Source organism: Roseovarius carneus, assembly GCF_020141465.1.
GTDB lineage: Bacteria > Pseudomonadota > Alphaproteobacteria > Rhodobacterales > Rhodobacteraceae > Roseovarius > Roseovarius carneus.
Window position 1 is genome coordinate 1,442,194 of record NZ_JAHSPD010000001.1, and the last position, 111,672, is coordinate 1,553,865.

The following is a 111,672-nucleotide window of genomic DNA, read 5'->3' on the forward strand; positions in this document are numbered from 1 at the left end:
TCGCCGCTATGCTAAGAAGCTACTCTTTGATACGGGCCGCCTTTTGCCCATGGGCTGGCCCTCGCTGGTGATCCTTTTTGTCCCGGCCATTATCGTTTATTTCGTTATGGGGTCGCCCATCAGCCTTGATGCGCCCGACCCGCTGGCCAACCGCTTCAACCTTCAGGGTGGTTTGCAGGTGCCTGCGCCGCTGATCGCACTTTGGTTCGCCCTCTCGATCTATACCGGCGCGTTTATCGCGGAGAATGTGCGCGCAGGTATTCAGGCCGTCTCCAAGGGCCAGACCGAAGCCGCCGCCGCCCTTGGGATGCGCCCGCGCCGGATCATGAACCTTGTGGTGCTGCCGCAGGCGCTGCGGGTGATCATCCCGCCGCTGATCTCGCAATATCTCAACATCACCAAGAACTCCTCACTCGCAATCGCCGTGGGCTATGCGGATATAACGGCCACGCTGGGCGGGATCACCCTGAACACATCGGGGCGCGCGATTGAGTGTATTTTGCTGCTGATGCTTTTCTATCTCATCATCTCCTTGAGCATTTCTGCGGTGATGAACGTCTATAACAACGCAATTAAGCTGAAGGAGCGCTGAGCCATGTCAGATACACATGCACATTCCGTCGCCTTCGTCCGCGAAACCACCATCGAGCAACAGGCGCCCCCCTCATCGGCGGCGGGGCCTGTCGCGTGGATGCGCGAGAACCTGTTCGCGACATTGCCCAACGCGTTGCTGACCATCGCTTCGGCCTATGTGATCTTCCTGCTGCTGTCCTCGACCCTGCCTTGGATCTTGAATGGTATCTGGAACACAGACAGCCTTGCGGAATGCCGCGAAGCCCTTCAGGGGCAGGCGGCTGCGTGTTTCTCGGTCCTGACGGAGCGGTGGAACCAGCTTCTCTTCGGGTTCCAATACCCGTCTGATCAATACTGGCGGCCCGGTTTGGCCTTTGTTTTGCTGTTCTTCGCCGCAGCGCCGGTTTTGTTTTTCGACCTGCCGCGCAAGCTTTTGCTCTTCACCGCCGTCTACCCCTTCATCGCCTATTGGCTGATCTGGGGTGGCTCTATCTTTATTCCAATCTTTGCGGCACTGGGCTTTGTCGCGGGCTACGTTGTCTTCGACCGCTTCGGCAAACAAAACTTCGCGCTGGGCTTTTTTGGCGGGGTCGCTACGGCCTTGGTCGTTTGGTATGCCTCTGGCTTCATCACACCTGCGCTGACGCCTGAGGAGACTTTCCTTGAGGCGGTCCAATCGCGCGACATGGGTGGCTTCATGCTGAACATGATGCTCGGTGTGGTCTGCGTGTCTTTGTCTATCCCACTGGGCATCGCGCTGGCGCTGGGGCGGCAATCGTCGATGCCGCTGATCAAGGGTATCTGCGTGGTGTTTATTGAGTTTGTCCGGGGTGTGCCTCTCATCACTTTGCTCTTCGTGGCGAACGTGGTGCTTGCCTATTTCCTGCCGCCCGGCACGACATTCGATTTGATCCTGCGGGTGATTATCATGATCACGATGTTCGCCTCCGCCTATATCGCCGAGGTGATCCGGGGCGGGCTCGCTGCGTTGCCGAAGGGTCAGTATGAGGCGGCTGATTCTCTGGGTCTTGATTACCCTCAGGCAATGCGGCTGATCATCCTGCCCCAAGCGCTCAAAATCTCCATTCCGGGGATCGTGAACGTGGCGGTGGGCCTCTTCAAGGATACCACGCTTGTCTCGGTCATCTCGATGTTTGACCTTGTGGGCATGATCCGCGGGCCGATCCTTGCGTCCACCGATTGGAACGGCGTCTACTGGGAGCTCTTCAGCTTCGCCGCCATCCTATTCTTCGTCGTGTGCTACGGCATTTCGCAATATTCTCAGTGGCTTGAGCGTCGCCTTGCCACGGATCATCGTTAATGTGCCCTTACGCAGTGAACGCGTCAGGATACCCTAAAGGAGGCCGCAAGCATGGCTGAGAACACTCAAATGAAAGTCTCCGATCAGGTTGCGATCTCGATCGACAATATGAACAAATGGTATGGCAGCTTCCACGTGCTGCGCGACATTGACCTGACCGTCTACCAAGGCGAGCGGATCGTGATTTGCGGGCCGTCGGGCTCGGGCAAGTCCACGCTGATCCGGTGCATCAATGCGCTGGAGGAGCATCAGAAGGGCAAGATCACGGTCGATGGCACGCTTTTGTCGTCGGACCTGAAGAATATCGACAAGATCCGGTCCGAGGTCGGCATGTGCTTTCAGCACTTCAATCTCTTCCCGCACCTGACCATCCTTGAGAATTGCACTCTCGCGCCGATCTGGGTCCGCAAGACGCCCAAGAAGGAAGCCGAGGAAACGGCAATGCATTTCCTTGAGAAGGTGAAAATCCCGGAGCAGGCCGATAAATACCCCGGTCAGCTTTCGGGCGGGCAGCAGCAGCGTGTGGCCATCGCCCGGTCGCTGTGCATGAAGCCGCGCATCATGCTCTTTGACGAGCCGACATCGGCGCTTGACCCCGAGATGATTGCCGAAGTGCTCGACACGATGATCGAGTTGGCTGAGGAGGGCATGACCATGCTCTGCGTGACCCACGAGATGGGCTTTGCCCGCAAGGTGGCTAACCGGGTGATCTTCATGGATCAGGGCCAGATTGTTGAGCAAAACGAGCCCGAAGAGTTCTTCAACAACCCGAAATCTGAGCGGACGCAGCTTTTCCTGAGCCAAATCCTCGGCCATTGATAGACGCGCAAATTGCGTTTGAGAGCCCCCCAGACCTCATGCGGTTCGGGGGCTTTTCTATGCCGTGATCTCGCGTGGGATCATAAAATCCACGACTTCCGCACTGCGGGCTTCCGCCTGTGCCCAATCATCGATGGGCAGGTCCGCCACCATCGTGGCGCAGGTCGGATAATCTGCAAAGCGCGGATGTGCCGGGGGCGTAGCGGCGAGAGCGTGGGCAAATTCCGCGATGCCCGGATTGTGGCCCATCATCAGCACGCATTGCCCCGATGCGTCGCGTAATGCCCGCATCATCGCCTCAGGGCTTGCGTGATAAAGCGAATTGAGCAGGGTCACGGGGGCAATCAGCCCCAGCCCCTCCGCCGTTTCCTGAGTGCGCACGGAAGACGAGCAGAGCACCTCATCCGGCACGTACGCCTGCGCCCGCATCCATACGCCAAGGGCGTTGGCCGAACGCCGCCCGCGCCCGTTCAGTGGACGGTCATGATCGCTCAGATCCACAGCGCCCCAGCTTGATTTCGCGTGCCGCATCAGGATCAGGCGGCGCGTCATGTCTTGTGAAAACTGCGCATATGCAGTGCCGACTGCTCGGGGTCGCGATCAAAACTCTGGCTGACCGGGCAGGCGCGCCGGGCGCGGCAGCCAAGGCTCATGCAATCCTGCCCTGCGCTTGTGTCCAGATAGGCGTGGCATGCGTCTACGTTATAGCCCTGCTCCGCGCTCAGCGCGTCCACCGGACAGGCGCTCATGCAGGGTTGACCCTCGCACGTAGTGCAGGGCGATGTGACCGGGGCAGGCAATATTATTGTGTAATCAAATCTGAGCGCCCCGCGATAGGATACCATCAATCCCGCCGTATCATGCACCAGCATCCCCGCCGGGCTTTGCCACGCGCGCCCGCTGTCCATCGCCCACCGCAAAAACGGCAGGTAGGGTGGGCCGCCAAAGGGGAAGAGCGGCTCTGCGTTCAGCGCTCGCGCCATCCGGGTCACAACGCGCAGGGACCAGCGGTCCACTTGGTCTTTGCATCCATCCAGCATCTCGGCGGAGCCTTGCAGCATTGGCCAGAACGCCTGTGAGGGTCCGAGCAACACAACGGTTCCACCGTTCTCATGCAAAGCTCCCATCACGCTGAGCGCATCCACCTCCGCGGTGCGCGCAATATCCTCAAGGGTCAATTCTTGCGAAACGGCAGCCATAGGCTCCACCCCAGTTTTGAGGGCCGCCTATCTTGCCATTCCAACCCGATGGTCATGCCGTCATGCCCGGCGGCGGGCTGCGGGATATAGGTGCCGAACATCCGATCCCAGATCGAGAGAGCAAAGCCGTAATTGCTATCATGCTCATCGCGCCGGTCCGAGTGGTGGACGCGGTGCATGTCCGGTGTGACCAGCACGAGGCGCAAGGCCCTGTCGAGCCAGAGGGGCAGACGGATATTGGCGTGGTTGAACATGGCCGTGCCATTGAGGATGATCTCAAAGAGGATAATGCCGAGTGCGGGCGCACCAAGCAGGTAGACGAGGCCAATTTTCAACAGCATGGACACGGCGATCTCGACCGGGTGAAACCGGATCGCGGTGCTCACGTCAATGTCGCGGTCGGCGTGGTGGACGCGGTGAAAGCGCCACAGAAGCGGGATTTTATGCGTGATGAGATGCTGCGCCCAGATGGCGAAATCGAAGATCAAAATGGTGGCGATCACGGCCAGCCAAAGAGGCAATTCCCACGCGTTCATCAGGCCCCAACCCTGCGCCTCGGCATCGAGTGCGGCACCCACGGCCAGCAGGGGCAGCCCAACCGCGAGCGCGCGTAAGGCGCATGTGTTGAGGATCGTGATCGACCAGTTCGTGACCCAACGCCGCCCACGCGGCTCAGACCGCACGCGGCGGGGGGCCCATGCCTCAAGCGCTGCGAAAAGCGCGAAGAGCCCGAGGAAAATGCCAAGGCGGATGAGGGTCTCGTGTTCCATGACTAACAACCTATGCCGAAAGCCGCGCGGCGCAAGTCATGAGGCGCGTCAGCCTTCACGGATCATGGAGCCTGCGCCATGTTCGGTGAACAGCTCCAGAAGCGCTGCGTTGGGCGCACGCCCATCTACGATCACGACGGCGCGCACGCCCGCCGCGATGGCGGCAAGGGCTGTTTCCGTCTTGGGGATCATGCCGCCCTTGATGGTGCCCTCTGCGGTCATTGCACGAATTTGCTCGGCGGTCAGCTCGGTGACCACGGCCCCGCTTGCATCCCGAACCCCGTCCACGTCGGTGAGAAGGAGAAGTCGGTCGGCCTTGAGCGCGCCCGCGATAGCCCCGGCCATCGTGTCGCCGTTTATGTTGAACGTCTCGCCCGCGCGGCCCGACCCGAGCGGGGCAATCACCGGGATCGCATCGTCGCGGAAAAGCGTGTGCAGGATGCCTGCGTCAATCTCGGATGGCTTGCCCACAAGGCCAAGTGCCGGATCGGCAGGATCACACGTGACCATATTCGCGTCCTTGCCCGACAGGCCCACGGCGCGGCCACCTTGGGCATTGATCGCCTGCACGATGCGCTTGTTAACACGGCCCGAGAGGACCATCTCAACCACTTCCATGGTGGCGGCATCCGTCACCCGCTTGCCGTTCACGAACTCGGATTGGATATCCAGCTTGTCCAGCATCTCGTTGATCATCGGACCGCCGCCGTGCACGATCACGGGGTTCACGCCGACCTGCCGCATCAGCACCACATCGCGTGCGAACATGTCCATCGCAGCATCGTCGCCCATCGCATGGCCACCAAATTTGATGACAACCACGGCGCCATCGTAGCGTTGCAAATAGGGCAGCGCCTCGGACAGGGTTTTGGCTGTGGCGATCCAATCGCGGTTCATGTCGCGCTTCTTCATGTCTGGTCCCTCATGGCGGTGTTTATCCCCGAGGGCGCGCGCTTAGGCAAGGGTGGCGATGGTGGCGCGCAGATCGGGGATGCCGATGCCTTTTTCGCTGGAGGTGAGGATGATCTCCGGAAATGCTGCAGGATGTTTGGCCAGCGCGCCGCGCACTTGGGTCAGGATGCGCGCGCGCTCGGCGTCTTTAACCTTGTCGGCCTTCGTCATCACCACCTGAAAGGTCACGGCGGCGCTGTCCAGCAGGCTCATGATCTCGTCATCCACCGGCTTCACCCCGTGGCGGGTGTCAACGAGCACAAAGGCGCGGCGCAGGTTTTGCCGCCCGGACAGATAGGATTTTAGCAGACGCTGCCATTTCTCCACAATCGGAAGCGGGGCATTGGCATAGCCGTAGCCTGGTAGATCGACGAGGTAGTGGCTCTGAGCGAGGGTAAAGAAGTTGATCTCTTGCGTGCGGCCTGGGGTATTGGAAGCACGCGCAAGCCCCTTGCGGCCCGTCAGAGCGTTGATCAGCGTGGATTTCCCTACGTTGGAGCGCCCGGCGAAGCAGACCTCAAGCCTGTCGGAAGGCGGCAGCCCATCCATGGCCACCACACCTTTGAGAAACTCAGTCTCACCGGCGAAGAGAATGCGGCCCTTCTCCGACGTCAGCTCATCGGGCGCGGGTGCGAGGGGGAAAGGCAGCTGCTCCATAGCTCAGCCGGCCCCGATCAGGCCGTGCCCCGAGCCCGCGATCCCACTCATTTTTTGGGGTCTTTCTGCGGCTCGGAGGCGGTTTTGCGTTTGAAGCTCTCGCGGATGTTTCCGAACACATCGGGTTTATAGCCTTGGCTGCGCATGATCAGATATTGCTGTCCAAAGGTGATCATGTTGTTCGCGATCCAGTAGACGACAAGGCCGCTGGCGAAGGTGCCGAGCATGAACATGAAGACCCATGGCATCCATGCGAAGATCATCTTTTGCGTGGGGTCCGTGGGCGTCGGGTTCAGCTTTTGCTGGAGCCACATTGAGATGCCGAGGCCCAACGGCAAGATGCCGATAAAGATGAGCGCAAGGATTGAGCCCGCTTCCGGCGCGTCCCACGGCAAGAGGCCATAGAAGTTGAAAAGCGACGAGGGGTCAGGCGCGGACAGATCGTCGATCCAACCGATCCACGGGGCGTGGCGCAGCTCCAGCGTGACGAAGATCACCTTGTAGAGCGAGAAGAAGATCGGGATTTGGAGCAAGATCGGCAAACAGCCCGAGGCCGGGTTCACCTTCTCTTTCTTGTAAAGCTCCATGATCTGCTTTTGCATCGCCTGCTTATCATCGCCGGCGGATTCCTTGATCTTCTCCATCTGCGGTTGCAGCTCTTTCATCCGCGCCATGGAGACGTAGGATTTATAAGCCAGCGGCAGCAGAACGGCCTTGATCAGCAGCGTGAGGCCGATGATCGCCCAGCCCATATTTCCGATAAACGCGTTAAGATAATGCAGCACGGCGAAGATCGGCTTGGTCAGGAAAAAGAACCAGCCCCAGTCGATGGAATCGAGGAAGCGGTCGATGCCGCCATCATTTTGGTAGTTGCGGATCGCTTCCCATTCCTTGGCACCGGCAAAGAGCTGGGTCTGCGCCGCGGCGCTTTCACCGGGGGCGAGGGTCTGGGTCGTTTGCTTGACCGTGGTCTGATAGATATCGCGGCGCGGGTCCTGCAACGTGCTGATGTCAAAGCTTGTTTCGCCGCGCGGGATGAGTGTGGTCATCCAGTAGTGATCGGTGAACCCGGTCCAGCCTTCGGTTGCGACGAGCACGTCCTCATGCTGACCTGCGGGCAGGAAATCATCGTAATCAGTCTCGGTAAGCTCGCCATCCACCATCTTGATGCCACCCTCGTGGAGGATGAAGAAATTCATCAGATCATCGGGCAGGCCGTGCCGCGCGAGGATGCCGTAAGGCGCGAGGGTGGCGGGTTCGGTGCCACTATTGGTCACCGATTGGGTGACCGAGAACATGTAATTCTCGTCGATCGAAATCTCGCGGCGAAAGCTCAGCCCGGTCCCGTTGTCCCAGGTCAGCGCGATGGGGTTATCGGGAGTGAGGGTTGCGTCGCTCTCGGCGGTCCAGATCGTGTTGGCTCCGGGTACCTGCTCAGGCGTGAGACCGCCGCCGGGGGCCCATCCGAAGAGCGCGTAATAGGGTGCATCTGTGCCGATGGGAGACAGCAAATTCACGATTTCTGCACCCGGCTCAAGCGTATCGCGGTATTTGCGCAGCGACAGGTCGTCGATTCTGCCACCCAGAAGAGAGATCGAGCCCTTCAGCGTCGGCGTATCGATGGCGATGCGTGGCGCGTCTGGCGCTGTTGGTGCGGCCTCGGGCGCGGGTGCTTCGGGGTCTGCCGCCGTAGGCGCGATGGCCGTGGCGGGCAGCGTTTCCGTCACGGGGGCCGCTTCGGTGATCGCGGCGGGGTCCGGCTCTGGCGGGGGGAAGAGCACAAACCAGATGAGGATCACGAAGAAACTCAGCGCGGTGGCAAGGATTAGGTTCTTGTTCTGATCGTCCATCGCGGGCGGCCACTCATCTGTTTGGCGCGTTCACTGAAATCGGCCCGGGTGGCTGAAGCGCGCGAAAAGCCTCCGGGGCGGGCCATTCGCACAGGCCAAAGGCCCCGCGCAAAGCGGCACTGTCTTGGCCTGCTTTCAACAGAGTGCTGTCCCAAAGGTCAAGTGCATTTACCGATATTGCGGCGGGGTAACGCATGGCAAAGGCGCTCTACCCCGTCTGACGGCCAATTTCGGGCAGGGGCTGAATTTTGGCCATGTACTCTTCGGCCCATCTCAGCGTGTCCTCCAGAGGCATAGGGCGACCGATGCCGAAGCCCTGCACATAGCCGCAGCCAAGTTGGCCCAGCATAGCGTGTTCGCCTGCGGTTTCCACACCCTCGGCGAGGGTTTCAAGCCCCAGTTGCTCGGCCATGGTGATGATGGCGGAGACCATGCGCTGTTGCTGGGGATCGCGGTCCACCTTCATCACGAAGGAGCGGTCAATCTTGAGGCGCTGCACATCAAAGCGACGCAACGAGGAGATTGAGGCATGTCCGGTGCCGAAATCATCCAGATCTATTTGGCAGCCCAATTTCGAGAGCGCCGCGATGTTGCGCACCACCGTGTCATCGGGTGAGGAGGCCACAACCGTCTCTAGGATTTCGATCGTGAGCCGGGACGGGGCCAGCTCGAAGCGATCAAGCTCCCATTCGATCTTTTTGATCAGGCGCGGGTTGCGTAGCTCCTCTGGAGCGAAATTCACACCGACCTGTGGCACGTCTAAGCCCGCCAAATCCCATGATTTCATGGCGCTTAGGGCATGGTAGAGTATCACTTCGCCCAAGCGCCCCATCTGGCTGGATTGCTCTAGCGCGGGCAAAAACTCCAGCGGGGAGATCAAACCGCGCTTGGGGTGGTGCCAGCGGGCGAGCGCCTCAAACCCACTGATACGGCCTGTGTCGGTGGAGACCTGTGGTTGAAACCATGGATGTATCTGGCCTGCTTCGAGGGCCTCAATAGCCTCATCCGCCAGACCAATGTCGCAAAGGACGGCGGGCGTGTGCATTTCCTGGCTATAGACACGCATGGCGGAGGGGCCGTGGCGGCGGGCCTCTGCAAGTGCCACACTGGCCGCATCCATCAGGCCCGCGCCGCTTTTGACGGCCACGTTACTGTCGAGGGTCAGCCCCACCGAGGCGCTGACATAGACCGTCGCCCCATCCATGACCAAAGGCTCCTCAACGGTGGTTTGCAGTCGTGAGGCAATGTGCAAAGCGTTTCCGAGATCAAGCCTGCGCATTGGCGCAAGGCTCACGGCCAGCAGGTTATCCTCAAGTCGGCTGATCCTGTCACGCCCTCTGACGCTGCCGCAAAGACGCTCCATCACGCTGGTCATCAAGTGCTCGGTCCCGGCCCGGCCATAGCGGGTCAGAAGCTTGTCATAGTCATCAAGCTCAATCAGAACGCATCCCGTCCGACATGAGGAGCGATTCGCGGAGAGGGCTGCGGCATGCAACGCCTCCTCAAAGCTGTCACGCCCGATCAGGCTTACCTCATCCCGGCGGCTCGTATCCGGCTCGCGGGTCAGCACGCTGGCAAATGCGAGGCATATGGGAAAGCCCAAGGCGCCCATGATCAACATTTGCTCACCACCCAGCCAATACCCGCCGAGCACGAGGGCAAGCAGGAAAGCCAGCATGGGCGGACCTGTCAAGGCCGCGCTCAGACGCGCGCGCAGGACTGAGAGAGGCATGAAGTGGCGCAATGACATGGTCCGCGATTCCCTTTGCTGATGATCAACCTAAGGGCGCGACCTCAACAGTCCTTTAACGACGGCGCGCGTGCATGCACAAATCGCCTCAAATTGTATCGGGCGCGTCAGACGTTCTTGCCAGCGCGGCAAAATCAAAGAGGTTTGGGTCAAGAAGATGCGAGGGCCGTGCGTTCATCAGCGCCCGGAACATTACCTGACGGCGGCCGGGGCTGTTGGCCTCCCACCCATCGAGAATTGCCTTGACCTGTTGGCGTTGCAGCCCGTCCTGGCTACCGCAGAGATCGCAAGGGATGATGGGATAATCCATGGCCTGCGCGAATTTCTCGCAATCAACCTCGGCCACATGGGCGAGGGGGCGGTAGACGAAAAGATCACCCTCCTCATTCAAAAGCTTTGGTGGCATCGTCGCGAGCCGCCCGCCGTGAAAGAGGTTCATGAAGAAAGTCTCAAGGATGTCATCGCGGTGATGGCCCAGAACGACCGCCGAGCAGCCCTCTTCGCGCGCCACACGGTAAAGATTGCCGCGCCTCAGCCGCGAGCAGAGCGCACAAAACGTGCGGCCCGCTGGGATCTTGTCCATGACGATCGAGTAGGTGTCTTGATACTCAATCCGGTGCGGGACCTGCATGCGCTCAAGAAACGCCGGGAGCACGGTGGCGGGAAAGCCCGGTTGCCCCTGATCAAGGTTGCAGGCCAGTAGATCGACCGGCAAAAGCCCGCGCCATTGCAGCTCATGCAGCACGGCCAGAAGGGTATAGCTGTCCTTGCCGCCCGACAGGCACACCAGCCATTTGGCGCGGGTCGCGTCCGCGCTGCGATCCACCATCGCGTATTGATCAACCGCCTCGCGGGCGAGGCGCACGATGCGTTTGCGCAGCTTGCGAAACTCGGTCGTGCGGGGCGCGCCGTAAAAGAGCGGATGGATATCGTCGGGTTGGTCCAGCATGACGCCTCGTGTATGTCAGATGGGAGGGTGCGGCAATAGAATCGGCGTTTTCCGCAGAGCCGGGCTAATCAGGCACGTCGTCAATGCCGCTGGCGCCCCATGGGTGGCAGCGGGCGATGCGCCGCACGGTAAGCCAGCCACCTTTGAGCCCACCATGCTTGCGCAGCGCTTCCATCGCATAGGCGCTGCATGTGGGATGAAAGCGGCAATTATGCCCGACCCAAGGGCTGAAGATCAGCCGGTAGGCGCGGATGGGCAGGGCGAGGATATGTGCGAGCGGGCTCATTTCACTTGGGTCCCCGCGCTGTTATGCAGCTTGCGCAGCGCATAGCGCAGATCACCCTTCAGCGCTTCGAACGGGCGGGCGGCGGTGGCCTCATGCCGGCCGATCAGCACGTAATCCCATCCGGGGCGCCCATCTGTGGGCAGGATGGCGCGGGCGGCCTCACGTAGCCTGCGCTTGGCGCGGTTGCGCGCCACCGCGTTGCCAACCTTCTTGGAGCAGGTGAAGCCCACGCGGATCTCGCCCGGCGCCTCGCCCTCGGGGCGCATGAGCGCTTGCACCAGCATCCCTGTGGTCCCGCGCCGGGCCGCGCGGGCGGCACGCAGAAACTCGGCCCGTTTAGTGAGAACATGCAGACGCAAAAAATCCGCCGGGGGCAAAATCCCCGCATCCAAATCGGGGGCCTCCGGCGGTCTCATGTCTTACATGCCTCGACTTGTGCGCTTTACGCGCTCAGCGACTTGCGGCCCTTCGCGCGGCGCGCGTTCAGGATTTTACGGCCCGCTTTGGTCGCCATGCGCGAGCGGAAGCCGTGGCGCCGTTTGCGCACGAGGTTCGAGGGTTGAAAGGTGCGTTTCATCGCTCCGTCTCCGAATTTGCCTGCGGGCGGGGCGCATAGGATTCGCGCCAGGATGCCCGGTTATGTCTCTGAAGCCCGGTCTATAGAGAGGGGCAGGACCCAAGTCAAACGCCGCCGCGCGGTTTTTTGCAACAAATCTACTGCGCACCGTGTACCGGGATGTTACAAAAGCGCAGTCTTTGCGTAAAGGCAGGGTGCAAACTATCACCTGCGATCAAGCGCCCGTGATCCGTCTATCATTTGCACCGCGCACCCGTCATCTAAGGACTAGAAAAATCACTGATAAAGGCGGAAAAGACGTGGAACATACACAAGTACAACCCAAAGGCTCGGCCCTGCGCCATGCGCCCTTGGTAGTGATCGTGATCATTGCGGCCATCGGGGCCTTTACCCTGAAGGATTATCTCAGCTTCGAGACATTGCGCGACAACCGCGAGGCGCTTTTGGCATTTCGGGATGCGAACTTCTTCGGGATCATGGCCATTTTTATCGCCATCTATTTCGCCATCGTGGCGTTTTCCCTGCCGGGGGCTGCTGTGGCCTCGGTCACGGGCGGGTTTCTCTTTGGTCTGGGGCTGGGCACCACGTTTAACGTGACGGCCGCGAGCCTTGGGGCGTTTGCCATCTTCTTTGCGGCGCGTGCGGGTCTCGGAAAATCCCTTGCGGCCAAGATGCAGGCGGGCGAAGGCACGCTGAAGAAGATCAAGGACGGGCTGCATGCCAACGAGATCAGCTATCTCTTCCTCCTGCGCCTTGTGCCTGCGGTACCGTTTTTCGTGGCCAATCTTCTGCCCGCGCTTGTGGGCGTGAAGTTCCGCAATTTTGCGCTGACCACGGTTTTGGGCATCATCCCCGGCGCGCTGGTTTTCACATGGATTGGTGTTGGCCTCGGAGAGGTGTTCGATCGCGGTGAGAGCCCTGATCTGAGCCTTCTGTGGGAGCCGCAGATCATCGGGCCAATCTTGGGTCTCAGCGTGTTGGCTGCCCTGCCGATTGCAATCAAGGCCGTGCGCGGCAAGAAGGAACTCTGAGCATGGCACGTATCAAGACGGATCTTCTGGTGATCGGCGCGGGCTCGGGCGGGTTGTCCGTGGCCGCGGGCGCCAGCCAAATGGGTGCGAAGGTGGTCCTTTTGGAGGGCCATAAGATGGGCGGCGATTGCCTGAACTATGGCTGCGTGCCGTCCAAGGCGCTGATTGCCTCGGGCAAAGCGGCCTACGGGCAGGCCCACAGCGCCCCCTACGGCGTGGCGAATGTGGACCCGAAGGTGGATTATGCCGCCGCCAAAGATCATGTGGCTGATGTGATCGCCACCATCGCCCCCGTAGACAGCCAGGAGCGCTTTGAAGGCTTTGGCGTGCATGTGATCCGCGAATTCGGGCATTTCATCTCCCCCACCGAGGTGCAGGCCGGGGATGACGTGATCGTGGCGCGACGGGTGGTGATCGCCACAGGCTCTTCGCCCTTGGTGCCGCCTATTCCGGGGCTGGACAAAGTCCCTTTCGAGACAAACGAGACGCTTTTTGAGCTGCGCGATGCGCCCAAGCATTTGCTGATCATTGGCGGTGGGCCGATTGGGATGGAAATGGCGCAGGCGCATCGGCGTCTGGGCAGCCGCGTGACGGTGATTGAGGGTGCCAAGGCCATGGCCAATGACGATCCGGAAATGGCTGCGATTGTTCTCGACAAGCTGCGCGAGGAGGGTGTCGAGATTGCCGAAGACGCGCTTGCCGCCGAGATCCGTGGCAAAAAGGGTGCGATTGAGGTGGAGGCCAAGGATGGTCGTGTCTTCAAAGGATCGCACCTGCTGATGGCCGTGGGGCGCAAGACGAATACCGAACGGCTCAATCTCGAGGCCGCCGGCATCCGCACCAAAGGGCGCGGGATCAAGGTGGACGCAAGCCTCAAGACGACGAACCGCCGCGTCTATGCCATTGGCGATGTGGCGGGGGGGATGCAGTTCACCCATGTGGCGGGTTATCACGCAGGGCTTATCATCCGCTCGGCGGTGCTGGGCCTGCCCGCGAAGGAGCGCACGGATCATATCCCATGGGCCACCTATACCGACCCTGAGCTGGCGCAGATCGGCCTGACCGAGGCGCAGGCCCGCAAGAAGCATGGGCCCGCATTGGAAGTGGTGCGGTTTGAATATGCCCATAACGACCGCGCCATTGCCGAGCGCAAGACAACCGGCCTCATCAAGGTGATGGTCGTCAAGGGCCGCCCCGTGGGTGTGTCGATCGCGGGCACGCAGGCGGGCGAGCTGATCAACCTCTGGGCGCTGGTGCTGGCCAACAAGATGAAGATGAGTCAGGTCGCGGCCATGGTCGCGCCATACCCCACGATTGGCGAAGTGAACAAACGCGCTGCCGGGGCCTATTTCTCGCCACGGCTTTTTGATAGCTCTAAGGTGAAGTGGGTGGTGGGCATGGTTCAGCGCTGGCTTCCTTGAATTTGCAACGGCGAAGAGCATCATGAATTCACTTTCGGGCCGCTTCCTGATCCTTACGGCGATCTTCGTGATGCTGGCCGAGATTATGATCTTTGTGCCCTCTGTCGCGCGCTTTCGCGAGGATTTCCTGCTGACCCGGCTGGAGCGGGCGCAGATCGCTTCATTGGCCCTTCTTGCCTCCGAGGAGATCAGCGCAGAACTGGAAGAAGAGCTTCTGAGCAATGCGGGCGTCTTCAACGTGGTCATGCGCCGCGATGAGGCGCGCCAGCTGATGCTGGACTCGCCCATGCCCTCGCCCATTGTCCAGACGTTCGATCTGCGCGATGCCACCGCGCTTGGCCTGATCCGGGACGCGATGGCGCGGCTGGTGACCCCCGAGCCCGAGGTGATCCGCGTGATCGGTGCGCCGTCCCGGATGGCGGGCCTGCTCATCGAGGTGACGATGGAGACACGCACGCTGCGTGAGGCCATGCTGGATTACGGCGTGCGCATCCTGATCCTCTCGGCGGTTATCTCGATCATCACGGCTGTTTTTTTGTTCCTCGCCGTGCGGGTGTTCCTCGTGCGCCCCATCAAGCGGGTCGTGGAGTATATGAAGAGCTACGCGCTTGCCCCCGAGGATGCGCGCGGCGTGATCATGCCCAGCTCCAGCATCACGGAGCTGCGCGAGGCCGAAGAAACCCTGCGCCTGATGCAGACCCAACTGACGCAGGCACTGCGTCAGAAAGAGCGTCTGGCCCAGCTTGGTGGCGCTGTGGCGAAGGTCAGCCATGATCTGCGCAATATTCTGACCTCAGCGCAGCTTTTCACTGACCGGATCGAGATGTCTGAGGACCCTGCCGTCAAACGCATGGCGCCTAAGCTGGTCAATTCGATCACCCGCGCGGTCTATCTGTGCGAAAGCACGCTGGCCTACGGAAAGGCTGAGGAGCCGGCACCGACCCTCGGGGATGTGGGGCTTGAGGATATCATTGAGGATGTGTTCGATAGCGAGCGGCTCTCGGTGGATGGTTCAGATGTCAGCTTTTCGTCCGACGTGCCCACGGGCTTCACCCTGAGCGCGGATCACGAGCAGCTCTACCGCGTGATCGCCAATCTGGTGCGCAACGCACGCCAAGCCATCGTAAACTCCGGCAAAGCGGGCGAGATCAGCATACAGGCAGCCCAAACAGAGGCTGATTGGATCATCACCATCGCGGATACAGGTCCCGGCCTGCCCAAACGTGCGCAGGACCACCTTTTTCAGCCGTTTCAGGGCGGTGCGACCAAAGGTGGCTCTGGTCTTGGCCTCACGATTTCCCAAGAGCTGATCCGCGGCCATGGTGGGCATTTGATGCTGGCGGCAACGGGCCCTGAGGGCACACGCTTCGAGCTGACCCTCCCACGTGGCGCGCGCGCATGAATTTGTGCCCCGCCCCCCTTGCTATCCCGTGCCGCTTTGTCTAATTGCTGGCCCCTGTGGACCGATAGCTCAGCTGGATAGAGTACCTGACTACGAATCAGGGGGTCGGGGGTTCGAATCCTCCTCGGTCCGCCACCTCCCTTACAGTGCAAACATAAAACGTAACCGTTTGAGAGCCGTGGGACATGCCCGCCGGGTGTTGGTAACGGGTTGTGACTTGTGATTGCTTCTGTCGACGCGCGGCGCTGGATGGTTCGCATCGTGATCAAGGGTGGAAATGCGGTCTATGCCGCCGCCACGGGCCAGCGTGTGCGCGTGTTGCCCATGCCCCAAAGGCGGTTTTGCCTGAGCGTATTGGGCGCGGCCTTCATCTGCTTGGTGCCGGTTGGCCTTGGAGTGCATGGGTACAGCATTTCTCCCAACGGCCAGAGGTGCGCTATTCCGCAGCCACCGCAGGCAGGGCCTCTGGCACATAGTTAAGGATCGGTGCGAGCCAGCGTTCGGCCTCGTCAAATGCTATGCCTTTGCGGATGGCGTAGTCCTGCACCTGATCCCGTTCCACCTTGGACACGCCAAAATAATAGGCGTCCGGGTGGCCGATATAAAGGCCCGATACGGAGGAGCCGGGCCACATCGCCATACTTTCCGTAAGCTCCACGCCCGTTGCGGCCTCCGCGTCCAGAAGGCGGAAGAGGGTCAGCTTTTCGGTATGATCGGGCTGCGCGGGGTATCCCGGCGCGGGGCGGATGCCGCGATATGGCTCGCCCGTCAGCTCGTCTGGGGCAAAACTCTCATCGGGTGCGTATGGCCACAGCTCGCGGCGGACGCGCTGATGCAGCATCTCGGCCATGGCCTCGGCAAAGCGGTCGGCCAGTGCTTTGACGAGGATGGAGGAGTAGCTGTCATTGGCCGCCTCGAACCTCTTGGCGATCGCCACCTCTTCGGGGCCAGCGGTGACGACAAAGCCGCCCACATAATCGCGCACACCCTCGGGGGCCACGAAATCCGACAGGGCCAGATTGGGCCGTCCGGGGCGTTTGGCATGTTGCTGTCGCAGTGTGTGCAGGGTCGCAAGCGGTGTCTGGCGGTCCTCGCCTTTGAAGAGGCGAATATCATCGCCCTTAGCATTGGCGGGCCAGAACCCGGCAACCGCGCGTGGTCCGAACCATTTCTCGCCGATAATTTGCCCAAGCATCGTTTGTGCATCGGCAAAGAGGGCGCGGGCGGCCTCGCCTTGGCGTTCGTCCTCAAGGATTTTCGGGTAGATGCCTTTCAGCTCCCATGTGCGAAAAAACGGCGTCCAGTCGATGTATTGCGCAATCTCTGCGAGGTCCCAATCGTCGATCACCCGCGCACCCGTAAAGCTTGGCGCTGGTACGGTGTAATCTGCGAAGTTGATCTTCATCGCATTGGCGCGCGCGGTGGCCAGAGGCACGCGTTCCTTCGCCCGCTCTGAGCGTTCATGCCGCTCGGTCACGGTGACGTATTCCTCGCGGATGCCCTCAATATAGGTATCGCGGCTCTCGGGGTTCAAAAGCTTGCTGACCACGCCCACGGCACGGCTTGCATCCAGCACGTGGATCGCCTGGTTCTTGGTGTAGCGTGGCGCGATTTTTACCGCCGTATGCACCTTCGATGTGGTCGCCCCGCCGATCAGGAGGGGGATATCATAGCCCTCGCGCTCCAGCTCGGAGGCCATATGCGCCATCTCATCGAGGCTGGGGGTAATGAGGCCAGACAGCCCGATGATATCGACATTTTCCGTCTTGGCCACTTCGAGAATTTTCTGCGGCGGCACCATCACGCCCAGATCAATGATCTCATAATTGTTGCACGCCAGCACGACGCCCACGATATTCTTGCCGATATCATGCACATCGCCTTTCACGGTCGCCATCAGCACCTTGCCCGCCGTCTCGCGCCCGTCACCGCCGTTCAGGCGCTTTTCCTCTTCCATATAGGGTAGCAAAACCGCAACCGCCTGTTTCATCACCCGCGCGGATTTCACGACCTGCGGCAGGAACATTTTGCCCGCGCCAAAAAGGTCACCCACCACGTTCATCCCCGCCATCAGCGGGCCTTCGATCACATGGAGCGGACGTTTGGCCGCCAAGCGCGCCTCCTCGGTATCGGCGTCGATGAACTCGGTGATGCCATTGACCAGCGCGTGTTCGAGCCGCTTGTCGATGGACCATTCCCGCCACGCCAGATCGCGGACTTTCTCCTCGCGCGCGCCGCCGCGAAACCGCTCGGCAATCTCCAGCATCCGCTCGGTTGCATCCTCGCGACGGTTCAGGACCGCATCCTCGCACCGCTCGCGCAATTCGGGGTCAATCTGGTCATAGACGGCCAATTGGCCCGCGTTGACGATGCCCATATCCATGCCCGCCTGAATGGCGTGATAGAGGAAAACGGCGTGCATGGCCTCGCGCACAGCCTCGTTCCCGCGAAACGAAAAGCTGAGATTCGACACCCCGCCCGAGACGTGGGCATGAGGTAGGTTGGCCCGAATCCAGCGGGTTGCCTCAATAAAATCGACGCCGTAATTGTTGTGTTCCTCAATCCCCGTGGCGATGGCGAAGATATTGGGATCAAAGATGATATCCTCGGGCGGGAAGCCCACTTCATCCACCAGAATCCGGTAGGCGCGCGCGCAAATCTCGGTCTTGCGCGCGCATGTGTCGGCTTGGCCCTGCTCGTCGAACGCCATGACGACGACTGCGGCCCCGTAAGCCAGACACAACTGCGCGTGGCGGCGAAATTCGTCCTCGCCCTCTTTCATGGAGATGGAGTTGACGACGCTCTTGCCCTGCACACATTGCAGGCCCGCCTCGATCACCTCCCATTTCGAGCTGTCGATCATGATGGGCACGCGGGCGATATCGGGCTCAGAAGCGATCAGATTGAGGAAGTCGATCATCGCCTGTTTGGAATCGATCAGGCCTTCATCCATGTTGATGTCGATGATCTGCGCGCCATTCTCCACCTGATCCAAGGCCACCGTCAGCGCGGCCGTGTAATCACGGTTGGTGATCAGCTTGCGGAACTTGGCCGAGCCGGTGACATTGGTCCGCTCGCCTACATTCACGAAGGGGATGTCGGGAGTGAGGACAAAGGGCTCAAGCCCTGAAAGGCGCAAATGACGGCTCATGCGGCGTGTTCCTTCAGGACTTGGCGGGGCGCGAAGGGGGCCACAGCCTCGGCGATGGCGCGGATATGGTCGGGCGTGGTGCCGCAGCAGCCGCCCACAACATTCAAAAGACCTTCTTGCGCAAATTCGGCCAATTGCCGTGCCGTATCCTCTGGGCCTTCGTCATAGAGGCCAAAGGCGTTGGGCAGCCCGGCATTGGGATAGGCGCAGGTCAGCGTGTTGGACACGCTTGCCAGCTCGGCCATATGCGGACGCATCGCGCTTGCCCCCAGCGCACAGTTGAGGCCTACGGTGAAGGGGCGCGCGTGTGCGACGGAGTGCCAGAACGCGGTGGGCGTCTGACCGGACAGGGTGCGCCCCGAGGCATCCGTGATCGTGCCGGAGATCATGATCGGCAGGCGTCGCCCATGCTCTGCAAACGCCTCCACACAGGCAAAGATCGCGGCCTTGGCGTTCAGCGTGTCAAAGATCGTCTCGATCATGATCAGGTCCGCGCCGCCCGCGATCAACCCGCGTACCTGTTGGCCGTAGGCCACGCGCAGATCGTCAAAGGTGACGGCGCGGTAGCCCGGATCACTTACATCGGGCGACAAAGACGCGGTGCGGTTCGTCGGTCCCACCGCCCCGGCGACAAAGCGTTCCTTGCCGTCGATTGCCGTGGCCCGGTCAAGCGCGCGGCGCACGATGCGCGCGCCGTGTTCGTTGAGGTCATGCACCGCCGCCTCCAGCCCGTAATCGGCTTGCGCGATGGTGGTGGCCGAAAATGTGTTGGTCTCCACGATATCCGCGCCCGCAATGGCATAGTTGAAATGGATCTCCTCCAGCGCCTCGGGCTGGGTCAGGATCAGCAGGTCGTTATTGCCTTTTTGAGGGTGATCCGTCGGGTGAGGGCAGGGTGTGCCGGAGCCTGTCCCGGCATAATCTTCTTCGCTGAGCTTGAGGTTCTGGATCTGCGTGCCCATCGCTCCGTCAAGGATCAAGATACGCTCTTGGGCTGTGGCGGTGAGTGTCTCAAGGGTGCGATTGGGCATGGGGTTTCCTGACATATCTGGAGTTGTCTGGTACCTAAAGGGTTGGGTTGCATTAGGCGAATTCATAATGTTCAGGATGATTATGAAAATCTCGCGTGTTTGGGCGCGGGTCTGCTGTGGCATCCCCAAGGGGTTGCGCCTGCGCGCGTCCTGCGGGAGGGTGCGTTGCTGCACTGAAGCCGCATTGAAGGAGACCGGGCATGTTGATTTATGGGCTGAGTACCTGTTCGGACTGCACCAAGGCGCGCCGCGCGCTTGAGACGGCGGGCCGCGAGGTTACGTTTCGCGATGTGCGTGCGGAGCCGCTGAGCGAAGATGAGCTTGCAGAGCTGATCACGGAATTTGGCGACAATCTGGTGGACCGCACGACGAATGATTACCGCGCGCTGAACGAGTGGCTGAAAAACTCAGAGGCCGAGGCGCAGATCGCGGCGCGGCCAAAGGTCATGGCACGGCCCGTCATTCGCGACGGCGATGCGTTCTACCTTGGCTGGACCGAGAGCGTTGAGGCGGCGTTGCTGTCGGAGTAACCCGCCCGCTGTGTACTGGCGTCAGGGCTGCGTCAAAGGCAGGCCGCGCTCCAACCATCCCGGTCCCGCGCGCGACCCAAACATACCCTCCGGCACGTCGATAACCTGGGTAAAGCCCGCGCGGCTGAGCGCGCGGGTCATATGCCCCGAGCGCCCGCCACTGGCACAGATGAGCGCGATGGGCCGGTCGGTTTGGTCCTCGACCAGCGCCAGCAAGGCTTGCGTGAAATCATTGCGCCGCATGTCCAGCGGGCTGCTGCCTTCGGGCAGGCCCGTGCGCGCCCATTCATCCGGCGTGCGCACATCGATCAACAGGATCTCGCCGCTTCGCGCCTTGGCCAGCGCTGCATCGGGGGTGAGGGTGGCTTGCTCTGCTTCGGCGGGGCCGGTCCAGAAGGCACCCAAGCCCATGGCGGCAGCGCCGAAAAGCACCGCGCGGCGGCCAATGGCGGGTCTGTCTTTGGTCATCGCGCGTCTCCCTTGTGTCGGCGATCCTAGCGGCGGTCTGTGGTTCTCGCATCTCACAATTCGGTGACGCGGGCGCTTTCCTGCGCGCATGGAGGCGCTATGATCCATCCTAATGTTGATCGTTACACATAACACCCTGCGTAACCCTGCTATCTTGAAGGTGCGCCAATTGCCGCGCAAATTCTTTGGTCGTGTGACGGTCTGGCCACGAGCGATGTCCTTTGGCCTCACGCTTCGGATATTGATCGAGATGCAGTGGGTGCGCATTGCGCTGGCCTTGTCGCCTCTGGTCGCGATCGCGCTGATCTGGCGCGCGGCGGCCCTGCCGCTGAGCCAGGCACCGCTTTTGATGTTGATCATCATCTGGTGGGTGGAGACGCGGCTTTTGCGGGTCCCGGCCAAGCGGCGCGCGGCGCTGATTGATGCGGCAGAGGCAGAGCGGGGGCTGGACCTGTTGCGGGTAGAGGCGCGCGCGGCGCTGGGCCGGATTGCGGCGGGGCGCGAGATGCGCGCGGGCCAGTTGCATCTCGTGGTGGAGCAATCCGAGCTTTGGTCCTTCACGCCGCTGACCTATGTCTCGGTGCAGTCCGAGGCCGGGCCGGAGGTGCTGCGCCTGAGCCCGTCCGAGCAGGATATCCTGCGCGAGACCTTGTTTCAGGCGGGTCTCAGCGAGGCGGGTTTACAGCGGATCAACCAATCGCAGAATACGTTCCTGCGCGATATCGCCTTTGATGCGCGGGGCGTATCGGCCCATGCGCGGCTGGCCGCGGCTCTAGGCTGAAAGATCTATAAGCCGGCCGTAAGGAGCCTGCATGTCACCGGCATCGGGTAGCGCCCAGATCAAGGGCATTGTGCGCGGAGGCGGGCCGGGATCGCCTTCCAGATCGGTGAGGATCACGAGGGCCGAGGCGTGCATCCGCTGGGCCGCATCAATCACGGGGCGAAAATCCGTCCCGCCGCCGCGCGGCATCTCGGGCAGTTTGGGCCGTGTGTCAGACGGATCAAGGCGGGCGTGGTGGCGGATCACCTCATCGAAGATCATCAGGTGCAGCTCAGCGCGCATCCGCCGGGCAATCCCTGTGACCTCGCCCCAAAAAAGGGCCAGCCGCGCATCATCAATGCTGCCTGAGGCGTCGAGCGCGACGGCGATGCGCGGCACATCCGTCATCGGTTTCGTCCCCGGCTCGAACCCCGGCATCGGCGCGCCCCTCTGCGCGGCCTCGGCCACGCCTGCGATCCAGCGGCGGGCAGGGCGGTGTGCGCTGGGCTGTGGTGTTTGGGTCACGGCGGCTGTGAGCAGGCGGCGCAGAACACGTTCCCACGGGGTGCGCGGCTCAGGTATATCGCCCAGAAGGTGGCCGATACGGCCAAGCCCGCGCCCAGATGCACGCCCTGCGGCCATTGCGCGGCTGACATGTTGGCGCCAGCGCGCGGCCTCCTCGGCGCGCGCGCCCTCTTCGGTCCCTTGCGGCCCCTCTTCGGGATCAATATCGCCCTCAAACCCCTGCTGCACAGCATAGGCACGGGCGGATTTAGCGGCCTCCTTGCCGCCGCCCTCTGCCTGTATCAATGCGAAATAGAGCCGGTCCACGTCCCACGCGCCAAGGGCCGTTTGCGGGGCCACATCCTCGCCGCGCAGGGCCTCTAAGAGGCCCGTGAGCGTCACGGCGGGGCGGGGCAGGGCATGATCGGCAAGCAGCAGTGCCTCGTTGATCAGGGCGTCGGCGGCAAGCTGATATATCTCGGGCCGGAACGCCCCACCGAGGCGTGCGCCCATCGCCGAGAGCCGGGCAGAGTGGCGCAGGGCGACATGCAACACGTGATGGGCGGTCAGCCCAATCTGTTCGTGCAGGGGTCGGGCTTCAAAATCCGCGCCATATGTGATCGTGCTGCCGCTGGTGCGTGTCGCTTCCCCGTCGCGGTGCACGCACCAAAGGGCAAGCGCCGCCAGCGCCGGATCGGCCTCTGCCAGCGCGCGCAGCGCGGGCCCGGCGCGGCGGCTGTGGCTCTGGGCTTGTGGGCTCACGCGCGCCCGGCGGCGCTACGTTCGGCCATATAGGCGGCATAGCTCTCGGAGGTGCGGAACGCCTCTTGCAAGCCGCTTGCCAGCGCCTTGTCGATCAAAAGCTCGAACCCGTAGGTGCAAAGCTCACCCAAGGGCAGGGTTCGGAACACCGGCTCGGGGCGCACCTCGGCAAGAGTGCGAATGTCGGCCATCGCGTCGATCACGCGCGGGATGGTCTGCGCATCCGTCACCGAGATCAGCGCATAGACCAGCGCCGTCAGCCCGTGCAGGCTGGCTGGATAAAGCCGCGCGCGATCACGGGGGGCCGCCTCCAGAATATCGCCTGCCTGCACCGTGGCCGCGATATCTTCGGCGATTAGGATGAACTCGGCGGCCACCGCATCACCCAATACGCCCGCAATCAGAATGTCGCGCAGGGTCTTGTCGGGCACGGCGTGCAGGATGTCGCTGACCCGCGCCCAGCTGCGCGGGGTGCAGGCAATCATCTGACCCCGGCGCAGGGCTTCTTCAGCGTTGTCCAACAAATCGGGTCGGGTGCGGATGAACGCCGTCACCGACGGGTGCAGGCCGCGCGGCACGGCGTAGCCTTGGAGCCAGTCTGTCGGCTCCGCCACCACGCTGAGATGGATCAGCCGGTCCGACAGCGCCGTGCCCATCTCATAGGCAATCGCGCCATCCTCGACGGTGTTTCCAGCGGCGACGATGAACGTAGCCTCGGGTAGAACATGCCGCCCCACGCGGCGCTCTTGCAACAGGCCGTAGACCGTGGGCTGGAGCGAGGGGGCCGCTGCCGTCAGTTCATCAAGGAACAAGATTGCAGGGCGCGCGGGATCATCGGGCAGGTCCTCGGGGCGATACCAGACAGTGCGCTGGGCGACGTGATCATAGAAGGGCAGGCCGCGCAGGTCTTGTGGCTCAATCGTTGTGAGGCGCAGATCGAAAAGCTGTGCGCCGGTTTCCCTGGCCAGTTGCGCGACGATATCGGTTTTGCCGATACCCGGACGCCCGTGCAGCATCCATGAGGCGGTCATTTGCCCGGCTGTTTGCGCGGCGTATCCTGCGCGCAGAGCCTCCAGCGCGCGGCCTGCGGGGATGGGGGTGGTGTTGACGGACATGGCGCGCGCTCCTTTTAGCAGGGTTAATCTAGCGGAGTGGCGGGTGTGGGCAAGCACGGCCGCGAGGGGTGGGGATGTTCAATACCGCCGATGAACGCGCTTGGCGCGCAGGATTTTGCGGCCCTTCTGCCGCTCGCGCAGGAACACGAAAAGCCCCGACCCAAGGATGAGGACGATCCCGGCCATCATCACCGGGGTGGGCAGTTCACCAAACACCACAAAGCCCCAGAAGATCGCCAGTGGCAGCCCGACATACTCAAACGGCGCCACGGTGGCCGCATCCGACAGCCGGTACGCCTGTGCCATGGTGTATCCGACCACGGCCGAGGCCATACCAAGCCCGGCAAAGAGCCAGATATCATTGCCCGTGGGCACGACCCAAGGCCGCAGCAGGAAGATCAGGCTTTGGCTCTCTAACCCCTCGGCAAACCGTCCATCCCCGGCGATGAAATAGAAGCAGGCGCAGACGATGATGAAATTTGCCTGCACATAAATCGCCAGCGCCGAGGCTTTGGACGTCACGCCCAGCTTGCGCGTCAACACCTGTGTCGTCGCGTAAAAACACGCCCCGATCAGCGGCAGGGTGTAGACATAAAACGGGGTCACACGCGCTGCACCCGTCTGCCAGGGGCTCGCCACGATGATCACCCCGATAAAGCCCACGATGACTGCGCCGATCCTGAGCGGCCCGACCTTCTCGCCCAGCATGGGGATGCTCAGAAGGGTGATCATCAGCGGGGCGGCAAAGAAGATCGCCGTCACTTCGGCTTGCGTCAGCGAAGCAAGCGCTACGAAAAAGCACAGATTGGCCACCACCAGCATCATCGCACGCAGAAAATGCAGACCTGGTGTGGCGGTTTTCAGGATGCGCCAGCCGCCCTCCATCTGCACAAGCGCGAGCGAGAAGACGATCCCGATCACCGACCGGGTGAACACCATTTGGTGCAAAGGATAGCCGCCCGAGAGGAATTTGATCAGCGTGTCGTTGATCGAAATCGCGAGCATTCCAAACAGGATAAAGACAATCCCTGCGATGCGGTTGTTCGGCTCTGTGCTCATTTTTCGTCCCTTCCCAGATCAGCGGTAGCACGTCTTTGGGCCGCGCGGCAGGTTTCTTAAGCATCTTGGCGGGTGCGCGCGCTTGGGGTAGCGTGCGAGGGAACTTGCCAGGGAGAGTCTTCGATGAAAATGAGCGACAGCCGCGAGATTGCAGCGGACAGGGCCACCGTCTGGGCCGCCCTTCTAAGCCCCGAGGTTTTGAAAGATTGCGTGCCCGGCGCGACCGAGGTGACCGGCACGCCCGAGGACGGGTTTGAGGCCACGGTGACGCAAAAGGTGGGCCCGGTGAAAGCCACGTTCAAAGGGCAGGTCGTCCTCAGCAATATGGTGGAGCATGAGAGCCTGACCCTGACCGGTGAGGGCAAGGGCGGGGCTGCGGGGTTTGCCAAGGGCGGGGCCGATGTGCGGCTTGAAACGATAGAGGGCGGCACGCGTCTGAGCTATGATGTGGAGGCCAAGGTCGGTGGCAAGCTCGCGCAGCTTGGCAGCCGCATCGTGGACGGGTTTGCCAAGAAGATGGCCGATCAGTTTTTCTCGAACCTCGAGACGGCCATCGTGGGGCCCGAGCCCGAGCAGGCGGAAGAGGATGTCCCCCCCGTAGAGGGGGACGACGCGCAGAAAAAAGGCTGGCTCAAGCGGGCGTTTTCAAAGGACTAGCGTCACAGCGAGAGCGTGCCCGCCATCCGCGCGACCACATCGCGCCCGCTTTGATAGGCGCCATGGGCCGTGGCCTGCCATTTCAGCGAAAACGCCTCACCCGCGAAACCCACCCGGCCCGTATCGCGCGCAATGATGTCGCGGCGCAGCTGGGCCGAACCGGGCTGTGCATGAGAATAGGAGCCAAGGATAAGCGGGTCCTCGGTCCAGCTGGTCGTGGCCGTGCCGGTGATCATCTTGGTAAACTCCGCCCCGAAGGCCGCCACCAGATGCTGCGTGGCCAGATCGATCATCGCCTCGGGGCCTGCGGCGGAGACCTCGCGCGCGGGTGTGCCGCCGATATGGTTGATCACCATCGGCGCGCCATCCTCGACGATCTGAAAGTTGAGCGGGCCTGCATCATTGCCGGTGTCGATTGAGGTAAAGAGCTTGCCCTGAAATTCCGCCGGCATGTCGGTGAGGGTAAACGCGACCTTCTCATAAGACCCGCAGGTGATCGTCTCCATATCCGCCACGAGATCGGCGGCGGGGCCGGGGCCGAACGCAATCGCGCCGCTTTGCAGCACATTGGCCGAGACGGTCACAATCGCGGCCTTCGCGCGCAGCGTGCCAGTATCTGTATCCACCTCCACACCATTTGCCGTATGTCGTACCGCGCGCACGGGCGTGCCGAGATGTATGGGCAGCCCCTGGGCCATCGCCGCAATCAGCGCACCATACCCGGTGAGCACCGGCCAGTCGGCGTCCACATCGGCGTAATCGGAATAGCCCGCAGCCGAGACAACTTCGGGATCATCACCGGACAAAAGCTGAAAAATCATCCGCATGGTTGGACGCCACTGGTCGGGCGGGGGCATCACGTCGCTGACTGCAATGTCTTGTCCGGCCTTGCCCGCGTCATAGATCGTATCGAAGAAATGATCGAAGCTGGCCTCGGCCTCGGCTGCGCTTTGGCCCGAGGCGAACCCATCCTTCCAATAGCTTACGTAATCCTCGCGCGGAGCGGAATCGTACCGCGCGCCCAGCCTGTCCGCATGCGCGACCAAGGGATTTTCCGTCGCGCAATGCAGCCAGTGACAGCCCCAATCCCACGTCCGCTCCAGCCCGCCGCTCGCGGTATAGGCCCGCCCGCCGACGCGGTCTGCCCCCTCAAGGATCACGAAAGACAGCCCGCGCGCGGCACAGTCCAGACCCGCGCCAATGCCCGCCGCCCCTGCGCCGATGATGATAATGTCTGGATCGCTCATGCTGTGCCGCCCCTCATATATTTGATCAAACCCTAGAGGCTTTGTGCCGGGGTGCAAGGCCGTAACCCGGTCTTTGTGCAGTCGCGCAGGGCTGTGTCTCATCAAATGCCTGATTGCCCCTGCGCGCCCATGGGCTAGTGTCCGCCCCGAACCGATCGGGGAGAGCATGATGCGCGAGATTGTCAAAGTCGAGGGGCTGAGCAAGGTTTTTGCGGGCGGGTTTGAAGCGCTCAAAGGCGTGGATCTGAGCATCCGGGAGGGCGAAATCCTGGCCCTGCTTGGCCCCAATGGCGCGGGCAAGACCACGCTGATTTCGGCGCTGTGCGGCATCACATCCCCCACGGGCGGGCACGCCTCCATTGGCGGGCATGACATCATCACCGGATACCGCGCCGCGCGGCGTTTGGTGGGTCTGGTTCCGCAGGAGATCGCGCTGGAGCCGTTCGAGCTTGTGATCAACACCGTGCGATTTTCGCGCGGCCTGTTTGGCAAGCGACGCGATGATGCGCTCATTGAGAAAATCCTGCGCCAGCTGAGCCTGTGGGACAAGCGGGGCGCGCGCACGCGTGAACTCTCTGGCGGGATGAAGCGCCGGGTGCTGATTGCCAAGGCATTGTGCCACGAGCCGCGCGTTTTGTTTCTGGATGAACCGACGGCGGGCGTTGATGTGGAGCTGCGCCGCGACATGTGGAAAATCGTCGAGGATCTGCGCGCCGACGGCGTGACCATTATCCTGACTACGCATTATATCGAGGAGGCCGAGGCGATTGCCGACAGGATCGCGGTGATCAATGGCGGCAAGATCCTTCTGGTTGAGGATAAAGCCACATTGATGCAGCAGATGGGGCGCAAGACGCTTCGGATTGATCTGAAAGCGGCGGTGAGCGCGGTGCCCGAGGCGCTGAAGGCCTATGCCGTGGAACTGTCCGGGGACGGGCTGAGCCTGACCTACACCTATGATACGCGCGGCGAGGGCACCGGGATCACCCGTCTGTTGCAGGCGCTGGCCGCTGAGGGGCTGGCCTTGCGCGACATCCAGACCACCCAAAGCAGCCTTGAGGAAATCTTCGTGGGTCTCATTCAGGAGGGTGCGGCATGAACTACCCCGCTATCTGGGCCATTTACCTTTATGAGATGAAACGGTTTTTCCGCACGTTGATGGAAAGCCTTTTGTCGCCCGTCATCTCCACCTCGCTCTATTTCGTGGTGTTTGGCGCGGCCATCGGCAGCCGCATTGATCAGGTTGAGGGCGTGACCTACGGCGCCTTCATCGTGCCCGGCCTGATCATGCTCAGCGTGATGACGCAAGCCATCTCCAACGCCTCCTTCGGGATATATTTCCCGAAATTCATCGGCACGATATTCGAGCTTCTCTCTGCGCCCATCAACTTTCTGGAGATCGTGATCGGCTATGTCGGGGCGGCGGCCACGAAGGCGCTTTTGATCGGGGTGATCATCCTCATCACCGCCAAGCTTTTCGTGGATATCGAGGTGATGCACCCGGGCGCGATGATCGCGTTCCTCTTGCTGACCTGCGTATCCTTCAGCCTCTTTGGCTTCATCATCGGCATCTGGTCGCAGAACTTTCAGCAGCTTCAACTCATCCCGCTTCTGGTCATCACGCCTTTGGTGTTTCTCGGTGGTGCGTTCTATTCCGTCTCGATGCTGCCGCCCTCGTGGCAGACGGTGACGCTGTTCAACCCGGTCGTTTATCTCATCTCGGGCTTCCGCTGGTCCTTTTTTGGCGTGTCGGATGTGCCGGTGATTGCAAGTTTGATTGCAATCGGGGTGTTTACGGCGCTCTGCCTCGGGGTGATCTGGTGGATCTTCAAGACGGGTTATCGGATCAAATCCTAACGCAGCCCGCCCAAAGGGTTAACATGAGGCCCCGTCCGGTTACATTTTTACCATAACTTGCGCATTGAACCGCGCCCGCGCCTTGTTTGTGGGCGGGGGCGGTTCTACATCGAAACACATGACAAAATGGACAAAGATCAAAGCCAAGCTGCCCTTCACCAAGTCGCCGCCGATGGTGGCTGTTGTGCGACTCGCAGGGGCAATCGGCACTGGCGGGCGCACGGCGCTGAGCGATGAAACCCTCGCCCCGGTGATCGAGAAAGCGTTCTCCAAGGGCAAGCCCAAGGCCATCGCGCTTGAGATCAACTCGCCCGGTGGCTCGCCGGTGCAATCGGCGCTCATTGCGGCGCGCATCCGGCGGCTGGCGGCGGAGAAAGACATTCCCGTTCATGCTTTTGTCGAAGACGTGGCCGCTTCGGGCGGCTATTGGCTTGCCTGTGCGGCGGATGACATCCATGTGGATTACGGCAGCATCATCGGCTCCATCGGCGTGATTTCTGCGGGCTTCGGCCTGCCGGTGTTCCTTGCGCGACAAGGGATTGAGAGGCGGGTTTATACAGCGGGCAAATCCAAATCCACGCTTGATCCGTTTCGCCCGGAAAAGGATGAGGACGTGGCCCGGCTCAAGAGCCTTCTGGACGATATCCACGTGGGTTTCATCGACTATGTCAAAGAACGGCGCGGGGGGAAGCTGGGCGATAATCCGGACCTCTTCAATGGCGAATTCTGGCTCGGTGCCAAAGCGCAGGAGCTTGGCCTCGTGGACGGGCAGGGGCATTTGATCCCCACGCTCAAGCGGCTCTACGGCGACGATGTGCGGATTCAGCGGTATGGACGCAAACGCGGTCTTTTCCAGCGTTTTGGGGCCGAGATTGTGCATGATGCCCTTGCTTCGGTCGAAGAACGCGCGCTTTATGCACGGTTCGGGCTGTAAGGGGCGCATGTGATAATCAAGATCGTTTCACTTTTCCTGATCGGGATGGGCGTGCTGGCCATGTTTGGCAAGCTGCGGTTTCCGGGGCAGAAGCGGCTGGCGGCGGCCAAGTGCCAGAAATGTGGCAAATATCGCATCGGCAAGGGTCCGTGTTCGTGCACCAAGGGGAAAAGCTAGATGATGGTCTGGGGTCTGGCGGGTCTGGGGCTGGTGATCTTGCTTCTGGCGGGCGATGCGCTGGTCAAGGGTGCTGTGAACCTCAGCCTTCGGGTGGGAATCCCGGCCCTGATCGTCAGCCTCACCATCGTTGCTTTCGGCACATCTGCACCTGAACTTCTCATCGGGATCAACGCTGTGCTGGAGGACAAGCCGGGCCTCGCCTTGGGCAATGTGGTGGGGTCCAACACGGCCAATATCCTGCTTGTCTTGGGTATACCGGCGATGATTGCGGTGATGCACACCTCGCATTGCGATACGAAAAAAAGCTTTAATTTCATGATCGCAGGCACGGTTCTTTTCATCGCGCTTGCCTTTCGCGGCACGTTTGACTGGATTTCCGGCATCGTGCTGTTGGCGGCGTTGGCTTACGTTCTTTTTGATGCGTTCCGAGATGCTTTGCGGCACCGCGCTGATGCAGCCGCCAGCCCCGAGGAGGAGGACGTCGAGGGCGCAGACCCCGATATGCCATGGTGGCAGATCATTCTTTTCCTCGCCCTTGGTCTTATCGGCCTGCCTCTGGGCGCGGATATTCTGGTCGACAACGCGTCGATCATCGCCAAGCAATACGGCGTCAGTGACAGCGTGATTGGTCTCACGCTGGTCGCACTTGGCACATCGCTGCCCGAGCTTGCCACCACCGTCATGGCCGCGCTGCGCCGGCAGGCGGATGTGGCGCTGGGCAACGTCATCGGGTCCAATATGTTCAATCTTTTGGCGATTATCGGCATCACAACGATGGTTGGCCCGATCCCGGTCGATCCCCAATTCCTGCGGTTTGACCTTTGGGTCATGCTGGGTGCGTCGCTCCTGCTCATTCCGTTCGTGTATTTTGGCCGCGATATGGGCCGTATCTGGGGCGTGGGCTTGACCGCCAGCTATCTGGTCTATGTGACCGCCGTATTGATGTAATCGGAGGGCGGTCCATGCGGGCGTTGGTAACGGGGGCTGGTAAACGGCTGGGGCGCGCCATGGCGCTGGAGCTGGGTCGCGCGGGCTATGACGTGGCGGTGCATTACGCAGGCTCCAAGGCCGCTGCCGAGGAGGTGGCAGCTGAGATCCGTGCGATGGGGCAGCGCGCCGAGGCTGTGCGGGCAGATTTGCTTATTGAAGCGGAGATGCAGATGCTTGTGCCCGCCGCTGTGGAGGTGTTGGGTGGACCGCTGACCGTATTGGTCAACAATGCCTCGATTTTTGAGTATGACGATGTGGAAACGGGCGACCGCGAAAGCTGGGACCGCGCTATGGAGAGCAATCTGCGCGCGCCGGTGGTGCTGACGCAGGCCATGGCAGCGCAGGCCCCGGCGGCTATGCTTGACGCGCAGGCAGAGCCCGTGGCGCAGGCGCTGGTGGTTAACATGATCGACCAAAGGGTGCGCAAACTGACCCCCGCTTTCATGAGCTATACGATTGCCAAGATGGGTTTGTGGGCGTTCACCCAAACCGCTGCTCAGGCGCTCGCCCCCAATGTGCGCGTCAACGCCATCGGCCCCGGCCCCACCTTGCAGGGTGCGCAGCAAACGGCTGCGCAATTTGCCAGACAGCGTGCCACGACGATCCTTGGGCGCGGGGCGAATGAGGGCGATATCACAGGCGCGCTGCGCTATTTTCTGGGCGCGCCGGGGGTGACTGGACAGCTGATTTGTGTGGATGGGGGGCAGCATCTTGCGTGGCAAACACCCGATGTCATGGATGTGGAATAATGTGCCGCTCAGAAAAGTTTTGCACCGCTTTGCTGCGTGTTAGAAAACTGTTACAAAAACCTTAATGATTTCAACATATTGCAATGCGGCATGTTTTTTGTGCAATGAAATCAATCGCCTGCAATGTTGCCTAAAAAATAGGCAATCCAAAGAAGCCTGCCAAAACCAAAGGAAAATTCTGGTTCACGCAAAGTTATCAGCAGAGTTATCCACAGAAAAAGTGGACAGGATTCCTCTTGAAGATCGTGGCATACCTATGCTGACGCAGCCCAGAATCAGAGCACTAATGCCATGACCGACGCTAACATACCTGCCGAGCCTGTTCCGACCGGCCATGGCGTGGTTCAGGCCTATCTGCGAACGCTTGATGCGTCGCCCGGCGTCTACCGGATGCTGGATGCACAAGCGCGGGTTCTTTACGTGGGCAAGGCGCGCAATCTCAAGGCGCGGGTGAGCAATTATGCACGGCCCGGTGGGCATACGGGGCGCATCGCGCGGATGATCGACGCCACCGCCTCGATGATGTTTCTGACCACCTCGACCGAGACAGAGGCGCTTCTGCTGGAGCAGAACCTGATCAAGCAGCTCAAGCCGAAATACAACGTGCTGCTGCGTGACGACAAAAGCTTTCCGAACATCCTCGTGACCAAGACACACGATTTCCCGATGATCAAAAAACACCGTGGGGCCAAGCGCGAGAAGGGTGCTTATTACGGCCCCTTCGCCAGCGCGGGTGCTGTCAACCGGACGCTGGCGCAATTGCAGCGGGTCTTTCAGTTGCGCAATTGCACCGACGCGATGTTCGAGAGCCGCACGCGGCCCTGCCTGCAATATCAGATCAAACGCTGCACGGCGCCCTGCGTTGGCAAAATCTCAAAGGCTGAGTATGCGGCGCAGGTGGGGGATGCGGAGCGCTATCTCAGTGGCCGCTCGACCGAGATTCAGGAAAAGCTCGCCGGGCAGATGGCCGAGGCCTCTGCCGAGATGGAGTTTGAACGCGCCGCCGCCCTGCGTGACCGGATCAAGGCGCTCACGCAGGTGCAAACCACCCAAGGGATCAACCCGCGCCATGTGGACGAGGCGGATGTGATCGCGCTCTATCTCGACAAGGGGCAAGCCTGCGTTCAGGTATTCTTCATCCGCGCTGGGCAAAACTGGGGCAACCGCGATTTTTATCCGCGCGTCGGCCTTGATGTGGAAGAGCCTGAGGCGTTAGAGGCCTTTATCGGACAGTTCTACGACACCAAAGAGCCGCCCCGGCAGCTGATCCTGTCGCACGCCATCGAGAACCCAGACCTGATGGCCGAGGCGCTGAGTGGCAAGCTGGGCCGGAAGGTGGAGCTTTTGGTGCCCCAGCGCGGCGAAAAGGCCGAACTGGTCGAGGCCGCCATGCGCAATGCCCGCGAGAGCCTTGCGCGCAAACTGGCCGAGAGTGCGACGCAGGCTAAGCTGTTGAAAGGCCTGGCTGAGGCGTTTGATCTGCCGAACCCGCCGGAGCGGATCGAGGTCTATGACAACTCGCATATTCAGGGCGCGCATGCGGTGGGTGCGATGATCGTGGCGGGGCCGGAAGGGTATCTCAAGTCCCAATACCGCAAGTTCAACATCAAGGGCGAGGACCTGACCCCCGGCGATGACTTCGGCATGATGAAAGAGGTGCTTCAGCGGCGGTTCAAGCGTCTTTTGAAGGACGATCCCGACCGTGAAAAAGGCCTCTGGCCGGGGCTTTTGCTCATTGATGGCGGCGCAGGGCAGGTGAGTGCGGTGCAAGAGATCATGAACGAGATGGGTGTGGACGGCGTGCCCATGGTGGGGGTCGCCAAGGGTCTGGACCGCGATCAGGGCAAGGAAGAATTCTACCGCACCGGCAAGCGGGTAATGGCCTTGCCGCGCAACGATCCGGTGCTTTACTTCATTCAGAGGTTGCGTGATGAGGCGCACCGGTTTGCCATCGGCACGCACCGTGCGAAAAGGTCCAAAGCCATCGGGACCACCCCGCTCGACGAGGTGCCCGGCGTGGGGGCCGCGCGCAAGCGCGCGCTTCTGGCGCATTTCGGCAGCGCCAAGGCCGTGAGCCGTGCCAACCTCGCCGATCTCAAGGCGGTGGAGGGGGTGTCGGCAGCCCTCGCGCAGAAGCTCTTTGATTTCTTCCACGACAAAGGCTGAGCGCCGCTCTGGAGAGGGCTTTCGCCCGTGCGCCAAGCCGGATAGACATATCGCCATGACATGGACCGTGCCCAATATCCTCACCGTGATGCGCCTTCTGGCCGCACCGATGATTGCCGTCATGTTTCTCTATTTCACGCGGCCCTATGCGGATTGGTTCGCGCTGATCTTGTTCATCAGTGCGGCGATCACCGATTATATCGACGGCTATCTCGCGCGCGAATGGAAACAGGAAACCAAGCTTGGTGCGATGCTCGACCCCATTGCGGACAAGGCGATGGTGGTGATCGCTCTGATGGTGATCGTGGGCTATTCGTCCATGTCGCCATGGCTGGTTTTGCCTGCGACATTCATCCTCTTCCGCGAGGTATTTGTCTCGGGGCTTCGGGAATTTCTGGGGGACGTTGCCGGAACCCTGAAGGTCACGAAACTTGCCAAATGGAAGACGACGGCACAGATGGTGGCGATCTCGGTGCTCTTTGCCCAAGGCGTGTTTGAGCATTACTTCGGCATGTCCGTTTACGGGATGGACGAGGCGATGGTGGCTGATATCCTGTCTGGGCGCGAGGAGGACGTGCTGGGCCTTTGGTGGAAGGCGGCGGGCATGGTCTGGACCGGGCATGTGGGCATGTGGCTCTTGTGGGTGGCTGCCGCGCTGACGCTGTTGTCGGGAGCCGATTATCTGTCCAAGGCGATGCCGCATTTGAAGGATGAAAAGCCATGAACATCATGTATTTTGCCTGGGTCCGCGAACGGATCGGCGCACCATCCGAGGAGGTTGAAACCGGGGCTGCGACAGTGACCGATCTGGTGGAAGAGCTGCGCGGGCGCGGCGCGCGTCACGAGGCGGCTTTTGCGGATTTGAGCGCGCTGCGCGTGGCAGTGGACCAAGAGCTTGCGGATTTCGACGCGCCGCTGTCGGGCGCGCGCGAGGTTGCGTTTTTCCCGCCCATGACCGGGGGCTGATCATGCGCATCGTCCGGGTTCAGGACGCACCGTTTGATTTCGGTGCTGAGGCGCAGAGTTTTGCAGATGCGCAGACTGGCATGGGCGCGGTTGTGACCTTCACCGGGATCGTGCGCGATCTGGATGGGGCGCTCACCAGGATGGTGATTGAGCATTATCCGGGCATGACCGAAAAGGCGCTGAGCGCGATTGCCGAGGAGGCCCACGCGCGTTGGAGCCTTGGGGGCAGCCTCATTATTCACCGTCATGGCACTCTGGGTCCGGATGATATGATCATGATGGTCGCCACCGCCTCGCGCCACCGCAAGGATGCGTTCGAGGCGGCGATGTTTTTGATGGATTACCTCAAATCTCGTGCCCCCTTCTGGAAGAAGGAAGAGACGGGCGGCGCGGCTGAATGGGTTGCTGCGCGCGATGAAGATGAGGATGCCCTGAAGGGCTGGGAATGACACAATGAGCGATTTGATTGCAGATTATGTGGCCCGGCTCGCGCCCAAGGCGGAAGGGACCATTCGCGGGACTGCAAAGCTGGTGGTGGAGGGCGAAGGGTCCGTCATGCTGGATGCGGATGGCGCATGCGAAGGCGACGGGCCAGCAGATGTGACGCTCACCGCGACGGACGCGGTGTTGCGCGCCATTCTCTCGGGCGACCAGAACCCGGTGATGGCCTTCATGTCGGGCAAGCTGAAAGTTGATGGCGGCACGCAGCGCGCCCTTAAGGTCAGCGCAATCCTTACGGGCTGAGCTTTGCCGGTCCCGGATTGAGCCGCGTGGGCAAGCCGCGTAAGGTCGGGGCGGACGGGCATTTGGCCCTGAGGACCCGGCGCAATGTTCAAACCCTTCTTTTTCGCAATAATGGCCACTTGTCTGAGCGTGCCCGCGCAGGCAAGCGCCGATGCGCTTGAACAGATGCGCGCCCTTGGACTGGGGCCTAATGGCGTGAGCATTGAACTGCTTGTGGTGGACGCGCAGGATACGAGCGCTGCGGCTAATGCTGTGCTAAAGCCCGGCGATCGCATCGCCTTTGCGCTCAGCGGGGTCGAGGGTGCAGCGTTGTTTATCCTCAACATGGATGCGGCGGGGGCGGTGCAGATGATCTACCCCAACCGCTTTGCCCCGAGGCCGGGTCCGCAGCCCGACACGCTGGCCTTGATCCCTGCTGAGGGCGCGGATTACGTGCTGGAGGTGAGCGGGGAGCCAGGCCCTGAGGTGATCAAACTCTTCGCTCTGGACGCGGACGCGGCGGCGTTCAACGCGTTGATGAGCACGCTTTTTGATCGCAGTGCTGCCTTTCCATCCGCCAAGGGCAGCGCCGAGGACGTGCTGCAAGCGCTGACGCGGTTTGTCTCCGAGACTGGCGCGGGTCTGCGGACTGCGACCCTTGATTATAGGGTCGAGAGATAGAAGAATGATCGCGCGTCCTGTCACGCGCCTGTTTTTGGAGTATGCGCCATGATCCATATCCGCTCCTTTCGCCGGGTCGCGGGGGTCGCCGTGGCGTCCGTGCTCCTTGCGGGCTGTGCAGCAGATACGCCCCAACCCGCCCGATCCGGCGCAGCGGCACAAGGGGCCGTGCCACAAGCCGCCCCAAGCGCCACGCGCCCGAAGCAAGCGGAGCGCATACCTTTGGCGGCACCTGTAACTTTGGCGGTCAGCGCCACCTATCTTGAGCGGATTATGATCCCTATTGGATCGGAATTGACCCTCCGGGCCGAGACAGTGAGCGGAATGCCCGCCATCACGCGGATCAAAACGATGAGCGGCCCACCCTATGACATATCGGTCTCCATTCCGAGCGGTGCAGAGGCCTATCCGATGACCGTGACCGCGACGCTGAATGCGACAATCGGGCATGTCCTGTCGGGGAGCGTGGTTTTGGACGCAGTGCCGGGCGGCGCGGTGGAGATTGTGATGAGAACGCAGGCGCAATGAGCGAAGGAACTGTGTTACGCAGGGCAGAACGCGCCCTATTCCAACATCGAAGCGCAGCATGGGCATTTGGCACTGCAAAAGGCGATCTTGGATGCGTTGATGGATTTTGAGGGGATAGCGGTAAAGGATACGGGCGTGCAGTAGAGCGCGCTTTGGCCCTAGCGCATCAACGCGGGCAAATCCCCGGTGAGGCCCGCCGCCTCGCGCATGATCTTGCGGCGCAGGCCCGGCACGGCATTGATCGCGCCCATCCCCAGATCACGACCCAGACGCAGAAGGGGATTGTCGTTGGAAAAGAGACGGTTGGACGCATCGGTGGTGAGCGCAAGCGTAGCCACGTCAAAGCGCCGCCAGCGCGCATAACGTGCCAGCACATCGGCGCGCGCAATGTCCTCGCCGCGCATCCGCGCTTCGCTCAGAACTTGGGTGAGGGCGGCCACATCGCGCAAACCTGCGTTGAGGCCTTGGCCCGCGACAGGATGCACACCGTGGGCCGCATCGCCCACCAACGCCACACGCTTGGCCACAAAGGCGGTCGCGATGCTGAGGCTAAGGGGGTAGGTGTAGCGCTTTCCGGCCAAGGAGATATCGCCCAGAAAATCGCCGAACCGCGGGCGCAGAACGTGCAGGAAATCTGCATCGTCAAGCGCCGCGAAGCGCGCGGCGGTCTCGTCCGTCTCGCTCCAGACTATGGAGGACATATTGCCGGGCAGGGGCAGGATCGCCAGCGGGCCGGGGGGCATGAAGAACTGATGCGCGATGCCGTGATGCGGTTTCGCGTGGGCAATGGCCACGACCAGCGCGGTCTGACCATACCCCCATCCGGTGCGCGTGATGCCTGCCCGCTCCGCAGTGCCGGAGCCACGCCCATCGCTGCCGACAATGAGTTGCGCCTCGATCTCAGCGCCCGACGCAAGGGTGAGGCGGGCGGGGCCATTTGTGTTCTGAGCCACAACCTGGTCGTTTGAAATCAGGGTGATGCGGGGCTCTGCCTTCGCCGCATCCAGAAATGCACGGCGCAGGATACGGTCCTCGCACATATGGCCCATCGGGCCTTCCTCAAGCTCTGTATGGTCGAAATGCAGATAGAATTGCGACAGCGGTCCCATGCCTGCGCGCCCGTCACTCACCTTGATCTCCAGCATGGGCTGCGTGCGATCCGCGATACCCTCCCATATGCCAATTGCGTTCAGCAACCGGGTGGAGGCGTGAGCCAGCGCATAGGAGCGGCCATCAAAGGCCGCGTTCTTGCGCACAGGTTCGGGCAGGGCGTCGATGACGGTCACGTCAAAGCCAGCCTGAGCGAGGGCAAGGGCCAGCGCGGGGCCGTTCAGCCCGCCTCCGACAATGGCGATATCAGTCTTTGTGCTCATAAGGCTCAATATGATTGGGCGGGCGGGATTGTCCATGCGCCGCGCGGTCGCTACCGTGATTTTTCAATGGATTTTGCGATAGGTCAGGAGAGATGTGATGGACGCATGGCTGAAGATGAGCGCGGCGGAGCTGGGCCGGGGCATCGGCACGGGCGAGATTGACACGGCGGCACTGACCGAGACGTATCTCGCGGCGATGGCCGCGCATCCTGACACGGCGCGCATCTATAGCGCGGTCACGGCAGAGCGGGCGCGGTCCGAGGCGGCGGCGGCGGCAGAGCGCGCGGCGCTGGGCCAGAGGCGCGGGCTGTTGGACGGTGTGCCAGTGAGTTGGAAGGATCTTTTCGATAGCGCAGGCGTGGAGACGGCGGCAGGCTCGCGCTTGCTCTCGGGCCGGGTGCCTGCGCGGGACGCGGAGGTTTTGCAGGCGGCCACGGCGGCGGGGCTCGTGTGCCTTGGCAAGACGCATATGAGCGAGCTTGCGTTTTCGGGCCTTGGCCTCAACCCGATGACGGCCACGCCGCCTTGCGTGAACGATGCAGGCGCGGTGCCGGGCGGCTCCAGCAGCGGGGCGGCGGCGAGCGTGGCCTTCGGCCTCGCGGCGGCAGGGATTGGCAGCGACACGGGTGGCTCGGTCCGCATCCCGGCGGCGTGGAACGATCTGGTGGGGCTGAAGACCACGTCGGGGCGGGTGTCGCTCAAAGGCGCTGTGCCGTTGGCCGCGCGGTTCGATACGGTGGGGCCTTTGTGCCGGACTGTGGAGGATGCAGCGCTTTTGCTTGGCGCTTTGGAGGGCAGGCGCGGGCCGGATCTGCGCGGGGCGCATTTGCGCGGCATGCGCTTTGGCGTTCTGCAAACGGTGGCATGGGACGATATGCGCGCCGAACCCGGTGCCGCATTTGAGGCCGCCGCCGCACGGCTTTCGGAGGCAGGTGCTTTGGTGGAGCCGTTTGATGCGGCAGAAGTGGCCGAGGCGATGCCTCTGTCGCCCACGCTCTTTTCCGGTGAGGCTTATGGCACGTGGCGCGACGTGATCGAGGCCGCGCCCGAGAAGATGTATCCGGCCATTCTGGAGCGGTTTCGCGGCGGGCGCGATGTGGGGGCCGCCGATTTCGTGGCGGCGTGGCAGAAGCTGGAGGCCCTCAGAGCGGTCTGGCATGCGCGTGTGGCGCGGTATGATGCGGTGCTCATGCCAACTGCGCCGATCTTGCCGCCCGACGCGGCGCGCCTGCAAAATGATGCGGGCTATTATGTGACCGAGAACCTTCTGGCGCTGCGCAACACACGGATTGGCAACCTTCTGGGGCTGAGCGCGATCAGCCTTCCGACGGGTGTGCGAAGCTGCGGGATCATGTTCTGCGGGGCGCCGATGGGCGAAGAGCGGTTGCTTCGGGTGGCCAAGGCAGCGGAGAGCGCTTTGCAGTAACCCACTGGATTTGAGTATTTTTCCTAAGAAGAAGCCGAATTTGCCAAAAATGCCACAATGGGCTGTGCCTCGGGACCTTTTGCTGGACGCCCGGCAGGCATTTGAGTAGTTTTGTCACAAACGGGGCGCTTATGATCCCGAACCTTGAGGCAGTATAGATGTTTCCCGAGCGGTTTTCGAACCTTCCGGCTTATGCGTTCCCGCGTTTGCGCGCTCTTTTGGACGTGCATGAAGCGGGTGGTGAAGCCGTTCACATGACGATTGGCGAGCCGCGGCACGCTTTTCCACCTTGGGTGATGGATGTGATCGCTGGGGCGTCGCATGAATTTGCGCGCTATCCTGAGAATGATGGCACGGCGGAGCTTCGGGGTGCGATTTGCGATTGGGCTGGGCGGCGTTACGGCGTGCAACTTGATGCGGGGCGCAATGTGTTGCCGCTCAACGGGACACGCGAGGGGCTTTACAACGCTATGATGGCGCTCTGCCCTGAGACCAAGGGCGGGGTGCCTGTCGTGCTGATCCCGAACCCGTTTTATCAGGTCTATATGGTGGCCGCGCTAAGCGTAGGCGCGGAGCCTGTGTTTGTGCCTGCGACGGCTGAGACTGGGTTTATGCCCGATTACATGAGCCTGCCTGAGGATGTGCTCAATCGGGTGGCGGTGGCTTATCTGTGCTCGCCCAGCAACCCGCAAGGGGCCGTGGCGCCCGAGAGCTATTGGCGCGATCTGATCGGCTTGGCTGAGCGCTATGATTTCAAGATTTTCGCTGATGAGTGTTATTCGGAGATTTACCGCGATGCACCGCCCGTTGGCGCATTGGAGGTAGCGGCCAAGATGCGCGCGGACCCTGAGCGGGTTTTGGCGTTTCACAGCCTGTCCAAACGCTCAAACCTGCCGGGGCTGCGCAGCGGGTCTGCTATTGGTGGGCTGAAAAGCATCGCGCGGATGAAGCAATTGCGCGCCTATGCGGGCGCGCCTTTGCCGATGCCGCTGCAACGTGCGGCGGAGGCGGTTTGGGCCGATGAGGCGCATGTGGTTGAGAACCGTGCGCTTTACGGTGCGAAATACGCGGCAGCTGATGAGATATTGGCCGGTGTGCCGGGATATCAAGGCCCGGAGGCGGGGTTTTTCCTCTGGCTGCCGGTGAAAGATGGCGAAGAGGCCGCCTTGCGGCTTTGGCGACAAACCGGCGTGCGGGTCCTTCCGGGCGCGTATCTGAGCCAAGACACAGATCAGGGCAATCCTGGCAAAGCATATATCCGGGTCGCCATGGTGGCCCCAATAGATGAGATGGCGCGCGGGCTCACAGCCTTGCGCGACTGTCTTTATAATTGAGAACGAGGGACGAGATGGCATATCAGACACGCGGGCGCGATCCGCTTTTGGACAGCAACATGGCCGAGGCGATTGAAAAGCGCGGCAAGGAGCTTTTGGGCCTTGGCCTTCTGGGTCTGGCCGCAGTGCTTGCTGCGGTCTTTGCCACCTACAGCCCTGATGATCCCAGCTGGCTGATGGCGGTGGACACTCCGGCGCAGAATTTCTTGGGTCAGACCGGGGCGACGATTGCCGCCACGCTCTTTATGGTTGTGGGGTGGGGCGCGTGGGGCGTGCCTTTGGTCTTGGCCGCTTGGGGCGTTCGCTTCTTGCTGCACCGGGGGCAGGAACGGGCCGCCGCCCGGTTGATTTTTGCGCCGATCTGGATTGCGGTTGTGTCTCTTTATGCAGCGTCGCTCACACCGGGGGCCGAGTGGTATGCCACCCATAGCTTTGGGCTGGGTGGTATTTTTGGTGATACGGTGTTGGGCGCTTTGTTAGGTATTTTGCCGATTGGGGCGGCGGCTGGGCTCAAGCTCTTGTCGTTGATTATGGGCGCCGGGATGCTGGTCTTTGGGGCCTTTGTGATGGGGTTTGAACGTAGCGAGATCTCGCGCATATTCCGCTTCCTGCTCGTTGGGGTGATCATGACCTATTCGATGGTTATGGGTCTTGCTGCGCAGGGCAGCGCGCGCGCCGCAGATGCAGCACAAGCCGCCCGTGCGCGCCGCGCCGCGCGTGCCGAAGAGCCCGCCTTGGCGGCAGCCTCCCGCCGCGCCATCGACATTGTCCCCCCACGGATGAGCCGCAGCGCAGGGGCCACAGTGATCGAAGAGACAGGTCCCGCCGTGGCCCTCACCCACGCAACCCCGGTTGCGGTATCTTCTGAGAAAACAGGTCTTTTGGCGCGGATGCCGTCGCTTATGCGCAAGCCCGAGCCGATGCCTGAGCCTGAATTGGTGGAGCAGCCGACCTCCGATTATCAGGGCGAGGCGCCGGGCGCGGACCGGATCAAGGACAAGATCGCGGATGCAATCAAAAGCCGCGTGCGCCAGAACACGGCTGTGCAATCAGCCTATGCCGCGCCGCTGACCAAGGGGCGCGGGCGTGGCCCAACCCCGCTTGTGCTCAACACCAGCGCACCAAGCAAACTGTCGGCAGAGTCGGCCCTGAGTGCGGGTTTTGCTCTGCCGCCTGAGCCGCCTTTGACCTCTATGCGTCTCAACGTGCCAAGCGCGCCTGCCCCGCAAGCCGGGCAATGGGCGAGCGAGGTATCCGCCTATGCCCCGGCAGAGGTGCCAGAGGATATCGACAACGTGTTTGAGGATGCATGGGACGCGCCCGAACCCGCGCCTGAGCCTGAGCCAATGCGCATGGCCGCCCCCCGTATCCCAATCCCCGAGCCGCGCAAAGTGGTGCAGCACGCGCCCCGCAAGGTGCCCGCACCCTCCACGCGCGCCAAGGCCGAAGCGCAGCCCGCCCTGCAATTTGAGGACAAGGCGCAGACCTATTACGAGCTGCCCCCCCTCAACCTTCTGTCCAGCCCTGAGGCAGCCCCGCAGCAGCATCTCAGCGACGATGCGTTGGAGGAAAATGCCCGGATGCTGGAATCCGTGCTCGATGATTATGGCGTCAAAGGCGATATCGTCAGCGTCCGGCCCGGACCCGTCGTCACCATGTATGAGCTGGAGCCCGCCCCCGGTCTCAAGGCGAGCCGCGTCATCGGTCTGGCCGATGATATTGCGCGGTCGATGTCGGCCCTGTCTGCGCGGGTCTCGACCGTGCCGGGACGCAGTGTGATCGGGATCGAGCTTCCCAATGATCACCGCGAGATGGTCGTGCTGCGCGAGATCCTCGCCACACGTGATTTTGGCGATGGCACGCAGAAACTGCCCCTCGCGTTGGGCAAGGATATCGGCGGCGATGCTATGGTCGCGGATCTGGCCAAGATGCCCCACCTTTTGATTGCCGGGACCACGGGGTCGGGCAAGTCGGTGGCGATCAACACGATGATCCTCAGCCTGCTTTACAAGCTGACACCGGAAGAGTGCCGGATGATCATGATCGACCCCAAGATGCTGGAACTCAGCGTCTATGATGGGATTCCGCACCTGCTCAGCCCCGTTGTGACCGACCCCAAGAAGGCCGTTGTGGCGCTGAAATGGACCGTGGCGGAGATGGAAGAGCGCTATCGCAAGATGTCTAAGATGGGCGTGCGCAATATCGGCGGCTATAATGGCCGTGTGGCGGATGCTTTAGGTAAGGGCGAAATGTTCAGCCGCACCGTGCAGACGGGGTTTGACGACAACACCGGCGAGCCAGTGTTTGAGACCGAAGAGTTCGCACCCGAAAAGATGCCCTATATCGTCGTCATCGTCGATGAGATGGCGGACCTGATGATGGTTGCGGGCAAGGAGATCGAGGCCTGTATTCAGCGCCTCGCACAGATGGCGCGCGCGTCTGGTATCCACATCATCATGGCCACGCAGCGCCCGTCGGTCGATGTCATCACTGGCACGATCAAGGCCAACTTCCCCACCCGGATCAGCTTTCAGGTGACCTCCAAAGTCGATAGCCGGACCATTCTGGGCGAAATGGGGGCCGAGCAACTCTTGGGCATGGGCGATATGCTCTACATGGCGGGCGGCGCGAAGATCACCCGCTGCCACGGACCTTTCGTGAGCGACGAAGAGGTGGAAGAGGTCGTCAACAACCTCAAAGCCTACGGCCCGCCCCAATATCTGAGCGGCGTAGTCGAAGGGCCTGATGACGACAAGGCAAGCAATATCGACGCGGTTCTGGGCCTCGCGTCCGAGGGCGATGGCGAGAACGAGCTTTACGACAAGGCCGTCTACATCGCGATCACGGACCGCAAATGCTCCACCTCCTATATTCAGCGCAAGCTGGCCATCGGCTATAACAAGGCCGCGCGCCTTGTGGAGCAGATGGAGGAAGAGGGCGTCGTCAGTGCGGCCAACCATGTGGGCAAACGTGAAATTCTGGTGCCTGAGCAATAGGCGCATTGATGCCGGCAAGGCGTGTCTGTGCCTTGATCTTCGGGTGGTGGGCGCTGATATGACAGGGGCTGTTATCGCATAACAGTGCCTGGGTCTGTTAGATTTGGCGGGCCATGTTCATCCAAGGAAGACCGCCCATGAGAATCGCCCACTTTCTGACCGCCGCCGCCCTCAGCGTGTCTTTGGCCCTGCCTGTGCAGGCCGAGAAACTGTCGCTTGACGTGTTGTCCGGCTATCTCAACGGTCTCAACAGTGCCTCTGGCGCGTTCACGCAAGTGAATGACGATGGCACGATCAGCACCGGGCGCATCCTGATCAAGCGGCCGGGGCGGGTGCGGTTTGAATATGCGCCGCCCGACGCGACATTGGTGGTTGCCGATGGCGACACTGTGGGCATCATTGACGCCAAATCAAACGAGGGGCCGCAGGGTTACCCGCTGCACCGCACGCCTTTGTCGATCATTCTCGCGCGTAATGTGGACCTCAACCGTGCCCGCATGGTTACCGGCCATGCCTCGGACGGGACCACGACGACTGTGCGTGCGCAGGACCCGGAAAACCCCGAATATGGCAGCATTGATCTGGTCTTTACCGGCAACCCGGTGCAATTGCGCCAATGGGTGATCAACGATGGCAGCGGCAGCCGCACCACTGTGATCCTTGGGGATCTTGAGGTCGGCGTGCAGCTCTCGGACGATAATTTCGTTATTCCGGGGCTTGAGGGCGCGCGGATCGACCGCTGATCGGTCGATCCGGCTTGTTTAGCGGCGGCAGCGTCTGAGCTGTGCTTGATAATTCGCGGCCCGTGTCTCGACTGTTCCGGCAACACGCACCAGCCACGCTTTGCTGTTGTAGCTGCCGCGCGAGAAGCCTGTACGGCCCTCGTGATAGGCCAGATACTGATTACGCGCATCGGTCATTGGGATGCCAAGCTGATCGCGGCTTTTGGCCATGTACCAGCCCATGAAATCGACAGCATCACCGATGTTGTCACGCCGTGCGCGGAAACTGTTGGTTTCCTGAACATACTCGTCCCATGTCCCGTCCAGCGCCTGAGAATACCCAAAGGCAGAGCTTTGCCGCCCCATCGGGATCACGCCAAGCGTATAGCGGAAGGGCGTGCGCGCGTCTGACACGAACTTGCTCTCTTGGTAAATCGTGGCCATCTGAACGTGCACAGGCACGCCCCAGCGCCGCTCGGCGGCACGGAAGGCGCGGGAATATCCGGGCCGTTCACTCAATATGGCGCAAGCGTCATCCAGATTGTTGGGTGCGGTGCCATAACCGCCCGTGCGGCCGCAGGCGGCCATCAACACCAATAGGATCGCTGCGCGAAGCTTTCTGCTCATCTGCCTCTCGCTCTTCTTTTTTCCCTATATTAGCGGATTTGCTCGCGTGGGGGAATCCCGAAATTGAGGCGTCAGAGAAGGACCGCCAAAAGTGCCGGCAACAAGAGCACGGACATCAGGGTCGAGACCACGACAAGCCCTGCAACCGCATCCGAATCGCCGCCGTATTTCTCGGACAGAAGGTAGGATGTGACGGCCACGGGCGTTGCGATTTGCAGCACGAGCACGGCATGCGCCACCGGATCGAGATCAAACCAAAGCCCGGCACCCCAAGCGAGCCCTACGCAAAGTGCGGCTTTCACCCCCGAGAGCCCCACGGCCAGCCAGAGCCGTCCGGGCGCCAACCGCGCGACCGCCACGCCAAGCGTGATCAGCATCATGGGGATCGCCATTTGCCCGATCAGATCCAGCGCATTGGTCAAAAAGCGCGGCGTCTCCCAGCCCTGCCAGAGGAACAACCCGCCCAGAAGCGTGCCAGCCACCAAAGGCTCCCGCAGCACTTTGAGGATGGAACCGCCCCCGGATACCAGCCAGATCCCAAAGGTGAACGACCATATCGCCATGATCGCAAACACAACCACCGCATAGCTGAGACCGATATCGCCGAACGCGAAAAGCGCCAGCGGCAGACCCAGATTGCCCGTGTTGCCAAAGATTAGCGGTGCGGCGTAAGTCTGCCGCTCAAGCTGAAGCAGCCAAACCAGCGCGAGCATCACGACCGTGACCGCGCCGTAAGCGGCGACCGAGGCCAATGACAACGCCGTCAGCGCCTCAGGCTCGATATCGGCCTGCATCAGCGCCACGAAGATCAGACAGGGCACCGAAAGCGTCATCGCGATGCGGGTGACGAAGGCCACGGAGTACTCAAATCCGAGTTTCACCCAGACAAACCCGACTGCGGCGAGCATGAAGACAGGGGCGGTGATCTCAAGAACTGTTATTGCGAGGTTCACAGACTGTTTCCCGCCTATTGTGCTATCAGGGTTGGACAAATCCCACTTGAACCCTTTAATGTCACCCCTTAGGGGCTGCAATGACATGATTAAGACACGCGCGAAATATAACCTCGGCCAAGTGGTCAAGCACAAGAAGCACCCGTTTCGCGGCGTGGTTTTTGATGTGGATCCAGAGTTTGCCAACACGGATGAGTGGTATTCCTCGATCCCCGAGGACAGCCGCCCGGTCAAGGATCAGCCGTTTTATCATTTGTTGGCCGAGAATGATCAAAGCTATTATGTCGCCTATGTGTCGGAGCAGAACCTTGTCGCTGACTATTCCGGTCAGCCGGTCGAGCATCCTGACATACCGGATCTCTTTGGTCCGTTCGAGGACGGGCTTTATCCGCTGCATTTTCAACTCAACTGAAGTCCGCCGCCTCATAGGCGGCGTTTTCCTTGAGATGTATGGCGTGCGTGGGTCAATACCCCAAAGCGCACCCATCCTTGCGTGGATCAGACGCGCCTTCCAGCACCCCGTCTGGCCGGATCACGATTGCCTGTGCGCCGCCAAGCGGCTCGTCCGGGATGACCACATCATGGCCCATCTCGGCAAGCTCCGCACGCACGGCGTCCGAATAGCCCCGCTCCACTTTCAGCTGACCCCCATCGGCAAAGCTGCGCGGCGCGTCGATGGCGCTTTGCGGGTCTTGCCCGAAATCCATGAGGTTGGTGACAAACCGGGCATGGCCAGCGGGCTGATACCCGCCGCCCATGACGCCGAAGGGCACGAGGCTCCCGCCACCCTCCAGCATGCCGGGGATGATCGTGTGCATGGGGCGCCGCCCGCCTTGCAATTCGTTGGGATGGCCCTCTTCCAGCGTGAAGCCCGCGCCGCGATTTTGCAGCAAAATGCCAAATTTCTCCGAGGCGATGCCGGACCCGAACCCATGAAAGATCGAATAGATGAGCGACACGGCCATACCGTCGCGGTCCACGCAGGCGATATAGATCGTGTCCTTGTGGATCGCCTCGCTTAGCGGGGCGGGGGCGGCCATCGCGCGTTTGGGATCAATGAGCGCGGCAAGGCGGCGGGCGCTGTCGGTGCTCAGCATGAATTCCATGCGCGCGGTGCGGTCCGGGTCGCCTATGATGCGGTTGCGCGCGTCATAGGCCAGCTTGGTCGCTTCGGCCTCGATATGCACGCGGGCAGCACTCCGCGGGTCCATCGCCGCAAGGTCAAATTCCTTAAGCATATTCAGCATCAAGATCGCAGTTGCCCCTTGCCCGTTTGCGCCGTGCTCGGTCAGGGTCTGGCCTTTGTAGCCACCGCTGACGGGGGCGCTGGGCATACCCGTTTGGCGGGCAAAATCGTCGGCCGTGTGGACGCCGCCTGCCTCTGTCAGGGCGGCCAGCATGTCGTCGGCCACTTCGCCTGCGTAAAACGCATCGCGGCCCTGGGCCGCGATCCGGCGCAAGACCTCTGCCTGTCCGGGTGCGCGGAACAGCGTGCCGGGTGCGGGCGGTGTGCCCCAAGGGAGAAAGTGGCGCTTTGCGTGACCTTTGAGAATATCCGCATCAGTGATCCAGTCACGGGCCACGCGCGGAGCGACGGGCACGCCTGCCTCCGCATAATGGATCGTGGGGGCGAGAAGTGCGTCTAAGCCCAAGCGGCCATGGCTCTCGCTCAGTTGGCAAAACGCGTCGATGGCGCCGGGGATTGTGACCGCATCTGCGCCGTAGACGGGCACGGTTGTCTCGCCGCGTGCGCGCAGGGCGGCAGCGTTGGCGGCAGCGGGGGCGGCACCTGATCCGTTGAACGCCTCTATCGCGCCTGCGCCGGGGCGCCGGACGAGCACAAAGCAATCGCCACCGATCCCGGTCATTTGCGGTTCGCAAATCCCCAAAAGGACCGCACCCGCAATGGCCGCATCCATCGCCGTGCCGCCGCGCAACAGGATATCCACCGCCGCCCCTGCGGCCAGAGGGTGCGATGTGGCGCACATGCCATTGCTTGCATAAACGGGTGAGCGGCCGGGGAGGTGGAAATCGCGCATCTGCTGGGCTCCTGAACGAGACTGTCCGAGTGTCCTACGCCAGCATGCCGGGATTGCCAATAATGTTGGGGGATAAGGTAGACCTCGACGCCGCGCACTGGGTGGGGGCTGTTAAACGCGGCGCCGAGGGAAGCCGTATGCAGCTACAAGTCCGTGTATGATCCTGCACTCGGGCGGTAGTGCGGTAAAATTTGGGCAAGTTTGGGGCATTTTGGCTTCTGGCTTCTGGCTTCTGTGTGAGTGTGGGCCAAAAGGTGCGGTATGAGATGCAATGTTTTTCGAGATCACGGCCCGCAGATTGCACAGGTTGCATTGGCGCGCGCTCAGCCGTGTGTAAAAGGCAGGCGGATATGCACGTGGTTTGCGCCGTTCTCGCGTGTGTAGGTTAGCCGATCTGACAGCGTGCGGATCAAGAACCAGCCGAACCCGCCTTCCGGCAATTCCGCGCGCGGGCCGACCAGCGTGGGCAATTGCCCTGTGGGCAGGCTCAGCCCAGGCATCGGTTCTCCCTGATCGGTCAGGTCGAACTCGCAACCCTCTGGCGTGAGGCGCAGCTTCAGCAACGCTGTGTCGCGGGCCTCGCCGTGATATGCGTGTTCGGCCACATTATTCATGACTTCGGCCAAAGTGATTTCAGCCGTGCCGCAGAAATCTTCATCGAGGCCCATTGTTGCGAGCCACGCGCGCATGCTTTGCAAAACGCGGCGCACGCCCTGTTCTGACGTCTCATAGGTGAAAGTCACGGAGCGATCCTTGCCCAGCCCGGATGCAGAGTTCAAATCACCGCCCGCTTTGCCTTGCATGTGTTGCCCCAACCGTCTCTTTACCCTGCTTTGGCGTGTGGCAGGGCATCAAGGCTATCATGTATCCGAAAGATCGAATCCATCCGCGTCAGGCGGAAAACCTTTGCCACATCCGGGGTAAGTGACGCGATATCCAGCTGTTGGCCAGCGCCGAGTTGTTTCATTGACGCCACGACAGCGCCGAGCCCGCTCGAATCGATAAACCCGACATGGCCGAGATCTAGAACGATGGTGCCAACGGCGGTGTCTGTGGCGGCGCGCATCGCGTCCTTGAACTGAATCGCCGCTACCGAATCAATGCGGGTTGCGTTGACGGTGATGATGGTGAAGTGGCCCGATACTGTGCTCGACAGGTCCATGATTGCTCCATGTGCTAGATTATCTCGGCAATGACTCTAGACCTCATTCGTTACCATTCGGTAAGGACACATAACCGCCGCCAGTTTCGGCAACCGTTAGAATAAAGGCCCTGACCATGCGCATCGACTACACTCAAATCGCCAAAACCCTTGCCTCACTGACCGAGGGTGAAGACGATCAGGTCGCCCTCATGGCGACTATGGTGTGCGAGCTTCATCACGCCGATGACCGTTTTGACTGGACCGGGTTCTACCGCGTGACCGGGCCCGAAATGCTCAAGATCGGCCCCTATCAGGGCAGCCACGGATGCTTGAAAATCCCCTTCTCGCGCGGGGTCTGCGGGGCGGCTGCGCGCAGCGGGATGGTGCAGTTGGTGGATGATGTGCATGCCTTCGAAGGTCATATCGCCTGCGCCAGCTCCACCCTCTCCGAGATCGTGCTGCCGGTGCATGACGCCTCGGGTGCGCTGATCGCCGTTCTCGATATCGACAGTGATCAGCCCGGCGCCTTCACCGAGGCCGATGCCGAGGGGTTGAGCAGGCTTTTGCGGCAGACGTTCTGTCGCTAGCGTATTGTCGCGATGTGGCGTGAAAAAATGTTTGATATTTTCATAGAATCAACGCAACGTGAAAATTGCTCCGTAATTTTCACAGGCGCTGCGCGTGCATCAAACCACCATCCCCGAGACACGCACATTGGGCGCGGACCTTCGCGCCCTGCGCAAATCGCGCGGCATCACGCTGAGCGATCTGGCCGAGGCGCTGGGCCGGTCGGTGGGGTGGCTCAGCCAAGTGGAGCGTGACCTCTCCACCCCCTCGGTCAGTGATCTGCATGAAATTTCAGCGGCTATGGGTGTGCAGACATCGCTGCTGTTCGGCCATGCCCCCGCCCCTGCGGAGGAGGCGGGCTATATCGTGCGCCGCGGCGCGCGCAGGCCGATCGGGGCGGATGTTGAAGGGTTGACCGAGGAGCTTCTTTCCCCGGATTTGACGGATGATTTCGAGGTCGTCCACTCCACCTTCGCCCCGCACAGCGCCGTCCCCGCGGCCAAATCGCGCCCAACGCAGGAGGTGGGGTATATCCTGTCTGGACAGCTCGACCTGCGGATTGGCGAGCGTGCCTTTACCGTTGGCCCCGGCGACAGCTTTCGCATCCGGGGCGAGCTGCATGAATGGGCCAACCCTTACGATATCCCCTGCGTGGCCCTTTGGGTCATTGCCCCGCCGGTTTATTGAGCTGTCCATGCGCGCGCACCCTTTTCCATCCCGATCCAACGGAGACCCAAACCATGAGTGATTTCCCCACCACAGCCCGCGTTGTCGTCATCGGCGGCGGCGTTGTCGGCGCCTCGACGCTCTATCATCTCGCCAAGGGGGGCTGGTCCGATTGTGTCCTTCTGGAGAAAAATGAGCTGACGGCGGGCTCTACATGGCATGCGGCGGGCAATTGTCCGAGCTTCTCCACCTCTTGGGCCGTGATGAATATGCAGCGCTATTCGCTCGACCTTTACTCGCGGCTGGAGACGGAGGTGGATTACCCGATGAACTACCACGTTACCGGCTCCGTGCGGCTGGCCCATAGCAAGGAACGGATGCAGGAATTTGAGCGCGCCCGCTCGATGGGCGCGCATCAGGGTCTGGAGCTTAGCCTCATGTCGCTGGACGATATAAAGGCGAAGTATCCGTTTATTGAGACCCATGATCTGGAAGGCGCGCTCTGGGACCCCGCCGATGGCGATATTGACCCCGCGCAGCTCACCCAAGCGCTGGCCAAGGGCGCGCGGCAGATGGGCGCGCGGATCGAGCGGTTTTGCCCCGCCACAGGCGTCAGCCGCGAGGGGGATGAATGGATCGTGCATACCCACAAGGGCGATATCCGCTGTGAAAAGGTGGTGAACGCCGCTGGATATTATGCGCAGCGGGTGGGCGAATGGTTCAAACCTTACGGCGGGCGCACCGTGCCGATGGTCACGATGAGCCATCAGTATTTCCTGACCGAGGAAATCCCCGCGCTTGCCGAATGGACCGCCGCCCAAGGCCACAAGGTTCCGCTTCTGCGTGATGTGGACAGCTCTTACTACCTGCGTCAGGACAAGAATGGCCTCAACCTTGGCCCGTATGAGCGTAACTGCAAGGCCCATTGGGTCACGCCCGACGATCCCATGCCCGAGGATTTCAGCTTTCAGCTTTACCCCGACGATCTGGAGCGGCTTGAATGGTATATCGAAGACGCCATGGCCCGCGTGCCGATCTTGGGCGAGGCGGGCGTGGGGCGTGTGATCAACGGACCGATCCCTTACGCGCCCGATGGGCTGCCGCTGGTCGGCCCTATGCCCGGTGTGCCCAACGCGTTTGAGGCCTGCGTCTTCACCTTTGGCATCACCCAAGGCGGCGGGGCGGGCAAAGTGGCCGCCGAATGGATCATGCATGGCGAAACCGAGCATGACATGTGGGCCGTCGATCCGCGCCGCTTCACCGATTACACGGACCAAGACCATTGCCACGCCAAGGCGATGGAGGTTTATGGCCACGAATATGCCATGCACTTCCCTCGCCACGAATGGCCCGCAGGGCGTGACAAGAAGCTCAGCCCAAATGACGCGAAGCTGCGCGAACTGGGCGCTGTGATGGGCGCTTATAACGGGTGGGAGCGGGCCAATTGGTTCGCGCATCCCGGTGATGACACGTCCGAGGAGGCGACGCATACATGGGCGCGCAAAGGCCCGTGGGAGCAGCGCATCCGCGAGGAGTGCGAAGCGGTGCGCGACGCGTGTGGCGTGCTGGACCTGCCGGGCTTTTCGCGCTTTTGGATCACCGGGGCAGGTGCGGATGAATGGCTGCGCGGCTTTGTGACGGGGGCGCTGCCCAAGATTGGGCGGATGAACCTTGTCTACGTTTCTGACAAAAGGGGGCGTATCTTGACCGAGCTTTCGTGCATCAGGCTTGCGGAGGATAGCTTCGTTCTGATCACTGCCGCCACCGCGCAATGGCATGACGGCGATCTGATCCGTGGGTCCGTGCCCGAAGGTGTGAACGTCAACGAGACCACGACCGAGCGCACTGCGCTTATCGTCACTGGGCCGACCGCGCGCAAGGTGCTTGGACCGCTCACCGATGCGGATCTCAGCCTTGGCTGGCTCAGCCATCAACACGTTACTGTGGCGGGTAAAAAGGCGTTCCTCGTGCGGGTGTCTTTCGCAGGAGAGCTTGGCTGGGAGGTTCATGCGACCATGGAAGACATGCCCGCCATCTACGCCGCGATCCTTGATGCGGGGGCGAAACCCTTTGGCATGTATGCACTCAATTCCTTGCGGATCGAAAAGGGCTATCGCGCGTGGAAGGGCGATCTTTCAACTGATTACAGCCTGCTTGAAGGCGGCCTTGAGCGGTTCATCAAGTTCGACAAACCCCAGGAGTTTATTGGCAAGGCGGCACTGCAATCCGAAAAGCAGCAAGGCAGCAAAAAACGCTTTGTGCAGCTGATTGTGGAGGCGGGCGACGCGGATGCGCCCTATATGTCCACGCTCTGGCACAATGGCGAGGTGGTGGGCGAGACCACGTCTGGCGATTGGGGCTACCGCGTTGGGGCCTCTATCGCGCTGGGCATGGTGCGGACCGATCTGGCCGCGCCGGGCACCGAGCTTGAGGTAGAGATTTATGGCCACCGCCACCGCGCCACGGTGCAGACCGATGCACCGCTCTGGGATCCGCAGAACGAACGGCTGCGCGCCTGACACCTTCCCTGCGCCTCTCTGTTTTGGGGGGCCAGGTTCACACATCCCCGCGTCTTTGGCGGGACATCGGGGCGCTTGCCGCCTTTGCAATTAGGAAAGACCACGCAATGACCGATATCACACTTCTTGACGGCTCCATCGGGCAGGAGATCGTCAAACGCTCGGGCGACCGGGCCACGCATTTGTGGTCCACCGCTGTGATGATGGAAAAGCCCGATGTGGTGGGGGATGTGCACGCCGATTATTACCGCGTCGGTGCGACCATCGCCACGACCAACACCTATGCGGTGCACCGGGATCGCCTAATCAAGGTGGGGCTGGAGGATAAGGTGCCTGAGCTTGTCGACACCGCGCTGGTGCAGGCTGCGCGCGCGCGCGCGGCGCATGGCAGAGGCCGGATTGCCGGGGCGCTTGGCCCGCTGGGTGGCTCTTATCGCCCCGATATCTCCCCCAGTGTTGAGGTCGCAGCGCCCGTCTTTGCTGAATTGGTGGAGATAATGGGCGCGCGCGTCGATCTGATCCTGATTGAGACGGTGTCGTCGGTGATGCAGGCCCGTGCCACGCTCACGGGTTGTGCGGATGCGACTGTGCCGGTCTGGCTTGGGGTTTCCGTAGACGATGATGACGGCACGATCCTGCGCTCGGGTGAAAGGCTGAGCGAATTGGCCCCGGTGCTTGCGGAGTTCAAACCCGATGCGGTTCTGATCAACTGTTCGCGCCCCGAAGCGGTCAGCATGGGTGTGCCGCATATCGCGGCGCTGGGTCTGCCGTTTGGGGCTTATGCCAACGGGTTCACCCGTATTTCCGAAGGGTTCCTGCAAGACAGCCCCACGGTCGATGCGTTGGAGCAACGGGTCGATCTTGGCCCCGACGCCTATGCCGATTTCGCCATGGGATGGGTCGAAGGTGGTGCGACAATCGTTGGCGGCTGCTGCGAAGTGGGGCCTGAGCACATTGCCGAACTGGCCCGTCGTCTGCGCGCCGCCGGTCACACAATCGTCTGAGGCGCGCGGCGCCCGCTATATTTCTCAGGAGAGACAAGAATGGACCTTCCCACACAGGCTCGCGTGGTCATCATCGGTGGTGGCGTCATCGGCTGCTCGGTCGCCTATCATCTGGCCAAAATGGGCTGGAGCGATGTTGTGCTTTTGGAGCGCAAACAACTCACCTCTGGCACCACATGGCACGCCGCAGGCCTGATCGGACAGCTGCGTGCGTCGTCCAGCATGACCAAGCTCGCGCGCTACTCGGCCGAACTTTTGCGCAAGCTGGAGGAGGAGACGGGCGTCTCGACGGGCTTCCGGCAGGTTGGCTCGGTCTCTGCGGCCCTCACCGATGAGCGGCTGGAGGAGTTGCACCGCCAAGCGGCCATGGCCCGCGCGTTTGGCGTGCCGGTTGAAGAATTGTCGCCCGCTGAGGTCAAGGAGCGTTACCAGCATATCAATATCGAGGGTGTCACGGGCGGTGTCTGGCTGCCCACGGATGGTCAGGCAGACCCGACCAATATCGCGCTGGCATTGGCCAAGGGCGCGCGGGCGCATGGCGCGCGCATTCAAGAGCGGGTGAAAGTGGCGGGGATCGCGCGCAAGGACCGCCGCGTCACGGGCGTGGATTGGATCAGCGATGACGGCAAATCACAGGGCCATATCGCTTGCGACATGATCGTGAACTGCGCGGGCATGTGGGGGCATGAAGTGGGTCGGATGGCGGGCATCAACGTGCCGCTCCATGCGTGCGAGCATTTCTATATCGTGACCGAGGCGATTGAGGGCCTGAGCCAGATGCCCGTGCTGCGCGTGCCGGATGAATGCGCCTATTACAAAGAAGATGCGGGCAAGATGCTCTTGGGCGCGTTTGAGCCTCATTCAAAGCCTTGGGGTATGGATGGCATCCCCGACAGTTTCGAATTTGACCAACTGCCCGAGGATTTCGACCATTTCGAGCCGATCCTTGAAAATGCGTGCAACCGCCTGCCGATGTTGGCCGATGCGGGGATACATACGTTTTTCAACGGCCCTGAAAGTTTCACGCCAGATGACGCCTATCACCTTGGCCTCGCCCCCGAGATGGACAATGTGTGGGTCGCTTGTGGGTTCAATTCCATCGGTATTCAATCGGCGGGTGGGGCGGGTCACGCGCTGAGCCAGTGGATGGAGGCGGGCGAGAAGCCGTTTGACCTCGGCTCGGTCGATATTGCCCGGATGCAGCCCTTTCAGGGCAACAAGCACTACCTTTTCGAGCGCTCCAAGGAGACGCTGGGTCTGCTTTATGCGGATCACTTCCCGTATCGCCAGATGGCCACCGCGCGCGGTATCCGGCGCACGCCGTTCCATCATCACCTGCTGGAACAAGGTGCTGTCATGGGCGAGGCGGGCGGCTGGGAGCGGGCAAACTGGTTTGCCAATGAGGGGCAGAAACGCGAATACGAGTATTCGTGGAAGCGGCAGAACTGGTTTGAGAATTCCGCAGCCGAGCATCACGCGATCCGCAATGGCGTGGGCATGTATGACATGTCTTCCTTCGGCAAGCTGCGGGTGGAAGGGCCAGATTCCGAGGCGTTCCTGAACTATGTGGGTGGCGGCGACTATGCGGTCCCGGTGGGCAAGATCGTCTATACGCAATTCCTGAACTCAATGGGCGGGATTGAGGCGGATGTCACTGTGACGCGCCTGTCAGAGACCGCCTATCTGGTGGTTACGCCGGGGGCGACGCGTCTGGCCGATCAAACATGGATGGAGCGCCACAAGGGCAGTTTCAACGTGGTGATCACGGATGTGACGGCGGGCGAGGGTGTGCTGGCCGTGATGGGACCAAAAGCGCGCGATCTGCTGCAAGCCGTGTCGCCTGCGGATTTCTCCAACGCCGCCAACCCGTTCGGCACGGCGCAGAATATCGAGCTTGGGATGGGCCTCGCGCGGGTGCACCGGGTGACATATGTGGGCGAACTTGGCTGGGAGGTCTATGTGAGCGCGGATATGGCGGGCCATGCGTTTGAGGTGCTGCACGCCGCCGGGCAGGATCATGGGCTGAAACTGTGCGGGATGCATATGATGGACAGCTGCCGGATCGAGAAGGGATTCCGGCATTTTGGGCATGACATCACCTCGGAGGATCATGTGTTGGAGGCGGGGCTTGGCTTTGCGGTGAAGACGGCAAAGCCTGATTTCATGGGCCGTGATGCGGTGCTGCGCAAGAAAGACGAGGGACTGGCGCTGCGTCTGGTGCAGTTCAGGCTGACCGATCCGGAACCGCTTCTCTATCACCATGAGCCAATCCTGCGCGATGGCGAGATCGTGGGCTATATCAGCTCCGGCAATTACGGCCACCATTTGGGCGGCGCGATCGGCATGGGCTATGTGCCGTGCAAGGGCGAGAGTGCGGAGGAGGTGCTGGGCTCAAGCTTTGAGATCGACGTGGCGGGGACCCGCGTGAAGGCGGAGGTGTCTCTCAAGCCGATGTATGATCCCAAATCCGAGCGCACCAAAGTTTGATCCGGGTGGTTTGATCCCAATGAGCGCGGCCCCCATGCGGGTATCGCGCGCCAGTTTCAGGGATGTGGTGCGGGCGTTCTGGACGTCGGCCTTGAAGGCTGAGCACTTGGCAGAGGAAAGCACGTGTGGCGGTGCTTCGGCTTTGCTATAGGGCGGGCATGACAGAGTATTGCCCGCCCGACACGCCGCTTGATGTGCTCCATGCCGACCACGAGATAGTGATCGTGAACAAGCCTGCCGGGCTTTTATCCGTGCCTGGCAAAGGGCCAGAGCTTGCTGATTGCCTGCAAGCGCGGGTGGTTGAGGCCTTTCCGATGGCGCTTTTGGTGCATCGTCTGGACCGCGATACCTCGGGTGTGATGGTGTTCGCGGTAAGCCCTCATGCGCAGCGCCATCTCGGGCTGCAATTTGAGAAACGGTATGTGAAGAAGACCTATGTGGCGCGGGTTGAGGGGCATCTGGAGCCGAAACTTGGCGAGGTTGACCTGCCGCTGATCGTGGATTGGCCCAACCGGCCCCGGCAGATGGTGTGTCATGAAACAGGCAAGGCGGCGCTGACTGAATACAAGGTTTTGAAGGCGGGCGGAGGTGAAAGCCGGGTGCGTCTTAGCCCGCATACGGGGCGGACGCATCAGCTTCGGGTGCATATGCTGGCGCTGGGCCATCCGATATTGGGCGATCCGTTTTACGCCAGCGGGGCCGCGCTGGAGCATCCGCGCATGATGCTCCATTCCGAGGAATTGCGCCTGCGCCACCCAGATGGCGGGCGGGGCATGAAATTTCGCAGCAAGGCGGAGTTTTAAAGCGTTTCGCGAAACGCTTTAGGCGCGCAGCACCCGGTCCGTGAGGTTCAGCCGGTTTGCGATCAGCGGCTTCAGGACGGGGGCGAGCGTGGGATCGGCGGCGCTTAGCTCGGCCAACTCGTCAAGGCGATTGGCGGCAATGAGGCTGAGGATATCCATACGCGCCGACCCATCCGCATGGCGCGGCAAGGTAGCGGTAGGCTGGATCAGTTCGGGTGCCGTTTTGAGGGATGCGGTGAGCTGTTCAGCGCCGAGACTGGTCTCAACAAACGCATAGAGGCCTACGCCCTTAGCAGGCAGGGCGTAGGTGCACATTGCCACGTCCGTGACTTCGGGATGCGCCATAAGCGCGGCTGTGATCAAAGGGCCATCGCGCTCAATCCGGTCCTCTGTGCCCTCGCCATCGGACCAGTTCATCAGACGGCGGGTGATAAAGTTATAGGCCCGCTTTCCGGTTGCCATCCAGAGGCGTGTAGGCAGGGCCTTGCGCGCAAGCATGTTATGCTCCGCAGGCGTCAGAAGATGTGGCGCGTAGGCGCGCTTTTGCTTCAGCAGGTGGCGCAGATCTTCGCGCGCCATGGTGCGAAAGAGCGCGCCCCGGCGGCGATGGACCGAGGCCAACTGAAAGTCGATCACGGCGGCGCGGCCTTCGGGGGTGCGCAGCCAGTTTTGCGGCTTGGCAATGTCGTTATGTGTGACACCTGCGCGGCGCATCTCGCGCAGAAGGCGCTTGGCGTCTTTGTACCACGCGGCATCATCCGGCTTGGCCAGTTGCAGGGGCGTGCCGCGCGTCCAGCTGCGCAAAAGCCCCGTTCGGTCAACGCGGATGAGCAGGGGGCAACCCTCAATCCCTTCTACCGCGCGCAAACCTTTGATTTCCTTGCGTGCGAGCGCCCATGCGATTGGCTTGGCATAAAGCGGCACTGTATCGAGCTTGCGCAGCACAACAGGGAAATCCGGCATATCTTTGAGGGTGCCCGAGACCGTCTCGGAAAAGATATCGCGTTTGTGCACTGTCTCGCCCTCAAACGGGGCGTGGGCGATATCTGGGGGTGTGCTCATAGGCCCGCTATAGAGGGTTTTGGGCGGGGCGGAAAGATAGGGAGGCGTGCGGGGTGATTAAGGCAAAACCCGTGGGCCTTGATCACGCCGCAGGAGCGGCGGCGCAGCAATGCCGCGCCGCCATTCAGTGCTTTAGGCGCCGGGGGTGTAGCCGGACACGGATTTGACTTCGAGGAAATCCTCGATGCCCCAAGTGCCGCCTTCGCGGCCATTGCCCGATTGCTTCATACCGCCGAAGGGGGCCGCTGCACCACGGTCCTGGCCGTTGATCTCGACCATCCCGGCGCGCAAGGCGCGTGCGAGACGGTTGGCGCGTGCCGGGTCTTGCGTCTGGGCGTAGTTTGTCAGGCCATAGACCGTGTCATTGGCCATCGCGATACCCTCTTCTTCGGTATCAAAAGCCATGATCGACAGCACGGGTCCGAAGATCTCCTCGCGCGCTATGGTCATGTCAGGCGTCACATCGGCAAACACCGTGGGCCGCACGTAGAAGCCGCGGTTCATGCCTTCGGGCCGGCCCGTGCCGCCCGCGACAAGGCGTGCGCCCTCGTCAATGCCCTTTTGGATCAGGTCTTGGATCTTGCCAAACTGTACTTCGTTGACCACGGGGCCAATGTGGCGGCCATTCTCGCTTGCGGGGCCCACTTTGATGCTGTTGGCCACTTCCGCCGCCGTCTCAACCGCTTGGTCATAGACCCCGCGCTGCACGATCATCCGGGTGGGCGCGTTGCACGACTGTCCCGAATTGTTCATGCAGTGCAGCACACCGCGCTTCACGGCTTTCTCGTCTGCATCGTCAAAGATCAGGTTCGCGCCTTTCCCGCCAAGCTCAAGGCTGACGCGTTTGAGCGTATCGGCGGCGGCCTTCGAGATCAGCTTGCCCGCGCGCGACGAGCCTGTGAAGCTGATCATGTCGACATCCGCGTGGGTGCTGAGCTGTGTGCCCACGCCCACACCATCGCCATTCACAAGGTTGAACACGCCAGCGGGGAAGCCCGCCGCCTCCATCATCTCGGCGAAGACGATCGACGAGAGCGGCGATTCCTCTGAGGGTTTCAGCACCATTGTGCAGCCTGCGATTGCGGCGGCCACGACCTTGAGGGTGACCTGATTCATTGGCCAGTTCCATGGCGTGATGAGGCCAACGACGCCAATCGGCTCGTGGAATATCATCGAGCCGGCTGTGTTGGGATCATGCACGTGATCGAACTGAAATTCCTTGGCCGCATCAATGAAGCCGCCGATGTGATAGGCGCCAGCCCCCGTCTGATCCGAGCGGGACATATCAATAGGTGCACCCATCTCAAGGCTGATCGCTTGGGCCATATCTTCGGCGCGGGCCTCGTAGGCTGCCATGAGCTTTTCCGCCAGCGCGATACGATCGGCCACAGGCGTGGCCATCCATGCGGGAAAGGCCGCTTTGGCGGCGGCGACGGCGGCGTCGGTGTCGGCCTGCCCCCCAAGGCTGATGATCGCGCAGGCTTCCTCATTCGAGGGGTTGATCACGTTGTGATCGGTGCCCGCAAGCGGGTTCACCCATGCGCCGTTAATGTAGAATTGACGTTTCTCAATCATGTTTCAATCTCCCATTTTCTCATCCCCGAAAGCATCGCTTTCGATCTTCGAGCGCAGATTGGCACTTGCCGCGTCCGCCCGCAAGCCTCACTGGGGGTGCAAATCAGTGCGCCTCCACTTATCTTGTGGTATGAATCGTCAAACCCAAGGAAGAGGACATTCCAATGGCACTGCGTATCAATGACATTGCACCGGATTTCACCGCCGATACGACCGAAGGCGAGATCAGTTTTCACGACTGGATCGGGGATGGCTATGCGGTCATGTTCTCGCATCCCAAAGACTTCACCCCCGTCTGCACCACCGAATTGGGCATGATGGCGGGCATGGTGCCAGAATTTGCCAAGCGCAACGCCAAGATCATCGGCATCTCTGTCGATCCGGTTGAGGATCACATGCGCTGGAAGGCCGATATCACGACTTATACCGGCAATAACGTGAGCTATCCGATGATCGGCGACACGGAGCTGAAAGTAGCCAAGCTCTATGACATGCTGCCTGCCGCTGCGGGGGATACGTCGCTAGGGCGCACCCCTGCGGACAACGCCACCGTCCGGACAGTGTTCGTGATCGGGCCGGACAAGAAGGTGAAGCTGTCGCTGACTTATCCGATGACCACGGGCCGGAACTTTGACGAGATCCTGCGCGCGCTGGATTCCATCCAGTTGACGGCCAAGCATCAGGTGGCCACGCCAGCCAACTGGAACCACGGCGAGGATGTGATCATCACGGCTGCGGTATCAAACGAGGATGCGAAGGCGCGCTTTGGCGATTACGAGGCCAAGCTGCCCTATCTGCGCACCACGAAGATGCCGACCTGATCCGAGAAAGGGTTTCCCCAATTTGAAGGTTGCAAGCCCCGGCTGCACCGCGTGCCGGGGCTTTTTCATGGCCAAGTCCGCGCGGGTTTGAGACAAATCCTAGCGATCATTTTGTTGAGTGGCGGGGGGGTCTGGGATACCCCTAATCCTGTCGGGCCAGGATGGCCGGAACCTAATATTTGTTGAACACGTGTGGTGCTTTGGGAGCACGTGGGGTGGCGAAGGGTTCTGGCGTGATGGCTGGGACCCTTCGTTTTTTGCGGCTCAGGCTTTAAACGGCTTTTCCGGCGGCCTTATCTGCAAGATTTTGAATATACGCGCTGAACGCGTCATCTTCGCCCTCCAAAAGATCGGGCAGAAGGGCGCGGAAATCGGGCCGCGCGCACCAATCGACCATATCATCCTCCCAAGAGGACCATCGCCGCCGCGCATTCTTGTCCATCGCATCATCGTAGAGAATAATATACGCTTTCTCAAAGAGCGAGACGAGCATCCGAAAGATGATATCCGTGCGCTCGCGCTGCTCCTCGCTGAGCGGGGGCGGGGTGATGCGGCTCATCAAAAGAAGGTCGGCATTCTCCATGACCATGCGCAGAAAAGTGTCGTATTCTTCCGAGAGTTCGCGGTGCAGTTCGCTTTCCTCATTCTTGCGGCGCATCCGCTCTTCGCGGAAGATAATCCAGATCGCCGCAGGAAACCCGAGGATGGTCACAACATAGCTCAGCGCCTCCAGCACTTGCATGAGGTTCCCCATGGCTCAGGGCCTATCACGGTAGTGGGTATGCAGTTTTATGGTCATGACAAATCCCTTTACGCTGCATGAAACTCATTTGGACACCCGGGCTAACTGGCCTTCAGCCCCGCCATTTCGCACAGGATGGCCCATTGCGCGTCGCCCACAGGCTGCACTGACAGGCGCGGGCTTTTGACGAGCGCCATGTCGGCCAGACGCGGGTCCGCCTTGATCTCGGCCAGTGTCACTGGACGTGGTGCGGTCTGGAGCGCCATGATATCGACACAGTCCCATTTTCCGGTGCCATCCGTGCTGTCGGGATGGGCGGTTCGGATGATTTCAACGGTCCCAACAATCGCTTTCTCAGCTTGGCTGTGGTAGAAAAACCCACGGTCTCCAAGCGCCATCTGGCGCATGAAATTGCGCGCTTGGTAGTTGCGCACGCCGTCCCATTCTTCACCTACGTCGCCCTTGTCCAACTGGTCCTGCCAGCTCCATGTGCTGGGTTCGGATTTGAAGAGCCAGTAAGCCATGGGGATCAGATCACCTTGTTCCAGGCGATAAGCTCTACCGAGGCGAACAGCCCCGCATGGGCGTAAGGATCAGCGGCGGCCCAAGCCTCGGCTTCGGCCATATCGGCCACGTCCAGCACCACCAGTGATCCGCACATTTCGCCTGCGGCATCAAGGAGGGGCCCGGCTTGCGTCACGGCTCCGCTGGACTTCAGATAGGCCACATGCTCGGCACGTGTGTCGAGCCGAATTTGCAGGGCGCCGGGCTTGTCCCGGGCGATGAGAGCGATCAGCATTCGTCTTCCTTCAATGGTCTGGAGAGTAGCATATCCATCGCCTCGCCCACACGCAATTGCCCGGTGACAAGGGCGGCTGTGGCAAAGGTGATGGGCATGTCGAGCGAAAGACCCTCGGCCCGTTTGGCCACGGCGCGCGCAGTTGCGGCGCCTTCAACGGTGATGGACGCATCAAAAGCCGCCCCTTGGCCAAGGCTCATGCCATAGCGCAGGTTGCGTGATTGCTGGGAGGTGCAGGTGAGGGCCAGATCGCCGAAGCCCGAGAGACCAGCCAGCGTTTCGGGACGCGCGCCAAGGGCGAGCGCCATGCGCTGCATCTCGGCATATCCGCGTGTCATAAGCGCGGCTCGCGCGCTTTCGCCCAGACCTGCGCCCATCACAACACCACAGGCGATTGCGATGACGTTCTTGAGCGCGCCGCCAAGCTCTACCCCGGTGGTGTCCGTGCTGCCGTAAAGACGTAGGCTTTGTGTGCTCAGCGCATCGCGCAAGGCCCGGCCTGTCTCCACATCGGCGCAGGCCAGCGTCATGGCCGTGGGCAGGCCCACAGCAATATCAGCCGCAAATCCCGGTCCGCTGAGGATGGCGACCTTGGCCTCTGGCAGGGTTTGGGTGATTACGGAAGCGGGGCCTTGCAGCGTGCTCAGTTCCACCCCTTTGCAGCAGGCGACAAGCGTGCGGTGGGAAAGGGCCTCGCCATGCGCCTCCAACACCGTGCGGAGCTGTTGCATCGGCACGGCCAGAAGGATGGCGCCCTCTGGGAACGCCTGCTCGGGGGCGTGAATTTCGAGCGTATCGGGGAAGGGCGCGCCGGGCAGGCGGGTCGCGTTTTCGCGCGCGTGGGCGAGTGTTTGTGCCTGTGTTGCGGTGCGCGGGCGCAGCGCGACGGGACCTTTTTGGGCCAGTGTAATTGCGAGCCCGGTGCCGAACGCGCCTGCGCCCAAGACGGTGATCATGCTTTCGCTCCCTTCTTGCCCGAGCCGAGCATCGCCGGGCTTGCCGCGTCCAGCGGCCAGCGCGGGCGGGCCGCAAGGGTCATGTCGTCGCGCCTCCCCAGAATGTATAACTCGGCACCTGCATAGGCGATCATCGCCGCATTGTCCGTGCAGAGCGCCAAAGGCGGCGAGACAAACACCACGCCCGCCTCCTGCGCCACGCCTTGCAGGCCGTCGCGCAAGCTGGCGTTGGCGGCAACGCCGCCCGCCACGGCCAGAGCGGTGATATCCGGGCACATCGCCAAGGCGCGGCGGGTCTTCTCGGCCAGCACATCGCGCACAGCGGCCTGGAACCCGGCGCAGAGGTCGGCGCGGTCCGACGCTTTGAGCGTACCGTTTGTCATCACGGCGTCACGGGCGCGCAGAACCGCTGTTTTCAACCCCGAGAAGGACATATCGCACCCCGTGCGGTCCATCAGGGGGCGTGGAAAGGCGAAGCGGGTGGGATCACCACGCGCCGCTTCCGCCTCCACCGCCGGGCCGCCTGGCTGTGGCAGGGCCAAGAGGCGCGCAGTCTTGTCAAAGGCCTCACCGGGTGCGTCGTCGATCGTGCCGCCGAGGCGAGTGTAGTCCTCCGGCCCGTCCACGCGCAGGAATTGGCAATGCCCGCCCGACACCAGCAGCATGAGATATGGGTAGGGCACGCCATCAGTGAGGCGCGGGGTGAGCGCGTGGCCGGCCAGATGGTTTACACCTATCAGGGGAAGGCCTGTCCCGGCGGTGAGGCCCTTGGCGCACATCACGCCCGACATCACCCCGCCGATCAGGCCCGGCCCGGCGGTCACGGCGATGCAATCAAGTTGGTGCAGGCCCGTTCCGGCCTCGCGCAGGGCGCGGGCCACGCAAATGTCGAGCTTTTCAGCATGGGCGCGGGCGGCAATCTCGGGGACCACGCCGCCAAAGGGCGCATGAAGGCGGGCTTGGCCCTCGACCACGTTCGACAGGATCTCGGAGCCGCCATATCCCACGCGCAAGACCGCCGCCGCCGTATCATCACAGCTGCTCTCGATTCCCAGCACTGTTACCCTTGCGTTCATCGGCCTGCCCGTTGCGCCATTGCCCTCAGGCAGGTAACACCGAAGGGTGGTGCAAACAACTGCAGAGCGGGTATGGCACATACGATCCTTATCACTCGGCCCGAACCGGGTGGCACGCGGTTTGAGGCGCAGGTGCGCGCGCAATTCAGCGATGTGCGGACGTGTTTGAGCCCAATCCTTGAGATTGTGCCAGAGCCGGACGCTGTGCCTATCCACGGTGTGCGCGGCCTGATCTTCACCTCTCAATACGGGGTGGAGCAGTTTGCAGCGCAGGTCGCGCGGCGCGATTTTCCAGTCTTTGCGGTCGGTGGCGCGACAGGTGTGGTGGCGCGGGCTGCGGGGTTTGGGGATGTTGTGGAGGCCGAGGGCGATGCTGTCTCGCTGGTGGCGAAGATCATCGAGCATGGTGTGCTGGGCCCGCTTTTGCATTTGCGCGGCGGGGTTGCGGCGGGTGATGTGGCGGGTGATCTCACGGCTGCGGGGATCGAGACGCGTGTGGCCATTCTCTATCGGCAGGACGAGGCCGCGCCGACGCCAGAGGCAAAAGCACTTCTGGCGGGGACCGCACCGGTGATTGTGCCGCTCTTTTCGCCGCGCAGTGCGGCGCTTTGGTTTGCGCAATCCAAGCCGCGTGCGCCGTTGGTCATCATCGCGATCAGTGAGGCTGTGGCGCGGGCCGTGCCGGAGGGGGTGGCGCCCATGTTTGTTGCCCACACGCCGGATGCGGAGGCTATGCTCCGTCTCATGCCCGTCGCGATTGCCGCAGCCAAGCGACTTGAGGGTGCAAAAGGGGCGCAGTAAGGTCAAAAATGCGCAGCCGAGCGCAGATTCGGGGAAAGGTGGCAATCGTGGCGAATAAACGGAAATCTTCAAAAGGTGGCGCAGGCCCCACAGAAGAGGCCACGGAGACGGCGGTTGAGGCTGTGGATGCTGTAGAGCCGGTGGACGCGGCGCCTGAGCCTAAGCCTGAGCCGGATGCGAAGTTACCCGAGCCTGAAGATGGGGCCACGCCTGAAACCAGCGAAATGGATGCGGCCAGCACCGACGCGGAGGCCGCTGATCTGGATGCGCCGCAAAGCGTGGAGGCCGATGACAGTCTGACGCCTGAGGCCTCCGCATCGCAGTATGGCGAGTCTGAGTATGACGCGCCTGCCGCCGTGGCACCCGAAAAGCGCGCGAGTGCGATGCCGCTGGTTTTCGGGGGTATTGTCGCAGCGGGCATTGGTTTTGTGGCGGCGTATATCGTTCTGCCGCAGATAGGTCTGCTGGAACAGCCGGGGGCGCGCGATGCTCTGCGCGCTGATCTGGCGGCGCAGGGGGCCGCGATTGAGACGTTGCGTGCCGATCTGGATGCCGCCGGTGAGGTCGACACAGGGCCGCTGGAGCAGGGCCTTGCTGATATTTCCGCGCAGTTGGAAACGGTTGGCGAGGCTATCGCTGCGCAGGATGCGCGGCTTGGTGCCTTGGAAAACCGGCCTGTTGGAACGGGTAGCACTGTCGTCGATGGTGACTTGGCCGCTCTGCAAGCAGCGTTGGACGCGCAGGCCGCCGAGATTGCGGCGCTCAAGAACGAAGAGGCCGACCGCGAGGCTGCGGCCCGTGATAGCGCTGTGGCCACGTTGCGCCGCGCGGCGCTGACGCAGATCCGAACGGCGATGGATACCGGGTCGGGCTTTGAGCCTGCCTTGATCGAATTGGACACAAGCGGTGTCGATGTGCCCGATGCGCTGGCGGCAATCGCGCAGGAGGGGACACCCTCGCTTGGGGCGCTGCAAGAGAGCTTTCCTGCCGCTGCACGCGCAGCCCTTGCCGCCGCACGGGCGGGTGGCGAGACGCAAGAAGGCGGCGGCGTTATGTTCTTCCTGTCGACCCAACTGGGCGCAAGATCTTTGGAGCCGCGCGAGGGGCCGGGCACCGATGCGGTTCTGTCACGGGCTGAGGCCGCGCTGCGCGAGGGCCGCTTGGGCGATGCACTGAGCGAGATTGAGACGCTCCCCGGAGCGCCGTCGGCGCAGATGGACGCATGGGCCGCCGCCGCGAAAACAAGACTTGAGGCCTCCGAGGCCGTATCTGCGCTTGCCGCAGAAGTGAACTGAACCTGAAAGGCACCTCATATGTTGTGGTCCATCATTAAGATCGTCATCTTTTTGGCCCTCGTGGTCGCGGTGACGCTTGGCGCGACTTACCTGCTTGAGCTTGAGGGGGGAGTGCGCATCGCGGCGGCGGGGGTGGAGCTGAACCTGACGCCGCTCATGGCGGTGATCGCGCTGGCGCTTTTGATCCTTGGGGTGTGGCTGCTGCTGAAGTTGGCGTCGCTGTTGATCGCGGTGCTCAAGTTCATCAATGGGGATGACACGGCGATCTCGCGCTATTTTGACCGGAACCGGCAGGAAAAAGGCTATCGCGCGCTGACCGATGGCATGATGGCGCTTGCCTCGGGCGAGGGGAATGTGGCGATGGCCCGCGCGGCCAAGGCGGAGCGGTACCTCAAGAAGCCAGAACTTACCGATTTGGTGACTGCACAGGCCGCCGAAATGATGGGCAATAGCAAGAAGGCCGAAGAGGTCTACAAGCGCCTTTTGCAAAATGACCGGACCCGCTTTGTCGGGGTGCGCGGGATCATGCGCCAAAAGCTGGCTGAGGGTCAAAATGAGACCGCGTTGAAACTGGCTGAGACGGCCCACGGGCTCAAACCTGCCCATGGCGAGGTTCAGGACACGCTTTTGCAGCTTCAGACCAAGGCTGAGGATTGGGCTGGTGCGCGCAAGACGCTGAATGCCAAGTTGAAACACGGGACATTGCCGCGTGATGTGCACAAGCGGCGCGAGGCGGTTCTGGCCCTGTCAGAGGCGCGTGAGATTGCCGAAGAGGGCAAGGATATCGAGGCGCGCGAAGCAGCTATCGAGGCCAACCGTTTGTCGCCGCATCTGATCCCCGCCGCCGTTTTGGCGGCGCGCAGTTATCTGGCGCAAGGCTCGCCTCGGTATGCATCGCGGGTGATCCTGAAGGCGTGGCAGGCGCAGCCGCATCCCGATCTGGCCGCCGCCTTTGCCGAGATTGCCCCGGATGAGAGCCCGAAGGCCCGTATCAAACGGTTTGGCAAGCTTCTCAAGGCACATGCGGGCCACCGAGAGGCGCGGCTTCTGGAGGCGGAATTGCATCTGGCCAACGAAGATTTTCCTGCCGCGCGCCGGGCGCTGGGGGATTTGCATGAGACGGATGCCGATGCCCGCGTTCTGACGTTGATGGCCGCGACGGAGCGAGGCGAGGGTGCGTCGGATGTGGTGGTCAAAGGCTGGCTTGCCCGCGCGCTGGGTGCGCCGCGTGGCCCGCAGTGGATTTGCGGGAATTGCCAACATATCCATTCTGAATGGGCCCCCACCTGCGATCATTGTGAGAGTTTTGATACGCTGGAATGGAAGACGCCGCCTGCCTCGGATGTGACCACGTCCACAGGCTTTGCGATGTTGCCGCTGATCGTGGGCAGCATCGAAGACTATGCAACAGAGCCGGAGCCTGAAGATGTGGCGGATGTTGTGGAGGCAGAGGTGATCGACGCGTCCGGGGACGATGCCGATACACCCAAGGAAGATGCGCCCAAACAGTGAAGCGAAGCGTTAGGGGCCTCTAAAACACCGCTTGCGCCTTAGGGTTTGCCGCGTCGCGGCGCGCCGCCTGGCTTTGTCAGCCGGTTGGAGGGCGATGATGCGCCTTTGGGTCTGCCCTGCGCGCCTGCGGGTTTGCCAGAGCCGCCTTTGGGCTTGCCCGGTGCGCCTGTTGGTTTGCCCGACGGGCCGCTTGCGTCGCTGCGGGCGCGGTTTTTCTTGCTCGACGGTTTGCCTGCGGGCGGCTTAGGGCCTCTTGGCGCTCCATCTTTGGAGCCTGCATGTTTTGGCTTACCTGCGCCGGACTTGCGCGGTTTCCAAGGCTCGGCTGCCCCTGCGGCCATGGCGTCAGCGGCTGGATTGGCCGCTTTGCGATGTGGCTTTTTCGGCCCGCCTTTGGGCTTTTTGAACTTCGGATTGGGCGCGTCATTCCATTCGACAGGCTTGGTTGTGCCTGCTTTGGGTGCCGCAGGGCTGGGCGTCGGGGCACTTTGGGGCGCAGTAACAGGGGCCTCGTCACGCGGGACATGGCGCGGCTTGCGGTCTTTGGCAGGTCCAGGTTTTGCGCGCTGTGGTGCGCGGTCCAGCTTGGGCGGGGCAGAGAGGCGCGAGAGTTTCGCGCCGTCTTCCACCGTCATATCTGGGCCAATGGCGGCGAGGAAACCTTGGAGCGCGCCTTCGCGCAGCTCAATCAGGGATGCGTCTTGCTGAATTCGGATCGCGCCGATGTCATCGCGCGAGATGTCCCCCATTTTGCACAGCATCGGCAGCACGCGGCGCGGCTCGGCCCCGGTGCTGCGCCCACCCGGCAGGGAGAACCAGACGCTGGGCCCGAAGGGCGCGCGGGGTTTGACGGCCTCGTTGGCGTCCGACAGATCCTCGGGGGCTGAGTGACGCTCGCGGAAAAGGCGCAAGTAGGCAGCGGCGATCTGTTCGGGTGTGAAAGTTTCGCTGATTTTGGTCACCGTCGGCTCATCGGATTCGGACACGGGCTCTAGCCAATCTGGGTTGGCGAGCATCCGCTCTTCGTCCTTGGCTGTCACCTCCTCTGCGGAGGGGGCATTGGCCCAATCGGCCCGTAGCTTGGCCCAGCCGAGGAGGCGCTCGGCCTTTTTGCGCGCGGCGGGGGGCACGATCATAGCGCTGACGCCTTTGCGCCCGGCGCGGCCCGTGCGGCCAGAGCGGTGCAGAAGTGTGTCTTGGTTGGTGGGCAGCTCTGCGTGGATGACCAGCTCAAGATTTGGCAGGTCGATCCCGCGCGCGGCGACGTCTGTGGCCACGCATACGCGCGCGCGGCCATCGCGCATGGCCTGAAGCGCGTGGGTCCGTTCGCTCTGCGAAAGCTCCCCGGAGAGGGCCACAACCGAAAAGCCGCGATTGGACAGGCGAGTGGTCAGGCGGTTCACCATGGCGCGGGTGTTGCAAAATACGATGGCGTTGGGGGCCTCATAATACCGCAAGACGTTGATGATGGCATTCTCGCCATCGCGGGCCGAGACGCGCAGGGCGCGGTAGTCGATATCAGCGTGCTGGCTTGCGCCGCTCGTGGCGGTGATGCGCAGCGCGTCTTTTTGGTAGCTCTTGGCGAGCTTGGCGATGGCGGCGGGAACCGTGGCTGAAAAGAGCAGGGTCTGACGGTCGGCAGGCGCGCTTTCGAGGATGAATTCCAGATCTTCACGGAAGCCGAGGTCGAGCATCTCGTCTGCTTCGTCCAACACGACGGCGCGCAGGGCGCTGAGATCAATCGAGCCGCGCATGATATGATCGCGCAGCCGCCCCGGAGTGGCCACGACGATGTGCGTCCCGCGCGCGAGGGCACGGCGTTCATCGCGCATATCCATGCCACCCACGGTGGAGGCAAGAACCGCCCCGGCCCCGGCAAAGAGCCACTCAAGCTCGCGTTTGACCTGCAAGGCCAGCTCTCGCGTGGGCGCGATGACCAGTGCGAGGGGCGCATCGGCGCGTGCGAAGACGTCTTCATCGTCCAAGAGGCCAGGCGCGATCGCAAGGCCGAACCCGATGGTTTTGCCTGAGCCAGTCTGGGCGGATACGAGCAGATCCTGACCGATGGTTTCAGGCGCTGTAACTGCCTCCTGCACGGCGGTCAGTGTGGAATATCCGCGCGCTTCCAGCGCGTCTGCGAGTGTCTTTTTCAAAGCGATACCATGTTTCATTCTTGGAGGGTGTTGGGCTGCGGCGGGGCCGTGCGCCTTTGAGTGTAAGGCACTGTCCCTATCTTGTTGAGGGGCCATTGTATATGGCTCCTGAAAAGAATGCACGCAAGTGACGCGGGGGCGTTTGGTCTGCGTTGGATAGCTTTTGTCAGGGGTGGTCAAGGCGGCTATAAATTTAAGAAAACGTAAATAAAACGGTCGGTTGCGGGTCTTTCAGGGGCGCGGCAAACTTGACTTTGCGCACGGCTCTAAGTATGAGTTGTGACATACTGGCAGAATTGCATGAACGGCCCCGGGCACCCCCCGTGGGCCGTTTTTCGTTCTGGGCGGGCGGAGAAGACGAGCAACGCAATCGCATGAGGCAGTAGGCACGAATGAGTTTGATCACACCCGAGGAAGACCCTTCGGGTCTGAGCAACACTGTGGCGTCGCTGGAAAAACAGCTGCGCGGCATGTGCGAGGATCTGGAAGCCCTGTCCGACAGGGTTCGGGCGGAGGATTTTGACGATGTCAAAAACCGAAGCAAGCTTCTGACCGATATTCGGCAGTGGCTGAAAATGGCAATCGAAGCGGAGACACAAATTGAGCAAAGAAAACAAAGGGAGCGTGGCATTATCAATGGATATGCCCTCGATATTGATGCAGCGCGGGATTCGATCGGGTGCCGCTTGGATCGCCTCAGAAGAGCCCGGTGTCCGGGACGATTTCCTCGCAAGCCTTGAGGAGGGAGAGCTTCTGGCGCTGCCCTATATCTTCGATTTCTGGGCGATGGATCATCAGCTTCCGCCTGAGGGGGATTGGCGCAGCTGGATCATCATGGGCGGACGTGGTGCGGGCAAGACGCGCGCGGGCGCTGAATGGGTACGTGCGCAAGTGGAAGGCTCAAGGCCGCTTGACGCAGGGCGATGCCGCAGGCTGGCTTTGATTGGCGAGACGGTGGGGCAGGTGCGTGATGTGATGATTTTTGGCGAAAGCGGGATTTTGGCATGCTCACCGCCTGATCGCAGGCCGGAATGGGAGGCGAGCAAGAAGCGGCTGGTCTGGCCCAATGGCGCGGTCGCACAGGTGTTCTCGGCCCATGATCCCGAAGGGTTGCGCGGGCCGCAGTTTGACGGGGCGTGGGTGGATGAGTTGGCGAAGTGGAAAAAGGCGCGTGAGACGTGGGATATGCTGCAATTCGGGCTGCGTCTGGGGGATCGTCCGCAGGTGTGCATCACCACGACGCCGCGCAATGTGGGCGTGCTGAAGGATATCCTGAAGGCCGACACCACCGTTGTCACCAGCGCCCCTACCGAGGCGAACCGTGCGTTTCTGGCGGATAGCTTTCTCGAGGAAGTGCGCACGCGGTATGCGGGCACACGTCTGGGGCGGCAGGAGCTGGATGGTGTGTTGATGGAGGATGCGGAGGGGGCTCTTTGGACCGCGAGCAGCCTAGAGGCGCGGCGCGTGGAGGCCGCGCCTGTGCTTGACCGCATCGTGGTGGCCGTTGATCCGCCTGTGACAGGCGGCCCGAATGCGGATGAGTGTGGGATCATCATTGTGGGCGCCTGCACGCAGGGGCCGGTGCAGGAGTGGAAGGCATATGTCCTTGCGGATGCATCGGTGAGCGCTGCGAGCCCGCTTACTTGGGCCGCCGCCGCCGTGCGTGCGATGGAGAACTGGGGCGCGGACCGGCTTGTGGCGGAGGTCAATCAGGGGGGTGAGCTTGTCTCGGAGGTGATCCGGCAGATTGATCCCTTGGTGCCGATCAAGGCGGTGCATGCGTCCAAGGGCAAGGTCGCGCGGGCCGAGCCTGTGGCCGCCCTTTATGAGCAGGGGCGTGTGCATCATTTGCGCGGGCTTGGGCCTTTGGAGGATCAGATGTGCGCAATGACCATTCAGGGGTTTGAGGGCAAAGGCAGCCCGGACCGTGTGGATGCGCTTGTCTGGGCCTTGCACGATCTGATGATCGAGCCCGCCGCCAAATGGCGCCGTCCGAGGGTGCGCGCGGTCTGATTAAATTTTCTTAAATCTTTCACTGTCTGATGCCCATCAAGCGACGGACACGCAGCGGCCCCGAAAACGGGGCGGCAGGGCGGTCCGGGCGACCGAAGGCAGCAGCGGTTTGAATGACCGGCACAGCAAGGAGTGACACCAGATGATCATGGACTTCTTTCGGCAAAGCGCCGAGACGACCCAGCCCCCCGAGGCCAAGGCCAGTGCTGCGGGCCGCGTGGTGGCGTGGCAAGGTATGAGCCGCAGCGTCTGGAGCGGGCGGGATACGGGTGCGTTGATGCGCAATGGTTTTGCCGGGAATCCGGTTGGGTTTCGCTGTGTCAAGATGATTGCCGAGGCGGCGGCCTCCCTGCCGTTGGTTTTGCAGGATGCTGAGCAACGCTTTGGCGCGCATCCTTTGCTGAACCTGATCCGCCGCCCCAATCCCGCGCAGGGCCGGGCCGAGCTTTTGGAGGCGCTTTATGGCCATCTTCTGCTGACGGGCAACGCCTATATCGAGGCGGTGGGCGCGGAGACGGACGCCGGGCCCTCCACGCCTTTGGAGCTGCATGTCCTGCGCTCGGACCGCATGAGTGTGGTGCCTGGGCCTGACGGTTGGCCCGTGGCGTATGAATACGCGGTGAGCGGGCGTAAGCACCGGTTCAACGTGGCGGACGGCCATCCGGCGATCTGCCATATCAAGAGTTTTCATCCCACGGATGATCATTATGGCCTGTCGCCGATGCATGCGGCGGCGCAGGCGCTGGATGTGCACAATAGCGCCTCGCGCTGGTCCAAGGCGCTGTTGGATAACGCGGCACGGCCTTCGGGCGCGATTGTCTACAAGGGCGCGGAAGGGCAGGGCACGCTAAGTTCGGATCAATACAGCCGACTTGTGGATGAGATGGAGAGCCACCATCAGGGTACGCGCAATGCCGGTCGACCGATGCTTCTGGAGGGGGGGCTTGATTGGAAGCCTATGGGGTTCTCACCCTCGGACATGGAGTTTCAGAAGACCAAGGAGAGTGCGGCGCGCGAGATCGCCTTGGCGTTTGGCGTGCCGCCCATGCTTCTCGGGGTGCCGGGGGATGCGACCTATTCCAATTACCAAGAGGCCAACCGCGCTTTCTTCCGCCTGACGGTTTTGCCGCTGGCGACGCGGGTGGCCGCGAGTATCTCGGAATGGCTCAGCGGGTTTGAGGGGGTGGCGGTCGAACTGAAGCCGGATCTTGATCAGGTCGCAGCCTTGGCGCCTGAGCGGGATGCGCAATGGGCGCGCGTGGCTAGCGCGAGTTTTCTGAACGACGCGGAGAAACGCGCGCTTTTGGGGCTGCCCGCGCTGGCGCCAGAGGAGGGCGCGGATGGCCGATAAGGGTATCCCCGAACGCTACGGGTTCGAAGCGTTCGATTGCGCGCCTGCGCTCAGGCTGGAGGCCAATGAACGGGTGGCGAGCCTGAAATTCGACGCACAAGCCGAGCGACTGGAAAAGATTGAGGAGGCCATGCGGCTTTTGGAAAAGCGTCTTTGGCTGGCGGTTTACGGTGTGGTTGGCGCGATCTTGGTGCAGGCGTTTCAGCCGATTTTAGCGGCGCTGCCGTGACCGGCACAGGCCCGGATTTGCCCCGAAGGGGGCGTGAGAAAGGACATGCGATGAGCATTGAAAGCGGTTTGGAGAAGAAATTCGCCCGGTTGGGCAAGGATCTCACGGTGACAGACGGCACCGAGATCGCAGGCTATGCCAGCTATTTCGGGGATACCGACCAGAGTGGTGATGTGGTGCAGAAGGGGGCTTACGCGGTCTCGCTCAAGGCGCTTGCGGCGGATGGTCGGCAGGTGAAGATGCTGTGGCAGCACGATCCGGCGCAGCCCATCGGGATTTGGGACGAGGTGTGCGAGGATGCGCGCGGGCTCTACGTGAAGGGGCGTCTTTTGGAGGCTGTGGGGCGCGGTCGCGAGGCGGCGGCCTTGATCGCGGCGGGCGCGATTGACGGGCTGAGCATCGGATACCGGACTGTGAAAGCGGCCAAGAATGAAAAGGGCCAGCGGCTCTTGATGGAACTGGAACTTTGGGAAGTGTCGCTTGTGACCTTCCCGATGCTTCCCAGTGCGCGGGTGGGAGCGAAGGGCGAGAGCCTGATGCGTGCCGATCTGCGTGAGTTGGCGGCGACCTTCGCAGGTGCGCGCCGGGAGTTGGCGCGCATGTAGCGCCTGGCACAACCTCAACCAAACAGGACCTAGAGATGAGCAAAACCGAGGGAACTTCTCGGACCGGGGAAGATCTGTCTTCAGATCTGAGCCCAGTGGCCGAGGTGAAGTCTGCCGTAGCGGGTTTCATGAACGATCTGAAGGGCTTTCAGTCCGACATCCAGCAACGTCTGCAACAACAAGAAGAGAAATTGACCATGTTTGAACGCAAATCCTTTGTGCCGGCACGCCCGGCGTTGGCCACCAGCGCCGAGACCACGGCCCCGCATCAGAAGGCGTTCAATGCCTACCTGCGCTCGGGTGATGATGACGGGCTGCGCGGGCTTGATCTTGAGGGCAAGGCCATGGGCACCGCTGTGGCGGCTGATGGTGGCTATCTTGTCGATCCGCAAACCGCCGCGACCATCAAGTCCACGCTCAGTTCCACCGCGTCGATCCGGGCGATTGCCAATGTCATGGCAGTTGAATCCACCAGCTTTGACGTGCTGATCGACCATACGGATGTCGGCCATGGCTGGGCCACGGAAGCCGCAGGCGTGGCTGAGAGCGATACGCCCACGATTGATAGGATCACCATTCCTCTGCACGAACTGAGCGCGCTTCCCAAAGCCAGTCAGCGTTTGCTGGATGACAGCGCGTTTGACATTGAGGGCTGGCTTGCGGGCAGGATCGCGGACAAGTTTGCGCGTGCTGAGGCCGCGGCCTTTGTGGGTGGCGATGGCGTGGACAAGCCGCGTGGGTTCCTCACCCACGGCACGGTGGACAATGGCGTGTGGACCTGGGGCAACCTTGGCTACATCCCCACGGGCACGGATGGCGGCTTCACCTCTGCGGATGAGATTGTTGATCTGGTCTATGCGCTGGGCGCACAATACCGCGCCAATGCGACCTTCGTCATGAACTCCAAAACGGCGGGTGCGGTGCGCAAGATGAAGGATGCCGATGGCCGCTTCCTGTGGTCTGATGGCCTTGCGGCGGGAGAGCCTGCGCGCCTTCTGGGTTACCGGGTGATGATCGCCGAGGACATGCCCGACATTGCGGCGGACGCCTATGCCATCGCGTTTGGCGATTTCACGGCGGGCTACACCGTGGCCGAGCGCCCAGACCTGCGCGTGCTGCGCGACCCGTTCAGCGCCAAGCCGCATGTGCTGTTCTATGCGACCAAGCGTGTCGGGGGTGACGTCAGTGACTTTGCCGCGATCAAGCTGCTGAAATTCGCGACCTCATAAGGGGCGCGGATGGGTGGGGGCCGGGTGCCCCCGCCCGAGGCGTGCGTTGCCACTCGAGAATATGCGTTGTCCAGCTGCTCCCTCCGTCCGAGCAACGCCGGCAGCGCGCGCCTTAACACCCGGAGGGGTCCGGGGTTTTTCGGAGTAAAACCATGATGTTGATTGAAGAAACCGCAATTGCGCAGACTGCCTTGCCTGTCGACGAGTTCAAGGCGCATCTGCGGCTGGGAACAGGGTTTTCGGACGATGATGTGCAAGGCCCTGTTCTGGAGAGTTTTCTGCGGGCGGCGATTGCATCGATTGAGGCGCGCACCGGCAAAATCCTGATTGAACGGGAGTTTTCCTGGGAGCTCACGGCGTGGCGCACGGCCTACGGTCAAGCGCTGCCGGTGGCGCCAGTCAATGCGATTGTCTCTGTAACGCGCCGGATGGCGGGCGGGGCGCAGGAGTTGGCGGGGCCGAGCACATATCGGTTGGATGTCGATACCCACAGACCGCGATTGATGCCGATGGGGGCGATGCTTCCGGGCGTGCCCACGGGCGGGTCCGTGATTGTGCGGTTCTTCGCGGGATATGGCCCGATGTGGGGCGATCTACCTGCCGATTTGGGGCAGGCGGTCCTGCTGCTCGCTGCGCATTTTTATGAATATCGCAACGATACGGCGCTTGGTAACGGGTGCATGCCCTTCGGTGTGACCAGCCTGATCGAGCGCTACCGCACCGTGCGTCTGCTTGGCGGGGGGGCAGGGTGATGAAGGGGATCAACCTGAACCGAAACCTGATCCTTGAAGCGCCTGAACGGGTGGCGGATGGGGCGGGTGGTTTTACTGAGAGCTGGGCTGAGTTGGGTCGGCTTTGGGCGGATGTAAGCGCACGCACGGGTCGCGAAGTGGCGGGAGGCACGGCGCGTATGTCGAACACCGCCTACCGCATCACAGTGCGCTCCGCCCCGCATGGCGCACCCTCGCGGCCCCAGCCGGGACAACGGTTTCGTGACGGCGCACGGGTGTTTCGCATTGAGGCCGTGACGGAGCATGACGCGGGCGCGCGCTTTCTCACATGCTTTGCCGAAGAGGAGGTGGCGGTATGAGCTATGCAGCATCGGCAGCCCTTCAGGCGGCGGTTTATCAGCGGTTGAGAGATGACCCGGAGGTGACCCTTGGCGTGGGCGCGGCGATTTTTGACGCCCTTCCCCCCGGCATTTTGCCAGACACTTACGTCACCCTTGGCCCCGAGGAGGTGCGCGACCGTTCGGATGGCACAGGGGGCGGCGCTTGGCATCGGTTTACGATCTCGGTTGTGACGCAGACGGCTGGATTTCAGAGCGCAAAGGCTATTGCGGCTGCCATTGGCGATGCGCTTGTGGATGCGGATCTCAGCCTGAGCCGGGGGCGGCTTGCCTCGCTCAGCTTTGATCGTGCGCGGGCGCGGCGCGAGGGCAGCGGGCAGCTCAGGCGCATTGATCTCACCTTTCGCGCACGTGTTCAGGATAGTGCATAAACCTTAATCATTGGAGAAAATACAATGGCAGTTCAAAACGGTAAGGACCTTCTTATCAAGGTCGACCTGACGGGTGATGGCAATTTTCAATCCATCGCAGGCCTGCGGGCCACGCGCATCAGCTTCAACGCCGAGAGCGTGGATGTGACCAGCCTTGAGAGCCAAGGTGGGTGGCGCGAGCTTTTGGCGGGGGCGGGTGTGAAATCGGCCGCGATCAGCGGTTCGGGCATCTTCCGCGATGCGGACTCTGACGAGCGCGCCCGGCAGATATTCTTTGATGGGGAGATGCCCGATTTTCAGGTTGTGATCCCCGATTTTGGCACGATTGAGGGCCGCTTTCAGGTCACGTCGATCGAGTATTCGGGCACGCATGATGGGGAGGCGACATATGAGTTGTCGCTGGCGTCGGCAGGCTTGCTGACCTTCGTGGCGAGCTGAGGGAATGGTGAACCCTTGGACAGGTGAAGTGGCGCTCAGGATCGACGGCGAGCGGCATGTGCTCAAGCTCACGCTGGGCGCTTTGGCCGAGCTTGAGGCAGGCCTGAAGGCTGGATCGCTCGTTGATCTGGTTGAGCGGTTCGAGGGGGGCGCCTTTTCCAGCCGTGACGTGCTTGCGCTGATCGTGGCGGGGCTGCGCGGCGGGGGATGGTCCGGGACTGCTGAGGATCTGATCTCGGCGGAGATCGAGGGCGGGCCTTTGGGGGCCGCACGGGCGGCGGCAGAGCTTTTGGCGCGTGCCTTCATGCTGCCGGATGGGACATGAGCGCGTTTGACTGGCCGGTGCTCATGCAGGCGGGGTTGAAGGGCCTTGGTCTGCGTCCAGTGGAGTTCTGGGCGCTGACGCCTGCGGAGCTGAAACTGATGTTGGGTGAGGTGCGCAGCGTCTCTCCTTTGGCGCGTGATCAGCTGGATGCGCTGATGCTGGCCTATCCGGACAAAACTGGAGAGATGGACGATGGAAGATAGCGATCAGCTTGGCGCTCTTGAGGCGCAGATTGATGCGATGGATGGCAGCTTTGGTGCGGCCACCGATATGGCGGCGGCCTTCAACGCGGAGATGGCGAGGGTGCGCGGCACGTTTGAGCGCACGGGGCAGGATGTATCCAGATTGGATCGCGGGCTTAGCCGGGGTTTGCGCCGGGCGATCAAGGGCGCGGTTGTGGATGGTGACAGCCTTTCGGTTGCTTTGGACAGCGTCGCCACGTCGATGATGAACACCTCGTTTAACGCAGTGGTGAAGCCTGTGACGGATCACCTGGGGGGTGTTTTGTCCTCCGGCATAGGCAGCTTTATGGGCGGGCTTTTGCCCTTTGCCAAAGGCGGCACATTCGCCCAAGGCCGCGTGCAGCCTTTTGCCAATGGGGGTGTCGTGAGCGGGCCTGTGGCCTTTCCGATGCGCGGAGGCGCGGGCCTGATGGGGGAGGCGGGGCCGGAGGCGATCATGCCACTTGCGCGTGGGCCTGATGGCAAGCTTGGGGTGCGCGGCGCGGGCGGGGGCAACCCGGTGAATGTGGTGATGAATATCTCAACGCCGGATGCAGACGGCTTTCGCCGTAGCCAAGGCCAGATTGCCGCGCAGTTGGGCCGGGCCATTGGTCGTGGCCAGCGCAACCGATAGACAAAAAGGAGAGCTGAGATGGGGTTTCACGAGGTAAGGTTTCCGGCCAATCTGAGTTTTGGCTCGGTCGGCGGCCCACAGCGTTATACGGATGTGGTCACGCTGGCCAATGGGTTTGAAGAGCGCAATACGCCCTGGAAACACTCGCGCCGCCGCTATGATGCGGGTGTGGGGATGCGCAGCCTTGATGATATCGAGACGCTGATCGCGTTTTTTGAGGCGCGTCAGGGGCAGATTTTTGGTTTTCGCTGGAAAGATTGGGCGGATTACAAATCCGGCGGGGCACTGCGTGAGCCGCTTTACGATGATCAGGTGATTGCTGTGGGCGATGATCTGACCGCGCAGTTTCAGCTGATCAAGACCTATCGGTCGGGCGATTACACTTATGCGCGTCCTGTGACGAAACCTGTGCGCGGGTCGGTCCGGATCGGGCTTGGCGATGATGAGCAGCAAGAGAGCATTCATTATGAGGTGGATATCGAGACCGGGCTTGTGACGTTTGGGCATCCGCCCAACGAGGGTGTGCGCATCACGGCAGGCTATGAGTTTGACGTGCCGGTGCGGTTTGACACGGACCGTATCCAGACCAGCATTGCGAGCTTTCAGGCCGGCGATGCGCCGAGCGTGCCAGTTGTGGAGATCCGGGTATGAGCGGGCTTGATCCGGCGCTGGAGGCGCATCTTCAGACGGGGGTGACAACGACCTGCCGCGCATGGGCTTTGACGCGCAATGACGGTGTTGTCTTGGGGTTCACGGACCATGATTGCACGCTCAGCTTTGAGGGGATGGAGTTCAAGGCGGAGACGGGCCTGAGCGCGCTTGCGCTGAGCCAAAGCACGGGGCTGTCGGTGGACAATACCGATGCGCTGGGCGCGCTGAGCGATGCGGCTATCCGCGAGGATGATATCGAGGCCGGGCGCTATGACGGGGCCGAGATCCGCGCGTGGCTGGTGAATTGGCAGGACACGGGCCAGCGCCAATTGCAGTTTCGCGGCACGATTGGCGAGTTGCGCCGGGCGGGCGGTGCGTTCGAGGCCGAACTGCGAGGGTTGACCGAGGCGTTGAACCGACCCTTGGGCCGGGTGTTTCAGAAGCCATGTTCGGCCGTGCTGGGGGATCGCGATTGCGGGTTTGATCTCGGTGCTTTGGGCTACAGCACCGAGATGCAGGCCGCAGAGATCAAGGATCGTCGGGTGTTTCGCTTTGATGCTTTCGGCGGCTTTGATGAGCGGTGGTTCCAGCATGGGAGGCTGGTTGCGACCTCCGGCGCGGCCAAGGGCCTTGTCGGGGTGATCAAGCGCGACCGGGTGGAGGGCGCCTTTCGGGTGATTGAGCTTTGGCATCCGCTGCGCGCGCCAGTGACGACCGAAGATATGCTTCGGATTGAGGCAGGATGTGACAAACGCGCGCTGACATGCCGGTTGAAGTTTCAGAATTTTGCAAACTTTCAGGGGTTTCCCGACATTCCGGGTGATGATTGGTCGATCACGGACCCGGCACGGGCTGGAAGCCTGAATGGCGGGAGCAGGCGGTCATGAGCGTGTTTCAAGCGCAGGTGGTGGCCGCAGCGCGCGGATGGATTGGCACGCCTTACCGGCATCAGGCGTCTTTGCGCGGGGCCGGAACGGATTGTCTTGGCCTCTTGCGCGGGGTCTTGCGCGAGGTGCTCGGGGCTGAGCCTGAACGCCCGCCTGCCTATTCCATGGACTGGTCCGAACCTGCGCGCATCGAGGCGCTCTGGCAGGCGGCGGAGCGGCATTTGCGGCCCAAGAGGATGGACGATGAAGCGCCCGGTGATGTGCTGTTGTTTCGGATGCGCGATGGGGCCGTGGCCAAGCATCTGGGCATCGTGGGCCATGTTGGGTCGGAGGCGAGCTTTATTCACGCCTATTCAAGTCACGCGGTCGTCGAGAGCCCTCTGGGCGCGCCGTGGCGCCGCCGGATCGTGGCGCGGTTCACCTTTCCTGAGGAGTTGACATAATGGCGACGATTGTTCTTTCGGCGGCGGGTGCAGCCCTTGGTGCATCTGCGGGTGGCACGGTTTTGGGCCTGTCGATGGCTGCGGTTGGCCGGTTTGCGGGCGGCGTCATCGGGCGCTCCATCGATCAGCGGCTGATGGGCGAAGGCTCGGATATCGTGGAGAGCGGGCGGGCCACGCGGCTGCGCCTGACGGGCTCGGGCGAAGGCGATGCGATTGCGCAGGTTTTCGGGCGTATGCGCGTGTCGGGGCAGGTGATCTGGGCCACAGAATTTCGCGAGGACGTCACGGTGAGTGGCGGCGGCGGGGGTGGCGGCAAAGGGGCCCGTCCGCCGCGCACGCAAACGCGGCAGTTCAGTTATTCGCTGAGCGTGGCCTTGGCGCTCTGTGAGGGCGAGATCAGCCATGTGGGCCGGGTCTGGGCCGATGGTAATGAGATTTCGCGCAATGATCTAAACATGCGGATTTATCGCGGCACCCGTGATCAATTGCCTGATGCAAAGATGGAGGCGGTTGAGGGCGCGGGCACTGTGCCTGCTTATCGCGGTACGGCCTATGTGGTGATCGAGGATCTGGAGCTGAGCGCCTATGGCAACCGCGTTCCGCAATTCACCTTTGAGGTGACCCGCCCCGCGCAGGCGGGCACGCAGGGTGCTGAGGCTGATCCTGTGCATGCTGTCCGCGCTGTGGCGATGTTGCCCGGCAGCGGGGAATATGCGCTGGCGACGACGCCCGTGACGCTGAGCTTCGGACCGGGTTCCTCGCGGTTGGTGAATGTGAACTCACCTTCTGGCAAGCCCGATCTCCTGACATCGCTCGATGCTCTGGCGGGTGAATTGCCCAAATGCAGATCGACCTCTTTGGTGGTCAGCTGGTTCGGCGATGACCTGCGCGTTGGCAATTGCACGCTGCGCCCCAAGGTGGAGCAAAAGCAATTTGAGGGTAGCAATATGCCATGGGAGGTCGCAGGCCTCACGCGGGGCACGGCGCTTGAAGTGCGCAAGGATGCTGCGCAAGTCCCGGTTTACGGTGGAACGCCTGCGGATGCGTCGGTTCTTGAGGCGATCAAGGCGCTTCAGGAGGCTGGCCAAGAGGTGATGTATTACCCGTTCATCCTGATGGATCAGGTCGCGGGCAATGGCCTGCCTGATCCCTATGGCAATGAGCCTGATCAGCCCGTCCTGCCATGGCGCGGGCGTATCACGACGTCCCAAGCACCGGGGCGCGCGGGCAGCCCCGACGGTACGAGTATGGCCGAGGCGGAAGTGGCTGCCTTTTTCGGCACGGCCAGTGCCAGTGACTTCGCGATTGGGCCTCCGCCGCCGCCCCGGCCATTTCCGGTCGATACCTCTGTCAGGCCCGAGAGCCGCCCGTTCAATTTCGGCGCCTATGTGACCGTGCCAGCCACCATTTCCGTGCGCTACAGCGGCCCGGATGAGTGGGGCTATCGTCGGTTTATCCTCCATCAGGCGGCACTTTGCGCGATGGCGGGCGGTGTGGAGAGCTTCTGCATCGGATCCGAGATGCGCGGACTTACGCAGATTCGGGGTGCCGGGAACAGCTTTCCCGCCGTGGCGGCGCTGAGGGCGCTGGCGGCGGAGGTGCGTATCCTTTTGGGGCCGCATGTGAAGATCGGCTATGCCGCCGATTGGACAGAGTATTTCGGCTATCAGCCACAAGACGGCAGCGGGGACCGGTTTTTCCATCTCGATGCGCTCTGGGCTGATCCAAATATCGATTTCATCGGTATCGACAATTATATGCCGCTGTCTGATTGGCGCGAGGGGCAGGACCATGCGGATGCGGGCTTTGGCTCCATCTACAATCTCGACTATCTCAAGGCCAATATTGAGGGGGGAGAGGGCTATGATTGGTTCTACCATTCGCCCGAGGCAACCGAGGCGCAAATTCGTACGCCGATCACGGATGGTGAGTATGGCGAGCCATGGGTCTGGCGCTACAAGGATATTCGCAACTGGTGGCTGAATTCGCACCACGAGCGCGTAGACGGTGTCCGCCGCGACCTGCCAACCGAGTGGATTCCGCAATCCAAGCCCGTCCGTTTTACTGAAATCGGCTGCCCTGCTGTCGATAAGGGCACGAATGAGCCAAACAAGTTCATTGATCCGAAATCCTCGGAATCCTTCCTGCCCAAATTCTCCACCGGGCGGCGGGATGAGCTGATCCAGCTGCAATATCTGCGGGCCACGATTGGCTATTGGACAGCCCGTGAGAACAACCCTGTCTCGGTTCTCTACGAGGCGCCGATGATAGATATGGACCACGCGCATGTCTGGGCATGGGACGCACGGCCCTACCCGTTTTTCCCCAATAACCAATCGCTTTGGACGGATGGGGCCAATTATGCGCGGGGCCATTGGATCACCGGTCGGGCCTCGGCGCGTTCGCTCGATACTGTCGTGCGCGAGATCGCGGCGCGTGCAGGGCTGACGGCGATAGATACCTCCGCGCTCTACGGCTATCTGCGTGGCTATTCGGTGGAGCAGGTCAGCGAGGCCCGCGCCGCTCTTCAGCCTTTGATGCTGCGCTACGGGTTTGACGCGATTGAACGCGATGGCGTTTTGGTTTTCCGAATGCGCGATGGGCTGCCCGATGCGGAGCTGAGCTTTGACGATCTGGTGCGTGATGCTGAAAGCGGCGAGGCGCTGGAGGAAAAGCGCGGCAGCGCGGCTGAGGTGGCGGGGCGCGTGCGCCTGCGATTTATTGAGGCGGATGGCGATTTTGAGGTGATCGCCGAGGAGGCGATCCTGCCCGATGATACCACCCATTCGGTCAGCGCGTCAGAACTGCCCATTGCCATGACGCGGGCTGAGGGACGCGCCGTGACGGAACGCTGGCTCTCGGAGGCGCGGGTGGCGGCGGATACAGTGCGGCTGACGCTGCCGCCATCAAAGCTGGCGCTCGGGGCGGGGGATGTGCTCAGCTTGGCAGAGGCCGGTGGGAAAGGGTTTTTTCGCATCGACCGGGTGGAGCAGATGGGGCTCGCGCAGCGCGTGGACGCCGTGCGGATCGAGCCGGAAAGCTACCGGCCCATGGACATCACCGATGAGCCGCCCACTGTGCGCCCCTTCACGCCGCCTGTGCCGGTGCTGCCGCTCTTTCTTGACCTGCCGCTTTTGACCGGGGAAGAAGTGCCCCATGCGCCCCATCTTGCAGTCACGGCAGAGCCATGGCCGGGGAGTGTGGCGCTCTTTGCCTCGGATGTGGATGCGAATTACCAGCTCAACAAGCTGACCCAGGCGCGCGCACGTGTGGGCGTTCTGGAGGCAGCACTTGCCCCGGCTCCGGCAGGGCTTTTGGACCGCGGCGATGGTCTGCTTGTGCGGATGCTTTCGGGTCAGTTGGAAAGCGTGGGGGGCGATGCCCTGCTTGGGGGTGCGAACCTCTGTGCGGTGGGCGACGGCACGCCGGATAATTGGGAGTTGATCCAGTTTCGTGACGCGGATCTTGTGGGCGAGGATCAGTATCTTCTGTCGCACCGCTTGCGTGGTCAGGCGGGCACCGAAGGGGCCGGGCCGGGCGGATGGCCCATCGGCAGTTACCTCGTGATGCTTGACGGTTTGCCGCAACAGATCGAGCTGTCGGATGCGTTGCGCCGCCGGGCCCGGCATTACCGGATCGGCCCTGCCGGGCGTCCTGTGGATGATCCGTCCTATCAATATGACGTGGTGGCGTTTGAAGGTATCGGCCTGCGCCCTCTGCGGCCCGTGCATTTGCGGGCTGTGCTGGATACGTCCGGGGAGGTCGCCCTCCGCTGGATTCGCAGAACGCGGATTGACGGGGATCGCTGGGACACGCCTGAGGTGCCGCTGGGCGAGGAAAGCGAGCAATATCTGCTGCGGATTCTGCGCGACGGCGGCATCGTGCGCGAAGAATTGCTGAGCGCCCCAAATTGGACCTACAGGGCCGATGCTCGCGCCGCTGATGGCACAACCAGCGGCTTTGAGGTGAAGGTGGCGCAGGTTTCGGCCAAATTCGGGACGGGCGTCTTTGCCAGTGCGGAGGTCTCCGCCTAACCTGGCTGCGCAGGCGGTAGTGTGACCCGACTGGGCGTTATGCCCCTAAGGACATCGCCTGCGCAGGCATAGCTCTCCGCTCAGACGCTGCCATGCGGGGAGCACAAATGACCCGTCTCAAATGCTCCCAAATCCGCCTGTGCGGCACCACTCATTCATTCGGGTGATCGCGCGCATCACGGCTTTGCATTTTGCCATTCGTTGCTATGTGATATACTATCACCATCGAGCAAAGGAGCACGGACATGGGTAAAAAACACGCACATCTCAGCGAGCTGGACCCGGTTTGGCAGCAAATCACCGTTGAGGCAAAGGCCGCCGTTAAGGAAGAGCCTTTAATGGGTGGTCTCGTGCACTCCTCGATCCTGCACCACAAAACCATCGAATCAGCGCTCGCCTACCGGATTTCCCTCAAGCTTTCCTCCAGCGAGATGCCCGAGCAATTCGTTCGTGAGATTTGTGATGATGCCTATGCCGCCGACCCGGAACTGGCGCTTGCCGCACGGGCCGATATCGTGGCGGTTTGTGATCGTGATCCAGCCTGTGACCGTTTCATTCTTCCCATGCTCTATTTCAAAGGCTTTCAGGCGATCCAAGCCTATCGCGTGGCGCATTACCTCTGGGTTAATGGGCGCAAGGATATGGCGCGGTTCTTTCAGATGCGCGCGTCTGAGGTGTTTGGCGTAGATATCCACCCCGGTGCGCGGATCGGCAAAGGCATCATGATTGACCACGCCCATTCCATTGTCATCGGCGAGACGGCGGTTGTGGGCGACAACGTGTCGATGCTGCATTCTGTCACGTTGGGCGGGACCGGCAAGGAAGAGCAAGACCGCCATCCCAAGATTGGCGATGGCGTTTTGATCGGTGCCGGAGCCAAGGTTCTTGGCAATATCAAGGTTGGCCATTGCAGCCGCATCGCTGCGGGCTCTGTCGTGCTGGAAGAGGTGCCCCCTTGTAAAACGGTGGCCGGTGTTCCCGCGAAAATCGTCGGTGAAGCAGGGTGTGATCAGCCGTCCGTGGCGATGGATCAGCTTTTGGGCGTGCGCTGAGGCATCAGACGCGACTGAGCCCGCAAAACAGTTGAAGCGGGCCCGTGTAGCCTAAAAGGTGCGGAACCGAGATAAGCAAAGAGGCGCGGGATTTCCTGCGCCTCTTTTTGTGATCAACCTTTGAGGTTTCGCCCTAGGCGAGCATCCCTATCGGATTTTCAAGTCCTTCGACGATATGCTTGAGCAGCTCCGCGCCCAATGCGCCGTCAATCACCCGGTGATCGACGCTGAGCGTGACAGACATGACCGTCGCGACTGCCAATTCGCCATCCTCCCCAACGATGGGTTTCTTGACACCTGCACCCACGGCCAAAATTGCGCCATGGGGCGGGTTGATCACCGCATCAAAATTGTCGATGCCGAACATGCCAAGGTTGGAGATGGCAAAGCTGCCGCCCTGATATTCATGTGGGGCCAGTTTGCGGTCCCGCGCGCGACCCGCGAGGTCTTTCATTTCGGCCGACAGGGCCGAGAGGGATTTCATCTCGGCATCTTTCAGAACGGGCGTGAAAAGCCCGCCCTCAATCGCCACGGCCACGGCCACGTCAGAGGGCTTGAGTTGCAACACCTTGTCGCCTGCCCAGACCGCATTGGCCGTCGGCACGGCCTGAAGCGCGAGGGCGCAAGCCTTGATGATGAAGTCATTGACGCTCAGTTTCACGCCGCGCGGCTCAAGCTGCTTGTTGAGCTGGCTGCGGAATTTCAAAAGCGCATCCAGCTTGATGTCCCGACGCAGGTAGAAATGCGGCACGGTTTGCTTGGCCTCGGTGAGGCGCGCGGCGATGGTTTTGCGCATCCCGTTGAGCGTGATTTCGGCGTATTCTCGCCCCTCATACATGGCTGCGACTGCGCTGGAGGATGGGCCTGTGGCCATGGTGGGGGATGCCTTCGCAGCTGCGGGTGCAGCGGCGTCTAGGGGGGCAGCTTTCGCGCCGGGCTCTGCGGCCTCGACATCTGCTTTGACGATACGGCCATGCGGGCCGGAGCCTGTCACTTTCGCCAGATCCAAGCCCTTTTGCGCGGCGATGCGCCGGGCGAGGGGGGAGGCAAAAATGCGCGTGCCGTTCTTGGCCGGGGTTGCGGGAGTTGCGGGTGCCGACACTTCCGGGGCAGGGGCCTCTATCGCGGCGGGGGCCGCCTTGGGTGTGGCCACCATATCATCCGCGCTTTCACCATCCTCCAGCAGGACGGCAATGGCGGTGTTCACCTTCACACCCTCCGACCCTTCGGCGATCAGGATCTTGCCGATCACACCTTCATCAACGGCCTCGAATTCCATCGTGGCCTTGTCGGTCTCGATCTCGGCCAAAAGATCGCCGGAAGAGACGGTATCACCTTCCTTCACCAGCCATTTGGCCAGCGTGCCTTCCTCCATCGTGGGCGACAGCGCGGGCATGAGAATTTCTGTGGGCATATCTCAGGCTCCTCAGCGATAGGTGACTTGGCGCACGGCATCGACCACTTCGGCGGTCGAGGTCAGGGCCAATTTTTCGAGATTGGCGGCATAGGGCATGGGCACGTCCTTGCCGGTGCAATTGATCACGGGTGCGTCGAGATAATCAAACGCGCGCTGCATCAACGTGGCCGAGATATGGTTGCCGATGGAGGCCACGGGCCAACCCTCCTCAACAGTCACGCAGCGGTTGGTTTTCATCACGCTCGCGATCACCGTGTCATAGTCGATGGGGCGCAGGGTGCGCAGGTCGATCACCTCGGCCTCAATCCCGTCCTCGGCCAGCTTTTCTGCCGCCTCAAGCGCATAGGTCATGCCGATGCCGAAGCTCACGATGGTCACATCCGTGCCCTCGCGCCAGATGCGGGCCTTGCCGAAGGGGACGGTGAAATCATCCATGACAGGCACATCAAAACTGCGCCCATAGAGGATTTCGTTCTCCAGAAAGATCACCGGGTTGGGATCACGTATCGCGGATTTCAGCAGGCCCTTGGCATCCGAGGCCGAATAGGGCTGCACCACTTTGAGACCGGGGATTTGCGCATACCACGCGGCGTAATCCTGCGAATGTTGCGCGCCGACGCGGGCGGCGGCACCGTTGGGACCACGGAAGACGATGGGACAGCCCATTTGCCCGCCGGACATATAGAGCGTCTTGGCCGCCGAGTTGATGATCTGGTCAATCGCCTGCATGGCGAAGTTCCATGTCATGAACTCGATGATCGGGCGCAACCCGCCAAGGGCCGCACCAACACCGATACCGGCGAACCCATGCTCGGTGATCGGCGTGTCGATGACCCGTTTCTTGCCGAATTCCTCCAGCAGGTTCTGGGTGATTTTATAAGCGCCTTGGTATTCGGCCACTTCCTCGCCCATGATAAAGACGTCTTCGGTGCGGCGCATTTCCTCGGCCATGGCGGCGTTGAGCGCTTCGCGAACGGTTTGCTTCTTGGTCTCGGTGCCTTCGGGCCAATCGGGGCTGAGGTCCGGCTTGGGGGCTTCGGGCGCTTTCGCGGTGGCAGGCGCTTTTGCCGGGGCCTCAGCGGCGGCGGGTGCTGCCTTTTCCGCGGGGGCAGCACTTATGTCATCGGCGCTTTCACCATCCTCCAGCAGGACGGCGATGGCGGTGTTCACCTTCACGCCCTCGGTGCCCTCGGCGATCAGAATCTTGCCGATCACCCCTTCATCCACGGCCTCGAATTCCATTGTGGCCTTGTCGGTTTCGATCTCGGCCATGATATCGCCGGAGGCAACGGTATCGCCCTCCTTGACGAGCCATTTGGCCAATGTGCCTTCTTCCATCGTGGGGCTGAGGGCGGGCATGAGTATTTCAGTAGCCATAATATGCGTCTCCTCAGGCGTTCTGCGGCGCGATGTCGGTGTAGATGTCGGTCCAAAGCTCTTTTGGATCGGGCTCAGGGCTTTCCTTGGCAAACTCGGCCGAGGCGTTGACGATCTTCTTGATCTCTTTGTCGATCGCTTTCAGATCTTCCTCCGTCGCGTGTTTGCCGGTCAGCAGAAGGTCGCGCACATGCTCAATCGCGTCCTTCTCGTCGCGCATTTTCTGCACCTCCTCGCGGGTGCGGTATTTCGCGGGGTCCGACATGGAGTGGCCGCGATAGCGGTATGTCTTGATCTCAAGGATATACGGGCCTTTGCCCGAGCGGCAGTGCGCGACCGCCTTTTGCCCTGCATCGCGCACGGCCAGAACGTCCATCCCGTCAACCATCTCGCCGGGGATGCCGAATGCCTCGCCCCGGTGATAGATATCGGGGCTGGAGGTGGAGCGCTGCTGCGAGGTGCCCATGGCGTATTGATTGTTCTCGATCACAAAGATCACCGGCAGGTCCCAAAGGGCGGCCATGTTGAAGGTCTCGTAGACCTGACCTTGATTTGCCGCGCCATCGCCGAAATAGGTGAAGGTGACGTTATCATTGCCTTTGTATTTGTCCGAGAAGGCGAGGCCCGCACCCAAAGGCACGTTGGCACCCACGATGCCATGCCCGCCGTAGAAGTGCTTTTCCGTCGAGAACATATGCATGGAGCCGCCCTTGCCGCGGCTATACCCGCCCGCGCGGCCCGTCAGTTCCGCCATCACGCCATTAGGGTCCATGCCGCACGCCAGCATATGACCGTGATCGCGGTATGTGGTGATGCGTTTGTCACCCTCCTTGGCGGTGGCTTCAAGCCCCACAACGACCGCTTCTTGCCCAATGTAGAGGTGGCAGAACCCACCGATCAAACCCATGCCGTAAAGCTGTCCTGCCTTTTCCTCGAATCGCCGGATCAGCAGCATGTCATGGTAGAACGCTTTCAGTTCTTCGGCGGAAGCGTTTGATTTGCTTGTGGTTTTGCGCGCAGCCATTGGTGCGGGTTCCCCTCGTTAGACATGGTTTCAAGGAATAGTTTAATACTAAACTATCCGCTGTGCAAATACTTGATATTATGGCGCAAATGCTGCGTTGCGGCGTGAGGCCGGGTCTCTCATGCAGATATGTGGCAAGCTGTGGAACCTGTGGCGCGGCCTACGGCCCCTGCCGATTCAAGGTCAGCGAATGATGATCTCATCCGAGCGCATCAGGCCCAGAACGCTGCGCGCCTGCGCGTCCAGCAGATCAAGGTCGAGATAGGTATCCGACAAACGCTTGGTCAGATTCTCCATCCGCGCCACCTGAGCGGTGATTTGGTCCAGTTGCTCTTGCAGGGCGGCGCTTTGGGCATCCACCTCCGCCCGGCTGAACAGGCCATAATCGCCCTGTACGGCGGCAAAGGTGAAATACCCACCGACCATGAAGATGGTGGAGAAATACAAAATGCCCCCAAAGGCGGGTTTGCTACGGCGTGTCATAATATGCGGCCTGTCTTGGTGGTCTCTGCTCAGGCCTCTGATGGGCCTTTTCGCCTTAGTGCCACAAAAACAGGCGCAAGGGAATCCCCCACGATGCGTGGTATCGTTTGATTGTAATGATACCGATAAACCGCTTGCGCGGCTGGGATCGGCGCTAACCAGCGACCGAGGCCGCGCGGATGGCGTCGATCGTCGCGCCGATGGTCACGTTGAAATCCGCATCACTCTGCTGGGCCGACAGCCCTTCGGTCAGCGCGCGGCTAAAGCTCGCGATGATGCCGGAATTCTGCGACAGACGGCTGTTCGCCTCCTCGCGAGAATATCCACCCGAGAGGGCCACAACCCGCATCACGGCCCTATGATCCACAAGGGATTTATAGTGGTTCGCCACCTCGGGCAGGGTCAGCTTGAGCATCACCTCGGTCCCCTCGGGCAGCGCGTCGAGATGGCGCATGAGGGCCTCCAGAAGCCTCTCTTCCGCCTCGGCCTTGTCCGCGATGCTGATCGTCACTTCGGGCTCGATGATCGGGATCAGCCCGTGTCCGAGGATTTGCCGCCCCACATCGAATTGCTGCGCCACGATGGCCTCGATGCCGCTGGCCGAGGCCGCGTTGATGACCGAGCGCATCTTGGTGCCGAAAATTCCACCCGCCACGGCCCGCGCGCAAAGCGCATCCAAATCCGGCATCGGTTTCATAAGCTGCACGCCATCGGCCTCATCCGCCAGCCCCTTGTCCACCTTGAGAAAGGGCACAACGCCCCGCTCTTCCCAGAGATATGTGGCCGAGGGCATGCCGCCGATTTGCCGCTCCATCGTCATCTCGAAAAGGATCGCGCCCAGAACCTTGTCGCCGATAAAATCCGGGGCCTGCGCGATACGGGCGCGCATGGCGTGGATCATGTCAAACATCTCCGCTTCGGAGCCATAGGCGCTCTCTTCCACCCCATAAAGCATCAGCGCCTTGGGCGTGGACCCCCCCGATTGATCGAGCGCCGCAACAAAGCCGTTTCCGGCGCGGATCTGGTCGGCTTGGGCTTGGTTCGGCATGAGGGGGCTCCGGGTGTGAGAGGTGTTTCTAGCGGATAGCGTTTAGGCGAGGCGGGTGCGAGTTGCAATTATGGTCGCGCTAACGGAGGTATCTCAGGCCTTGAGAGCGGCCACGCCGGGCAGGTCCTTGCCCTCCATCCATTCCAAAAACGCGCCGCCTGCGGTGGAGATATAGGTGAAATCCTCCGCCGCACCGGCTTGATTTAAAGCGGCGACCGTATCGCCCCCGCCCGCGACTGAAATCAACGCGCCCGCCCGGCTGAGGCTGGCCGCATGGCGCGCGGCGGCGTTGGTGGCGGCATTGAACGGCGTAATCTCAAACGCCCCGAGCGGCCCGTTCCAGATCAGCGTTTTGGCCGCATCGAGCGCCTTGGCGACACGCGCCACGGATTGCGGCCCCGCATCGAGGATCATCGCGTCATCGGGGCACAGGTGCACCGCCAGCACCTCATGCGCGGCCCCTTCGGCAAACTCTCGCGCCACGACAATATCGGCGGGCAGGATAATCTCGCACCCGGCGGTGGCGGCTTTGGCCATGATCTCGCGGGCGGTGGGGGCCATGTCATGTTCGCAAAGGGACTTGCCCACGCTCAAACCTTGGGCGGCGAGAAATGTGTTGGCCATGCCGCCGCCGATCACAAGGGTGTCGACTTGTCCCACAAGATTGCCCAGAAGATCGAGCTTGCTGGACACTTTCGCCCCGCCCACAACTGCCATCAAAGGCCGCTTGGGCGCGCCCAGAGCTGCCTCCAGCGCCTCCAGCTCGGCCTGCATCAAGCGGCCCGCGCAGGACGGCAGGTGCGCCGCCAACCCGGCGGTGCTCGCATGGGCGCGGTGCGCGGCGGAGAAGGCATCATTGCAATAGATATCGCCCAAAGCGGCGAGGCGGGCGGCAAATGCCGGATCATTGGCCTCCTCACCGGGATAAAACCGGATGTTCTCCAGCAATATCACATCCGCGCTACGCGCCTCCTCGGTGAGGGTCTCGGCCCCCTCCAGCGTCTCAATCAGCCGCACTGAGCGCCCCAGCGCTGCCTCAAGTGCGGGCACGACCACACGCAGGGACATCGACAGTACGACCTTGCCCTTGGGTCGCCCGAAATGGGCAATCAGGATGGGTTTGCCGCCCCGGCTGAGGATATCGCGCAGCGTGGGCACAATCCGCTCGATCCGGGTGGCGTCGCTCACGCGGCCATTTTCAACCGGTACGTTGATATCCACGCGGGTCAGCACGCGCTTGCCCGCCAGATCCATGTCGTCCAAGGTTTTCCAGCCCATCGCGCCCATCCCCCTGCTGCGAAATTCGGCCCCCTCTTGGCCTGCCGATGCACAGGCGTCAAGCGGGCCGCGCGCCCATCGGCTTGGCAATTGCTGCCCGAGCGCCTACGTATCTTTCCAATGTAACGCAAAGGAGCCTCCGATGGCCGAAATCAAAGACCCCGAAAACACTATCCTGATCGAGTTGAAGGACGGCACCGTCACCATCGAGCTTCTGGTCGATATCGCGCCTGATCATTGCGCGCGGATGAAGCAGCTGGCGCGCGGTGGCATGTATGACAACGTGGCCTTCCACCGGGTGATCGACGGGTTCATGGCCCAGACCGGAGATGTGGCCAACGCCAACATGGAAAAAGACTACAACCCCCGCATGGCGGGCACCGGCGGCTCGGATATGCCCGATCTCAAGGCGGAGTTTTCCAACATTCCCCATGATCGCGGCACAATCGGCGCCGCGCGCAGCCAGAGCCCGGACAGCGCCAACAGCCAGTTTTTCATCAACTTTTCCGACAATCACTTCCTCAACAAGCAATACACGGTCTATGGCCGCGTGACCTCGGGGATGGAGCATGTGGATGCCATCGTGCGCGGCGAGCCGCCTGCGAACCCTGACCGCATGATCAGTGTCAAGGTGGCCGCAGATGCGTAATCTGGCAGCAGTGATCGCAGCGGGTGCCGTGAGCGCCGTCAGCGCCGTGGGCCTTGCCGGTCCGGCACTGGCCTCCGGGCTTGAGGTGCAGGTGGCGGGCGAGGCCAACGGCACGATCATGATTGACCTCTATGAAGACGTGGCCCCGGGCCATGTGGAGCGTATGACGGCCCTTGCCGCAGATGGCGCGTATGACGGTGTCGTCTTTCACCGCGTGATCGACGGCTTCATGGCCCAGACGGGCGATGTGGAGTTCGGCAAGATGGGCGGCGATATGCGTATGGCTGGCCGTGGCGGCTCGGACATGCCTGACCTCGCGCAGGAGTTCTCAGATATCCCGTTCGAGCGTGGCATTGTGGGCATGGCCCGCAGCCAGGACCCCGACAGCGGAAATAGCCAGTTCTTCATCATGTTTGCCGACGCACCCGCGCTCAATTCCCAGTATACCGTGGTGGGGGTCGTGACCTCCGGCATGGATATCGTCGATGCGATCAAGCGCGGCGAGGGCAGCAATGGCGCGGTTCTGGGCCAGCCCGACATGATGCAAACCGTCACCGTCACCGAGTAATCGGTGACGGCCCCACACGCCTCTGAGCGCCCAACCGGCTACGAGCCGCTTGGCGTGCTCAAGCCTTTGGCAAAGGGGCTTTGGGTCATTGATGGCCCGGCGGAGGGGGCAGGTCTTGTGCCCCTTCCCACGCGGTCTGTGGTTGTGCAATTGGGCTGTGGCGGGCTGTGGGTGCAGGCACCGGGCGTCTTGAATGCCGACCTTTTGAGCGTGCTGCGCGCGCTGGGTCCGGTGCGTCATCTGGTTGCGCCAAACCTCACGGTCCTGCGGCATTTGCCGCTCTGGCAGGCAGAGTTTCCGGACGCAAAGCTCTGGGCACCTGAGGGCAGTCCGTTTGCAGACGCAACCCTCCTTGGCGCGCAGGCCCCGCCGGATTGGGCCGCCGATATGGAGCAAGTCCTGATCGACGCTGGCCCGCGTTACCGCGAGGCCGTGTTCCACCACCATAATGCGTCGGCGCTCATCGCGGGCGATCTGATCCACGCGATCGAGACGGTCAAATTACGCGCCTGGCAGCGCCCCTTCATATGGTTTGGCGGTGTGGATGACACCGACCCTGCCATGCCCCGCAAACTGCGCAATGCATGCCGCGATGAAGCGGCCTTGGCCGTGGCAATAGAGCGGATGGTGGAGCTTCGTCCGCGCCGCCTTCTGATCTCGCATGGCCGCCTTTACGAGGCCGGAGGCGCTGCGGTGCTGGAGCGCTCCTTTCGCAAGCTCCTGCGCGAGCGGCAATGGACGCACGCGTTGAAGACGATCGAGGAAAAGACTACACGCTAGCGCAGACTCTTGGGATCGTGCATGATGAAGGCTGGCCCTGTTGTCACTAGCCGTGAGGAGGTTTGTCCCATGATGCGTGCTGTTGCCCTTATGCTTGCGGCCCTCCTGTGGGCTGCGCCCGTCTCCGCCGGGCCGGAGTTCTGGAAACACGAATGGCCACAAACGGACTTCACCAAAACCAACGTCAACAGCTGGGTCGAAATCCTGTCGGGTGGCCCGCCCAAGGACGGCATTCCGGCGATCGATGCGCCGGAGTTTCTCAAGGTCGCTGGCGAGCGGCGGATCAAGGGGGCGGAGGCCGTAATCACCCTTGAGATGGAGGGCGAAGCGCCGCGCGCCTATCCGGTGCGCTATCTGATGTGGCATGAGATCGTGAACGACACGGTGGGCGGTGTGCCCGTGGCTGTGACCTTCTGCCCATTGTGCAATTCGGGCATCACTTTTGATCGGCGCACGGACGCGGGCACGCTCAGCTTTGGGGTGACGGGCAAGCTGCGCAATTCGGACATGATCATGTTTGATCGCGAGACGGAAAGCTGGTGGCAGCAGGCGGTGGGCGAGGCGATCGTCGGGGAGCTTACGGGCATGGAACTCAAGGCGCTGCCGTCGTGGATGGAAAGCTGGGATAAGTTTCGCGCGCGAAACCCCGAGGGCCTCGTGATGGCCCAGCCTGCGTTTACCCGCAATTACGGCGCGAATCCTTACGTGGGTTATGACAGCCTGCCGCGGCCCTTTTTCTACAGCGGCGATCCGCCCCCCCACGGCATTCCCGCGCTGGCTCGCGTGGTGCGGGTGGGGGAGCGCGCGTGGCCTTTGCAGCGCATCCGCGATGAGGGTGGTGTGCGCGAGGCGGGGATCATCCTGAGCTGGGAGGCGGGGCAGGCCTCGGCTCTTGATGCGGCCACGGTGGGCGGTGGACGTGATGTTGGCACCGTGCGGGTGCGCGATGCTTCGGGGCGCGATCTGCCCCATGACATGATGTTCGCCTTCGCCTTTAATGCGTTCTGGCCTGAGGGCGATTGGATGATCGGGCCCTAGAACCCGAAGCTTGCGTAGGGGATATATCGGACGGGATCGCCCGGCTGCACATGCACCGCGCCATCGGGCAATTCCACCAGCCCCTCGGCCCAGCTCAGCCCGCTGACCCGGCCTGATCCCTCTGATGCAAATACCTCCGCCCGCCCGTCACGAATACGCGCGCGCAGATACTCGCGCCGTCCGGGTTTTTTGCGTTTCTCGAAGGCTGCGGGAAGGTCAAACCCTTGTGGCCTATGCCAGCCCGCACCGGCCAGAAGACCCAAGGCTGGGCGTGCGAAAATGAGCGTGCAAACCAGCGCCGCCACCGGATTGCCCGGCAGGCCAAAGACCGGCGCACCATTCCAAAGCCCAAGCGCCAGAGGACGCCCCGGTTTGAGCGCGATACGCCATTCGTTCATCGCACCCGCTTCGGTCAGCAGGGCTGAGACATGGTCTTCATCCCCGGCCGAGGCTCCACCGGAGGTGAGGATCACATCGGCCTGCGCGGCGGCGCTGTCCATAGCTTTGCGTAGGGCGGCGCGATCATCCGGGATGCGGCCCATATCGACCGGCTCCAGACTCATTTGCGCGATCAGTGCCAGTAGCATGGGGCGATTGGCGTCGTAAATCTGGCCATGTGCAGCGTCCTCGCCCGCCTCGCACAGCTCATCGCCCGTGGAGACCACGGCGACGCGCAGCCTGCGATAGGCCTCGATACGGCCCACGCCGACGGAGGCCGCCAGCGCCAGATCGGCGGGCGTGAGGATGCGGCCCTCTGGCAGGGCCTCGGCCCCTGCGCTCATATCCTCGCCCGCGCGGCGCGCATTGGCGCGCGGCTTGATCCCGGCGCGAAAGGCCAGCATCCCATTTGCGGCGCGCACATCCTCCTCCAGCACCACGGTATCGACGCCCTCGGGTAGGGCTGCCCCGGTCAGGATGCGGATGGCCGCGCCGGGCGGGACACGGCCCGCATAGGGCACGCCCGCCGCCGCACGGCCCTCAATCAGCGGCAGCACCGGATCGCCCTCGGGAAGTGATGCATGGGCGAAACCGTACCCATCGACCGCCGAATTGGCCGAGGGCGGCGAGGCGCGGCGCGCGATGACGGGCGCGGCAAGCACACGGCCAAGCGCGTCTTGCAACGCACATGTCTCGGCGCTCACGACTGGGCGCAGGGCGGCCCTGAGCGCGTCCAGAGCGGCGTCCACAGGGGTCCAGTCCACGCCCGCAGGCAGCGAGAAGCAATCATCGCGCAGGGGCGGCGGCTTGGGCGCATCTTGGGCCAGCGCGCTCAGCATGTCGCCATGGCCCGCGCCCAATATCCACGCCTCCTCGCGGGCGATATCGGGCAGGTCATGCATCATCGCGCCGAGCGCCTCGGGCGACAGGCGCGAGAGCGCCCGCGACAAAAGCCGCACCTGTGCCGCGTCGCGGATCTCCTCCTCGGGGGCTGTCTTGACCGCAGGCTCGATCAGGCCGGGCCAGATTTCAGCGAGCACCGTCGGCGCATCGGCATGGGCCTCAAAAGGCCAGACCGCCACACCGGGCAGCTTGCGCAGCCGCGACAGCATCGGCAGGCCCATCAGGATCTGGCTGCCCACCGTGGGGGAATAGCACAGCTGATAACAGCTGCTCGCGGCCTGGGCCTTGAGATCGCAGGCCCGTTTTTCGGGGGCCACATCAAAGGTTATCCCCTCCTTGCGGTAGGGGATGCCGGGCCAGCGATCCCGGTGCGTCTTGCCCCAGAAAGGGCCGGGGCCGGGGAAGGCGGCGTTCATCTGCTCGGCCACGTCGAAGCGGTTGTTCTGGCCGCTTGCGTCATCGGTGATGCGCGCCGCGAGCCAATCCCAAAGGGCGAAAGGATCATCTGAGCCGGTGATCTGACGGGCGACACCTTTGGGATACCCGAAGGGAAAATCGAACCCGGCCAGAAGACGGCGGCCTGCGGCTTGCTCCTTGGTGATGATTGACTTGATCTGCGCCTCCGCCTCGATCCGGCTGCGGCAATAGATCGGCTCCTGTGTCTGGCCCCGCGTTGTGAGGCCGAGCCAGATCGCATCCTTGGATGGGCGCTTGGGCGCGCGTGTGTTGGCGGCGGACCAATCGACGATCAAAACACTGTCGAAGCTCATTGCGCGGCCTCGGGCAAGCCTACCTCGCTGAGGATAAAGTCTGCGATGGCTTTGGTGTCGTTGAGGTCAAAGACCGGACGGTCCAGATCAAGCGCCGTGTCTGAGGCCACGGCACGAATATGCGGATCGCCGGGCGCGATAAGCGGATTGCCGGTCTCGGCGCGCCATGCCTCCACCTTGGGATGTGTGTCGCGTTTGTAGCCTTCGATCAGCACCAGATCGACAGGGGTGAGGCGGGCCAGAAGCTCGGCCAGGCTCGGCTCGCGCGCGCCGCGCATCTCCTGCATCAAGGCGATGCGTTTGCGCGAGGCCAAAAGCACCTCGGACGCGCCAGCCATGCGGTGGCGAAAGCTGTCCTTGCCAGGGTGGTCCACGTTGAAATTGTGATGCGCGTGCTTCACGGTCGAGACGGTGAAACCGCGCCCCGTGATCTCGGTCACGAGGCGCTCCATCAACCCGGTTTTGCCTGCGTTTTTCCAGCCGGTGACGCCGTAGAGCCTCATGTTGCGGCCTCCACAAGCGCTTGCGCATGGGCCAGATCTTCGGGCGTGTTGACGTTGAAAAACGGTGCGCCGGGCGCGTTAAACATCGCCTCGCGCCCGCCATGGCCGTCGGTCCACATCACCACCTTGCGCAGACCCCCTTCGAGGGCCGCGCGCAGATCATCGCGCAGGGCCGTGGGCCAGAGACCAAAGGTGGGTTGCCGCCCGTCTGGGGTGCGTGCCAGCACCAAAGGATGCTCCATGCCTTCTGCGGCAAGCATCAGGCGCGGCACCAGATCGCAGGGGAAAAACGGCGTATCAGCGGCGACGCTGACCACGGCCTCGGCGCCTTGGGCTGCGGCCCAGTCAAGCCCCGCCAGCACGCCTGCGAGCGGCCCGACAAAACCCTCCACAGGGTCTGGCAACACCGGCAGGCCGAGCGCTGCAAACCGCTCCGCGTCGCCATTGGCGTTGAGCGCGAGCCCGGCCACCTGTGGCTCCAAACGATCCATGACATGGCTGAGCAATGTGCCGCCCCCCAGCGGCAACAGCCCTTTGTCGCCACCGCCCATGCGCGTGGCGAGCCCGCCCGCGAGGATCACACCCAAAGGTTGCTGCATCATGTGTCCTCCGCCGATTTGCGCCGGTGTTTCTTGGCCTCTTGCGGAACGCTGGCAGGGTCTGTGTCGCGAATAAGACGCTCTTCCCCGCTGAGGCAGATGAAACGCTGCCCGCGCATCCGGCCAAGCAATGTGAGGCCAACCTGACGTGCGATTTCCACCCCCCAAGCGGTAAATCCTGAGCGCGACGCGAGCACTGGGATGCCCATCAGTGCGGTCTTGATCACCATCTCGGACGTCAGCCGCCCGGTCGTATAGAGCATCTTGCCCTCGGGCCCGACGCCCTCCGACAGCATCCAGCCTGCGATTTTATCGACTGCGTTATGCCGCCCCACGTCCTCCATATAGACCAGCGGGCGCGGGCCTTCGCAAAGCACCGTGCCATGGATCGCGCCCGCCTCAAGATAGAGCGAGGGGGTCGTGTTGATGCGGGCAGCCAGCGCATAGATATCTGAGGTGCGGACTTGCGTGGCGGGCAACTCCAGCCCCTCAAGCCCTTCCATCATATCGCCAAAGACCGTGCCCACCGCGCACCCGCTGGTGCGGGTTTTCTTCTTCAGCTTGTCCTCATAGGTGGTCTGGCCATCGGTGCGCACCACCACGGTCTCAAGCTCCTCGTCATATTCCACGCGCAGAACGGCCTCACCATCCTTCAGCATCCCCTGATTGCGCAAAAACCCTAGTGCGAGGTATTCAGGGTAATCTCCGATTGTCATCGCCGTCACGATTTCCTGCGCGTTGAGAAAGATCGTTAGAGGACGTTCCTCGACCACAGAAATGCTCTGGATGCGGCCCTCATGGTCCACGCCCTCCACCGCGCGAGTGAGGCGCGGGGCGTTTGGTTCGGGTGAGATGATGTAGGGAGCAGGGTCGGACAATTGCATCTCCTGAGGCTTGGGTCTAGGCAGCGCGAGCGACGCTGCTGCGTGAGGGTTTGATCCGATGAATACAAAGACCACCAAATCCCCCTACTGGCAAGGCATGGCCGCCGGCGCGCCGTTTGTTCTGGTCATCGTGCCGTTCTCCGTTCTCTTCGGCGTGGTGGCGACCGAGGCGGGGCTGAGCGTGTTCGAGACGATGGTGATGACCACGCTCGTGATCGCGGGGGCGGCACAATTCACCGCCGTGCAGCTTTTGTCCGAAGGTGCGCCCACGCTGATTGTCCTTGCCACGGCGCTGGCGGTCAATTTGCGCATGGCGATGTATTCGGCCTCGCTCACGCCGCATCTGGGGGCGGCGCCGGTGCGCCACAAGGCGCTGATCGCTTGGCTGATGGTGGATCAGGCCTATGCCTGTGCGAGCCTTGCGTATGAGCGTAATCCGGGCTGGAGCGTTGCGCAGAAAGCGTCGTTCTATTTTGGCACGGTCTCGCTCATTGTGCCACTTTGGTGCGCGTTCACCTTTGTGGGTGCGGTGTTGGGCGAGGCGATCCCGCCGGAATTTGCGTTGGATTTCGCGGTGCCGATCACGTTTCTGGCGATGATGGGTCCGATGCTGCGCACGCGCGCGCACATGGCGGCGGCCGTGGTGGCCATTACCGTGTCATTGGTGCTGGCGTTTTTGCCCTATTCCATCGGTGTGCTGGTGGGCGGGCTTGCGGGCATGATCGCAGGGGCCGAGGTCGAGCGGCAGATGGCCCGCAGGGGGATGGTGATATGACCGAGATTGGCACCGAGATCGGCACAGGCGCGCTTTGGACAGTGATTATCGGGTTGGGGGCCGGCAGCTTTCTTTTGCGGTTCTCGTTTCTGGGTCTGATCGGGGACCGTGATTTGCCCGCATGGGTGCTGCGGCATTTGCGCTACACGGGCGTCGCTGTGATCCCTGCATTGGTGGCCCCCTTGGTGGTTTGGCCTGCGGCCACGGACGGCGCGCTGGATGCGCCACGGCTGATGGCGGCGCTGGTGACGGTGGCGGTGGGGCTTGCGTTTCGCAATGTGATCGCGGCAATCTTGGCGGGTGGGGCGAGCCTCTATTTGGGCCTTTACCTGCTGGGATAAAGGAGAGAGCGTGGATCTGAGCGATCCGCCGCTGCCCCACTACAAAACAACCGTTTGGGATAGCACGCGCTGGGGCGAATTTACGCGCCGCACGGATGATGTGCTGATCTGCACATCCTATAAATCCGGCACCACATGGATGCAGATGATCTGTGCGCTCTTGATCTTTCGCACTGTCGATGTGCCAGCTGCCGCTGGCCCCTGCGGCCCTGACCGCACACTCAGAAAGGGCGTGGCTCAGCCGATGGCGGCGGCCTTCACATCATCGTCGATGAAGGGCAGGTATTGTTTGAAATTGGCCGAGAACATTTCGACCAGTTTGGCCGCCTGACGATCATAGCTCTCGGGGTTGTCCCATGTGCGGCGCGGATCAAGCAGCACGGTCGGCACGCCGGGCGCATCCACCGGCACATCAAAGCCGAAATTTGCGTCCTTGCGGAACTCAACCTTGGCCAGAGATCCATCAAGCGCCGCGGTCAAAAGCGCCCGGGTCGCCTTGATCGGCATCCGCGCGCCGGTGCCATACGCACCCCCGGTCCAGCCGGTGTTGACCAACCAGCAGGTGGCACCATGTTTGGCAATCCTGGCGCGCAACAGGTTGCCATAGGCCTCAGGGCGGCGCGGCATGAAGGGCGCGCCAAAGCATGTGGAGAAGGTGGGTTCAGGCTCGGTCACGCCGCGCTCGGTGCCCGCCACTTTGGAGGTGAAGCCCGACAGAAAGTGATACATCGCCTGCGCAGGCGTCAACCGCGCGATGGGGGGCAGCACGCCGAACGCATCGCAGGTCAGCATGATGATGTTTTTGGGGTGGCCGCCCATGGCCGTGGGCGACGCATTGGAGATGTATTCCAGCGGATAGGCGCAGCGCATGTTGGCCGTCAGGCTATCGTCGTCGAAATCAAGCTCCTTGGTCTCGTCGTCATAGACCATATTCTCGATCACCGTGCCGAATTTGGAGGTGGTGGCGTAAATCTCTGGCTCTGCCTCGGGGTTGAGGTTGATGGTCTTGGCATAGCACCCACCCTCAAAGTTGAACGTGCCGCGATCGGACCAGCCGTGCTCGTCATCGCCGATCAGAACCCTGTCTGGATCGGCGCTGAGCGTGGTCTTGCCCGTGCCCGAGAGGCCAAAGAAGATGGCTGCGTCCACAGGGTTGCCGCGCGCGTGATTGGCAGAGCAATGCATCGGCATGATGCCCTTTTCGGGCAGCAGATAATTCAACAAGGTAAAGACGGATTTCTTGTTTTCGCCCGCATATTCCGTGCCGCCGATCAGGATGATCTTGCGGTCGAAATTCATCGCGATGACGGTTTCTGAGCGGCAATTGTGTTTTTTCGGATCGGCAGCAAAGCTGGGGCAGTTGATCACGGTGAAATCGGCGATAAAATGATCCAGCGCCTCGCGCTCGGGGCGGCGCAGAAGGTGGCGGATGAAGAGGCCATGCCATGCAAGCTCGGTCACCATACGCACTTTGATCGAGTGGGCTGGGTCCGCGCCGCCGGTCAGGTCCTGCACGTAATAGCGCCCGCCCTCCATATGCATCAGCATGTCTTGGTAGAGCGCATCAAACCCTTCGGGCGACATCTGCGCATTGTTCTCCCACCAGATGCTGTCCTTAACGCTGTCGGTCAGCACGATGTGCTTGTCCTTGGGCGAGCGGCCTGTGAACTTGCCGGTGGAAACCAGAAACGCGCCCCCTTGGCCCAAAGCACCTTCGCCGTTTTTCAGCGCCGCTTCGATCAAGTCTGGCTCGTTTAGGTTGTAATGCACCTCGCCGAGGCCCTTGATACCCTGATCCTCAAGGCGAAATTCTGGATTTACCCGTCCCACTGTCATCGATCTGTCTCCGTTATCGACCCATCGCCCGTTTGGGGCGGATAAAGCGGGATCAGGGGGGCCTTGGGCCCCGCGCCGAACATCCGCGCTGCGGCCTCTTAACATGTCGTTTTTGTGAATGAACAGGACACTTTGGCATAGTTAGCGCAATCAAGTGCAAGTTAGCGCAACCAACTCCCTCCGGCGCGCGAATAGGGCAAATGCGCCGTAAATAACTGAGTCAATTTAGCCATTCTGGCACGAAATCTGTTTGAAATAAGGCACGAAACCCAGCTGATTCGCAGTTTGGGATTGATTGGCAAGTTGAAACAGGGCCATAGTGAAAGAAAAAAACGCAGGTAACAGAGTAGTACAAGGATTAGTGTTATGTCTAAGATCGCCCTCGTGGACGATGACAGGAATATTCTGACATCCGTTTCCATGACACTTGAGGCCGAAGGCTTCGAGGTCGAAACCTATAATGATGGTCAGCAGGCCTTCGATGCGTTCAGCAAGAAACTCCCCGATATGGCGGTGCTGGATATCAAGATGCCACGTATGGACGGGATGGACCTGCTCCAACGTCTGCGGCAGAAATCGTCGATGCCGGTGATCTTCCTGACCTCCAAAGATGATGAGATCGACGAGGTTCTGGGCCTTCGCATGGGCGCTGATGATTATGTGAAAAAGCCCTTTTCTCAAAGGCTTCTGGTGGAGCGTATCCGCGCGCTGCTACGCCGTCAGGATGTGATGGACGGCACCGCACCCGCCACTGAGGCCGAAGAGAGCAAGGTGATCGAGCGTGGCGAATTGCGGATGGACCCGCTGCGCCATGCAGTGGCGTGGAAGGGCAAGGACGTGTCTCTGACGGTCACGGAATTCTTGCTGCTTCAGGCGCTGGCCCAGCGTCCGGGCTTTGTGAAAAGCCGCGATCAGCTGATGGATGTGGCCTATGATGATCAGGTCTATGTCGACGACCGCACCATCGACAGCCATATCAAGCGCCTGCGCAAGAAACTGCGCACCGTCGACAGCGAATTCTCGGCGATTGAGACACTCTACGGCATTGGGTATCGTTACAACGAAGAATAACGCATCAAGGCTTTGGCCGCAGCGATCAAGGGGATCAGCGTGCGCGATTCAGCACCGGGACGGGATGGTGATGTGGTTCTGGGCGACGATTTTGTCGCCCCTGACAACGTCGTGGACGAGGAAGTCCGTGCCCGGCGGGCGCGGCGTGGCTTCTTATCCCTGCGTGAAAGCCCCCTGACGCGCAAGATTATCACCTTCAACCTCATCGCCCTCAACGTGCTGGTTGCGGGGATCCTCTATCTTAACTCGTCGCGCGATGGGATGGCCATACAGCGCGCCAACAGCCTTGTGGGCGAGGCCGAGCTGGTCGCGGATGTGTTTGAGGCACAATTGCCCATCGGTGCGCCTGTGAACCTGATAACCGGCGATGGCGTGGATGTGGCGCAGACCCTGGAAGGGCTGGATATTCAGCAGGGTGCCGAGGTGTTCGTTTTTGACACGGATGGCGCGCTTGCGGGCCATGTCGTGGGTGTGGAAGTGCGCAGCAGCGACGCGGAGGATACACAGCCCACGGTGCTTACCGATGCGCTCACGACGCTCTGGGGCTGGATGTCCAAACCGTTTGGTGTAGGCGCGCTTACGGCCCAACCCAGCGTCGAGGATATGGCGCGGGACAAGGTTGCGGCCGCACTTACGGGTGGCACGCAGGTCACGTCCGGTGAGGTGAGCGGCGGCACGATTTTCTCCGTAGTCAGCCCGATTGAGCATGACGGCCAGGCGATTGGCGTCGTGGCGCTTGTGAGCGCCTCGGGCGAGATTGATCAGCTTGTCATGGCCGAGCGCGAGCGCGTGTTGCAGATGTTCATCATCGCAACGCTTGTTTCCATCGGTCTGAGCCTGATCCTCGCTTCCACCATTGCGCATCCGCTGGCCGATCTGGCTGCCGCCGCCGAGATTGGCGGCGCGCGAAACCGCGGCAAGAACGGCAATGGCCGCATCCGCATCCCCGACCTTACGGCGCGCCCCGACGAGATTGGACGGCTCAGCGGGGCGTTGCGCGGCATGGTTGGCGCGCTTTATAATCGCATCGACGGGAATGAGCAGTTCGCGGCCGATGTGGCCCATGAGATCAAGAATCCGCTGGCCTCTCTGCGCTCTGCCGTGGGCACGATGCGCGTGGCCAAGCGCGAAGATCAGCGCGAGAAATTGCTCAATGTGATCGAGCATGATGTGCGCCGTCTGGACCGTCTGGTCAGCGACATCTCCAACGCCTCCCGGCTCGATTCAGAGTTGGTGAAGGAAGAGGAAGTGCCGTTCGATCTGCTCACGATGTTGCGCAATCTGGGCCAGTATCTTGGCGAAGAGGCGCAAGGCAAAGGAATCGATTTCATCACCGATTTCCCCGAAAAGCCCATCGTGATCAACGGGCTTGAGGCGCGCCTGGCGCAGGTGTTTGTGAACCTGATCTCCAACGCCATCAGTTTTTGCGAGGATGGTGATGCGATCCGGATCTGGGCGCGCCGCCGCGAAAACCGCGTGCTGGTCGTGGTTGAAGATACCGGGCCTGGTATCCCCGATCAGGCCCTGACCAAGATTTTCCAGCGCTTCTATTCCCAACGTGACGCCAGCGATTTCGGCAATAATTCCGGCCTCGGCCTTGCCATCTCCAAGCAGATCGTCGAGGCGCATGGCGGCGTCGTCTGGGCCGAGAATATCCGGCCCACGGATGCGGATATCACCTCGGACCCGCTGGGCGCGCGCTTTGTCGTGGGCCTGCCGGTCTGATCTGGCGGCTATGTCCCAAGACACCATTGTTCATGCGACATGTGTTGCGGTCGCGGGCCGCGCGGCCCTGATCCGGGGCGCGTCGGGGTCTGGTAAATCCGCGCTTGCCTTGCAATTGATGGCCTATGGTGCCGCGCTTGTCGCGGATGACCGCACGCGGCTCTGGCGCGATGGGGATCATCTGATGGCGGATGCGCCCGCGACTATTATGGGCCAGATCGAAGCGCGCGGCATCGGCATTCTATACGCACCGCCTGCAGGCCCCACGCCCGTCGCATTGATCGTTGAGATGGACGCGCCCGCGCCGCCGCGCCTGCCGCCAGAGGTGTCCGAGACCCTGCTGGGCGTGGAGATCGCGCAGGTGGGAAAAACCGACGCAGACCATTTCTCTGCCGCAGTTTACCTCTATCTTAAGCATTGGCGTGCCGCCTGAAGGAGCATTGCGATGCCGACCACGACCCCGCATATCGTGCTTGTCACCGGCCCCTCGGGCGCCGGGCGGACGACTGCGATCCGGGCGCTGGAGGATATGGGATATGAGGCGATTGACAATATCCCGCTGTCGCTTTTGCCGCGCCTTTTGCGCGGAGAACGTCCGGACCGGCCTTTGGCGCTGGGTGTGGACACGCGCAACCGCGATTTCTCCACCCATGCCTTGATCGAGGCGATTGATGGGATTGGCGGCTGGGCCGATGCGCCGATGCAACTTCTCTATCTTGATGCGCGGCCCGATATCCTGCTGCGCCGGTTTTCCGAGACGCGCCGCCGCCACCCTCTGGCCCCGGCGGAAAGCCCCGAAGTGGGTATCGACCGCGAGCTTGATCTTCTGGGACCCATCCGCGCGCGGGCAGATATCCTGATCGACAGCTCCGAGCTTAGCCCAAATGAGCTGCGCGCGGAGCTGGATCTCTGGTTTGCGCCCCAAGGCGGCACCGCACAGCTTGCTGTTTCGGTGCAATCGTTTTCCTACAAACGCGGCCTGCCGCGTGGGGTCGATATGGTGTTTGATTGCCGCTTCTTGCGCAATCCATACTGGGAGGAGCGGCTGCGCCGTCTGGACGGGCGCGCGCCCGAGGTGGCGGGCTTCATCGCGCAAGACCCGCGCGCGGCTCCGTTCCAGCAACAGCTGCAATCGATGGTGACAATGCTGCTTCCCGCCTATGAAGATGAGGGCAAAGCCTATCTCTCCATCGCGCTGGGGTGCACCGGCGGGCAACATCGCAGCGTCGCGATGGCAGAAACTTTGGCCCATGCTCTTGCAGAGGCGGACTGGCAAGTGTCAACTAGACATCGGGAGCTTGAATGCCGGACCGGCGCGGCAGGCCCAATCGGGGCCTCTGAGGCGCATGACCAAGATAAAGGAAGCTGAGCGGTGATCGGGATCGTGATCGTGGCCCATGGGGGCCTTGCGCGCGAATACCTCGCAGCGATTGAGCATGTGGTCGGCCCGCAGCCAGGCATCCGCGCGATCACCATCGAGGGGGATCACGACCGTGCCGCCAAGCAAAGCGAGATTTGCGCCGCCGCCGATGCGGTGGATGCCGGAGGCGGGGTTGTTGTGGTCACGGATATGTTTGGTGGCTCGCCGTCCAACCTGTCGCTGAAGGCCTGCCGGACCGGCGGGCGGCGGATGCTTTACGGCGCGAACTTGCCGATGCTCATCAAACTGGCCAAATCCCGCGCGCTGCCCCTGCCCGAGGCGGTGCGCCGTGCGCTTGAGGCGGGACGCAAATATATCGACAGCCAGAACATATCGCAGGATACCTGAGCCTATGACACAGACCGTTACCCGGCAGCTTGAAATCATGAACGTCAAAGGCCTGCATGCGCGCGCCTCTGCCAAACTCGTGGAGGTGGTCGAGGGCTTTGATGCCACCGCAGAAGTTTCGCAAAACGGCCAGTCGGCCAGCGGGGACAGCATCATGGGGCTTTTGATGTTGGCAGCCGCGATGGGAACCACTATTGACGTCGAAACCAGAGGGCCGGATGCCGAGGCGCTGGCCGATGCGGTGGCAGCCCTTGTGGCGGCCAAGTTCGGGGAAGACATGTAGGCGCCGCGCGCGCCGCGACAAATGGGACTGCCCACGTTGTGAACAAGCTGGACGATCATGGCGCGCCTGCGCCCGAGGAGACGGTGAACTTTACCAAGTATGATCGCCGTAGCATTACCTATGCCAATTCGTTCGATAAGCCCTTGGTTGCGGCGATCATACGCACGATCGAGATGTTTACGGGTAAGATCACGATCCTGCTCATGATCAAGAGGTTCGAGAAGCGTGGCGCGCCCACCGGACAGAAATTTTGGCGCGCGGCGCTGGGCACGATGGGGATCGACCTTCTGACCCCTGAGGAGGAGCTGGCGCATATCCCGCTCGAAGGCCCTGTTGTGGTGGTCGCGAACCATCCACACGGGCTTGTCGATGGGATGATCCTCGCGGATCTGATCGGGCGGCGGCGCACCGATTACAAGATCCTCACACGCGCGCTTTTGACCGGGATTGATGAGGTTGCAGCGAGCTACATGATTTCCGTGCCCTTCCCGCATGAGCCGGACGCGCAACGCAAGTCGGTCGAGATGCGCGCCAATGCCATGGCCCATCTCAAAGAAGGTGGGGTGATCTCGGTTTTTCCGTCTGGCGTGGTTGCGTCCTCCGACACGATGTTCGGCCCCCCGGTTGAGCGTGAGTGGAACGTCTTTACCGCCCAGATGATCCGCCGGTCTGGTGCCACCATCGTGCCCATCTACTTCCCGGGCGGCAACAGCCGCTGGTATCAGATCGCCAACCGTATTTCGGCCACGCTGCGCCAATCACTGTTGCTGCACGAGGTCGTGCACAGCTGCAACCGCCCGCAAAAACCCATCGTCGGAGCACCCATTACGCCCGCACAGATGGAGATGCTGCAAAGTGATCCGCGCGGTTTCATGGCATGGCTGCGCGCCCATACCCTGTCGCTGGGCAAGGCGACGACTGACCCAAAGGACCCCTGACATGACCGATATCATCCGCAGCCACACAAACACCCGCATGAGCCAGGCCGTGCGCTATGGCACCACCCTCTATCTCGCAGGGCAAGTGGGCGAGCGCGGCGAGAGCGTCGCCGATCAAACCCGCAGCTGCTTGCGCAAAATCGAGACGCTTCTGGCTGAGAATGGCTCGGACACATCGCGAATGCTGCAATGCACGATCTGGCTGGCCGATATGGCCGATTTCGCCGAGATGAACGCGGTTTGGGACGCATGGGTGCCAGAAGGCGCGGCCCCTACGCGCGCCTGCGGCGAGGCCAAGCTGGCCCACCCTGAGCTTCTCGTTGAGTTCATCGTGATTGCCGCCTGCGATAACGCCTGAAACCGCTCCGCACCTCGCGCAAAAGGAAGGCCTGATCATGTCCAGTCACGGCGCCCCCATCCCCATGATTTCCGCCAAATGCGGCCCGCTTTCCGGCATCGCCGATGTGCCGGGGGACAAGTCGATCTCGCATCGCTCCTTGATCCTTGGGGCCATGGCGGTGGGCGAGACGCGCATCACCGGGCTTTTGGAGGGCGACGACGTGCTCGACACGGCCCGCGCCATGCGGTCGTTCGGGGCCGAAGTGGAGAAGGTGGCCGATGTCTATGTCGTCCACGGCGTGGGCGTGGGCGGGTTTGCGGAGCCAGATCACGTGATTGATTGCGGCAATTCGGGCACTGGCGTGCGGCTTTTGATGGGGGCGATGGCCACCACGGATATCTCGGTGACCTTCACCGGCGATGCCTCACTCAATGGTCGCCCGATGGCGCGTGTGACGGACCCTCTGGCGCTTTTCGGCACGCAGTCTGTGGGCCGCCGCGGTGGGCGCTTGCCGATGACGCTCGTGGGGGCGGCTGACCCGATCCCCGTGCGCTACACGGTGCCGATGCCGTCGGCGCAGGTGAAATCCGCTGTGCTGCTCGCGGGGCTGAACGCGCCGGGCAAAACGGTCGTGATCGAGCATGAAGCGACCCGTGATCATACCGAACGGATGCTCAAAGGCTTCGGCGCGGAAATCACGGTCGAGGATACAGATGCGGGCCGCGTGATCACCCTCACAGGGCAGCCCGAGTTGCGCCCGCAAACCATCGCCGTGCCGCGTGATCCGTCCTCGGCGGCTTTCCCAGTCTGTGCCGCGCTGATCACCGAAGGGTCCGACGTATTGGTGCCGGGTATCGGCCTCAACCCGACGCGCGCGGGGCTTTTCACCACGCTGCGGGAGATGGGCGCAGACCTGACCTATGAGAATGAACGCACCGAGGGGGGTGAGCCCGTCGCCGACCTGCGCGCGCGTTTTTCTCCAAACCTCAAAGGGATAGAGGTGGACCCGACCCGCGCGGCCAGCATGATCGACGAATATCCGGTTCTTTCGGTCGTTGCGGCCTTTGCCGAGGGGCAGACGGTGATGCGCGGAGTCAAGGAGCTACGCGTGAAGGAATCCGACCGGATTGATGCGATGGCCAAGGGCCTGCGCGCCAACGGTGTTGAGGTGGACGAGGGCGAGGATTGGTGGATCGTCACCGGGCGCGGCCACGGCAATGTGCCGGGCGGCGGCACTTGTGCGGCGCGGCTCGATCACCGGATCGCGATGTCTTTCATAGTGCTGGGCATGGGCACCGAGGCACCTGTGACGGTCGATGATGGTGGCCCGATCACCACGTCTTTCCCGATATTTGAGCCGCTCATGGCCTCACTCGGGGCAAAGATCACACGCGCCTGACCCCCCCCGGCCCTTACAGGGGCCAAGGGTGAGATCAAATGGATGCGTGCCAACCTATGACTTGGAATGGCGCGTATCAGACCGGCAGGTGGATCTTGAACGCGGCCCGGATCGCGGCATCTATGGCGGGATCAAACCGCGCGGCTGAGCGCTCGGACAGGATCTCCTCTTTGCGCGCGGTCGTGTCCTTCAAAAGGTCTGGCTTGCCCGATTCCTCCCATTGCTTGGGGCTCATCCGGTTGCCGATCTTGGGATATTGATAATCGCTCACCATCCGGGCCAGCGTCTGGGACGTGCCCAGATAATGTCCCGGACCCCCGATGCAGACCTCGCGGATTTGCTCCAGCGCCAGCGTTTCCTCATTCACCTCGATCCCCCGCACGCAGCGTTGCGCGTGTCCGATCAGATCATCCCCGAGGATCAGTGATTCAAGGCAAAATCCGAGGAGCGACGCATGCATCCCGGCGGCCTCATACACCATGTTAAGCCCCGACAGCCCCGCCATCACGTTGGAGCACATCTGCTCCCACCCGGCCTGCATATCGGGTAGCTTGGCATCCGTGATCCCGCCTACTGCCCCGCCGGGCAGATCGTAGAATCGGTGCATCTGTGCGCAGCCCGAACTGAGCAGCGCCTGCTCGCCTGACCCGCCGGTCATCGCGCCCGTGCGCAGGTCCAGCCCAAAAGGCCAAGTGCCAAACACCGCTGGATGGCCGGGTTTCACCGCGTTGACGTAAACGAGGCCCGCAAGGCACTCGGCGGTGGCTTGCACGATAGCGCCCGCCACGGTCGAGGGGGCTGTGGCCCCGGCCATGCCCGCGCTTAGCAGCAAGACAGGCATACCGCCTTCGATGCAGGCTTCCATCACCTCGCACGACTCGGTCGCGAATTTCATCGGCGGCACAACAAAGCAATTGGAGTTGCTCATGAAAGGCCGCTCGCGCCATTTGTCCTCGCCGCCCGCGATCAGGTGCAGCATTTCCAGCGCGCCTTTGACATAGCTGGGATCGGTGAAGGAGGTGCCCACGTGCTTGGTGGTCCCGCCGCAGCAGGCGTAGATGGTGTTCAAATCCATCTCGTAATTATCATAGATGTCCCGGCAGACCATGGGCCGCTGCACAAAGTGGATATTGTCGAGCACATCGCAGATCCGGGCGGCATCATGCAGGTCCTGCACCGTGCATTCGCGGTAATTGCGCCCGTCCACATCGACCATATGTACGGCGGCACCGGCGGTGCCGTAATGCACTTTGGTGCCTTTGAGATGCATGTCATGGCGCGGATCGCGGCCCATGAGGGTCACATCACGGTTGGCGCGCGCAATCGTGTCTTCCACCAGCGCGCGGGGAAAGCGGATACGGCCATCATGGCCTTGAATGGCACCCGCACCCGTGAGGTAAGCCACGCCGCTCGGCGGCGCATCGGCAAGCCCGATTTGCTCCAGCGCGTCGAGGGCCGTGTTGTGAATCTGTTCGATCTGCGCCTGTGTGAGAACATTCAGCACACCACCTTCCATACCCGGGCGTATGGAACGCATGGCCTCGGATGGAGGGGCGGCACGGGTTGCGCGGCGGGCGGCACGGCCGCCGGAGCGGCGAGGGGATTGGTCATTCATGATAGCGTTCCGGGGTTTGGAAAAAGGGAAAAACGGTCGTGTCTCAAGCCCCCGGCCTGCCCCGTGCAGCGCGTCCACGCTCGGCCCCGATCGTTCTGATCACAAGGGCGATCTTGCAGCATGGCGACATGGCCATCCCCTCAC

At 62.0% G+C, this 111,672-nt stretch carries 114 protein-coding genes and 1 tRNA gene (1 of these 115 only partly in view); 71 read left to right on the plus strand and 44 right to left on the minus strand.

Features of this window, described 5'->3' with window-relative positions; genetic code table 11:
• The 3 genes in view from KUD11_RS07235 to KUD11_RS07245 are tightly spaced (at most 51 nt apart) and all read left to right on the plus strand, a layout consistent with a single transcriptional unit that may run on beyond the window.
• Positions 1–592: the 3' end of an amino acid ABC transporter permease gene (locus KUD11_RS07235; RefSeq protein ID WP_109385304.1), read on the plus strand. The gene continues 629 nt to the left of window position 1, outside the view; only the last 592 of its 1,221 coding nucleotides appear in the window; the start codon falls outside the window, past its left edge; it ends in the stop codon at positions 590–592.
• 3 nt (positions 593–595) lie between these two features.
• Complete coding sequence (locus tag KUD11_RS07240; RefSeq protein ID WP_109385303.1) at positions 596–1,894, plus strand: amino acid ABC transporter permease; 1,299 nt, start codon at positions 596–598, stop codon at positions 1,892–1,894.
• A gap of 51 nt (positions 1,895–1,945) precedes the next feature.
• Positions 1,946–2,713 carry an amino acid ABC transporter ATP-binding protein gene (locus KUD11_RS07245; protein WP_109385302.1) on the plus strand — a complete coding sequence of 256 codons (768 nt, stop codon included), beginning with the start codon at positions 1,946–1,948 and terminating at the stop codon, positions 2,711–2,713.
• Positions 2,714–2,770: 57 nt separating this feature from the next.
• Here the strand turns inward: KUD11_RS07245 and KUD11_RS07250 are convergent, their stop codons facing one another.
• The 11 genes from KUD11_RS07250 to rpmH form a co-directional block, all read right to left on the minus strand.
• The gene (locus KUD11_RS07250; protein ID WP_109385301.1) at positions 2,771–3,265 is read right to left on the minus strand and encodes a SixA phosphatase family protein; all 495 of its coding nucleotides are present in this window, start codon (positions 3,263–3,265) and stop codon (positions 2,771–2,773) included.
• Positions 3,262–3,912 carry a ferredoxin gene (locus KUD11_RS07255; RefSeq protein ID WP_224380165.1) on the minus strand — a complete coding sequence of 217 codons (651 nt, stop codon included), beginning with the start codon at positions 3,910–3,912 and terminating at the stop codon, positions 3,262–3,264. The genes KUD11_RS07250 and KUD11_RS07255 overlap by 4 nt, the downstream gene beginning before the upstream one ends.
• The gene (locus KUD11_RS07260) at positions 3,888–4,682 is read right to left on the minus strand and encodes a sterol desaturase family protein (RefSeq protein ID WP_109385300.1); all 795 of its coding nucleotides are present in this window, start codon (positions 4,680–4,682) and stop codon (positions 3,888–3,890) included. The genes KUD11_RS07255 and KUD11_RS07260 overlap by 25 nt, the downstream gene beginning before the upstream one ends.
• Positions 4,683–4,730: 48 nt before the next feature.
• Complete coding sequence (argB, locus tag KUD11_RS07265; RefSeq protein ID WP_109385299.1) at positions 4,731–5,594, minus strand: acetylglutamate kinase; 864 nt, start codon at positions 5,592–5,594, stop codon at positions 4,731–4,733.
• A gap of 42 nt (positions 5,595–5,636) precedes the next feature.
• Complete coding sequence (yihA, locus tag KUD11_RS07270; protein ID WP_109385298.1) at positions 5,637–6,290, minus strand: ribosome biogenesis GTP-binding protein YihA/YsxC; 654 nt, start codon at positions 6,288–6,290, stop codon at positions 5,637–5,639.
• Between the two features lie 47 nt (positions 6,291–6,337).
• Complete coding sequence (gene yidC, locus KUD11_RS07275; protein WP_109385297.1) at positions 6,338–8,140, minus strand: membrane protein insertase YidC; 1,803 nt, start codon at positions 8,138–8,140, stop codon at positions 6,338–6,340.
• Between the two features lie 208 nt (positions 8,141–8,348).
• The gene (locus KUD11_RS07280) at positions 8,349–9,818 is read right to left on the minus strand and encodes a putative bifunctional diguanylate cyclase/phosphodiesterase (protein ID WP_109388091.1); all 1,470 of its coding nucleotides are present in this window, start codon (positions 9,816–9,818) and stop codon (positions 8,349–8,351) included.
• A 160-nt stretch (positions 9,819–9,978) separates the two neighbouring features.
• Positions 9,979–10,839 (minus strand): tRNA 2-thiocytidine(32) synthetase TtcA, encoded by an 861-nt coding sequence (gene ttcA / locus KUD11_RS07285; protein ID WP_109385296.1) that lies wholly within the window; start codon positions 10,837–10,839, stop codon positions 9,979–9,981.
• A 64-nt stretch (positions 10,840–10,903) separates the two neighbouring features.
• Positions 10,904–11,125: a membrane protein insertion efficiency factor YidD gene (yidD, locus tag KUD11_RS07290; protein WP_109385295.1), complete on the minus strand. Its 222-nt coding sequence runs from the start codon at positions 11,123–11,125 to the stop codon at positions 10,904–10,906.
• Positions 11,122–11,541, minus strand: coding sequence for a ribonuclease P protein component (gene rnpA, locus KUD11_RS07295; RefSeq protein WP_109385294.1), 420 nt, complete (start codon positions 11,539–11,541; stop codon positions 11,122–11,124). The genes yidD and rnpA overlap by 4 nt, the downstream gene beginning before the upstream one ends.
• Positions 11,542–11,567: 26 nt before the next feature.
• On the minus strand, positions 11,568–11,702 hold the full coding sequence (gene rpmH, locus KUD11_RS07300; RefSeq protein ID WP_009157868.1) for a 50S ribosomal protein L34: 135 nt from the start codon (positions 11,700–11,702) through the stop codon (positions 11,568–11,570).
• Between the two features lie 299 nt (positions 11,703–12,001).
• Here rpmH and KUD11_RS07305 point away from each other — a divergent pair, with 299 nt between their 5' ends.
• From KUD11_RS07305 to KUD11_RS07320, 4 genes are all read left to right on the plus strand, one after another.
• On the plus strand, positions 12,002–12,733 hold the full coding sequence (locus tag KUD11_RS07305) for a TVP38/TMEM64 family protein (RefSeq protein ID WP_109385293.1): 732 nt from the start codon (positions 12,002–12,004) through the stop codon (positions 12,731–12,733).
• Between the two features lie 2 nt (positions 12,734–12,735).
• Positions 12,736–14,154, plus strand: a complete 1,419-nt coding sequence (locus KUD11_RS07310) for a dihydrolipoyl dehydrogenase family protein (RefSeq protein WP_109385292.1) — start codon at positions 12,736–12,738, stop codon at positions 14,152–14,154.
• A gap of 22 nt (positions 14,155–14,176) precedes the next feature.
• Entirely contained in the window at positions 14,177–15,556 is a 1,380-nt protein-coding gene (locus KUD11_RS07315; protein WP_109385291.1) for a sensor histidine kinase, read from the plus strand.
• Between the two features lie 58 nt (positions 15,557–15,614).
• A tRNA-Arg gene (locus KUD11_RS07320) sits at positions 15,615–15,691 on the plus strand.
• A 301-nt stretch (positions 15,692–15,992) separates the two neighbouring features.
• Here KUD11_RS07320 and metH read toward each other — a convergent pair.
• Together metH and KUD11_RS07330 are read right to left on the minus strand one after the other, a co-directional pair.
• Positions 15,993–18,707, minus strand: a complete 2,715-nt coding sequence (gene metH / locus KUD11_RS07325) for a methionine synthase (protein ID WP_109385290.1) — start codon at positions 18,705–18,707, stop codon at positions 15,993–15,995.
• Positions 18,704–19,738 carry a homocysteine S-methyltransferase family protein gene (locus tag KUD11_RS07330; protein ID WP_224380166.1) on the minus strand — a complete coding sequence of 345 codons (1,035 nt, stop codon included), beginning with the start codon at positions 19,736–19,738 and terminating at the stop codon, positions 18,704–18,706. Before KUD11_RS07330 ends, metH begins: the two co-directional genes overlap by 4 nt.
• 200 nt (positions 19,739–19,938) lie before the next feature.
• On the opposite strand from KUD11_RS07330, the gene KUD11_RS07335 reads away from it, so the two are divergent.
• Positions 19,939–20,268: an arsenate reductase family protein gene (locus tag KUD11_RS07335; RefSeq protein WP_109385289.1), complete on the plus strand. Its 330-nt coding sequence runs from the start codon at positions 19,939–19,941 to the stop codon at positions 20,266–20,268.
• 21 nt (positions 20,269–20,289) lie between these two features.
• Here KUD11_RS07335 and KUD11_RS07340 read toward each other — a convergent pair whose 3' ends face one another.
• Entirely contained in the window at positions 20,290–20,736 is a 447-nt protein-coding gene (locus KUD11_RS07340; RefSeq protein WP_109385288.1) for a rhodanese-like domain-containing protein, read from the minus strand.
• A gap of 112 nt (positions 20,737–20,848) precedes the next feature.
• Between KUD11_RS07340 and KUD11_RS07345 the strand changes: the two genes are divergently transcribed.
• Positions 20,849–21,517, plus strand: a complete 669-nt coding sequence (locus tag KUD11_RS07345) for a hypothetical protein (protein ID WP_109385287.1) — start codon at positions 20,849–20,851, stop codon at positions 21,515–21,517.
• Here the strand turns inward: KUD11_RS07345 and KUD11_RS15275 are convergent.
• The 3 genes from KUD11_RS15275 to KUD11_RS07360 form a co-directional block, all read right to left on the minus strand.
• The gene (locus KUD11_RS15275) at positions 21,509–22,762 is read right to left on the minus strand and encodes a vWA domain-containing protein (protein ID WP_109385286.1); all 1,254 of its coding nucleotides are present in this window, start codon (positions 22,760–22,762) and stop codon (positions 21,509–21,511) included. The genes KUD11_RS07345 and KUD11_RS15275 overlap by 9 nt on opposite strands.
• Positions 22,759–23,877 carry an AAA family ATPase gene (locus KUD11_RS07355; RefSeq protein ID WP_109385285.1) on the minus strand — a complete coding sequence of 373 codons (1,119 nt, stop codon included), beginning with the start codon at positions 23,875–23,877 and terminating at the stop codon, positions 22,759–22,761. The genes KUD11_RS15275 and KUD11_RS07355 overlap by 4 nt, the downstream gene beginning before the upstream one ends.
• Before the next feature lie 78 nt (positions 23,878–23,955).
• On the minus strand, positions 23,956–24,936 hold the full coding sequence (locus KUD11_RS07360; protein ID WP_109385284.1) for a DMT family transporter: 981 nt from the start codon (positions 24,934–24,936) through the stop codon (positions 23,956–23,958).
• 123 nt (positions 24,937–25,059) lie between these two features.
• On the opposite strand from KUD11_RS07360, the gene KUD11_RS07365 reads away from it, so the two are divergent.
• On the plus strand, positions 25,060–25,593 hold the full coding sequence (locus tag KUD11_RS07365) for a CoxG family protein (RefSeq protein WP_109385283.1): 534 nt from the start codon (positions 25,060–25,062) through the stop codon (positions 25,591–25,593).
• A gap of 2 nt (positions 25,594–25,595) precedes the next feature.
• Here KUD11_RS07365 and KUD11_RS07370 read toward each other — a convergent pair whose 3' ends face one another.
• Positions 25,596–26,840, minus strand: coding sequence for a flavin monoamine oxidase family protein (locus KUD11_RS07370; RefSeq protein ID WP_181375286.1), 1,245 nt, complete (start codon positions 26,838–26,840; stop codon positions 25,596–25,598).
• Positions 26,841–27,009: 169 nt separating this feature from the next.
• Between KUD11_RS07370 and KUD11_RS07375 the strand changes: the two genes are divergently transcribed.
• The 13 genes from KUD11_RS07375 to KUD11_RS07435 all read left to right on the plus strand — a co-directional run bounded on the left by KUD11_RS07375 (position 27,010) and on the right by KUD11_RS07435 (position 36,614).
• Positions 27,010–27,939 carry an ABC transporter ATP-binding protein gene (locus KUD11_RS07375; RefSeq protein ID WP_109388087.1) on the plus strand — a complete coding sequence of 310 codons (930 nt, stop codon included), beginning with the start codon at positions 27,010–27,012 and terminating at the stop codon, positions 27,937–27,939.
• Positions 27,936–28,697 (plus strand): ABC transporter permease, encoded by a 762-nt coding sequence (locus KUD11_RS07380; protein ID WP_109385281.1) that lies wholly within the window; start codon positions 27,936–27,938, stop codon positions 28,695–28,697. The genes KUD11_RS07375 and KUD11_RS07380 overlap by 4 nt, the downstream gene beginning before the upstream one ends.
• 118 nt (positions 28,698–28,815) lie before the next feature.
• On the plus strand, positions 28,816–29,631 hold the full coding sequence (locus tag KUD11_RS07385; RefSeq protein ID WP_109385280.1) for a S49 family peptidase: 816 nt from the start codon (positions 28,816–28,818) through the stop codon (positions 29,629–29,631).
• A 9-nt stretch (positions 29,632–29,640) separates the two neighbouring features.
• Positions 29,641–29,808, plus strand: coding sequence for a hypothetical protein (locus KUD11_RS07390; RefSeq protein WP_181375285.1), 168 nt, complete (start codon positions 29,641–29,643; stop codon positions 29,806–29,808).
• Positions 29,809–30,759, plus strand: a complete 951-nt coding sequence (locus tag KUD11_RS07395) for a calcium/sodium antiporter (RefSeq protein WP_181375284.1) — start codon at positions 29,809–29,811, stop codon at positions 30,757–30,759.
• Positions 30,760–30,773: 14 nt separating this feature from the next.
• Positions 30,774–31,550 (plus strand): SDR family oxidoreductase, encoded by a 777-nt coding sequence (locus KUD11_RS07400; protein WP_109385279.1) that lies wholly within the window; start codon positions 30,774–30,776, stop codon positions 31,548–31,550.
• A 291-nt stretch (positions 31,551–31,841) separates the two neighbouring features.
• Positions 31,842–33,716, plus strand: coding sequence for an excinuclease ABC subunit UvrC (uvrC, locus tag KUD11_RS07405; RefSeq protein WP_109385278.1), 1,875 nt, complete (start codon positions 31,842–31,844; stop codon positions 33,714–33,716).
• Between the two features lie 55 nt (positions 33,717–33,771).
• Positions 33,772–34,440: a CDP-diacylglycerol--glycerol-3-phosphate 3-phosphatidyltransferase gene (gene pgsA / locus KUD11_RS07410; protein WP_109385277.1), complete on the plus strand. Its 669-nt coding sequence runs from the start codon at positions 33,772–33,774 to the stop codon at positions 34,438–34,440.
• Positions 34,437–34,682 carry a molybdopterin converting factor subunit 1 gene (gene moaD, locus KUD11_RS07415; protein WP_109385276.1) on the plus strand — a complete coding sequence of 82 codons (246 nt, stop codon included), beginning with the start codon at positions 34,437–34,439 and terminating at the stop codon, positions 34,680–34,682. Before pgsA ends, moaD begins: the two co-directional genes overlap by 4 nt.
• A gap of 2 nt (positions 34,683–34,684) precedes the next feature.
• Positions 34,685–35,131 carry a molybdenum cofactor biosynthesis protein MoaE gene (locus KUD11_RS07420; protein WP_109385275.1) on the plus strand — a complete coding sequence of 149 codons (447 nt, stop codon included), beginning with the start codon at positions 34,685–34,687 and terminating at the stop codon, positions 35,129–35,131.
• 4 nt (positions 35,132–35,135) lie between these two features.
• On the plus strand, positions 35,136–35,426 hold the full coding sequence (locus KUD11_RS07425) for an SCP2 sterol-binding domain-containing protein (RefSeq protein ID WP_109385274.1): 291 nt from the start codon (positions 35,136–35,138) through the stop codon (positions 35,424–35,426).
• An 84-nt stretch (positions 35,427–35,510) separates the two neighbouring features.
• On the plus strand, positions 35,511–36,086 hold the full coding sequence (locus KUD11_RS07430) for a DUF4384 domain-containing protein (protein ID WP_109385273.1): 576 nt from the start codon (positions 35,511–35,513) through the stop codon (positions 36,084–36,086).
• A 48-nt stretch (positions 36,087–36,134) separates the two neighbouring features.
• On the plus strand, positions 36,135–36,614 hold the full coding sequence (locus KUD11_RS07435) for a hypothetical protein (RefSeq protein ID WP_109385272.1): 480 nt from the start codon (positions 36,135–36,137) through the stop codon (positions 36,612–36,614).
• 158 nt (positions 36,615–36,772) lie between these two features.
• On the opposite strand, the gene KUD11_RS07440 is transcribed toward KUD11_RS07435, so the two are convergent.
• Positions 36,773–38,023, minus strand: a complete 1,251-nt coding sequence (locus tag KUD11_RS07440; RefSeq protein ID WP_181375283.1) for a UbiH/UbiF/VisC/COQ6 family ubiquinone biosynthesis hydroxylase — start codon at positions 38,021–38,023, stop codon at positions 36,773–36,775.
• A gap of 61 nt (positions 38,024–38,084) precedes the next feature.
• Between KUD11_RS07440 and KUD11_RS07445 the strand changes: the two genes are divergently transcribed.
• From KUD11_RS07445 to KUD11_RS07460, 4 genes are all read left to right on the plus strand, one after another.
• A complete protein-coding gene (locus KUD11_RS07445; protein ID WP_109385271.1) occupies positions 38,085–39,413 on the plus strand; it encodes an amidase in 1,329 nt (442 codons plus the stop codon).
• 158 nt (positions 39,414–39,571) lie between these two features.
• Entirely contained in the window at positions 39,572–40,747 is a 1,176-nt protein-coding gene (locus tag KUD11_RS07450) for an aminotransferase class I/II-fold pyridoxal phosphate-dependent enzyme (RefSeq protein WP_109385270.1), read from the plus strand.
• Between the two features lie 14 nt (positions 40,748–40,761).
• Positions 40,762–43,743, plus strand: coding sequence for a DNA translocase FtsK (locus KUD11_RS07455; protein WP_109385269.1), 2,982 nt, complete (start codon positions 40,762–40,764; stop codon positions 43,741–43,743).
• Positions 43,744–43,880: 137 nt separating this feature from the next.
• On the plus strand, positions 43,881–44,486 hold the full coding sequence (locus KUD11_RS07460) for a LolA family protein (RefSeq protein WP_109385268.1): 606 nt from the start codon (positions 43,881–43,883) through the stop codon (positions 44,484–44,486).
• An 18-nt stretch (positions 44,487–44,504) separates the two neighbouring features.
• Here KUD11_RS07460 and KUD11_RS07465 read toward each other — a convergent pair whose 3' ends face one another.
• Both KUD11_RS07465 and KUD11_RS07470 read right to left on the minus strand, forming a co-directional pair.
• Positions 44,505–45,092 carry a transglycosylase SLT domain-containing protein gene (locus KUD11_RS07465; protein WP_109385267.1) on the minus strand — a complete coding sequence of 196 codons (588 nt, stop codon included), beginning with the start codon at positions 45,090–45,092 and terminating at the stop codon, positions 44,505–44,507.
• A gap of 71 nt (positions 45,093–45,163) precedes the next feature.
• Positions 45,164–46,045 (minus strand): AEC family transporter, encoded by an 882-nt coding sequence (locus KUD11_RS07470; protein ID WP_109385266.1) that lies wholly within the window; start codon positions 46,043–46,045, stop codon positions 45,164–45,166.
• An 85-nt stretch (positions 46,046–46,130) separates the two neighbouring features.
• Here KUD11_RS07470 and hspQ point away from each other — a divergent pair, with 85 nt between their 5' ends.
• Positions 46,131–46,457, plus strand: coding sequence for a heat shock protein HspQ (gene hspQ / locus KUD11_RS07475; protein WP_109385265.1), 327 nt, complete (start codon positions 46,131–46,133; stop codon positions 46,455–46,457).
• 52 nt (positions 46,458–46,509) lie between these two features.
• Here the strand turns inward: hspQ and KUD11_RS07480 are convergent, their stop codons facing one another.
• The 3 genes from KUD11_RS07480 to KUD11_RS07490 form a co-directional block, all read right to left on the minus strand.
• Entirely contained in the window at positions 46,510–48,084 is a 1,575-nt protein-coding gene (locus tag KUD11_RS07480) for a gamma-glutamyltransferase family protein (RefSeq protein ID WP_109385264.1), read from the minus strand.
• A gap of 323 nt (positions 48,085–48,407) precedes the next feature.
• Positions 48,408–48,863, minus strand: a complete 456-nt coding sequence (locus KUD11_RS07485; RefSeq protein WP_181375282.1) for an ATP-binding protein — start codon at positions 48,861–48,863, stop codon at positions 48,408–48,410.
• Between the two features lie 44 nt (positions 48,864–48,907).
• Positions 48,908–49,246, minus strand: coding sequence for an STAS domain-containing protein (locus KUD11_RS07490; RefSeq protein WP_109385262.1), 339 nt, complete (start codon positions 49,244–49,246; stop codon positions 48,908–48,910).
• Positions 49,247–49,362: 116 nt separating this feature from the next.
• Here KUD11_RS07490 and KUD11_RS07495 point away from each other — a divergent pair, with 116 nt between their 5' ends.
• The 6 genes from KUD11_RS07495 (at position 49,363) to KUD11_RS07520 (ending at position 57,274) form a co-directional block, all read left to right on the plus strand.
• Positions 49,363–49,815, plus strand: coding sequence for a GAF domain-containing protein (locus KUD11_RS07495; protein ID WP_109385261.1), 453 nt, complete (start codon positions 49,363–49,365; stop codon positions 49,813–49,815).
• Positions 49,816–49,909: 94 nt separating this feature from the next.
• On the plus strand, positions 49,910–50,482 hold the full coding sequence (locus KUD11_RS07500; RefSeq protein ID WP_109385260.1) for a helix-turn-helix domain-containing protein: 573 nt from the start codon (positions 49,910–49,912) through the stop codon (positions 50,480–50,482).
• 53 nt (positions 50,483–50,535) lie between these two features.
• Positions 50,536–52,980: a GcvT family protein gene (locus KUD11_RS07505; RefSeq protein ID WP_109385259.1), complete on the plus strand. Its 2,445-nt coding sequence runs from the start codon at positions 50,536–50,538 to the stop codon at positions 52,978–52,980.
• Positions 52,981–53,087: 107 nt separating this feature from the next.
• Complete coding sequence (locus tag KUD11_RS07510) at positions 53,088–53,984, plus strand: homocysteine S-methyltransferase family protein (RefSeq protein ID WP_109385258.1); 897 nt, start codon at positions 53,088–53,090, stop codon at positions 53,982–53,984.
• Between the two features lie 39 nt (positions 53,985–54,023).
• The gene (locus tag KUD11_RS07515; protein ID WP_109385257.1) at positions 54,024–56,471 is read left to right on the plus strand and encodes a GcvT family protein; all 2,448 of its coding nucleotides are present in this window, start codon (positions 54,024–54,026) and stop codon (positions 56,469–56,471) included.
• A 158-nt stretch (positions 56,472–56,629) separates the two neighbouring features.
• Entirely contained in the window at positions 56,630–57,274 is a 645-nt protein-coding gene (locus KUD11_RS07520; protein ID WP_109385256.1) for an RluA family pseudouridine synthase, read from the plus strand.
• Between the two features lie 18 nt (positions 57,275–57,292).
• On the opposite strand, the gene KUD11_RS07525 is transcribed toward KUD11_RS07520, so the two are convergent.
• Entirely contained in the window at positions 57,293–58,336 is a 1,044-nt protein-coding gene (locus tag KUD11_RS07525) for a serine/threonine protein kinase (protein WP_109385255.1), read from the minus strand.
• Positions 58,337–58,468: 132 nt separating this feature from the next.
• Positions 58,469–59,911, minus strand: a complete 1,443-nt coding sequence (locus KUD11_RS07530) for an aldehyde dehydrogenase family protein (RefSeq protein ID WP_109385254.1) — start codon at positions 59,909–59,911, stop codon at positions 58,469–58,471.
• 164 nt (positions 59,912–60,075) lie between these two features.
• On the opposite strand from KUD11_RS07530, the gene KUD11_RS07535 reads away from it, so the two are divergent.
• Complete coding sequence (locus tag KUD11_RS07535) at positions 60,076–60,732, plus strand: peroxiredoxin (protein ID WP_109385253.1); 657 nt, start codon at positions 60,076–60,078, stop codon at positions 60,730–60,732.
• A 271-nt stretch (positions 60,733–61,003) separates the two neighbouring features.
• On the opposite strand, the gene KUD11_RS07540 is transcribed toward KUD11_RS07535, so the two are convergent.
• The 5 genes from KUD11_RS07540 to tsaD form a co-directional block, all read right to left on the minus strand.
• A complete protein-coding gene (locus KUD11_RS07540) occupies positions 61,004–61,486 on the minus strand; it encodes a hypothetical protein (protein ID WP_219930175.1) in 483 nt (160 codons plus the stop codon).
• An 89-nt stretch (positions 61,487–61,575) separates the two neighbouring features.
• Positions 61,576–61,998 carry an EVE domain-containing protein gene (locus KUD11_RS07545; RefSeq protein WP_109385252.1) on the minus strand — a complete coding sequence of 141 codons (423 nt, stop codon included), beginning with the start codon at positions 61,996–61,998 and terminating at the stop codon, positions 61,576–61,578.
• Positions 61,999–62,003: 5 nt separating this feature from the next.
• Entirely contained in the window at positions 62,004–62,273 is a 270-nt protein-coding gene (locus KUD11_RS07550; protein ID WP_109385251.1) for a YciI family protein, read from the minus strand.
• The gene (locus KUD11_RS07555; RefSeq protein WP_109385250.1) at positions 62,267–63,229 is read right to left on the minus strand and encodes an NAD(P)H-dependent glycerol-3-phosphate dehydrogenase; all 963 of its coding nucleotides are present in this window, start codon (positions 63,227–63,229) and stop codon (positions 62,267–62,269) included. The genes KUD11_RS07550 and KUD11_RS07555 overlap by 7 nt, the downstream gene beginning before the upstream one ends.
• On the minus strand, positions 63,226–64,305 hold the full coding sequence (tsaD, locus tag KUD11_RS07560) for a tRNA (adenosine(37)-N6)-threonylcarbamoyltransferase complex transferase subunit TsaD (RefSeq protein WP_109385249.1): 1,080 nt from the start codon (positions 64,303–64,305) through the stop codon (positions 63,226–63,228). Before tsaD ends, KUD11_RS07555 begins: the two co-directional genes overlap by 4 nt.
• 72 nt (positions 64,306–64,377) lie before the next feature.
• Here tsaD and KUD11_RS07565 point away from each other — a divergent pair, with 72 nt between their 5' ends.
• Genes KUD11_RS07565 through KUD11_RS07575 form a run of 3 tightly spaced genes read left to right on the plus strand, consistent with a single transcriptional unit; the run spans position 64,378 to position 67,913 of the window.
• A complete protein-coding gene (locus KUD11_RS07565; RefSeq protein WP_109385248.1) occupies positions 64,378–65,106 on the plus strand; it encodes a uroporphyrinogen-III synthase in 729 nt (242 codons plus the stop codon).
• 47 nt (positions 65,107–65,153) lie between these two features.
• Positions 65,154–66,401 (plus strand): COG4223 family protein, encoded by a 1,248-nt coding sequence (locus KUD11_RS07570; protein WP_146190844.1) that lies wholly within the window; start codon positions 65,154–65,156, stop codon positions 66,399–66,401.
• Positions 66,402–66,419: 18 nt separating this feature from the next.
• Positions 66,420–67,913: a heme biosynthesis protein HemY gene (locus KUD11_RS07575; protein ID WP_109385246.1), complete on the plus strand. Its 1,494-nt coding sequence runs from the start codon at positions 66,420–66,422 to the stop codon at positions 67,911–67,913.
• 38 nt (positions 67,914–67,951) lie between these two features.
• Here KUD11_RS07575 and KUD11_RS07580 read toward each other — a convergent pair whose 3' ends face one another.
• Complete coding sequence (locus tag KUD11_RS07580) at positions 67,952–70,066, minus strand: DEAD/DEAH box helicase (RefSeq protein WP_109388079.1); 2,115 nt, start codon at positions 70,064–70,066, stop codon at positions 67,952–67,954.
• A 392-nt stretch (positions 70,067–70,458) separates the two neighbouring features.
• On the opposite strand from KUD11_RS07580, the gene KUD11_RS07585 reads away from it, so the two are divergent.
• The 18 genes from KUD11_RS07585 (at position 70,459) to cysE (ending at position 85,678) form a co-directional block, all read left to right on the plus strand.
• A complete protein-coding gene (locus tag KUD11_RS07585; RefSeq protein WP_109385245.1) occupies positions 70,459–70,806 on the plus strand; it encodes a hypothetical protein in 348 nt (115 codons plus the stop codon).
• On the plus strand, positions 70,724–72,079 hold the full coding sequence (locus tag KUD11_RS07590) for a DNA-packaging protein (protein ID WP_450103339.1): 1,356 nt from the start codon (positions 70,724–70,726) through the stop codon (positions 72,077–72,079). The genes KUD11_RS07585 and KUD11_RS07590 overlap by 83 nt, the downstream gene beginning before the upstream one ends.
• A gap of 142 nt (positions 72,080–72,221) precedes the next feature.
• Positions 72,222–73,430 (plus strand): phage portal protein, encoded by a 1,209-nt coding sequence (locus KUD11_RS07595; protein WP_109385244.1) that lies wholly within the window; start codon positions 72,222–72,224, stop codon positions 73,428–73,430.
• On the plus strand, positions 73,420–73,659 hold the full coding sequence (locus KUD11_RS07600) for a GTA head formation protein, RCAP_rcc01685 family (protein WP_109385243.1): 240 nt from the start codon (positions 73,420–73,422) through the stop codon (positions 73,657–73,659). The genes KUD11_RS07595 and KUD11_RS07600 overlap by 11 nt, the downstream gene beginning before the upstream one ends.
• 50 nt (positions 73,660–73,709) lie before the next feature.
• Positions 73,710–74,264, plus strand: a complete 555-nt coding sequence (locus tag KUD11_RS07605) for an HK97 family phage prohead protease (protein WP_109385242.1) — start codon at positions 73,710–73,712, stop codon at positions 74,262–74,264.
• A gap of 35 nt (positions 74,265–74,299) precedes the next feature.
• A complete protein-coding gene (locus KUD11_RS07610) occupies positions 74,300–75,493 on the plus strand; it encodes a phage major capsid protein (RefSeq protein WP_109385241.1) in 1,194 nt (397 codons plus the stop codon).
• 152 nt (positions 75,494–75,645) lie between these two features.
• Positions 75,646–76,245 (plus strand): head-tail connector protein, encoded by a 600-nt coding sequence (locus KUD11_RS07615; RefSeq protein WP_109385240.1) that lies wholly within the window; start codon positions 75,646–75,648, stop codon positions 76,243–76,245.
• On the plus strand, positions 76,245–76,583 hold the full coding sequence (locus KUD11_RS07620; protein WP_109385239.1) for a head-tail adaptor protein: 339 nt from the start codon (positions 76,245–76,247) through the stop codon (positions 76,581–76,583). The genes KUD11_RS07615 and KUD11_RS07620 overlap by 1 nt, the downstream gene beginning before the upstream one ends.
• Entirely contained in the window at positions 76,580–76,993 is a 414-nt protein-coding gene (locus KUD11_RS07625; RefSeq protein WP_109385238.1) for a DUF3168 domain-containing protein, read from the plus strand. The genes KUD11_RS07620 and KUD11_RS07625 overlap by 4 nt, the downstream gene beginning before the upstream one ends.
• Positions 76,994–77,017: 24 nt before the next feature.
• Entirely contained in the window at positions 77,018–77,431 is a 414-nt protein-coding gene (locus tag KUD11_RS07630; protein ID WP_109385237.1) for a phage major tail protein, TP901-1 family, read from the plus strand.
• Positions 77,432–77,435: 4 nt separating this feature from the next.
• Entirely contained in the window at positions 77,436–77,756 is a 321-nt protein-coding gene (locus tag KUD11_RS07635; RefSeq protein WP_109385236.1) for a gene transfer agent family protein, read from the plus strand.
• Positions 77,753–77,959: a rcc01693 family protein gene (locus KUD11_RS07640; protein ID WP_109385235.1), complete on the plus strand. Its 207-nt coding sequence runs from the start codon at positions 77,753–77,755 to the stop codon at positions 77,957–77,959. Before KUD11_RS07635 ends, KUD11_RS07640 begins: the two co-directional genes overlap by 4 nt.
• The gene (locus KUD11_RS07645) at positions 77,949–78,611 is read left to right on the plus strand and encodes a phage tail tape measure protein (RefSeq protein WP_109385234.1); all 663 of its coding nucleotides are present in this window, start codon (positions 77,949–77,951) and stop codon (positions 78,609–78,611) included. Before KUD11_RS07640 ends, KUD11_RS07645 begins: the two co-directional genes overlap by 11 nt.
• An 18-nt stretch (positions 78,612–78,629) precedes the next feature.
• Positions 78,630–79,262 (plus strand): DUF2460 domain-containing protein, encoded by a 633-nt coding sequence (locus KUD11_RS07650; protein WP_109385233.1) that lies wholly within the window; start codon positions 78,630–78,632, stop codon positions 79,260–79,262.
• Positions 79,259–80,149, plus strand: coding sequence for a DUF2163 domain-containing protein (locus KUD11_RS07655; RefSeq protein ID WP_109385232.1), 891 nt, complete (start codon positions 79,259–79,261; stop codon positions 80,147–80,149). Before KUD11_RS07650 ends, KUD11_RS07655 begins: the two co-directional genes overlap by 4 nt.
• On the plus strand, positions 80,146–80,592 hold the full coding sequence (locus KUD11_RS07660; protein WP_109385231.1) for an NlpC/P60 family protein: 447 nt from the start codon (positions 80,146–80,148) through the stop codon (positions 80,590–80,592). Before KUD11_RS07655 ends, KUD11_RS07660 begins: the two co-directional genes overlap by 4 nt.
• A complete protein-coding gene (locus KUD11_RS07665) occupies positions 80,592–84,626 on the plus strand; it encodes a baseplate multidomain protein megatron (RefSeq protein ID WP_109385230.1) in 4,035 nt (1,344 codons plus the stop codon). The genes KUD11_RS07660 and KUD11_RS07665 overlap by 1 nt, the downstream gene beginning before the upstream one ends.
• A 245-nt stretch (positions 84,627–84,871) precedes the next feature.
• Positions 84,872–85,678, plus strand: a complete 807-nt coding sequence (gene cysE / locus KUD11_RS07670; protein WP_109385229.1) for a serine O-acetyltransferase — start codon at positions 84,872–84,874, stop codon at positions 85,676–85,678.
• 133 nt (positions 85,679–85,811) lie between these two features.
• Here the strand turns inward: cysE and KUD11_RS07675 are convergent, their stop codons facing one another.
• The 6 genes from KUD11_RS07675 to KUD11_RS07700 all read right to left on the minus strand — a co-directional run bounded on the left by KUD11_RS07675 (position 85,812) and on the right by KUD11_RS07700 (position 92,305).
• Positions 85,812–87,092: a pyruvate dehydrogenase complex dihydrolipoamide acetyltransferase gene (locus KUD11_RS07675; protein ID WP_109385228.1), complete on the minus strand. Its 1,281-nt coding sequence runs from the start codon at positions 87,090–87,092 to the stop codon at positions 85,812–85,814.
• 12 nt (positions 87,093–87,104) lie between these two features.
• Positions 87,105–88,472, minus strand: a complete 1,368-nt coding sequence (locus KUD11_RS07680; protein ID WP_109385227.1) for a pyruvate dehydrogenase complex E1 component subunit beta — start codon at positions 88,470–88,472, stop codon at positions 87,105–87,107.
• A gap of 13 nt (positions 88,473–88,485) precedes the next feature.
• Positions 88,486–89,496: a pyruvate dehydrogenase (acetyl-transferring) E1 component subunit alpha gene (gene pdhA, locus KUD11_RS07685; protein WP_109385226.1), complete on the minus strand. Its 1,011-nt coding sequence runs from the start codon at positions 89,494–89,496 to the stop codon at positions 88,486–88,488.
• A gap of 183 nt (positions 89,497–89,679) precedes the next feature.
• Positions 89,680–89,979, minus strand: a complete 300-nt coding sequence (locus KUD11_RS07690) for an FtsB family cell division protein (RefSeq protein ID WP_109385225.1) — start codon at positions 89,977–89,979, stop codon at positions 89,680–89,682.
• Positions 89,980–90,133: 154 nt separating this feature from the next.
• Positions 90,134–91,027 (minus strand): fructose bisphosphate aldolase, encoded by an 894-nt coding sequence (locus KUD11_RS07695; RefSeq protein ID WP_109385224.1) that lies wholly within the window; start codon positions 91,025–91,027, stop codon positions 90,134–90,136.
• Positions 91,028–91,120: 93 nt separating this feature from the next.
• On the minus strand, positions 91,121–92,305 hold the full coding sequence (locus KUD11_RS07700; protein ID WP_109388075.1) for a phosphoglycerate kinase: 1,185 nt from the start codon (positions 92,303–92,305) through the stop codon (positions 91,121–91,123).
• A gap of 142 nt (positions 92,306–92,447) precedes the next feature.
• Between KUD11_RS07700 and KUD11_RS07705 the strand changes: the two genes are divergently transcribed.
• The 4 genes from KUD11_RS07705 to KUD11_RS07720 all read left to right on the plus strand — a co-directional run bounded on the left by KUD11_RS07705 (position 92,448) and on the right by KUD11_RS07720 (position 95,340).
• Positions 92,448–92,954, plus strand: coding sequence for a peptidylprolyl isomerase (locus KUD11_RS07705; protein ID WP_109385223.1), 507 nt, complete (start codon positions 92,448–92,450; stop codon positions 92,952–92,954).
• Positions 92,947–93,522 (plus strand): peptidylprolyl isomerase, encoded by a 576-nt coding sequence (locus KUD11_RS07710; RefSeq protein ID WP_109385222.1) that lies wholly within the window; start codon positions 92,947–92,949, stop codon positions 93,520–93,522. Before KUD11_RS07705 ends, KUD11_RS07710 begins: the two co-directional genes overlap by 8 nt.
• A gap of 3 nt (positions 93,523–93,525) precedes the next feature.
• Positions 93,526–94,302: a DUF4336 domain-containing protein gene (locus KUD11_RS07715; RefSeq protein WP_109385221.1), complete on the plus strand. Its 777-nt coding sequence runs from the start codon at positions 93,526–93,528 to the stop codon at positions 94,300–94,302.
• Positions 94,303–94,374: 72 nt separating this feature from the next.
• The gene (locus KUD11_RS07720; RefSeq protein WP_109388073.1) at positions 94,375–95,340 is read left to right on the plus strand and encodes a DUF3179 domain-containing protein; all 966 of its coding nucleotides are present in this window, start codon (positions 94,375–94,377) and stop codon (positions 95,338–95,340) included.
• Here KUD11_RS07720 and KUD11_RS07725 read toward each other — a convergent pair.
• The 4 genes from KUD11_RS07725 to KUD11_RS07740 are packed head-to-tail and all read right to left on the minus strand — an operon-like array spanning position 95,337 to position 99,431.
• The gene (locus KUD11_RS07725) at positions 95,337–97,451 is read right to left on the minus strand and encodes a molybdopterin-binding protein (protein ID WP_109385220.1); all 2,115 of its coding nucleotides are present in this window, start codon (positions 97,449–97,451) and stop codon (positions 95,337–95,339) included. The genes KUD11_RS07720 and KUD11_RS07725 overlap by 4 nt on opposite strands.
• Positions 97,448–97,954 carry a molybdopterin-guanine dinucleotide biosynthesis protein B gene (gene mobB, locus KUD11_RS07730; RefSeq protein WP_109385219.1) on the minus strand — a complete coding sequence of 169 codons (507 nt, stop codon included), beginning with the start codon at positions 97,952–97,954 and terminating at the stop codon, positions 97,448–97,450. Before mobB ends, KUD11_RS07725 begins: the two co-directional genes overlap by 4 nt.
• The gene (mobA, locus tag KUD11_RS07735) at positions 97,951–98,553 is read right to left on the minus strand and encodes a molybdenum cofactor guanylyltransferase MobA (RefSeq protein WP_109388071.1); all 603 of its coding nucleotides are present in this window, start codon (positions 98,551–98,553) and stop codon (positions 97,951–97,953) included. Before mobA ends, mobB begins: the two co-directional genes overlap by 4 nt.
• Complete coding sequence (locus KUD11_RS07740; RefSeq protein ID WP_397545206.1) at positions 98,553–99,431, minus strand: formate dehydrogenase accessory sulfurtransferase FdhD; 879 nt, start codon at positions 99,429–99,431, stop codon at positions 98,553–98,555. The genes mobA and KUD11_RS07740 overlap by 1 nt, the downstream gene beginning before the upstream one ends.
• Before the next feature lie 64 nt (positions 99,432–99,495).
• Here KUD11_RS07740 and KUD11_RS07745 point away from each other — a divergent pair, with 64 nt between their 5' ends.
• Both KUD11_RS07745 and KUD11_RS07750 read left to right on the plus strand, forming a co-directional pair.
• Entirely contained in the window at positions 99,496–100,212 is a 717-nt protein-coding gene (locus KUD11_RS07745) for an AzlC family ABC transporter permease (RefSeq protein ID WP_109385217.1), read from the plus strand.
• Positions 100,209–100,553 (plus strand): AzlD domain-containing protein, encoded by a 345-nt coding sequence (locus tag KUD11_RS07750; RefSeq protein ID WP_109385216.1) that lies wholly within the window; start codon positions 100,209–100,211, stop codon positions 100,551–100,553. Before KUD11_RS07745 ends, KUD11_RS07750 begins: the two co-directional genes overlap by 4 nt.
• Before the next feature lie 237 nt (positions 100,554–100,790).
• Here KUD11_RS07750 and KUD11_RS07755 read toward each other — a convergent pair whose 3' ends face one another.
• Positions 100,791–102,389: a phosphoenolpyruvate carboxykinase gene (locus KUD11_RS07755; protein ID WP_109385215.1), complete on the minus strand. Its 1,599-nt coding sequence runs from the start codon at positions 102,387–102,389 to the stop codon at positions 100,791–100,793.
• A 366-nt stretch (positions 102,390–102,755) separates the two neighbouring features.
• On the opposite strand from KUD11_RS07755, the gene KUD11_RS07760 reads away from it, so the two are divergent.
• From KUD11_RS07760 to aroA, 9 genes are read left to right on the plus strand one after another with little or no spacing between them, the layout of a single operon-like run.
• Entirely contained in the window at positions 102,756–103,460 is a 705-nt protein-coding gene (locus KUD11_RS07760) for a response regulator transcription factor (protein ID WP_109385214.1), read from the plus strand.
• A 39-nt stretch (positions 103,461–103,499) separates the two neighbouring features.
• On the plus strand, positions 103,500–105,185 hold the full coding sequence (locus tag KUD11_RS07765) for a sensor histidine kinase (RefSeq protein WP_109388070.1): 1,686 nt from the start codon (positions 103,500–103,502) through the stop codon (positions 105,183–105,185).
• A gap of 10 nt (positions 105,186–105,195) precedes the next feature.
• Entirely contained in the window at positions 105,196–105,618 is a 423-nt protein-coding gene (locus tag KUD11_RS07770; RefSeq protein ID WP_109385213.1) for an HPr kinase/phosphorylase, read from the plus strand.
• 12 nt (positions 105,619–105,630) lie between these two features.
• Complete coding sequence (gene rapZ / locus KUD11_RS07775) at positions 105,631–106,554, plus strand: RNase adapter RapZ (RefSeq protein ID WP_109385212.1); 924 nt, start codon at positions 105,631–105,633, stop codon at positions 106,552–106,554.
• Positions 106,555–106,557: 3 nt separating this feature from the next.
• Complete coding sequence (locus tag KUD11_RS07780) at positions 106,558–106,953, plus strand: PTS sugar transporter subunit IIA (protein WP_109385211.1); 396 nt, start codon at positions 106,558–106,560, stop codon at positions 106,951–106,953.
• Between the two features lie 4 nt (positions 106,954–106,957).
• Positions 106,958–107,236 (plus strand): HPr family phosphocarrier protein, encoded by a 279-nt coding sequence (locus KUD11_RS07785; RefSeq protein ID WP_109385210.1) that lies wholly within the window; start codon positions 106,958–106,960, stop codon positions 107,234–107,236.
• 38 nt (positions 107,237–107,274) lie between these two features.
• Positions 107,275–108,174 (plus strand): lysophospholipid acyltransferase family protein, encoded by a 900-nt coding sequence (locus KUD11_RS07790; RefSeq protein WP_109385209.1) that lies wholly within the window; start codon positions 107,275–107,277, stop codon positions 108,172–108,174.
• 1 nt (position 108,175) lies between these two features.
• Positions 108,176–108,532, plus strand: coding sequence for a RidA family protein (locus tag KUD11_RS07795; protein ID WP_109385208.1), 357 nt, complete (start codon positions 108,176–108,178; stop codon positions 108,530–108,532).
• 37 nt (positions 108,533–108,569) lie between these two features.
• On the plus strand, positions 108,570–109,913 hold the full coding sequence (gene aroA / locus KUD11_RS07800) for a 3-phosphoshikimate 1-carboxyvinyltransferase (RefSeq protein WP_109385207.1): 1,344 nt from the start codon (positions 108,570–108,572) through the stop codon (positions 109,911–109,913).
• A 76-nt stretch (positions 109,914–109,989) separates the two neighbouring features.
• Here the strand turns inward: aroA and KUD11_RS07805 are convergent, their stop codons facing one another.
• Positions 109,990–111,528: a trimethylamine methyltransferase family protein gene (locus tag KUD11_RS07805; protein ID WP_109385206.1), complete on the minus strand. Its 1,539-nt coding sequence runs from the start codon at positions 111,526–111,528 to the stop codon at positions 109,990–109,992.
• Between the last annotated feature and the right edge of the window lie 144 nt (positions 111,529–111,672).

Excerpts from the sequence above, each read along its gene's own strand:
- KUD11_RS07240 (WP_109385303.1), top strand. The coding sequence starts at position 596 with ATGTCAGATACACATGCACATTCCGTCGCCTTCGTCCGCGAAACCACC.
- KUD11_RS07245 (WP_109385302.1), top strand. The coding sequence starts at position 1,946 with ATGGCTGAGAACACTCAAATGAAAGTCTCCGATCAGGTTGCGATCTCG.
- KUD11_RS07250 (WP_109385301.1), bottom strand. The coding sequence starts at position 3,265 with ATGACGCGCCGCCTGATCCTGATGCGGCACGCGAAATCAAGCTGGGGC.
- KUD11_RS07255 (WP_224380165.1), bottom strand. The coding sequence starts at position 3,912 with ATGGCTGCCGTTTCGCAAGAATTGACCCTTGAGGATATTGCGCGCACC.
- KUD11_RS07260 (WP_109385300.1), bottom strand. The coding sequence starts at position 4,682 with ATGGAACACGAGACCCTCATCCGCCTTGGCATTTTCCTCGGGCTCTTC.
- argB (WP_109385299.1), bottom strand. The coding sequence starts at position 5,594 with ATGAAGAAGCGCGACATGAACCGCGATTGGATCGCCACAGCCAAAACC.
- yihA (WP_109385298.1), bottom strand. The coding sequence starts at position 6,290 with ATGGAGCAGCTGCCTTTCCCCCTCGCACCCGCGCCCGATGAGCTGACG.
- yidC (WP_109385297.1), bottom strand. The coding sequence starts at position 8,140 with ATGGACGATCAGAACAAGAACCTAATCCTTGCCACCGCGCTGAGTTTC.
- KUD11_RS07280 (WP_109388091.1), bottom strand. The coding sequence starts at position 9,818 with ATGCTGGCTTTCCTGCTTGCCCTCGTGCTCGGCGGGTATTGGCTGGGT.
- ttcA (WP_109385296.1), bottom strand. The coding sequence starts at position 10,839 with ATGCTGGACCAACCCGACGATATCCATCCGCTCTTTTACGGCGCGCCC.
- yidD (WP_109385295.1), bottom strand. The coding sequence starts at position 11,125 with ATGAGCCCGCTCGCACATATCCTCGCCCTGCCCATCCGCGCCTACCGG.
- rnpA (WP_109385294.1), bottom strand. The coding sequence starts at position 11,541 with ATGAGACCGCCGGAGGCCCCCGATTTGGATGCGGGGATTTTGCCCCCG.
- rpmH (WP_009157868.1), bottom strand. The coding sequence starts at position 11,702 with ATGAAACGCACCTTTCAACCCTCGAACCTCGTGCGCAAACGGCGCCAC.
- KUD11_RS07310 (WP_109385292.1), top strand. The coding sequence starts at position 12,736 with ATGGCACGTATCAAGACGGATCTTCTGGTGATCGGCGCGGGCTCGGGC.
- KUD11_RS07315 (WP_109385291.1), top strand. The coding sequence starts at position 14,177 with ATGAATTCACTTTCGGGCCGCTTCCTGATCCTTACGGCGATCTTCGTG.
- metH (WP_109385290.1), bottom strand. The coding sequence starts at position 18,707 with ATGAGCCGTCATTTGCGCCTTTCAGGGCTTGAGCCCTTTGTCCTCACT.
- KUD11_RS07330 (WP_224380166.1), bottom strand. The coding sequence starts at position 19,738 with ATGCCCAATCGCACCCTTGAGACACTCACCGCCACAGCCCAAGAGCGT.
- KUD11_RS07335 (WP_109385289.1), top strand. The coding sequence starts at position 19,939 with ATGTTGATTTATGGGCTGAGTACCTGTTCGGACTGCACCAAGGCGCGC.
- KUD11_RS07340 (WP_109385288.1), bottom strand. The coding sequence starts at position 20,736 with ATGACCAAAGACAGACCCGCCATTGGCCGCCGCGCGGTGCTTTTCGGC.
- KUD11_RS07345 (WP_109385287.1), top strand. The coding sequence starts at position 20,849 with ATGTTGATCGTTACACATAACACCCTGCGTAACCCTGCTATCTTGAAG.
- KUD11_RS07355 (WP_109385285.1), bottom strand. The coding sequence starts at position 23,877 with ATGTCCGTCAACACCACCCCCATCCCCGCAGGCCGCGCGCTGGAGGCT.
- KUD11_RS07360 (WP_109385284.1), bottom strand. The coding sequence starts at position 24,936 with ATGAGCACAGAGCCGAACAACCGCATCGCAGGGATTGTCTTTATCCTG.
- KUD11_RS07365 (WP_109385283.1), top strand. The coding sequence starts at position 25,060 with ATGAAAATGAGCGACAGCCGCGAGATTGCAGCGGACAGGGCCACCGTC.
- KUD11_RS07370 (WP_181375286.1), bottom strand. The coding sequence starts at position 26,840 with ATGAGCGATCCAGACATTATCATCATCGGCGCAGGGGCGGCGGGCATT.
- KUD11_RS07375 (WP_109388087.1), top strand. The coding sequence starts at position 27,010 with ATGCGCGAGATTGTCAAAGTCGAGGGGCTGAGCAAGGTTTTTGCGGGC.
- KUD11_RS07380 (WP_109385281.1), top strand. The coding sequence starts at position 27,936 with ATGAACTACCCCGCTATCTGGGCCATTTACCTTTATGAGATGAAACGG.
- KUD11_RS07385 (WP_109385280.1), top strand. The coding sequence starts at position 28,816 with ATGACAAAATGGACAAAGATCAAAGCCAAGCTGCCCTTCACCAAGTCG.
- KUD11_RS07395 (WP_181375284.1), top strand. The coding sequence starts at position 29,809 with ATGATGGTCTGGGGTCTGGCGGGTCTGGGGCTGGTGATCTTGCTTCTG.
- KUD11_RS07400 (WP_109385279.1), top strand. The coding sequence starts at position 30,774 with ATGCGGGCGTTGGTAACGGGGGCTGGTAAACGGCTGGGGCGCGCCATG.
- uvrC (WP_109385278.1), top strand. The coding sequence starts at position 31,842 with ATGACCGACGCTAACATACCTGCCGAGCCTGTTCCGACCGGCCATGGC.
- pgsA (WP_109385277.1), top strand. The coding sequence starts at position 33,772 with ATGACATGGACCGTGCCCAATATCCTCACCGTGATGCGCCTTCTGGCC.
- moaD (WP_109385276.1), top strand. The coding sequence starts at position 34,437 with ATGAACATCATGTATTTTGCCTGGGTCCGCGAACGGATCGGCGCACCA.
- KUD11_RS07420 (WP_109385275.1), top strand. The coding sequence starts at position 34,685 with ATGCGCATCGTCCGGGTTCAGGACGCACCGTTTGATTTCGGTGCTGAG.
- KUD11_RS07425 (WP_109385274.1), top strand. The coding sequence starts at position 35,136 with ATGAGCGATTTGATTGCAGATTATGTGGCCCGGCTCGCGCCCAAGGCG.
- KUD11_RS07430 (WP_109385273.1), top strand. The coding sequence starts at position 35,511 with ATGTTCAAACCCTTCTTTTTCGCAATAATGGCCACTTGTCTGAGCGTG.
- KUD11_RS07435 (WP_109385272.1), top strand. The coding sequence starts at position 36,135 with ATGATCCATATCCGCTCCTTTCGCCGGGTCGCGGGGGTCGCCGTGGCG.
- KUD11_RS07440 (WP_181375283.1), bottom strand. The coding sequence starts at position 38,023 with ATGGACAATCCCGCCCGCCCAATCATATTGAGCCTTATGAGCACAAAG.
- KUD11_RS07445 (WP_109385271.1), top strand. The coding sequence starts at position 38,085 with ATGGACGCATGGCTGAAGATGAGCGCGGCGGAGCTGGGCCGGGGCATC.
- KUD11_RS07450 (WP_109385270.1), top strand. The coding sequence starts at position 39,572 with ATGTTTCCCGAGCGGTTTTCGAACCTTCCGGCTTATGCGTTCCCGCGT.
- KUD11_RS07455 (WP_109385269.1), top strand. The coding sequence starts at position 40,762 with ATGGCATATCAGACACGCGGGCGCGATCCGCTTTTGGACAGCAACATG.
- KUD11_RS07460 (WP_109385268.1), top strand. The coding sequence starts at position 43,881 with ATGAGAATCGCCCACTTTCTGACCGCCGCCGCCCTCAGCGTGTCTTTG.
- KUD11_RS07465 (WP_109385267.1), bottom strand. The coding sequence starts at position 45,092 with ATGAGCAGAAAGCTTCGCGCAGCGATCCTATTGGTGTTGATGGCCGCC.
- hspQ (WP_109385265.1), top strand. The coding sequence starts at position 46,131 with ATGATTAAGACACGCGCGAAATATAACCTCGGCCAAGTGGTCAAGCAC.
- KUD11_RS07480 (WP_109385264.1), bottom strand. The coding sequence starts at position 48,084 with ATGCGCGATTTCCACCTCCCCGGCCGCTCACCCGTTTATGCAAGCAAT.
- KUD11_RS07490 (WP_109385262.1), bottom strand. The coding sequence starts at position 49,246 with ATGGACCTGTCGAGCACAGTATCGGGCCACTTCACCATCATCACCGTC.
- KUD11_RS07495 (WP_109385261.1), top strand. The coding sequence starts at position 49,363 with ATGCGCATCGACTACACTCAAATCGCCAAAACCCTTGCCTCACTGACC.
- KUD11_RS07505 (WP_109385259.1), top strand. The coding sequence starts at position 50,536 with ATGAGTGATTTCCCCACCACAGCCCGCGTTGTCGTCATCGGCGGCGGC.
- KUD11_RS07510 (WP_109385258.1), top strand. The coding sequence starts at position 53,088 with ATGACCGATATCACACTTCTTGACGGCTCCATCGGGCAGGAGATCGTC.
- KUD11_RS07515 (WP_109385257.1), top strand. The coding sequence starts at position 54,024 with ATGGACCTTCCCACACAGGCTCGCGTGGTCATCATCGGTGGTGGCGTC.
- KUD11_RS07520 (WP_109385256.1), top strand. The coding sequence starts at position 56,630 with ATGACAGAGTATTGCCCGCCCGACACGCCGCTTGATGTGCTCCATGCC.
- KUD11_RS07525 (WP_109385255.1), bottom strand. The coding sequence starts at position 58,336 with ATGAGCACACCCCCAGATATCGCCCACGCCCCGTTTGAGGGCGAGACA.
- KUD11_RS07530 (WP_109385254.1), bottom strand. The coding sequence starts at position 59,911 with ATGATTGAGAAACGTCAATTCTACATTAACGGCGCATGGGTGAACCCG.
- KUD11_RS07535 (WP_109385253.1), top strand. The coding sequence starts at position 60,076 with ATGGCACTGCGTATCAATGACATTGCACCGGATTTCACCGCCGATACG.
- KUD11_RS07540 (WP_219930175.1), bottom strand. The coding sequence starts at position 61,486 with ATGGGGAACCTCATGCAAGTGCTGGAGGCGCTGAGCTATGTTGTGACC.
- KUD11_RS07545 (WP_109385252.1), bottom strand. The coding sequence starts at position 61,998 with ATGGCTTACTGGCTCTTCAAATCCGAACCCAGCACATGGAGCTGGCAG.
- KUD11_RS07550 (WP_109385251.1), bottom strand. The coding sequence starts at position 62,273 with ATGCTGATCGCTCTCATCGCCCGGGACAAGCCCGGCGCCCTGCAAATT.
- KUD11_RS07555 (WP_109385250.1), bottom strand. The coding sequence starts at position 63,229 with ATGATCACCGTCTTGGGCGCAGGCGCGTTCGGCACCGGGCTCGCAATT.
- tsaD (WP_109385249.1), bottom strand. The coding sequence starts at position 64,305 with ATGAACGCAAGGGTAACAGTGCTGGGAATCGAGAGCAGCTGTGATGAT.
- KUD11_RS07565 (WP_109385248.1), top strand. The coding sequence starts at position 64,378 with ATGGCACATACGATCCTTATCACTCGGCCCGAACCGGGTGGCACGCGG.
- KUD11_RS07575 (WP_109385246.1), top strand. The coding sequence starts at position 66,420 with ATGTTGTGGTCCATCATTAAGATCGTCATCTTTTTGGCCCTCGTGGTC.
- KUD11_RS07585 (WP_109385245.1), top strand. The coding sequence starts at position 70,459 with ATGAGTTTGATCACACCCGAGGAAGACCCTTCGGGTCTGAGCAACACT.
- KUD11_RS07590 (WP_450103339.1), top strand. The coding sequence starts at position 70,724 with ATGCAGCGCGGGATTCGATCGGGTGCCGCTTGGATCGCCTCAGAAGAG.
- KUD11_RS07595 (WP_109385244.1), top strand. The coding sequence starts at position 72,222 with ATGATCATGGACTTCTTTCGGCAAAGCGCCGAGACGACCCAGCCCCCC.
- KUD11_RS07600 (WP_109385243.1), top strand. The coding sequence starts at position 73,420 with ATGGCCGATAAGGGTATCCCCGAACGCTACGGGTTCGAAGCGTTCGAT.
- KUD11_RS07605 (WP_109385242.1), top strand. The coding sequence starts at position 73,710 with ATGAGCATTGAAAGCGGTTTGGAGAAGAAATTCGCCCGGTTGGGCAAG.
- KUD11_RS07610 (WP_109385241.1), top strand. The coding sequence starts at position 74,300 with ATGAGCAAAACCGAGGGAACTTCTCGGACCGGGGAAGATCTGTCTTCA.
- KUD11_RS07615 (WP_109385240.1), top strand. The coding sequence starts at position 75,646 with ATGATGTTGATTGAAGAAACCGCAATTGCGCAGACTGCCTTGCCTGTC.
- KUD11_RS07620 (WP_109385239.1), top strand. The coding sequence starts at position 76,245 with ATGAAGGGGATCAACCTGAACCGAAACCTGATCCTTGAAGCGCCTGAA.
- KUD11_RS07625 (WP_109385238.1), top strand. The coding sequence starts at position 76,580 with ATGAGCTATGCAGCATCGGCAGCCCTTCAGGCGGCGGTTTATCAGCGG.
- KUD11_RS07630 (WP_109385237.1), top strand. The coding sequence starts at position 77,018 with ATGGCAGTTCAAAACGGTAAGGACCTTCTTATCAAGGTCGACCTGACG.
- KUD11_RS07635 (WP_109385236.1), top strand. The coding sequence starts at position 77,436 with ATGGTGAACCCTTGGACAGGTGAAGTGGCGCTCAGGATCGACGGCGAG.
- KUD11_RS07640 (WP_109385235.1), top strand. The coding sequence starts at position 77,753 with ATGAGCGCGTTTGACTGGCCGGTGCTCATGCAGGCGGGGTTGAAGGGC.
- KUD11_RS07645 (WP_109385234.1), top strand. The coding sequence starts at position 77,949 with ATGGAAGATAGCGATCAGCTTGGCGCTCTTGAGGCGCAGATTGATGCG.
- KUD11_RS07650 (WP_109385233.1), top strand. The coding sequence starts at position 78,630 with ATGGGGTTTCACGAGGTAAGGTTTCCGGCCAATCTGAGTTTTGGCTCG.
- KUD11_RS07655 (WP_109385232.1), top strand. The coding sequence starts at position 79,259 with ATGAGCGGGCTTGATCCGGCGCTGGAGGCGCATCTTCAGACGGGGGTG.
- KUD11_RS07660 (WP_109385231.1), top strand. The coding sequence starts at position 80,146 with ATGAGCGTGTTTCAAGCGCAGGTGGTGGCCGCAGCGCGCGGATGGATT.
- KUD11_RS07665 (WP_109385230.1), top strand. The coding sequence starts at position 80,592 with ATGGCGACGATTGTTCTTTCGGCGGCGGGTGCAGCCCTTGGTGCATCT.
- cysE (WP_109385229.1), top strand. The coding sequence starts at position 84,872 with ATGGGTAAAAAACACGCACATCTCAGCGAGCTGGACCCGGTTTGGCAG.
- KUD11_RS07675 (WP_109385228.1), bottom strand. The coding sequence starts at position 87,092 with ATGCCCACAGAAATTCTCATGCCCGCGCTGTCGCCCACGATGGAGGAA.
- KUD11_RS07680 (WP_109385227.1), bottom strand. The coding sequence starts at position 88,472 with ATGGCTACTGAAATACTCATGCCCGCCCTCAGCCCCACGATGGAAGAA.
- pdhA (WP_109385226.1), bottom strand. The coding sequence starts at position 89,496 with ATGGCTGCGCGCAAAACCACAAGCAAATCAAACGCTTCCGCCGAAGAA.
- KUD11_RS07690 (WP_109385225.1), bottom strand. The coding sequence starts at position 89,979 with ATGACACGCCGTAGCAAACCCGCCTTTGGGGGCATTTTGTATTTCTCC.
- KUD11_RS07695 (WP_109385224.1), bottom strand. The coding sequence starts at position 91,027 with ATGCCGAACCAAGCCCAAGCCGACCAGATCCGCGCCGGAAACGGCTTT.
- KUD11_RS07700 (WP_109388075.1), bottom strand. The coding sequence starts at position 92,305 with ATGGGCTGGAAAACCTTGGACGACATGGATCTGGCGGGCAAGCGCGTG.
- KUD11_RS07705 (WP_109385223.1), top strand. The coding sequence starts at position 92,448 with ATGGCCGAAATCAAAGACCCCGAAAACACTATCCTGATCGAGTTGAAG.
- KUD11_RS07710 (WP_109385222.1), top strand. The coding sequence starts at position 92,947 with ATGCGTAATCTGGCAGCAGTGATCGCAGCGGGTGCCGTGAGCGCCGTC.
- KUD11_RS07720 (WP_109388073.1), top strand. The coding sequence starts at position 94,375 with ATGCGTGCTGTTGCCCTTATGCTTGCGGCCCTCCTGTGGGCTGCGCCC.
- KUD11_RS07725 (WP_109385220.1), bottom strand. The coding sequence starts at position 97,451 with ATGAGCTTCGACAGTGTTTTGATCGTCGATTGGTCCGCCGCCAACACA.
- mobB (WP_109385219.1), bottom strand. The coding sequence starts at position 97,954 with ATGAGGCTCTACGGCGTCACCGGCTGGAAAAACGCAGGCAAAACCGGG.
- mobA (WP_109388071.1), bottom strand. The coding sequence starts at position 98,553 with ATGCAGCAACCTTTGGGTGTGATCCTCGCGGGCGGGCTCGCCACGCGC.
- KUD11_RS07745 (WP_109385217.1), top strand. The coding sequence starts at position 99,496 with ATGAATACAAAGACCACCAAATCCCCCTACTGGCAAGGCATGGCCGCC.
- KUD11_RS07750 (WP_109385216.1), top strand. The coding sequence starts at position 100,209 with ATGACCGAGATTGGCACCGAGATCGGCACAGGCGCGCTTTGGACAGTG.
- KUD11_RS07755 (WP_109385215.1), bottom strand. The coding sequence starts at position 102,389 with ATGACAGTGGGACGGGTAAATCCAGAATTTCGCCTTGAGGATCAGGGT.
- KUD11_RS07760 (WP_109385214.1), top strand. The coding sequence starts at position 102,756 with ATGTCTAAGATCGCCCTCGTGGACGATGACAGGAATATTCTGACATCC.
- KUD11_RS07770 (WP_109385213.1), top strand. The coding sequence starts at position 105,196 with ATGTCCCAAGACACCATTGTTCATGCGACATGTGTTGCGGTCGCGGGC.
- rapZ (WP_109385212.1), top strand. The coding sequence starts at position 105,631 with ATGCCGACCACGACCCCGCATATCGTGCTTGTCACCGGCCCCTCGGGC.
- KUD11_RS07785 (WP_109385210.1), top strand. The coding sequence starts at position 106,958 with ATGACACAGACCGTTACCCGGCAGCTTGAAATCATGAACGTCAAAGGC.
- KUD11_RS07795 (WP_109385208.1), top strand. The coding sequence starts at position 108,176 with ATGACCGATATCATCCGCAGCCACACAAACACCCGCATGAGCCAGGCC.
- aroA (WP_109385207.1), top strand. The coding sequence starts at position 108,570 with ATGTCCAGTCACGGCGCCCCCATCCCCATGATTTCCGCCAAATGCGGC.
- KUD11_RS07805 (WP_109385206.1), bottom strand. The coding sequence starts at position 111,528 with ATGAATGACCAATCCCCTCGCCGCTCCGGCGGCCGTGCCGCCCGCCGC.